This is a genomic window from Streptomyces sp. NPDC017246 (assembly GCF_044331325.1).
Taxonomy (GTDB): Bacteria; Actinomycetota; Actinomycetes; order Streptomycetales; family Streptomycetaceae; genus Streptomyces.
The window spans coordinates 112,544-224,563 of the sequence record NZ_JBIRMW010000009.1 but is presented as its reverse complement, the minus strand read 5'-3'; the positions used below and the strand labels follow the sequence as shown (position 1 = coordinate 224,563).

Sequence of the window (112,020 nt, the reverse complement as noted above, 5' to 3'; positions counted from 1 at the left end):
CCACGGCCTTGCGGGCGTTCTTGGAGACGGTGCTGTTCTCCTTGGGCGCCGCCGCCGCGACCTGTCCGAGGACGTCGATGACCTGCTTGCACCAGCGGACGAAGTCACCGGCGGGCATCTCGGCCTCGCGCAGCACCTCGTCGAGGCTCTTGTCGGAGGCCCACTGGTAGGCGGCCCAGGCGAAGCCGAGGTCGGGCTCGCGCTGGCCGACCCCCTCCGCCTGGTTGATCTTGAATTCCTCTTCGAGGGCGTCGAGCCGGCCCCAGATCCTGACCATCTCGCCGAGCGCCGCCTTGGCGTTGCCGGTGGGCAGCTTGGGCGCGACGGCGTCGTCGGACTGCCGGGCTTCGAACACCAACGCGGAGACGCAGGCGGCAAGTTCGGCCGGGGTGAGGCCCTCCCAGACGCGGTCGCGGAGGCATTCGCTGGCCAGCAGGTCGAGTTCGCCGTAGAGGCGGGCGAGCCGCTTGCCGTTCTCCGTGACCTCGTTGCCGCGGAGGTAGTCGAGCTCGGTGAGGAGCGCGACGATCCGGTCGAAGGTGCGGGCGATGGTGTTGGTGCGGCCTTCGATGCGCCGCTCCAGCTGCTGGGTGTCGCGCTGGAGCCGGTGGAAGCGCTCGGCCCAGCGGGCGTGGTCCTCGCGCTCGTCGCAGCCGTGGCAGGGATGGGCGCGGATCTCGGTGCGCAGCCGGGCGATCTCGCGGTCGTCGGCGGCGGCGGCGCGCTGCTTGTGGTGACGCTCGGGGTTGACGTGCCCGGCCTTGCTCCGCAGCGCGGAGGCGAGGTCGCGGCGGGACTGCGGGGAGCGCGGGTTGAAGGACTTGGGGATCCTCATGCGGTCCAGTGCCTCGACCGGGACGGGGAAGTCGATGGAGGCGAGCCTCTTGACCTGCCGCTCGGCGGTGAGGACGAGGGGGCGCGGCCCGTCGTGGTGTTCGAAGCCGCGGTGTCCGTTGGTGCGGCCGGCCGGGATGCCGGGGTCGAGGACGAGGGCGAGTCCGGCGAATTTCCCGGTGGGGACGTGGATGATGTCGCCGGGCTTGAGCTTCTCCAGCGAGCTCGCCGCCTGGGCGCGGCGCTGGGCGGCGCCCTGGCGGGCCAGTTCGGTCTCGCGGTCCTTGAGGTCGCGGCGGAGCCGCGCGTACTCCTCGAAGTCTCCGAGGTGGCAGGTCATGCCCTCGCGGTAGCCCTCGATTCCCTCTTCGTTCTTCTGGACCTGTCGGGAGATGCCGACGACGGAGCGGTCGGCCTGGAACTGGGCGAAGGAGGTTTCGAGGAGCTCGCGGGAGCGGTGCCGGCCGAACTGGTCGACGAGGTTGACCGCCATGTTGTACGAGGGCTTGAAGCTGGAGCGCAGGGGGTACGTGCGGGTGCCGGCGAGTCCTGCGAGGTGCTCCGGGTCGAGGCCTCGCTGCCAGAGGACGACGGCGTGGCCCTCGACGTCGATGCCGCGGCGTCCGGCGCGGCCGGTGAGCTGGGTGTACTCGCCGGGGGTGATGTCGGCGTGCTGTTCGCCGTTCCACTTGACGAGCTTTTCGAGGATGACGGTGCGCGCGGGCATGTTGATGCCGAGGGCGAGCGTCTCGGTGGCGAAGACGGCCTTGACGAGGCCGCGGACGAAGAGGTCCTCGACGACTTCTTTGAAGGTCGGGAGCATGCCGGCGTGGTGGGCGGCGATGCCCCGCTCCAGGGCTTCGAGCCATTCGTAGTAGCCGAGGACGTGGAGGTCTTCGGTGGGGATGGCCGCGGTGCGCTCCTCGACGATCTCGCGGACGCGCTGGCGTCCGTCGTCGTCGTTGAGGCGGAGCCCGGCGTAGAGGCACTGCTGTACGGCGGCTTCGCAGCCGGCGCGGCTGAAGATGAAGGTGATGGCGGGCAGGAGTCCTTCGGCGTCGAGGCGCTCGATGACCTCGGGGCGGCCGGGGGTCCAGATGCGGGAGCGCTGGCGGCGCTCGCGCTCGCGGTCGGCCTCGCGGACCATCTTGCCGCGCCGCCGGTCGCGCGGGTTGTACGTGCGCGTGTTCTCGGTGCGGGCGAGGCGGAGGAGGTCGGGGTTGACCTCGCGGCGGGAGGCGCCGCGGCCGCCGTGGTCGGTCTCTTCCTCGAAGAGGTCGTACATCCGGCGTCCGGCGAGGACGTGCTGCCAGAGGGGGACGGGGCGGCTCTCGGAGACGATGACCTCGGTGTCGCCGCGGACGGTGTCGAGCCAGTCGCCGAACTCCTCGGCGTTGGACACGGTCGCGGAGAGTGAGACGAGGGTGACCGACTCGGGGAGGTGGATGATCACTTCCTCCCAGACGGCGCCGCGGAAGCGGTCGGAGAGGTAGTGGACCTCGTCCATGACGACGTAGCCGAGACCGGAGAGGGTCTGGGACCCCGCGTACAGCATGTTCCGGAGGACTTCGGTGGTCATGACCACGATCGGCGCATCGCCGTTGACGCTGTTGTCACCGGTGAGCAGGCCGACCTTGTCGGCGCCGTACCGCTTGGCGAGGTCGGCGTACTTCTGGTTCGACAGTGCCTTGATCGGCGTCGTGTAGAAGCACTTGCGGCCCTGGGTGAGGGCGAGGTGGACGGCGAACTCGCCGACGATGGTCTTGCCGGAGCCCGTGGGTGCGGCGACGAGCACGCCCTTGCCCGCCTCGAGGGCCTGGCAGGCCTCGATCTGGAAGGGGTCCAGGCCGAACTCGTACATCTCGCGGAAGGGGGCCAGCGCGGTGGCCTGATAGGCGTTGCGGGCCATGGCGGCCGCGTACGCCTCGGCTGGAGTGAGGTCCTCTGTCATCTTGTTCTCGAGCCTACCCGCCACCTGTGACAGTGACGCGATCTTTATCGAGGGGATGTGGAGGGCCCGACTCCGGGCCTCTGGCCGGGCCTCTGGCCGGGCCCCGAACCGGGCCTCGGGCCGGGGCGCGGACCAGGCTGGGGGCCGGACCTCGGGCCGGGCTGCGGGCCGAGGCGCGGGCCAGGCCGCGGGGCAAGCCTCGGGCCGGGGCGCGAACCGGGCGCGCCGGGCGCGCGCGTCACGTCGGCGGGGGTCACGAAGACGCTGGGGCCGACAGCCGTCGAGGTCCCCCGGACCGTGTCCGGGGGACCTCGCAGGATCGGCATCAGATTCAGGATCAGGTGATGTCGTCGTACCCGTTGACCCGGTGCGCGGTGGTCCCGCCGTGCTCTCCGGTGGCCTGCTCCGGCAGCTTGCGGGAGGCGCCGACCGGTTCGACGGCGCCGACGGTCTCGGGGGTGAGGTCGAGCGCGGAGGCCTCGTCGTCGTCGAGCGCGGCGTCGGGGTTGTTGCGCTTGCGTCGCCGGTCGTTGAGGAGGGAGAAGCCGACGGCCCCGAAGTACAGGACGGTGATGGGTCCGGCGAGGGCGATCATGCCGACGGGGTCGGTGGTCGGGGTGATGACGGCGCCGAAGATGAACACGCCCATGATCACGCCGCGCCACCAGCCGGCCATCCGGCGGCCGGTGAGGACACCGGTGAGGTTGAGCATCACCAGGACCAGCGGCAGCTCGAAGGCGAGGCCGAAGACGAGCACCATGCGCAGGGTGAAGTCGAGGACGTCACCGAGCGAGAGGATGTTCGCGGAGCCCTCCGGCGTGAGGCTGATGAGAACCTTGACGCTGATCGGGAGGATCAGGTACGCGAGGTAGGCGCCGGCGGAGAAGAGCGGCACGGCGGCGCCGACGAAGGCGTACGTGTACTTCTTCTCGCTCTTGTGGAGTCCGGGCGCGACGAAGGCCCACAGCTGGTAGAGCCAGACGGGACTCGCGACGACGAGGCCGGCGGTCAGCGACAGCTGGATGGTCGTGCTGAACGGGGCCATCAGCGTGTTGAAGGAGACGATCGCGCAGTTTCCGCCGTCGCTGGTGACACCCTCTGGGCAGGTGGGCACCGACTTCGTCAGGAACTGCATCAGCTCCTCGCTGTACACGAGGGCCACGATCGTCACCGCGGCGACGGCGAGGAGACCTTTCGCCAGTCGGTTGCGGAGTTCACGCAGGTGTTCCACGAGGGGCATCCGGCCCTCGGGATCCTTCTCCTGCTTGCGGGCAGACTTGGGCAACCCACGTCCTCATCTCGTGCGGCAGGCCGCCGCACGGTGCGGCGGCCGCGGCGGACCGGGTCAGCGCTTGGTGGTGTCCGAGGGCTCGGTCACGGGACGCGAGCTGGTCACGTCGCCGGGAGCGGCCTGGATGGTGCGCGGGGCGGGCTGGTCCTGGGCGGTGGTTCCCGTGCCGGTTCCGGCGTGCGGCGGGTCGGCGGGGGCACTCTGCTGGTCGTCGGACTTCATGGCCTTGGCCTCGCTCTTGAGGATGCGGGCCGACTTGCCGAGCGAGCGAGCCATGTCCGGGAGCTTCTTGGCGCCGAACAGCAGGATGATGACGACGAGGATGAGAATGATCTCGGTGGGGCCGAGCCTACCCATAGCTGTTTACCTTCTTCACCGAGGCGACATGGAGTGCGGTGCCCGGCGGGTCGGACAAGCGTCCGGCCACCGCGCTGTCTGCGATCGTAACCCGCAGGAGTAAACGCAGGGCAATGCCCTTGCATACTCCCGATTGCGTCCGGCGAGGCCGGTTCGGGGCCCCTTCGTGCAGCGTACGGCACGGACTCAGCGCAGGGACTCGCCGGTTCGGGCCAGTCCGACGGCCGCTGTCTCGAGGTCTTCGGCGGCCTGGTTGATGCGCTGTGTGGTGCGGGCCACTTGACGGCCGAGGCGCTGGACCTCGAGGAAGACCTTGACGGCGAGCACGCCGAGGACGGCGATGCCGAGGAAGCCGAGGGCGATGGCGAGCATGGGCCAGAACATGCCCCGAGCCTAGACGTTGGGCGGGAGGGCCGAGCGCTCAGACGGTGGTGTGGAGGCGCAGGGTGCGGACTCCGCCGCCGGTGAGGAGCTCGACGATGCGTTCGCCGGCGGGCTTGCGGACGGAGCTGCCGCACTCGGGGCAGGTGAAGGAGTAGAAGGTGGTGCGGCGGCTCGCCCCGATGGCGAGCCGCAGGGCGCTCGCGGAGAGTTCGAAGCGGGAGCGGCAGTCGGGGCAGGCGGCCTTGAAGAGGACCGGGGCCACCGTCGCCGTCAAACCGTGCATCACGGACATTTCCCTCATCTCTCGGCTCCCGCGCCACCTACGCCCGCTCCCCCGCTCGTCCACCGTGCGGGGTCCGCGAGCCCGTCCTGCGTCACGTCACTAACAGCGTCCCCCGGCCGGGGAACGTCACCCGCCGTCGTACGCGGCCAGCGCGGCGGTGGCCGCCGTCCTGGCGTTGTCGGCGAGCTCCTGCGGCGCGACGATCCGCCCGTCGCTGCCCAGCCGCAGCGCCAGCCGGCGCAGCGAGGCGGGGTCCGGTGTGCGCAGGGTGATCCGCAGTCCGCCGTCCGCCAGCTCGTCGGCCCGGTCGTGCGGGTAGTACTCGGCGACCCAGCGCCCGCCGGGGCCGACCTCGATCACCACCTCGGGATCGTCGGCGGAAGGCTGGACCAGGCCCGCGGAGAGATCGCGCAGCTCCAGCTCCGGCGGCGCCGCGTGCTCGTCGAGGATGCGGATCTCGGCCACGCGGTCGAGCCGGAAGGTGCGGCGCGCCTCGGAGAGCCGGCACCACGCCTCCATGTAGGTGTGGCCGACGGCGAAGAGCCGGATCGGGTCGACCTCGCGCTCGGTGAGCTCGTCGCGCGCGGGCGAGTAGTAGCGCACCCACAGGCGCCGGCGCTCGGAGATCGCCCGGTCGACCTCGGCGAAGACCCCGCCCTCGGACTCGAAGGTCACCGAGAGCCGGGAGCTGGCGCCGGCGGCCTCGCCGGCGGCGGCCTCCAGCTTGGCGGTGGCGCGCAGGAGCGCCTCGCGGTCGCTCTCGCGGAGCCCCGGGAGGGTGGCGACGGCGCGGGCGGCGACCAGGAGGGCGGTCGCCTCGTCGGCGGCGAGCCGCAGCGGCGCGGCGACGTCGTCGGGGTTGTGCCACCAGATCCGGTCGCCGTCGGTGTCGATGTCGAGGAGATCGCCGCCGCGGAAGCTGGTGCCGCACATGGGCAGCACGTCCAGGTCGGAGATCAGCTCGTCCTCGGTGATCCCGAAGGCGCGCGCGACGTCGGCGACGTGGGCGCCGGGGCGCTCACGGAGATAGGTGACGAGCGAGAGCATCCGCCTCGTCTGGTCGATCGCGTTGGCAGCCATGCGGTACGTCTTCCCCTCAGCCCTTGGCCACGGCGCGCAGCCGGTCCACCACGTCGGCCCGAAGATCGGCCGGTTCCAGTACGACGACATCGGGGCCGAACTCGACGAGCCAGGCGTCGAGGCCGTGCCCGTACGGGATCTCCAGCTCGTCCCAGCCGTCGGCGCCCTCGTTCACGGACTGGGCGCGGGCCCGCAGCGGGTAGCCGCAGCCGGTGCGCAGTCTGATCCGGGCCGAGCGGGTGGCGGTCTCGCCCGCCCAGCTCTCCACGGTCTCCCGGACGGTGACGACGTCGGGCACGGGCGCGGTGAAGGCGCCGGCGCGGGAGCGGACCTTGCCGGTGATACGGGAGAGGCGGAAGACGCGCTCGGCGCCGCGGTCGCGGTCCCAGCCGGCCAGGTACCAGTGGCCGCGCCAGCATTCGAGGGTCCAGGGTTCGACCTGGCGGGTCTCGGGGCGGGCGGCGTTGGCCTTGCGGTAGTCGAAGACGACGGGCCGGCGGTCGCGGCAGGCCAGCATCAGCGGTTCGAAGGCGGCCTCGTGGACGGGGATCCGCGGTTCGAGGGCGCTGGGCTGGGTGTCGTACGAGTCCTCCGCCTCCGGCATGCCGGCGGCGCGGAGCTTCTGCAGGGCGCCGCTGGCGGCCCCGGCGAGGCGGGCCTGCTGCCAGACCTTGGCGGCGAGGCCGAGCGCGGCGGCCTCCTCGGCGTCCAGGGTGATGGGCGGCAGCCGGTTGGAGTCGCGGCGGGCGAGGTAGCCGGTCTCGCCCTCCAGGTTCTCGACGGTCTCGATGACCAGGCCGAGCTCGCGCAGATCGTCCTTGTCGCGCTCGAACATGCGGTTGAAGGCGTCGTCACCGCTGGCTTCGAGGTAGGCCTCGATGGAGCCGCGGAGTTCACGCTTGCTCAGGGGACGGCGTGTCCCGAGCAGGCACAGCGCGAGATTCATCAGCCGCTCGGACTTGGCAATCGCCATCGACGCCCTGCACCCTTCCGCCGGATCCACTTCTCGGACGTCCGACCGTACCGCCCCGGGGTGTCGCGGCCAAAGCCGAGGGCCCCCGCCGGTGATGGCGGGGGCCCTCGGAGGACCGTCACCGGCCGGGACGGTGCCCGGCCGGGTACAGGGTCAGCGCTTGGCGACGCCCACGAGGTCGCAGACGAAGATCAGCGTCTCGCCCGGGGCGATCTTGCCGCCGGCGCCGCGGTCGCCGTAGGCGAGGTGCGCGGGGATGACCAGCTGGCGGCGGCCGCCGACCTTCATGCCCTGGACGCCCTTGTCCCAGCCCTGGATGACCTGGCCGGCGCCGAGGTGGAAGTCGAGCGGGGCGCCGCGGTTCCAGGAGGCGTCGAACTCCTCGCCGGAGTCGAAGGACACACCTACGTAGTGGACCTTCACGAAGTCACCGGCTTCGGCGAGCTCGCCGTCGCCCTCCCAGATGTCCTTGATCTCCAGGTCCTTCGGCGGCTCGCCACCCGGGAAGTCGATCTCGGGCTTCTCGATGCTCACTGAACTGCTCCTCATACTGATGAACTACGTGATCGGGACAGTCTTACACCTTGGTGAGGATGTCCACGGCGAACACCAGCGTGGAGTTCTTCGGAATCCCCTGCTGCTCCTTGTCGCCGAACGCCTCGGACGGCGGGGCGACGATGAGGACGCGGCTGCCGACCTTCTTGCCGACGAGACCGTCCTTGAGGCCCTTCAGCGTGAGCTGGGCGAGCGGGAAGTTCGCGGGCTTGCCGGTGGTGTACGTCGAGTCGAAGACCTTGCCGTCCTTCCAGACGGCGGCGACGTAGTTCACGACGATCGTGTCGGTGCCCTTGACGACCTCGCCCTTGGACTCGAGCACGTAGTTCGAGACCAGCTTGGTCGGCGGGTCGGTCTTGGGGACGGTGAGCGTGGGCGCCTTGCCGTCGGTGTTCGTCCCGACCTTCGGCAGGTCCTTGTTGTCCTGGGCGACCGGGGTGCCGGTGGCGGACTTCGGGATCGTGACGGACTTCAGGATGTCCACGACGAAGACGAGGGTGGCGTTGGGCTTGATGTCGCCCTGGCCCGCCGCGCCGTAGCCGAGCTCCGGCGGGATGCCGACCTCGATGCGGCTGCCGACCTTCTGTCCTTCGAGGGCCTGCTCCCAGCCCTTGATGACCTGGCCCTCGCCGAGGGTGAGGCTGAACGGCTGACCGCGGTCGAAGCTGTTGTCGAAGGGGGTGGTGGAGTCCCAGGCCTGACCCAGGTAGTTCACCGAGAGCGCGTCACCCTTCTTGGTCACCGCGCCCTTGCCCTCGCTGATCACATTGACCTTGAGTTCCTTGGGCGGGTCGCCCACGCCCTTGGCGAGGGTCGGCTTCTCCCCGAACTTCTCTCCCGCGGTGATGGCGGGCAGTCCGTTCTTCATCGAGGCGGAATCGGAGCCCTTGTCGTCGCTGCCGCACGCCGCTGTCGAGAGCAGCAGCAGCGGGACGACGAGAAGGCCGGCAAGTCGGCGCACGTGTTCCTCAGATCTCAGACGGCACAGTAGTTGTCCCGACACTCTAGGGGGTGCTCCTGTCACGCCGAAGGGCTCCGCACGTGTGACGTGCGGAGCCCTATGACCGGTATGACCTGCTTACATTCCGGCGATCAGCTTTTCGACCCGATCGTCGACGGAGCGGAACGGGTCCTTGCACAACACCGTCCGCTGCGCCTGGTCGTTCAGCTTGAGGTGGACCCAGTCGACGGTGAAGTCCCGCCGCTGCTCCTGGGCGCGGCGGATGAAGTCGCCGCGGAGCCGGGCCCGAGTGGTCTGCGGGGGCACCGACTTGCCCTCGAAGATCTTCATGTCGTTGCAGATCCGGGCCGCCTGGCCGTTCTTCTGCAGGAGGTAATAGAGCCCACGACGGCGGTGGATGTCGTGGTAGGCGAGGTCTATCTGCGCGACCCTCGGGTTCGACATGGTCATGTTGTGCTTGGCCCGGTAGCGCTCGATGAGCCGGTGCTTCATGACCCAGTCGATCTCGGTCTCGATCCGGTCGAGCCGCTCGCTCTCGATCGCGTCGAGCGTACGGCCCCAGAGCTCCAGGACCTGGGCGACGGTGCCGGACCTGATCCCGCGCCGGTCGACGAAGTCGACCGCCTTCTCGTAGTACTCGCGCTGCACTTCCAGGGCCGAGGCCTCGCGGCCGCTGGCCAGCCGGACCTTGCGCTGGCCGGTGATGTCGTGACTGACCTCACGGATGGCCCGGATGGGGTTCTCCAGGGTCAGGTCGCGCATCACCGTGCCCGCCTCGATCATGCGGAGCACGAGGTCGGTGGCGCCGACCTTGAGCAGCATGGTCGTCTCGGACATGTTCGAGTCGCCGACGATGACGTGCAGCCGGCGGTAGCGCTCGGCGTCGGCGTGCGGCTCGTCCCGGGTGTTGATGATGGGACGCGAGCGGGTGGTCGCGGAGCTGACGCCCTCCCAGATGTGCTCGGCGCGCTGGGAGACGCAGAACACGGCACCCCGCGGGGTCTGGAGGACCTTTCCCGCTCCGCAGATGAGCTGCCGGGTGACGAGGAACGGAATGAGGATGTCCGCGAGCCGGGAGAACTCTCCGTGGCGGGCGACGAGATAGTTCTCGTGGCAGCCGTAGGAGTTTCCGGCCGAGTCGGTGTTGTTCTTGAAGAGGTAGACGTCGCCCGCGATTCCCTCCTCGTGCAGGCGGCGTTCGGCGTCGACGAGCAGGCCCTCGAGAATGCGCTCGCCGGCCTTGTCGTGAGTGACCAGTTCGGTCAGGTCGTCGCATTCCGGTGTGGCGTATTCCGGATGCGATCCCACGTCCAGGTACAGGCGGGCGCCGTTCCGCAGGAAGACATTGCTGCTGCGGCCCCATGACACGACACGGCGGAAGAGGTAGCGCGCCACTTCGTCAGGAGACAGTCGGCGCTGTCCCCTGAACGTGCACGTGACGCCGTACTCGTTCTCCAGCCCGAAAATGCGGCGGTCCATGTCTGAACATTACGCCTGACGGCCTGTGCTGAAACCGGGTTGGCCGTTCCCGTTTCGATCATTTTCCGATCAGTGCGTGTTCTTTTCGCTGTGTACGGAGCCGAGGGCGCCCGCGTCCACGGCGTGTCGCGCCTCGGTCACGGGGGTGCCGGGGGTGCTCGGCGCGCCGAGGACACGCCCGGTGGCCAGCAGGACGAGGAGGGCGACCACGCCGCCCGCCCCGGCCACGGCGAATGCGGCGGCCGTCCCGGCGAGTTCGACGGCGGGTCCTGCGGCGGCGGAGCCGAGGGCCGAGCCGACACCGAAGGTGGTGACGAGCCAGGAGAAGGCCTCGGTCACGGTGCCGCGCGGCGCGTGCCGGTCCACGACGATGAAGGCGCAGGCGAGGACGGGCGCCAGGAAGACGCCGGCGAGGGCCGCGAGGGCGGCCATGGCGACGGGGCCGGGGGTGAGCACGAGCGGCAGGTAGCAGACCGCGAGGAGCAGGACGAGGACCCGCAGCCGCCGCTCGGGGGCTCCGGACCACTGGCGGGCGCCGTAGGTGACGCCGCCGATGAGCGCGCCGAGTCCGAGCGCGGCCATCAGCCAGCCGTAGACGGACGGGTCGCCGCGGTCGTCGGCGTAGGCGACGGCGGCGACGGTGATGGAGCCGAGCGCGAGGCCGACGAAGAAGAACGAGCCGAGGAGGGCGAGGAGCCCCGGGGAGCGCAGGGCGCCCAGCCAGTGGGCCTCCCGGGGCGCGGAGCGCCAGGTGCGGGACGGCTCGGAGAGGACGACGGCGAGGGCGCCGAGGACGCCGAGGAGGTTGATGACGAGGAGTGCGGCGGCGGGCGACCACAGGGAGACGAGGAGGGTCAGCAGCAGTGGTCCGACGGTGAACATGACCTCCTGCGCGACCGCGTCCATGGCGTACGCCCGGTGGACCCGGTCCTCGCGGCCGAGGACGCTCGGCCACAGGGCCCGCAGCCCGCCCTCCAGGGGCGGCGTGAAGAGGCCGGCGGCGACGACGGCCGCGTAGGCGAGGGCGAGGTGGCCGATGCCGCTCAGGGCGAGCACGGCCATGCCCAGGGCGGAGAGGACCGCGGCGGGCAGCTGGACCCGGGGCTGGCCCTTGAGGTCGACGGCGCGGCCGAGGAGGGGCTGGCCGACGGCGGTGGCGACGCCGTAGGCGGCGATGAGGCCGCCGGCCAGGGTGTAGCTGCCGCCCTGGTCGCGGACGAAGAGGGTGAGGGCGATGGGCCCGACGCCGTTGGGCAGGCGCCCCACGAGGGTCCCGGCGAGCAGCCGGGCCGCGTGCGGCGCCCGGAGTATGTCGAGATAGCCGCCGTGTGCCGGGGCCTCGGTGGCCATGTGGTCTCCCCTCGCCTCGGATCGGGCCGAGGTTTTACGTATAACTTCCGTGGTCATACGTACCATGTCGCCGGGACGCGGGTCCACCCCGCGACCGGAGACCGGCTTGTGAACCGCCCGACACGGAGGCTTGTGTGCAGACCCCGGAGCCGCTCGGCGGCACCCGCCCCACCAGCCGGGACGTCGCCCGGACCGCGGGCGTCTCCCAGGCCACCGTCTCCCTCGTCCTCGGCGACAAGTGGCGCGGGCGGGTGTCGGAACGCACCGCCGAGACCGTGCGGGAGGCCGCCCGGAGCCTCGGCTACCGGCTCAACCTCGCCGCCCGCAACCTGCGGCTCGGCCGCACCCGGACCGCCCTCCTGGTCGTCCCGGCCCTCACCAACGAGTTCTTCGCCCACGTCTACACGGGCGCGGCCGCCGCGGCGGCACGGCACGGCTTCGGGGTCGTCCTCTACCCCTCCCCCGACGGCCTGGGCCCGGCCCGGGACCCCTTCGCCTCGGCGCAGGCCGCCCTCGACGGCGTGCTCGCCTCCTCGATGGCGACCGACGCCCTGGAGGCCTTCCGGGGCACCGACCTGCCGCTCGTCATGCTCGACAGCGACCCGGCCGCCCCCGGCGCCGCGGCCCATGTGAACCTCGACGTCGCCGACGGCATGCGCCGGGTGACCGACCATCTGCTGGGTCTCGGCCACCGTCGCTTCCTGCATCTGGCGTCCGCGGCCCCGTCCTGGACCTTCGACGTGCGCGCCGCCACGCTCGCCCACGCCCTGAGCGGGACGGACGTGCGCACCGTACGGTCGCCGCTGAACGTCGCGGACGCGTGGGAGGCGGCGAGCCGCGCCCTCGCCGACCCCGGGCCCCGGCCCACGGCGGTGATCTGCGACGACGACATCCTCGCGGTGGGCGTCTGCAAGGCGGCGCGTCGGCTCGGGCTGCGGATCCCCGAGGACCTGTCGGTCACCGGCTTCGACGACATGGCCCTGGCGACGGTGGTCGAGCCGGAGCTCACCACGGTGCGGCTGCCCGCCGAGGAGTTCGGCCGGCGGGGCATGGAGGCGCTCCTCGCCGTTCTGGCGGGCGAACCGCCCCGGCCGGTCTCCCTGCCCGTCGACCTGGTCGCCCGGGGCTCCTCGGGGCCCGCACCGGCCTCCTGAGGGCGGACACGCCGAAGGGGCTCCGGTGCACGCGTGCGCACCGGAGCCCCTTCGGCGTAAGACTCCTCGGTCGGGGCGCCTCGGGAGGAGCGTCTACTCCTCGGGGGCCTCGTCCGAGGGCTCGTCCGTCTTCGTCACCGCCGCGTTGTCCGCCTCCAGGAGACGGGACAGCTGACGGCCGACGATCCGCTTGAACTTGCGCTGCTGCGGACGCGTACGGTCCAGGACCGCCACCTCCAGCCGCTCCGCGGGGATCTCCCGCTCACTGCCGTTGGTGTCCCGCGACAGGGCCTGCACGGCCAGCTTCAGGGCCTCGGCGAGGGACATGCCGTCCCGGTGCCGCTGGTCCAGGTAGGTGCTGATCTGCTCGGCGTTGCCGCCGACCGCGACCGAGCCGTGCTCGTCGACGATCGAGCCGTCGTGCGGCAGCCGGTAGATCTGGTCGCCGGACGAATCCGTGCCGACCTCGGCGACGACCAGCTCCACCTCGTACGGCTTCTCCCCCGCGCTGGAGAAGATCGTGCCCAGGGTCTGGGCGTAGACGTTGGCCAGGCCGCGCGCGGTGACGTCGTCCCGGTCGTAGGTGTAGCCGCGCAGGTCGGCGTAGCGCACGCCGCCGATGCGGAGGTTCTCGTACTCGTTGTACTTGCCGGCGGCCGCGAAGCCGATCCGGTCGTAGATCTCGCTGAACTTGTGCAGAGCGCGTGACGGGTTCTCGCCGACGAAGACGATTCCGTCGGTGTACTGGAGGACGACGAGGCTTCGGCCTCGGGCGATGCCCTTGCGGGCGTACTCCGCCCGGTCGGCCATGGCCTGCTGGGGTGAGACGTAGAACGGAGTGGACACCGGCGGTCCGTCCCTTTCTTCTGGGCTTCAGTCGGGCGACGAGTGGTCAGAGCAGCGCGGCGCGCGGCCCGTCGGGCTCCTCGAGGCGCCGCTCGGTGACCGCTCGGGCCAGCGCGGAGGACTCGGCCTCGGTGAGCCTGCGGTATCCCTCGTCCGTGATGACCGTGACGATCGGGAAGATCCGGCGCGCCATGTCCGGACCGCCGGTCGCCGAGTCGTCGTCCGCCGCGTCGTAGAGCGCCTGCACGACCAGCGTGGTGGCCTGCTCCTCGGTCAGGTCGGCGCGGTAGAGCTTCTTCATCGACCCGCGCGCGAAGATCGAGCCGGACCCTGTGGCGGCGTACCCGTGCTCCTCGGAGCGGCCGCCGGTCACGTCGTAGGAGAAGATCCGGCCCTTCTCCTTGCCCTCGTCCCAGCCCGCGAAGAGCGGCACGACGGCGAGCCCCTGCATGGCCATGCCGAGGTTGCCGCGGATCATGGTGGAGAGACGGTTCGCCTTGCCCTCCAGGGAGAGCGTGACGCCCTCCACCTTCTCGAAGTGCTCCAGCTCCAGCTGGAACAGCTTCACCATCTCCACGGCGAGACCGGCGGTGCCGGCGATGCCCACGGCGGAGTACTCGTCGGCAGGGAAGACCTTCTCGATGTCCCGCTGCGCGATCATGTTGCCCATGGTGGCCCGCCGGTCACCGGCGAGCACGACCCCGCCGGGGAACGTGGCCGCCACGATGGTCGTCCCGTGCGGGGCCTCGACGATCCCCTCCGGGAGCTTCCGGCCGCCCGGCAGCAGGTCCGGCGAGTGGTCCGCCAGAAAGTCGATGAACGAGGACGAGCCCGGCGTCAGGAAGGCCGCCGGCAGACGCCCGGTGCTACGAGGGTTGGCTTCCACGCGATTCCTTCCGGGTGGGAGATTCGGCCCGCCGTGGGAAGCGCCGGCCGATCTTGACTTGCTGTGCACGGACCTTACCCGTGCCACCGCTTGTCATCCGTCCCCGGACCCACGGCTTTCGCCGGGGCTCCGGGGACGGAGGACGACAGGTGCGTGGAGCGGCTACTCGCCGCCCTTCTGGACGAACGACCGCACGAAGTCCTCGGCGTTCTCCTCGAGGACGTCGTCGATCTCGTCCAGTACCGAGTCCACGTCCTCGCTCAGCTTCTCCTGGCGCTCCTGGAGGTCGGAGTTCGCCTCCGTGGTGGTCTCCTCGACCTCCTCCGTGGAACGCGTCGCCTTCTGCTGTCCGCCGCCGGTGTCCTTGGTCGCCATATCCCTCACCCCGCTCGAATCGGCCCGCTCGGTTGAGTCCGTACAAGATCAGACCCTATAGGGCGGGTCCGAGATCGGCCCCGCGATTTCCACAACGCCCCGAGCACTGTTTCCATGATTCCCAGCGCCGGGGTATTTCAGGCCCGTGCCGGGCCCCCGATCAGCTGCCGGACAGCACGCGCACCAGTTCCTCCGCCGTCCGGCAGCGGTCCAGGAGCGACTTGACGTGGGCCTTGGTGCCGCGCAGCGGCTCCATGGTCGGGACGCGCTGGAGCGAGTCCCGGCCGGGCAGGTCGAAGATCACCGAGTCCCAGGAGGCCGCGGCGACGTCGTCCGCGTACTGCTCCAGGCACCGGCCCCGGAAGTAGGCCCTGGTGTCCTCCGGGGGCTTCGTCTCGGCCCTCTCGACCGTGGGCTCGTCCAGGAGCCGCTTCATGCGCCCGCGGGCCACCAGACGGTTGTAGAGGCCCTTGTCGGGGCGTACGTCCGCGTACTGGAGGTCCACCAGGTGCAGCCGTGCGGCGTCCCAGTCGAGGTTGTCGCGCCGCCGGTAGCCCTCCATGAGCTCCCGCTTGGCGATCCAGTCGAGCTCGCCGGAGAGGCTCATGGGGTCGTTCTCCAGCCGGTTGAGCGTGTCCTCCCAGCGGATCAGGACGTCCTTGGTCTGCTCGTCCGCGTCCGCCCCGTACCGCTCCTCCACGTACTTCCTGGCCAGCTCGAAGTACTCCATCTGGAGCTGCACCGCGGTGAGTGTCCGGCCGCTGCGGAGCGTGACCAGGTACTGGAGGGTCGGGTCGTGCGAGACCTGGTGGAGGGTGCGCACCGGCTGGTCGACGGCGAGGTCGACGGTGATGAACCCGTCCTCGATCATCGACAGGACCAGTGCGGTGGTGCCCAGCTTGAGGTAGGTGGAGATCTCCGAGAGGTTCGCGTCGCCGATGATCACGTGCAGACGGCGGTACCTCTCGGCGTCGGCGTGCGGCTCGTCCCGGGTGTTGATGATGGGCCGCTTGAGGGTGGTCTCCAGGCCCACCTCGACCTCGAAGTAGTCGGCGCGCTGGCTGATCTGGAAGCCGTTCTCGCGGCCGTCCTGGCCGATGCCGACCCGTCCCGCGCCGGTCACGACCTGGCGGGAGACGAAGAAGGGAGTGAGGTGGCGCACGATGTCCGAGAAGGGGGTCTCCCGCTTCATCAGGTAGTTCTCGTGCGTGCCGTAGGAGGCGCCCTTGTTGTCGGTGTTGTTCTTGTAGAGGTGGATGGGCTGGGCCCCGGGGAGATGGGCGGCGCGCTCGGCGGCCTCCGCCATGATCCGCTCGCCGGCCTTGTCCCAGAGGACGGCGTCGAGGGGGTTGGTGACCTCGGGCGAGCTGTACTCGGGGTGGGCGTGGTCCACGTAGAGGCGTGCGCCGTTGGTGAGGATCACGTTGGCCAGACCGATGTCCTCGTCGGTGAGCTGGCTGGAGTCGGCCACCTCGCGGGCGAGGTCGAAGCCGCGGGCGTCCCGCAGCGGGTTCTCCTCCTCGAAGTCCCAGCGGGCGCGGCGCGCCCGGTGCATCGCCGCCGCGTAGGCGTTGACGATCTGGGACGAGGTGAGCATGGCATTGGCGTTCGGGTGTCCCGGGACGGAGATCCCGTACTCCGTCTCGATGCCCATTACTCGCCGTACGGTCATGCGGCCCTCCTTGCCCGGCGGCGCTCACTGTGCGCGACTCGGCGGGTACCGATGAGCCTAGAGCGGCTCCGCGCTGGTGGGGAGATGAGTTGCATATTTCCCTGTGATGCCGGGGGAAATGCTGGATGGAATGCGTCGGCTGCGGATGCCCGGTTTCCGGACATCCGCAGCCGGTGGGCGTTTTACAGGTACTGACCGGTATTGGCCACCGTGTCGATGGAGCGCCCGGTGTCCGCGCCCTGCTTTCCGGTGACGAGCGTGCGGATGAACACGATCCGCTCGCCCTTCTTTCCGGAGATTCGGGCCCAGTCGTCGGGGTTGGTGGTGTTGGGCAGGTCCTCGTTCTCCTTGAACTCGTCCACGCAGGCCTGGAGGAGGTGGGAGACGCGAATGCCCTTCTGGTTGTGGTCGAGGAAGGCCTTGATGGCCATCTTCTTGGCCCGGTCGACGATGTTCTGGATCATCGCGCCGGAGTTGAAGTCCTTGAAGTAGAGGACTTCCTTGTCGCCGTTGGCGTACGTCACTTCGAGGAAGCGGTTCTCCTCGGATTCGGCGTACATCTGCTCGACGACGGACTGGATCATTCCGTGGGCGGCGGCGGCCTTGGAGCCGCTGTGCTCGGAGATGTCGTCGGAGTGCAGGGGCAGGGTGGCGGTGAGGTACTTCGCGAAGATGTCCTTCGCGGCCTCCGCGTCCGGACGCTCGATCTTGATCTTGACGTCGAGCCGGCCGGGTCGCAGGATCGCGGGGTCGATCATGTCCTCGCGGTTGGAGGCGCCGATGACGATGACGTTCTCCAGGCCCTCCACACCGTCGATCTCGGCGAGCAGCTGCGGGACGATGGTGTTCTCCACGTCCGAGCTGACACCCGAGCCGCGGGTGCGGAAGAGGGATTCCATCTCGTCGAAGAAGACGATGACGGGGGTGCCCTCGCTCGCCTTCTCCCGGGCACGCTGGAAGACGAGGCGGATGTGCCGCTCGGTCTCACCGACGTACTTGTTGAGGAGCTCGGGGCCCTTGATGTTGAGGAAGTAGGACTTCCCCGCGGGCTGGCCGGTCACCTCGGCGACCTTCTTGGCCAGGGAGTTGGCCACGGCCTTCGCGATCAGCGTCTTGCCGCAGCCGGGCGGGCCGTAGAGCAGGATGCCCTTGGGCGGCCGCAGTTCGTGCTCCTTGAAGAGGTCCGGGTAGAGGTAGGGGAGCTCGACCGCGTCGCGGATCAGCTCGATCTGGTTGCCCAGACCGCCGATCTTGTTGTAGTCGACGTCCGGGACCTCTTCCAGAACGAGCTCTTCGACCTCGCTCTTGGGGACCACTTCGTAGACGTAGCCGGACCTGGAGTCGAGCAGCAGGGCGTCGCCGGGGCGGATGGTGACGTCCAGCAGAGGCTCGGCGAGCCTCACCACCCGCTCCTCGTCGGTGTGCCCGACCACCAGGGCGCGCTCGCCGTCCTCGAGGATCTCCTTGAGGGTGACGATGTCCCCGGCGCGCTCGTACTCCATGGCCTCGACCACGTTGAGCGCCTCGTTGAGCATGACTTCCTGGCCGCGCTTGAGCTCTTCGAGCTCGATGCTCGGGCTGACGTTCACCCGGAGCTTGCGGCCCCCGGTGAAGATGTCGCAGGTGCCGTCCTCGTTGGCCTGAAGGAAGACACCGAAGCCGGCCGGCGGCTGCGCGAGCCGGTCGACCTCCTCCTTGAGAGCCACGATCTGGTCGCGGGCCTCACGGAGCGTGTTCGCCAGTCGTTCGTTCTGGGTGGACACGCCGGCCAGGTTGGTCTGCAGCTCGACGATCCGCTCTTCGAGAATCCTCGTGTGTCGCGGAGAGTCGGCGAGCTTGCGGCGCAGGACGGCGATTTCCTGCTCGAGATAGGCAACCTGACCGGCGGGGTCTTCAGACCCTCGCCCCGGCCGGATGCCGCGGTTGATGTCGTCGTCGTGGGCTGCCACGGTCCTCACCTCCTCCAAGGGGAGCTGGACGCTTCCTGACCCTACCTGCGTGGGTGGTGATTGAAACCCCTAGATCAAAAAGACTCCGAGGTGTGTCCGATCTTCACCCTTGCGCTTCCCCTCTCGCCAGGGGAATACCCACCCTTCACGAGTTGAATGCGGGCGGTTGTATCGTCGTCTTGGGTCAACACCCGTCAGAGGTGGCCCGACTTACCCGCGAGAAGTGACACGAGAAGCAGGAACGGCAGGAGATATGACCGTGCAGCACGAGGCCCCTTCCACGGGCGCCGCAGAGGCGCTGGAGGTCTGGATCGACCAGGACCTGTGCACCGGGGACGGGATCTGCGCGCAGTACGCTCCCGAGGTCTTCGAACTGGACATCGACGGGCTCGCTTATGTGAAGAGCGTCGACGACGAGCTCCTTCAGGACGCGGGTGCCACGACGCCGGTCCCGCTGACACTGCTCCAGGACGTGGTGGACTCCGCGAAGGAGTGCCCGGGCGACTGCATCCATGTGCGCCGGGTCGCGGACAAGGTCGAGGTGTACGGCCCCGACGCGGAGTGACGCGTCAGACGCTCCGCGCGTCGGCCCCTTCGGCCCGTACGAAGGCGCCGCTCTCCCAGTACCAGCTGACCTGCTCCTTCTCGTCGGGGCAGCAGCGGGGGACGTCGAGGGACGAGTAGCCGAGCAGGGTGGCGCGGACGGCTCCGTCGCGTATGGCGAGCTCGGTCACGTTCTTGTGCTGCCCGGGTGCGACGAGCGTGGCCACCACGCGCGCGGGGGCGCCGGCCTCCTTGCCGCGGGTGAGGACGTAGATGCCGCTCGGCGGGGTGCCGGAGCCGGCTTCGCAGTGCACGACCGCAACGGTCTCGGGATTTCCGTCCCCGTCGAGGTCGCCCGTGACCCGCTTGGCGACCTTGTGGGGGCCTCCCGCGCAGTCCAGCGGATAGTCGGCTCCGGCGGCCTCGGGGGCGGGTGCGGGGCGCGGGGTCGCGGCCGGGGATGCGGTGGCTCCGGCGGGGCCGGGCTGGAGCAGGCCCGCGAGCGCGACGACCGCGGCGGTCGCGGTGGCGGTGGCGAGCCAGTGGGCCGGCCGGGCGTGGGTGTGTGCGAGGTCCGCGAGGTCCGGGGCGGCGGAGGGCTGCACGCGAGACGTCTCCTGTGGGGTGGTGCGGCGGGTTTCGGGCATCGTGCCACACGTCACAGGGGGACGGAACAGCTGGGGTCGGCCTCGTCGGCGCGGCGGCGGTTCCGCGGCACGGATGTGGGTGCGAGGCGGGTGCGGGTCGAGCGCGGGGCGAGTGCCGAGGCGGGCGTGCGGGGCGCGTGTCGAACATGAGGACGCCGCCGCCGAGTTCCCTCCCGTGGGCGGGGAACTCGGCGGCGGCGTGCCGTGGATGTCGGGACGTCAGCCCTTGTTGGGGCCTTCGTAGTCCTCGCCGTAGGCGCCCTTGGCGGGGCGGCGGCGGCGCATCGGGGGCTCGACCCCGTCCGCGAGGCGACGGGCGGTGACGAGGAAGCCGGTGTGGCCGATCATGCGGTGATCGGGGCGGACGGCGAGGCCCTCGACGTGCCAGTTGCGGATCATGGATTCCCAGGGCTGCGGCTCGGCGTAGCAGCCGAACTCGCGGATGGACTCCACGGTGCGGGCCAGCTGGGTGGTGGTCGCCACGTAGCAGCAGAGGATGCCGCCGGGGACGAGCGCCTTGGAGACGGCCTCCAGGCACTCCCAGGGGGCGAGCATGTCCAGGATGACGCGGTCGACGTCGGTGTCGGACAGGTTGTCCTGGAGGTCGCCGACGGTGAGCTGCCACGCGGGGTGGGGGCCGCCGAAGTAGCGTTCGACGTTGCCCTTCGCGATCTCGGCGAAGTCCTCGCGGCGCTCGTAGGAGTGCAGCATGCCGCTGTCTCCGATGGCGCGCAGGAGGAAGCTGCTCAGCGATCCCGAGCCCACTCCGGCTTCCACGACGCGGGCGCCGGGGAAGATGTCGGCGAAGGCCAGGATCTGCCCCGCGTCCTTGGGGTAGACCACGGCGGCGCCGCGGGGCATGGACAGGACGTAATCGGGGAGCAGGGGGCGCAGCGCGAGGTAGGCGACGTTTCCGGTGGTGCGGACAACGCTGCCCTCGGGGGCGCCGATCAGTTCGTCGTGCGGGAAAGAACCCTTGTGGGTGTGGAAGTTCTTTCCCTCTTCGAGCGTGAACGTGTAGTGACGGCCCTTGGGGTCGGTCAGCTGAACCTGGTCCCCGACCTTGAAGGGCCCGCGTCGGCGGGCGGCACCGGTCGGTTCGGACATGTGACCAGAGTACCGGGGTTACGCGGAGGGTCGTGCCATGGCCTTGACGAAGGCGCGCTCGACATCGGTGGTGGCGAGGACGCCGTAGATCTCGCCGGTGTCCTCGACGACCAGGTACTCGGTGGCCGGGCTGGCGCGGAGGTGGTCGAGGAGGGGCTGGCCGGTGAGTTCGGCGGGGACGCGCATGCCCTCGGCGAGGTCCTGGGCGAGGGTGCTGACGGCGACCCAGGGCCGGCGGTGCTGGGGGACGGCGGCGATGGCGGTCTCGCGGACGATGCCGGTGGGCTCGCCGGTGGCGTCGACGACGACGAGGGCGCGGGCTCCGGCCTCGTTGGCGCGGCGGAGGGCCTCGGAGAGCGGGGTGGCGGGTTCGACGGGGATGGCGCGGCGGGTGAGGCTGCGGGCGCGGAGCTCGGGGAGGTGTTCGCGGAGCCGGGCCATGCGGAGGCTGTTGCCGGCGCCGGTCCAGATGATGGCGGCGAGGATCGCGGCGAGCAGGGCGTCGGTGACGGTGTTGAGGCCGCTGATGTCGTCGGTGGAGTTGCCGAGGAGGCCGGTGCGGGTGAGCAGGGGCAGTCCGACGAGGACGAGTACGGCGAGGGCGCGGCCGGCCCAGGCGGCGGCGATGGTGCCGCTCATGGGCTTGCCGGTGATCTTCCAGACGACGGCGCGGAGCATGCGGCCGCCGTCGAGCGGGAGCCCGGGCAGCAGGTTGAAGATCGCGACGATGAGGTTGGAGATCATCAGGCCGGCGAGGAGGACGCCGGGGACGGTGCCGGGTTCGACGGCGTACATCGAGAGATAGAACACGCCGGCGAGGACGAGGGAGAGGAGGGGGCCGACGAAGGCGAGGACGAATTCCCGGCCGGGGGTCTCGGTCTCCTTCTCGATCTCGGAGACGCCGCCGAAGAACTGGAGCTGGATGCGGCGCACCGGGAGTTTGAAGCGGAGCGCGGCGATGGTGTGGGCCAGTTCGTGGACGAGTACGGAGGCGTAGAAGGCGACGGCGAAGAAGAGGGAGACGAGGTAGCGGGCGGCGCCGAGTTCGGGCAGGACGCGATCGATCTGGTCGCCGAAGACCCAGGTGATGAGGGCGGCGACGAGGAACCAGCTGGGGGCGACGTAGACGGGCACGCCGAAGGGCCGGCCCATGAGGATCCCGCCGCCGGGCTCCTCGGTCCGCTGCGGCTTGGGCTCGTCCTGGTTCACGGGTTCCTTTCGTCGCGAGGTGTGACCCACGTCGGTGTGTCACGGTTCGATCATGCAGTGCGACGGGGTCCCAGGTCGATGGTATTCCGCTCGCTGTCGGTGGCGGGTCGTAGGGTCTTCGTCATGAGTACGAGCGAGCAGGTGCCGGCGGAGCCCCGGGCGCCCATGTCGTTGTCGCCGTCGCGGGCGAGCGATTTCATGCAGTGTCCGCTGCTGTACCGGTTCCGGGTGATCGACCGGCTGCCGGAGAAGCCGAGCGCGGCGGCGACGCGGGGCACGCTGGTGCACGCGGTGCTCGAGCGGCTCTTCGACGATCCGGCGGTGGATCGGACGGCGCCGCGGGCGCGGGCGATGGTTCCGGGGCAGTGGGACCGGCTCCTGGAGTCGAAGCCGGAGCTGGGCGAGCTGTTCGCGGAGGACCCGGACGGGGAGCGGCTGGCGGGCTGGCTGGGTGAGGCGGAGCGGCTGGTCGAGCGGTGGTTCACGCTGGAGGATCCGACGCGTCTGGAGCCGGCCGAGCGTGAGCTGTTCGTGGAGACGGAGCTGGATTCGGGGTTGCGGCTGCGCGGGGTGATCGACCGGATCGATGTGGCGCCGTCGGGTGAGGTGCGGATCGTCGACTACAAGACGGGCAAGGCGCCGCGGCCCGAGTACCGGGACGGTGCGCTGTTCCAGATGACGTTCTACGCGCTGGTGGTGTGGCGGCTGAAGCGGGTGATTCCCCGGCGGCTGCAGCTGGTGTATCTGGGCAGTGGTGAGGTGCTGACGTACGACCCGGTGGAGGCGGATCTGCTGCGGGTGGAGCGGAAGCTGCTGGCGCTGTGGGAGGCGATCCGGCTGGCGACGGAGTCGGGTGACTGGCGGCCGCGTCCGACGAAGCTGTGCGGCTGGTGTGATCACCAGTCGGTGTGTCCGGAGTTCGGGGGGACTCCCCCGGTCTACCCGCTGAAGATCGTTCCCGCGCGCCCGCCGGAGTCGGGCGAATCGGGTCAGGGCAGAATGGACCTGGCCCCGCCGGCGCCGTAGCGCCGGCGTACCTCGTGAGTTCAGGTCCCCTGAAGGAGCCCTTGTGACGATCCGCGTCCTCTTGGTCGACGATCAGCCGCTGCTGCGCACCGGCTTCCGGATGATTCTGGAGGCGGAGCAGGACATCGCGGTGGTGGGTGAGGCCGGGGACGGTCTCCAGGCGCAGGACCAGGTGCGGGCGTTGCAGCCGGACGTGGTGCTGATGGACATCCGTATGCCGCGGATGGACGGGGTGGAGGCGACGCGGCAGATCACGGGTCCGGGTCGGGACGGTCCGGCGAAGGTGCTGGTGCTGACGACCTTCGATCTGGACGAGTACGTGGTGGAGGCGCTGCGGGCGGGGGCGAGCGGCTTCCTCCTGAAGGACGCCCCGGCGACGGAGCTGGTGCAGGCGATCCGGGTGGTGGCGGCGGGTGAGGCGATGCTGGCGCCGTCGATCACGCGTCGGCTGCTCGACAAGTACTCGGCGCATCTGCCGACGGGCGAGGAGCAGGTTCCGGACACGCTGAACACCTTGACGGACCGCGAGGTCGAGGTGCTGAAGCTGGTGGCGCGGGGTCTGTCGAACGCGGAGATCGCGGCGGATCTGTTCGTCAGCGAGACGACGGTCAAGACGCATGTGGGTCATGTGCTGACGAAGCTGGGGCTGCGGGACCGGGTGCAGGCCGCGGTGTACGCGTACGAGAGCGGTCTGGTGCGGCCCGGCGCCAACGGACAGTAGCCGGTGGACGACGGCGAGGGGCCCGGTGCGCGTGTCGCGCGCCGGGCCCCTCGCCGTCGTGTCGGGCGGGTCAGCCCTTGCGGAGCTCCCAGAAGCGGAAGACCGTCGAGGCGTCGAGGGTCCATTCCAGGCCGGTGACGTCGTCGCGCGCGACGGCGTACTGCTTGCCCTGCCAGAGCGGCAGGAGGGGCAGCTCCTCGGCGACGAGGTCCTGGAGCCTGCCGTACTCGTCGGCGGTGGCGGCGCGGTCGGGGGCGGCGGCGGTCTTGGGGAGGAGGCTGCCGGTGATGGTGGCGTTCTCGTAGTGGTTGCCGAGGACGTTGCCCTCGCCGAAGAAGGGGGCGGTGAAGTTGTCGGCGTCGGGGTAGTCGGGGACCCAGCCCTTGACGTAGACGCCGTACTTGCCGGCGGCGATGTCCTTCTCGTACTGATCGTAGGCGACGGACTTGACGTCGGCGTCGAAGAGGCCGCTCTCGTTGAGCTGCTCGGCGATGGCCTTGAGCTCCTGGTCGGTGGACGGGCCGTAGCGGCTCGGCGTGGACCAGAGGGTGAGCTTGAGCTTGTCGGTGACGCCGGCCGCGCGCAGGGCCTTCTTCGCCTTCGCCTTGTCGGGGGTGCCGTAGGTGTCGTAGAAGGCGGTGTTGTGTCCGGCGATGCCGGCCGGGACGATCGAGTAGAGCGGCGTGGCCGTCGACTTGTAGACGCCTTCGACGAGGGCGTCGCGGTCGACGAGGTGGGCGATGGCGCGGCGGACGCCGAGCTTGCCGACGACCGGGTCCTTCATGTTGAAGACGAGGTGCTGGACCTCGGCGCTGCTGCCCTGGATGACCTCCATGCCCTTGTCGTCCGTGGTGTCGGACGTTTCCAGGGTGGCGATGTCCTCGGCGGCGAGGCCTCGGTAGGCGACGTCGACGTCGCCGTCGGTGAGGGCCTTGGAGAGGGCGGCGCGGTCGCCGCGGTAGAGCTTGAGGGTGACCGCGTCGTTCTTGGGCCGTGCGGTGCCCCGGTAGCCGCTGTTGGCGGAGAAGCCGGCCTCGGTGTCGCTGAGGGAGTCCAGCTTGTACGGGCCGGAGCCGGTGGCCTTGCCGTCGGTGCGCAGGGCGTCGGCGGGGTACTCGCGGTGGTCGACGATGGAGCCGGCGCCGGAGGCGATCTTGCTGGGGAAGGTGGCGTCGGGGACCTTGAGGCGGAAGACGACGGTCCGCTCGTCGGGGGTCTCGATGCTCTTGATGGTGGAGAGCAGCGGTGCCGGGCCGGAGGGGTCGGCGATCTTGAGGGCCCGCTCGAAGGAGAACTTGACGTCCTCCGAGGTGAGCTTGTTGCCGTTGGAGAAGGTGAGGCCGTCGCGCAGGGTGCAGCTGTAGACGGTGCTGCCGGCGGAGAAGCCGCACTTGTCGGCGGCCTCGGGCTCGGGTTCGGAGCCGCCCTTGGGGAAGGCGAGGAGGGACTGGAAGACGTTGTTGAACAGCAGCCAGGAGCCGGGGTCGTAGCCGGCCGCCGGGTCGGTGGCGAGGATCTCGTCGGACATGCCGACGCGTATGCCGTTGCCCGATCCGCCCGATCCGCCCTGTTCGGTGCCGCAGCCGCTGAGGAGGGCGGCGGCCAGGCCGGCGGCGAGCGGGGCCGTCAGCCACTTGTTGTGCGTCTTCACAGAACGTGCCTCGTGATCTCTTGTCAGGCCGGCCGCGCGCGGGTGCGCGGCCGGTGTAACCGATCCAGTCGACGGGTTATGCGGTACCGCGGCCCAGTTCCCAGAGCAGGAGGTCGGAGGACGTGTTGAGGGCGTACTCGACTCCGTTGAGGTCGTCGCGGGCGGCGACGTACTGCTTGCCCTGCCACAGGGGCAGGACGGGTACGTCCCGGGCGACGATCTTCTGGATCTGGTTGAAGACGGGGCCTGCGGCGGTGCGGTCGGCCTGGCGGCGCGAGCGCGGGATGAGCTGGTCGCGGACGACCTTGTTCACGTACGGGGTGTTGAGGAAGTTGTCGCTGTCGAGGAACGGCGCGATGTAGTTGTCCGGGTCCGGGTAGTCCGGGAACCAGCCGAGGCCGTAGACGGCGTAGTCGCCGCGCTTCTGGGCGGTGCGGAACTTCGACCACTCGGCGCCCTGGACGGTGACGTCGAAGAGTTCGGTGGCGACGAGCTGCTTCTTGAGCGCCTCGAACTCCTGGGCGGTCTCGGCGCCGTAGTGGTCGGTGGTGTAGTTCAGGGTCACCTTGACCGGGGTCTGGACGCCGGCGTCCTTGAGGAGCTTGGCGGCACGGGCGCGGTCGGGCTCGCCGTACTCGTCGAAGAAGGGGGTGGCGTGGCCGGTGATGCTGGAGGGGATCAGCGAGTACAGGGGCTCGGCGGTGGGGCCGTAGACCATGTTCACGAGGGCGCCGCGGTCGACGACGGCGGCCATGGCCTGGCGTACGGCCTTCTCCTGGACGGCGGGGGCCTTGGTGTTGAAGCCGAGGTAGCGGATCTCGAGGCCGGGGACCTCGACGACCTCGATGCCGTCCTTGGGCGTCTCGGTGAGGTTCTTGATCTGCTGGCGCGAGAGGGAGCGGGCCATCATGTCGATGTCGTCGCTCTCCAGGGCCCGGCCCATGGTGTCCGCGTCACTGTAGGGACGCAGTTCGACCTGCTCGTTGCGCAGGGTGATGTCGCCCTTGTAGGCGGGGTTCTTGGTGAAGACGAAGCGGGTGGCCTTCTCGCCCTCGCGCTCGACCTTCATGGTGTACGGGCCCGAGCCGTCGACGTCGAAGCCGTCGCGGAGCTCGCCGGCGGAGTACTTGTCCTTGCTGAGGATGCCGGCGACGGGGGTGGAGAGCTTGAACGGGAACGTGGCGTCGGGGGTCTTCAGGTGGAAGACGACCTCGTCGGTGCCCTTGGTCTCGATGGTGTCGATGTTCGAGAGGAGGGCGGCCGTGCCGTTGTCCGACTTGATCTTCAGGACGCGCTCGATGGAGTACTTGACGTCCTCGGCGGTGATCGCGGTGCCGTCGGCGAAGGTGAGGCCGGGGCGGAGCTTGCAGCGGTAGCTCTCGCTGGCCTTGTCGGAGAATCCGCAGCTCTGGGCGGCCTCGGGGACGGGCTCGCCGCCGTCGCGGGGCACGTGCATCAGGGTCTGGACGGTCTGCCGGAGGATGTTCCAGGCGCCGGTGTCGTAGGCGAAGGCCGGGTCGAGCGGGGCGGGGGCGTCCGCGGTGGCGATGAACTGGTCCGTGGTGCCGACGACGATCGCTCCGGCGTCCTCCGTGCTCCCGCAGGCGGCGAGCAGAGGGGCGAGCAGTCCGGCCACGGCCGGGAGCACCAGGGTCTTGCGGTTCATCAGGGACGATCTCCTCATCCGGCACTGGGATACAGCGGTCAGTGGAACTCCGCCGCCGGCCGCCCGGTCGGGGCGGGAGCGATCGGGCCGGGTGTTGCGATCGGTCCTGTGTTCACGGCGACTTGGGTGTGCGCCGGTCCACGCGGTTATACGGCGAAGTACTCGCGAAAGATTAGTGGGCGGCGCCGCTATTGCCGGACCACGGGCGGCCGTGGGGGTAATCGCACAGTGATCATGAATACGGGCGCTTCGATAGTCATGCGCCGGATGATGCGGACGGCGGCGAGCGAATCAGGACACATGGGGGCGCCGAAACCTGTCCTTTTCGGGCAGGGAACGCAGGAAGGCCACCCCCCGTCAGGCACTCTGCGTGACCAAGGTCACGCGGAGGCCTTTTCGGCGAATGGCCTGATCATTTTCCCCGGACCCCTGCGCATTCAGGGCCGGGGAAGCTCAGATAAACCTCAGATGCCGGTGATCAACGTACGCAGGAAGGGCACGTCGACCTCTTCCAGGGAACGCACGACGACCCGGCCCGGAGAAGGCGCGATCGGCGCGACGGAGGGCACCGCGACGACGCGGCAGCCCGCCGCCTCCGCGGCCGCCACACCGGTCGCGGTGTCCTCGATGACGGCACAGAGCACGGGGTCGGCGCCGACCCCCTGGGCGGCCGTCAGGTACGGCTCCGGGTGCGGCTTGGTCCGTACGACCTCGTCCCCCGCGACGGTGAGGGTGAAGCGGTCACGGCCGAGCGAGTGGAGGACCTTGTCGATGATCCGCCGGTGCGAGGCGGAGACCAGGGCGGTCGGGATGGAGTGCCGGGCCAGCTCGGCGAGCAGCCGCTCGGCACCCGGCATCAGCGGCACGCCGCGCGCGATGCGCTGCTCGAACTTCTCGTTGAGCAGGACGGTCAGCTCGGCGACGGTGATGTCGGCGCCGGTGGAGTCGATGAGGTAGCCCGCGCTGCGCGTCATCGGGCCGCCGACGACGATGTCCCGCCAGGCCTCGTCCAGCCGGTGCCCGAGGTCGGCGAAGACCTCGACCTCCGCGTCCCACCAGAAGCCCTCCGTGTCGACGAGGGTCCCGTCCATGTCGAGGAAGACCGCCTGCAGGGCGGAGCTTCCGTTCGTGCGGAACAGGGACGCGGGGACCGTACTGGTCATCCGGCACACCTCCATGGAGGGACGAGAAGGCCGGCCTCCCTCCCCGGTACGGGGAGGAGGACCGGCCTGCACTGGACCGATAAGTGTACGTCCGGATCACCGAAAGAGCGCGGATTTGGCGCCCGGGCCGCCCGCCCCGGTCACGGGGCGTCGCATCCGGTCACCTGGCGTTGAAGTACTTCGCCTCGGGGTGATGGATCACGATGGCGTCGGTGGACTGCTCGGGGTGGAGCTGGAACTCCTCCGAGAGGTGCACACCGATCCGCTCCGGCCGCAGCAGCTCCGCGATCTTCGCGCGGTCCTCCAGGTCGGGGCAGGCGCCGTAGCCGAGGGAGAAGCGCGCGCCGCGGTACTTGAGGTCGAACATGTCCTCCACCTTCGCCGGGTCCTCGCCGGCGAAGCCCAGCTCGGCGCGGACGCGGGCGTGCCAGTACTCGGCCATGGCCTCGGCGAGCTGGACGGAGAGACCGTGCAGCTCCAGGTACTCACGGTAGGAGTCGGACTCGAAGAGCTTGGCGGTGGCCTCGCCGATCTTCGAGCCGACGGTGACGACCTGGAGGCCGACCACATCGGTCTCGCCGGACTCCTCCGGGCGGAAGAAGTCCGCGAGGCAGAGGCGGCGGCCGCGGCGCTGGCGCGGGAAGCTGAAGCGGGTGCGCTCGTTGCCGGCGTCGTCGAGGATGATCAGGTCGTCGCCCTTGGAGACACAGGGGAAGTAGCCGTAGACGACGGCCGCCTCGAGGAGGTTCTCGGTGTGCAGCTTGTCGAGCAGGCCGCGCAGCCGCGGCCGGCCCTCGCTCTCGACGAGCTCCTCGTACGTGGCGCCGCCGACACGGGCCTGCTTGAGGCCCCACTGGCCCTTGAAGAGGGCGCCCTCGTCGAGCCAGGACGCGTAGTCCTTGAGCGGGATGCCCTTGACCACGCGGGTGCCCCAGAACGGCGGGGTGGGGACGGGGTTGTCGACGGCGACGTCGGAACGGCCGCCCGGCTCGTCCGCCTCCTCCACCTGGAGGACCGGGGTGTCCCGCTTGGCGACGCGGCGCTGCTTGAGCGGCGGGAGCGTGGCCCCGGGGACGCCGCGCTTGACGGCGACGAGGGCGTCCATGAGGCGCAGGCCCTCGAAGGCGTCGCGGGCGTAGCGCACCTCGCCCTGGTAGATCTCGTGCAGGTCCTGTTCGACGTAGGCCCTGGTGAGGGCGGCGCCGCCGAGGATCACGGGGTACTTGGCGGCCAGCTCGCGCTGGTTCAGCTCCTCCAGGTTCTCCTTCATGATCACGGTGGACTTCACCAGGAGACCGGACATGCCGATGACGTCGGCGCGGTGCTCCTCGGCGGCTTCGAGGATCGCGGAGACCGGCTGCTTGATGCCGATGTTGACGACGTTGTAGCCGTTGTTGGAGAGGATGATGTCGACGAGGTTCTTGCCGATGTCGTGGACGTCGCCGCGGACGGTGGCGAGGACGATCGTGCCCTTGCCGTCGGCGTCCGTCTTCTCCATGTGCGGTTCGAGGTGGGCCACGGCGGTCTTCATGACCTCGGCGGACTGGAGCACGAACGGAAGCTGCATCTGGCCCGAGCCGAAGAGCTCACCGACCGTCTTCATGCCGTCGAGCAGGATCTCGTTGACGATCTCCAGGGCGGGGCGGACCGTCAGCGCCTCGTCGAGGTCCGCCTCCAGACCGTTCTTCTCACCGTCGACGATCCGGCGCTTGAGCCGCTCGTCCAACGGAAGCGCGAGGAGCTCCTCGGTCTTCCCGGCCTTCATCGACTTGGTGTTGACGCCCTCGAAGAGGGCCATCAGCTTCTGCAGCGGGTCGTATCCCTCGGCGCGCCGGTCGTAGATCAGGTCGAGGGCGGTGGTGACCTGCTCGTCGTCGAAGCGGGCGATCGGCAGGATCTTCGAGGCGTGGACGATCGCCGAGTCCAGGCCCGCCTTCACGCACTCGTCGAGGAAGACCGAGTTGAGCAGGATGCGCGCGGCCGGGTTCAGACCGAAGGAGATGTTGGACAGGCCCAGCGTGGTCTGGACGTCCGGCCGGCGGCGCTTCAGCTCGCGGATCGCCTCGATCGTGGCGATGCCGTCCTTCCGGGACTCCTCCTGGCCGGTGCAGATGGTGAAGGTCAGGGTGTCGATGAGGATGTCCGACTCGTGGATGCCCCAGTTGCCGGTGAGGTCCTCGATGAGGCGCTCGGCGATGGCCACCTTGTGCTCGGCGGTGCGCGCCTGGCCCTCCTCGTCGATGGTGAGGGCGATGAGAGCGGCGCCGTGCTCCTGGGCCAGCCGGGTGACCTTGGCGAAGCGGGACTCGGGTCCGTCGCCGTCCTCGTAGTTGACCGAGTTGATGACGGCCCGGCCGCCGAGCTTCTCCAGACCGGCCCGCAGGACCTCCACCTCGGTGGAGTCGAGGACGATCGGCAGGGTGGAGGCGGTGGCGAAGCGGCCCGCGAGCTCCTCCATGTCGGCGACGCCGTCGCGGCCGACGTAGTCCACGCAGAGGTCGAGCATGTGCGCGCCCTCGCGGATCTGGTCGCGGGCCATCTCGACGCAGTCGTCCCAGCGCGCCTCCAGCATCGCCTCGCGGAACTTCTTGGAGCCGTTGGCGTTGGTGCGCTCGCCGATCGCCATGTACGCGGTGTCCTGGCGGAACGGCACGGTCTGGTAGAGCGAGGCGGCGCCGGGCTCGGGGCGCGGGTCGCGGACGCCGGGGGTGAGGTTTTGGACGCGCTCGACGACCTGGCGCAGGTGCTCCGGGGTAGTACCGCAACAGCCGCCGATGAGGGAGAGGCCGTACTCGCGGACGAAGGTCTCCTGGGCGTCGGCGAGCTCGGCGGGGCTGAGCGGGTAGTGGGCGCCGTCGGAGGTGAGGACGGGCAGGCCGGCGTTGGGCATGCAGGAGAGCGGGATGCGCGAGTGGCGGGCGAGGTAGCGGAGGTGCTCGCTCATCTCGGCGGGGCCGGTGGCGCAGTTCAGGCCGATCATGTCGATGCCGAGCGGCTCCAGGGCGGTCAGCGCCGCACCGATCTCGGAGCCGAGGAGCATGGTGCCGGTGGTCTCGACGGTGACGGAGACGATGAGCGGCACGTCGGCGCCGAGGGCGTCGAGGGCGCGGCGGGCGCCGATGACGGAGGACTTGGTCTGGAGCAGGTCCTGGGTGGTCTCGACGAGCAGGGCGTCGGCGCCGCCGGCGAGGAGGCCCTCGGCGTTCTGCTGGTAGGCGTCGCGCAGCAGGGGGTACGGGGCGTGGCCGAGGGTCGGCAGCTTGGTGCCGGGGCCGATGGAGCCGAGGACCCAGCGCTGGCGGCCGGTGGAGGCGGTGAACTCGTCGGCGACCTCGCGGGCGATGCGGGCTCCGGCCTCGGAGAGTTCGTGGACGCGCTCGGGGATGTCGTACTCGCCCAGGGCGGCGTGGTTCGCGCCGAAGGTGTTGGTCTCGACGCAGTCGACGCCGGCGGCGAAGTACTCCTGGTGGACCGAGCGGACGATGTCGGGCCGCGTGATGTTCAGGATCTCGTTGCAGCCTTCGAGGTTCTCGAAGTCCTCGAGGGTGGGGTCCTGCGCCTGGAGCATGGTGCCCATGGCGCCGTCGGCGACGACGACTCGGCTGGCGAGCGCCTCGCGGAGGGCTGCGGCACGGTTCCGGCTGTCAGCGGAAGGGGTCGGCGACGAGGCCATGGATGAGCTCCCTGGGATGCGACGGCTGTCGGCTTTGCACCTTCGGGGGAGGGTGCACGGGCTCAGCGTAACCGCGCTCCGGCCGGGGTGGACACGGCGTCCCACGGGCCGGACGGCATCCTGTGTGCGGGGACTCCCGGTACGGACCGCTCTTGACTGACACTGTCATGTGTAACGCAAGGTCGGCATCGACCGATAGTGTTCAGCATTGTCGAACAGCGTGAGAGGGAAAAGGGGCCGGGCGATGGCGAAGAACATCCAGTCGCTTGAACGGGCGGCGGCCATGCTGCGGCTGCTCGCGGGTGGCGAGCGCCGGCTCGGTCTGTCCGACATCGCGTCCTCGCTCGGGCTCGCCAAGGGCACCGCCCACGGCATCCTGCGCACCCTCCAGGCGGAGGGCTTCGTGGAGCAGGAGGCGGCCTCGGGCCGCTATCAGCTCGGCGCGGAGCTGCTGCGGCTCGGCAACAGCTATCTGGACGTGCACGAGCTGCGGGCGCGCGCGCTGGTCTGGACGGACGACCTGGCGCGGTCCAGCGGCGAGAGCGTGCACCTGGGGGTGTTGCACCAGCGGGGCGTGCTGATCGTGCACCACGTCTTCCGGCCGGACGACAGCCGTCAGGTCCTGGAGGTGGGGGCCATGCAGCCGCTGCACTCCACGGCCCTGGGCAAGGTCCTCTCGGCGTACGACCCGGTGGCGCACAGCGAGGTCCTGGAGGTCGAGCGGGAGGCGTTCACGCCCCGGACGACCACGGTGCTGACGGACTTCGAGTCGCTGCTCGACATGACGCGGGCCAAGGGCTGGGCGGCGGACCTGGAGGAGACCTGGGAGGGCGTGGCCTCGGTGGCGGCGCCGATCCACGACCGGCGGCGGATGCCGGTGGGCGCGGTGGCGGTCACGGGGGCCGTGGAGCGGCTGTGCCCGGCCGGGGAACTGCGTCCGGAGCTGGTGGCGGCGGTACGCGACTGCGCCCGCGCGGTGTCCCGGGATCTGGGGGCCGGGCGCTTCTGACGCTCCCCCGACACGACTGAACCCGCCGGTAACGATCGCGTTATCGGCGGGTTTTTCGCTTCCCGAACCCTTGACGTGCTGTTAACCCGGGGGCAAAACTTCCGTTCACCGGTCGGCATTGCCGAACACTTAACGGCAATACACGCTAAGGTGTGGCAGTGCCAAGGGCCGGTAACGCCCTCACACGAGGGCGCGGACCACCGGAGGGACCCGGGGTTCGCCTTCCCCTGGACGAAGGACAAAGGAGTCGCGGGTGTCCAGCTCCGACATCTTCCTCGGCGAGACCATCGGTACCGCCGTTCTCATTCTGCTCGGCGGCGGTGTGTGCGCCGCCGTCACGCTCAAGGGCTCCAAGGCCCGCAACGCGGGCTGGCTCGCGATCACCTTCGGGTGGGGATTCGCCGTCATGACGGCCGTCTACATGACGGCTTCCCTCTCGGGCGCCCATCTGAACCCCGCCGTCACGGTCGGAATCGCGATCAAGGACGGGGACTGGAGCAACGTCCCCGTCTACATCGCGGGCCAGCTGCTCGGCGCAATGATCGGTGCGGCACTGGTCTGGGTGGCCTACTACGGCCAGTTCCAGGCCCACCTCACCGACGCGGAGGCCGCCTCCAAGACGCCGATCGAGGGACCCGGCCCGGTGCTCGGCGTCTTCTCCACCGGCCCCGAGATCCGGAACACCTGGCAGAACCTGGCCACCGAGATCATCGGCACCGTCGTGCTCGTCCTGGCCGTGCTCACCCAGGGCCTCAACGACAGCGGCAAGGGACTCGGCGTCATCGGCGCCCTGATCACCGCGTTCGTCGTGGTCTCCATCGGCCTCTCGCTCGGTGGGCCGACCGGCTACGCGATCAACCCCGCCCGCGACCTCGGTCCGCGCATCGTGCACGCTCTGCTCCCGCTGCCGAACAAGGGCGGCTCCGACTGGAGCTACGCCTGGATCCCGGTCGCCGGTCCGCTGATCGGTGGCGCCATCGCCGCGGGTATCTACAACATCGCGTTCGCCTGAGACGTCCTTCTCCCAGACTTCCCTTGGAGCACACCGTGACCGACGCACACACCTCCGGCCCCTTCATCGCGGCCATCGACCAGGGCACCACCTCCTCGCGCTGCATCGTCTTCGACAAGGACGGCCGGATCGTCTCGGTCGACCAGAAGGAGCACGAGCAGATCTTCCCGAAGCCGGGCTGGGTCGAGCACGACGCCGCCGAGATCTGGACCAACGTCCAGGAGGTCGTCGCCGGCGCCCTGACGAAGGGCGGCATCGCCGCCTCCGACGTCAAGGCCATCGGCATCACCAACCAGCGCGAGACGACGCTGCTCTGGGACAAGAACACCGGCGAGCCCGTCCACAACGCCCTCGTCTGGCAGGACACCCGCACCGACGCCCTCTGCAAGGAGCTCGGCCGCAACGTCGGCCAGGACCGCTTCCGCCGCGAGACCGGCCTGCCCCTGGCGAGCTACTTCGCCGGCCCGAAGATCCGCTGGATGCTCGACAACGTCGAGGGCCTGCGCGAGCGCGCCGAGGCCGGAGACATCCTCTTCGGCACCATGGACTCCTGGGTCATCTGGAACCTCACCGGTGGCACCGACGGCGGCGTGCACGTCACCGACGTCACCAACGCCTCGCGCACCATGCTGATGAACCTGCACACGCTGGCCTGGGACGAGAAGATCGCGGAGTCGATGGGGGTCCCCCTCAACGTCCTCCCCGAGATCCGGTCCTCCGCCGAGGTCTACGGCCACGTCAAGGACGGCGCCCTCGCCGGTGTCCCGGTCGCCTCGGCGCTCGGCGACCAGCAGGCCGCCCTGTTCGGCCAGACGTGTTTCGCCGAGGGCGAGGCCAAGTCCACGTACGGCACCGGCACCTTCATGCTGATGAACACCGGTGACAAGATCATCAACTCCTACAGCGGCCTGCTGACCACGGTCGGCTACCAGATCGGCGACCAGAAGCCGGTCTACGCCCTGGAGGGCTCGATCGCCGTCACCGGTTCGCTGGTGCAGTGGATGCGCGACCAGATGGGCCTGATCAAGTCCGCCGCCGAGATCGAGACCCTCGCGTCCTCGGTCGAGGACAACGGCGGCGCCTACTTCGTGCCGGCCTTCTCCGGCCTGTTCGCCCCGTACTGGCGCTCCGACGCGCGCGGTGTCATCGCCGGCCTCACCCGGTACGTCACCAAGGCGCACATCGCCCGCGCCGTCCTGGAGGCCACCGCCTGGCAGACCCGCGAGATCACCGACGCCATGACCAAGGACTCCGGCGTCGAGCTGACCGCGCTCAAGGTCGACGGCGGCATGACCTCCAACAACCTCCTGATGCAGACCCTCTCGGACTTCCTGGACGCGCCCGTCGTGCGTCCGATGGTCGCCGAGACCACCTGCCTCGGTGCCGCCTACGCCGCCGGCCTGGCCGTCGGCTTCTGGCCGGACACCGACGCCCTGCGCGCCAACTGGCGACGCGCGGCGGAATGGACCCCCCGCATGGACGCCGACAGGCGTGACAGCGAGTACAAGAGCTGGCTCAAGGCCGTGGAACGCTCCATGGGCTGGCTCGACGACGCCACCGAGGAGTAGATCGAGATGACCACCCTGCAGAGCGTCCCTGCCCTTGGGACGCGACCGGCTGCCGGTTCCCTGCCGAGCCGCGCCGAGACCCGGGAGCAGCTTTCCAAGGCGACGTACGACCTCCTGGTCATCGGCGGCGGCATCCTGGGCATCTCCACCGCCTGGCACGCCGCGCAGTCGGGCCTGCGGGTGGCCCTGGTGGACGCCGGCGACTTCGCCGGCGCCACCTCCTCCGCCTCCTCGAAGCTGCTCCACGGCGGACTGCGCTACCTGCAGACCGGCGCGGTGAAGCTGGTGGCGGAGAACCACTTCGAGCGGCGTGCGGTCTCCCGTCAGGTGGCACCGCACCTCGCCAACCCCCTCACCTTCTACCTGCCCGTCTACAAGGGCGGACCGCACGGCGCGGCCAAGCTCGGTGCCGGTGTCTTCGCCTACAGCGCCCTCTCGGCCTTCGGTGACGGCGTCGGGCACCTGCTCTCCCCCGCCAAGGCCGCGCAGGACGTGCCGGAGCTGCGCACCGACAACCTCAAGGCCGTGGCCGTCTACGGCGACGACCAGATGAACGACGCCCGCATGGCCCTGATGACGGTCCGCGCGGCGGTCGAGGCCGGCGCCACCGTCCTCAACCACGCCGAGGTGACCGGGCTGCGCTTCACCCGGGGCCGGGTCACGGGCGCCGAGCTGAAGGACCGTACGAGCGGGGACGAGTTCGGCGTCACCGCCCGTCTGGTGCTGAACGCGACCGGCCCGTGGGTCGACCACCTGCGCAGGATGGAGGACCCGAACGCGGCCCCCTCCATCCGCCTCTCCAAGGGCGCGCACCTGGTCCTGAAGCGGACCTCGCCGTGGAAGGCCGCGCTGGCCACCCCGATCGACAAGTACCGCATCACCTTCGCCCTCCCCTGGGAGGACATGCTGCTGCTCGGCACCACCGACGAGGAGTACGAGGGCGACCCCGGCCAGGTCGAGGTCACCGAGAAGGACACCGCCCAGATCCTGGACGAGGCCGCCTTCTCCATCCGCGACCAGCAGCTGTCGCGCGATCTCATCACCTACTCCTTCGCCGGTCTGCGGGTGCTCCCGGGCGGTCCCGGCGACACCTCCAAGGCCAAGCGCGAGACGGTCGTCACCGAGGGCCGCGGCGGCATGCTGTCGGTGGCCGGCGGCAAGTGGACGACCTTCCGCCACATCGGCCGTACGGTGATGAAGAAGCTGGAGCAGCTCCCCGGCCACCCGCTGGGCGAGGACTACGAGTCGGTGTCGACCCTGCCGAAGCGGCTCCCGCTGCCCGGCATAGCCAACCCGAACGCGGTCGCGCACCGGCTGCTCGTCGACGGTCCGGCGCCCGGCCCGCGGATGGCCGCCGACACCGCCAAGCACCTGGCGACCCACTACGGCTCGCTCTCCTTCGACATCGCCCGCATGGCGAACGAGAACCCGGACCTGGCCCGCCGCATCCACCCGGACGCGCCGGAGATCTGGGCGCAGGTCGCCTACGCCCGTGACCACGAGTGGGCCGAGACGGCGGACGACGTGCTGCGCCGCCGGACGACGCTGACCATCCGCGGTCTCGCGACGGACGAGGTCCGCGCCGGCGTCGAGAAGATGCTGGACAAGTAGGCCGGACACGCACGGAGGGGGAGGCGACTCCCCCGCGGTCGGGGGCGGTTCTCTGCGGAGGGCCGCCCCCGAGGCGTACCCCCGGGCGTGCCACACGACGTCCACAATGCCGCAACACTCGACGCGCAGAGTGGAACGCATGAAGTTTCAGGTGCTCTCGATCGTCCACCACTCCCCGCACCCGCTGACCGGTGAACTCCTCTCCGCCGCCGACCGGTTGGAGCAGGTCGTCACGCTCGGCGAGACCGCCGAACGGCTCGGCTTCGACGCGTACGCGGTCGGCGAGCGGCACGCGGGCGCGTTCCTCTCCTCCGCCCCGACCGTGCTGCTCGCCGCGCTCGCCGCCCGCACCACCCGGATCAGGCTGCTGACCGGGGTCACCGTGGTCGCCATCCTCGATCCGGTCCGGGTCGCCGAGGACTACGCCACCCTCGACCAGCTCTCCCGCGGACGGCTCGAACTCGTCGTCGGCAAGGGTGCCGAGGCCGGTCACTTCGACCTCTTCGGGCTGGACGAGGAGCGGCAGTGGGACCTCCAGAAGGAGAAGTACGAGCTGCTCCGCCGTCTCTGGACGGAGGAGGGTGTCGACTGGGAGGGCGAGTTCCGGCCCTCGCTGAAGAACGTCACCACGGTGCCGCGCCCCTACGCGGGTCCGCCCCGGATCTGGCACGGCTCGGCCACCAGCCTCAACTCCCCCGAGCTCGCCGCGAAGCACGGTGATCCCCTGTTCACGGCCAACGCCATCCAGCCCCGCGCGGCGTACGCGAAGCTCATCGCCCACTACCGGGAGAAGTTCGAGGAGTACGGGCACGACCCGGCCCACGCGCGCGTGGCGGCCGGTTCCGGCGGTCTGCTCATCGCCGACACGGCGGAGGAGGCCGTCGCCCGCTACAAGGACCTGTACGAGGCGAAGGTGCGGCAGAGCTTCAAGCCGCATCTGGAGGGAAAGGCCGGATACAACACCCCGTTCCGCACGATCGAGGACGCGATCGCGGACGGTCCCCAGCTGATCGGCTCGCCGCAGCAGATCATCGACAAGCTGCTCGGCTACCACGCCCACTACGGGCACGACCTGCAGTCCGTCACCGTCGACACCTTCGGGCAGTCGACGGCGGAACAGACCGAGACGCTCCAGCGCTTCGCCGAGGAGATCGCGCCAGTGGTCCGGAGGGAGGCGCCCAGCACGCTCTGGGAGGAGTGACACCGCCGTGTGCGGAGGCGAGTTCCTGGGTAGTCGATCAAGGCCGCACGGGTTTTCGGGGATGTCCGGGGGCTGCGGACGGACCTGAGGAAAGCCGTAAGGTTGGTCCGTACGACAGGAACTTCGAAAAGGAGGCGCTGGGTGATCGAGCTCGAGGGGGTACCCGAGCTGATCGACCCGGTCATGGTGGCCGCGTTCGAAGGCTGGAACGACGCCGGCGACGCCGCCTCCACCGCGGTCGCCCATCTGGACCGGGAATGGAAGGGAGAGGTGTTCGCGGCGCTCGACGCCGAGGACTACTACGACTTCCAGGTCAACCGGCCCACGGTCTTCCTGGACAACGGAGTCCGGAAGATCACCTGGCCGACGACCCGGCTCTCCGTGGTCCGGGTCGGCGGCGACAAGCCCCGTGACCTGGTGCTCGTGCGCGGGATCGAGCCCTCGATGCGCTGGCGCTCCTTCTGCAACGAGATCCTCGCCTTCGCCCACGAGCTGGGCGTGGAGATGGTCGTGATCCTGGGCGCCCTGCTCGGGGACACCCCGCACACCCGGCCGGTCCCGGTGAGCGGAGTGACCTCCGATCCGGACCTGGCGCGCACGATGGACCTGGAGGAGACCCGGTACGAGGGCCCGACGGGCATCGTGGGCATCCTCCAGGAGGCGTGCACCCACGCGGGCGTGCCCGCGGTGAGCCTGTGGGCGGCGGTGCCGCACTATGTGTCGCAGCCGCCGAACCCGAAGGCGACCCTGGCGCTCCTCAACCGTCTCGAGGACCTGATCGGTCTGCGCATCCCGCTGGGCGAGCTGCCCGAGGACGCGCGGGCCTGGCAGGTGGGTGTGGACCAGCTGGCCGCCGAGGACAGCGAGGTCGCCGAGTACGTGCAGACGCTCGAGGAGGCCCGCGACACGGCGGAGCTGCCGGAGGCGTCCGGCGAGGCGATCGCCCGTGAGTTCGAGCGGTATCTGCGGCGGCGCGAACCGGGCACGGGTCCGGGCAGCGGCCCAGGGCTTGCGACGGACGGCAGCGACACGGCGTTCCTCAGGGAGAGCGGGAGCGGGCGTACGCGCCCGCCGAAGCCGGAGCAGCCGGGGCCGGAGTCGGTCCCGGGGGCGGAGGCCGTCGAGGGTCCCGAGGAGATCGCGGGGGCGGAGGAGTCCACCGAGGGAACGACCGGATCCGCCGAGGGACCCGCCGACGGGCCCGAGGGCTCGTCCGAAGGGACCGGGACGTCCGCCGACGGTCCGGAGGAGCCCGCCGACGGGTCGCCGGACGCGGAGGGAACGCAGGACGCGGGCGGTTCGCCCGACACGGACGGTGCGCAGGACACGGCCGGTTCGCCCGACACGGACGGTTCGCCGGACGCCGAGGGCGAGGCCGGGAAGTAGCGGTTCCACGGAGCCGACGGAACGGGAGGGGTGCCCGAGGGCGCCCCTCCCGTTCGTGCGTCAGGCGCAGCCGAACCGGGCCGCCGCCCAGTCCCCGTGGTCGCCGCTCTTCGACCCGTTGGTGTCCGTGATCCGCAGCCGGACATGGCGCGCGCCGGTCACGTCGACGTTCACGGGCAGGGTCTCGGAGGCGCCGGTGAGCCGGGGCGAGGTCCACAGGACCTTGCCGTCGGCCTCGACGGAGAAGGCCACGTCCCCGTAGCCGTTGATCTCGTCGTCGATGCCGACGTCGGCGGTGAAGGTGGCGCAGCGGCCGCCGAGGTAGACCTCGATGTCGGAGTCGGCGTGGCCGCCGATGCCCTTCTCGTAGGTCTTGCCCGCCAGGGTGAGGGTGCGGCCGTCGGCGGCGCCGGACTCGCCGTTGGAGCGGTCGCGTTCGGGCGGGCCCCAGCCGTTGGTGGAGCGCAGCCAGACGAGGTCGCTCGCCCAGGCGTCGCCGGTCGGCGGCGGGGGCATCACGCCGACCGCGAACCGCTGGGTGGCGGTGCGGTCGGTGCCCGCGGCGCGGTGCCGGGCGGTCGCGGTGAGGGTGGCCTCGCCGGGCTTCGCGTCCGCGGCGGGGGTGACGGCGACCTCGACGCGGCGGGTGGTGCCGGCCGGGACACGGCCGACCGGTGCGGCCGGGGTGACCTGCCAGCCGGCCGGGGCGTCCAGGGAGACCCGTACGTCGGTGGCGTCCCGGGTGCCCGCGGTGACGTCCACGGCGACGGTGCCGGGGGTACCGGCTCCGAGCTCCTGCGCCGCGGGGACGGCGAGGGCGGCGGAGGCGCCGGGTACGGCGCCGCCGACCGCGCTGGTGTCGCTCAGCCGCAGTTCGAAGTCGCGGCCGGTGGAGAGGGCGGCGGTCTTGACCCGGACCACTCCCCCGCGCTCGTCGCGGTCGTACCACCAGCCCTGGGCGGCGGCGTCGAAGGCGGCCCGGGAGGTGAGGGCGGGCAGCTTGCGCCCGTCGAGCTTGACCGTGCCGGGGGCGTCGCCGGTGTGGACGGTGAAGGCGTACGGCCGGGCGGTCGGCTTGCCGGTGTACGTGCCCCTGCTCGCGCCGATGCGGACGGTCACGTCACCGGGGCCGCCGTTCGGGGCGCGGACCTCGGCACGCTGGGTGGCGTACCGGCCGGTGCGGTGTTCGCGGGTGACGCCGTCGTCCTCGTACAGCTCGAAGGAGGAGTCGCCCTTCGGGTAGACGTCCCAGGCGATGGGGTCGCCGGGGGCGCGGTCGGTGTACGAGCGGATGCCGCCGGGCCACATCGGGACGGTCGCCCCGGCCCGTACGAAGAGGGGCAGGGTGTCGAGCGGGGCGCTGTAGTCGTCGACGGTGACGGGGCCTTCGTAGGTGCGCCCGCTCCAGTAGTCGATCCAGGTGCCCTTGGGGAGGTAGATGCCGTCGCGTTCGACGGCGTCCTGGTAGACGGGGGCGACGAGGAAGTCCTCGCCGCTGAGGAACTCGTACTTGGCGGCGTCGGTGGAGGCCTTCGGGTCGTCCGGGTACTCCAGGGCCAGCGGCCGGGCGAGGCCGACGCCGGTCTTCGTGGCCTGGTGGGCGTGGCTGTAGATGTACGGGAGCAGGGCCTCGTGGAGCTTGAGGGAGGCGCGGTTGATGCCGGTGTAGGGCTCGCCGTACCGGAAGGGCTGCTTGTCGTTGGCGGCCCAGCCGTCCATGGTCATCGTGACCGGCAGGAAGGTCTTCCACTGGAGGTCGCGGGTGTACGTCTTGGCGCTGCCGCCGAAGATGCCGTCGACGTCGCCGGTGGTGTAGGCGAGCCCGGACATGGACGCGCCGGCGTAGGTCGGGATCTGCCAGCGGATGTACTCCCAGGTGCCGGACTGGTCGCCGGACCACTGGACGCCGCAGCGCTGGGCGCCGGACCAGCTCTCGGGGGCCCAGGTGAAGCCGCGGGCGTCGCTGTGGGCCTCGATGCCGGCGTGGGCGTCCTTGCAGCCGTCGAGGGCGAACTTGTAGCCCTCGCCGACCCAGGCGACGTCGAGCTTGGCGACCCGCTGGCCGGCCTTGACCTGCTCTTCGAGCTTGTCGATGCCGTCCTCGGTCCACAGGCCGAGCTTCATGCCGCGCTCGCCGAGTCCGGCGGAGGCCTCGGCGAGGTTCTCGTAGCCGCAGCCGTAGCCGTCGTTGACGAGCATCCAGCCGTTGGGCATGTCGTGGGCGACGTAGCCGTCGGCGACCTTCAGGGCGTCGAGGGTGCGGCGCTCGCCCCGGTTGGCGTTGTGGAGGTAGCAGTCGGCGTCGCCTATCTCCAGGCCGTACACGGGCGGCAGGAAGGGCTTGCCGGTGAGCCGGGTGTACTGGCCGATGACGTCCTTGGCGGCGTCGCCGCCCGTTCCGGCGAAGTAGTAGGCGTCGAAGCGCCGTTCCTTCGCGCTGGTCGTGACGGGCTCGGTGAAGGCGTAGGTGTTGGGGGCGTAGGTGTTGCGGTAGACGCCGTATCCGGCGGAGGAGAGGTAGAAGGGGACGGAGTTGGGGTGGCCGCCGTCGTTCCAGTTGTAGTCGACGCCGACTTCGACGGTCTTGTCGCGGTGGGAGGTGTTGCCGCGCCCGTTCTGCATGCCGGCGCCGTAGAACTGCTCGTCCGCGCCGCGGGCGAGGGTCTGGACGGTGCGGTCGGCGGTCCAGCTGAGGCCGCGGGTCTCGCTCCAGAGCGGGGTGCCGTCGGCGCGTACCGCGGCGAAGCGGAGCGGTGACTTGTAGGCGCGCAGGGTCACCTGGGCGCTGCTCAGTTCGTAGCGGTCGCCCAGGTCGCGCCAGCGGGTGGCCGGGGGCGGGCCCTGGGGCAGGGTGATGTCGCTGCCGGTGGGGTCGGTGAACGTGCCGTCGGGGGCCAGTTCGATGCGGAAGGTGTCGGCGGTGACGAAGCTGACCCGGGCCTGGGACCGGCCGGCGGTCAGCCGGTAGACGGGGCCGTCCGCGGCGAACCCGGTGAGGTCGCCGACGGTGGTGTCGGCGGGGGCGGTGTCGGTGGGGGTGGCCGACGCGGCGGAGCCGGGTCCCGCGAAGGCCGCGAGGAGTCCGAGGACGGCTCCGGCGAGTGCAACTTTCATGCGTGATGATGATTGCATGGAGCTTATTTAGCGCAGGAACGAGCATCCCCGCCAGGACAAAACGGAACCGCCCTCGGACTTCGGCGAGAAGTCCAAGGGCGGCTGCCTGAAAGGTGGTTGTGCGGTCCTGCTCGTTACAGGGCCACACCGAGCAGTGCGTCGACAGCGCGGGAGACCAGGCCGGGGGCGGAGTCGTCGGTGCCGCCCCCGGCCGCCTGGAGGGCGGCCCAGCGGTCGACCGCGGCGAGCGCGGCCGGGGTGTCGAGATCGTCGGAGAGGGCCTCGCGGAGCTCCTCGACGAGCGCGTCGGCGGGCGGGCCGTCGGGGCGGGACACGGCCGCACGCCAGCGGCCCAGGCGCTCCACGGCGTCCTGGAGGACCCGGTCGGTCCATTCCCAGTCGTCGCGGTAGCGGTGGGAGAGCAGCGCGAGCCGGATGGCGGCCGGGTCGACACCGTCACGGCGGAGCCGCGAGACGAAGACCAGGTTGCCGCGGGACTTGGACATCTTCTCGCCGTCGAGGGCGACCATGCCGGCGTGGACGTACGCCTTGGCCATGGGGAACTCGCCGGTGAGGGCCTGGGCGTGGGAGGCGCCCATCTCGTGGTGCGGGAAGATCAGGTCGGATCCGCCGCCCTGCACGTCGAAGCCCATGCCGAGGTGGTCAAGGGCGATGGCGACGCACTCGATGTGCCAGCCGGGGCGACCCGCGCCGAGGCTCGCGCCGTCCCAGCTCGGCTCGCCCTCGCGGGCGGCCATCCAGAGCATCGGGTCGAGCGGGTTCTTCTTGCCGGGGCGCTCCGGGTCGCCTCCGCGCTCGGCGGAGAGGTGGCGCATCAGCTCGGTGTCGTAGTTCGACACCTGCCCGAAGTGCGGGTCGGCGTCGACGGAGAAGTAGATGTCGCCTTCGAGCTCGTAGGCGGCGCCGGAGTCCCGGAGACGCTCGACGAGCGGGACGATCCCGGGTATGGCTTCGACGGCGCCGATGTAGTGCTGCGGGGGCAGCATCCGCAGGGCGGTCATGTCCTCGCGGAACAGTGCGGTCTCGCGCTCCGCGAGACCGACCCAGTCGATGCCGTCGCGGATCGCGCGCTCCAGGAGCGGGTCGTCCACGTCCGTGACGTTCTGGACGTAGTGCACCTGCCGCTTGGTGTCGAGCCACACGCGCTGAACGAGGTCGAACGCGTTGTAGGTCGCCGCGTGACCCATGTGGGTCGCGTCGTACGGCGTGATGCCGCAGACATAGATACGGGCGACGGGGCCGGGGGCGAGGGTGACTCGTCCGCCGGTCGCGGTGTCGTGGATCCGGAGGTCGCGGCCCTTGCCGGGAAGGGCGGGGACCTCAGAAGCGGGCCAGGCATGCATGACCCGAGCGTAACCGGACAGGTGTTCCGGATACGAACCGGATCCGGGATCTTGACCGATTACGCGGTCTTGCGGGTCGGAGGCCTGCGTGCATACCCCCCAGGGGTGCAGGCCCGTGCGCACCCCCTGGCCGAAACTTTTCGGTCCGCCGGAAGGGCGGGGCCGTGACCAGGGCCGGGCCCGAAACCTCAGACCGGCGGCCAGGGGATCGCCGGCCACTGCCCCGAGGGCTCCGGGTGCCGTCCGGTGGCCCGCAGCGCCTTCACGCGGGCGCGTACCGCCGCCACCTCGGCGCCGGTGAGCAGTTCCGCCAGACGGGCGGCGAGGGGCGCTCCCGGGGCCAGGGCGCGGTCCAGCGCGTCGAGCACGCCGGCCGCCTCGGCGGGCAGCTCCTCGCCCGCCCAGCCCCACAGCAGCGTGCGCAGCTTGTCGTCGACGTGGAAGGCGACCCCGTGGTCGATGCCGTAGAGACGCCCGTCGGGAGCCGGCAGCAGGTGCCCGCCCTTGCGGTCGCCGTTGTTGATGACGGCGTCCAGGACGGCCAGCCGCCGCAGCTCGGGGGTGTCCGCGTGGACGAGGAGCGCGGTGCGGTCCTCGGCGACCTGGGCGGGCCCGACGGCCTTCCAGCCCTCGCCCGCCTCGTCGTCCTCGGTCAGGGCGAGCAGCCGGGCCCCGGGGTCGGCCTCGATCCACAGCTGGACCATGCCCTCCCCGTACGGCCCGTCACGGAGCACCGTCGGCGGGACCAGGCCCCAGCCGGTGGCCTCGGAGATCTCGTACGCGGCGACCTCGCGCTGCGCGAGCGTGCCGTCGGGGAAGTCCCACAGCGGCTGCTCCCCCGCGACCGGCTTGTAGACACAGGCCGCCTCGCGTCCCTCGTAGGCGACGGAGCAGTAGAGCACGGCGTTGGAGGCCTCACGGACCTGGCCGCGCACGGTCAGCTCACCACGGGCCAGCAGCTCGGCGTCGGGCGGCGTCGGAGGGCTGCTGCTCATGCTCCGCGGCGGTATCCGTTCTGGCGGGGGCAGACGTGGCCCTCGGGGTCGAGCGGCAGGCTGCACAGCGGGCAGGGCGGCCGGCCTGCGTTGACGACGTCCAGGGCCCGCTTGGCGAAGGCACGGGCCTGGGCTCCGCTGAGCCGGACCCGGAGCATCGGCGGCCCGTTCTCCTCGTCCTGGAGCAGCCGCTCCTCGGCCTCGGCGAGGTCCTCCTCGGACTCCACGTCGAGCTCGACGAGCGCCTGCGCCTCGACGATCATGCGCTGCTCCTCGCCGTCCCAGGCGAGTGCCATGGTGCCGACCCGGAACTCCTCCTCGACGGGTACGTCGAGGGGGGCTGAGTCGGCGACCTCGGCGGGGGCGACGGCGGGCACGGGCGCGTTGCCCCCGGTGCGGCGCACGACCTCGTCGAGGAGTTCGTCCATGCGCTCGGCGAGGGCGGCGACCTGTGTCTTCTCCAGGGCGACGCTGGTGACCCGGCCGGCGGCGGACGCCTGGAGGAAGAACGTACGGCGGCCAGGCAGCCCGACCGTACCGGCCACAAAACGCTCCGGTGGGTCGTAGAGGAACACCTGACGGGACACGTTTCCCGGCTCCCTTGCGTCTCGACAGTCGTACTACGGCGGCGCGTCCACCCTACTGCGCGAGAGGATCACGGTGCGCCCGCACCACCGCCGACCTCGGCCGTCCCACTGCTGTCGGGGTGCTCGCGTGGCGCGAATCCGGCGAAGTCCCCGGTGTCGCCGAGGCGGACGAGGAAGGGCCGCAGTCGCGTGTAGCGGATGACGGTGACCGAGCAGGGGTCGACGTGGACGCGCTGGAAGAGGTCGAGGTGGAGGCCGAGGGCGTCCGCCACGACCGACTTGACGATGTCCCCGTGCGAGCACATCAGGTAGCAGGCGTCCTCGCCGTGCTCGGCGTCGATCCGCGCGTTCCAGTCGTGCACGGCGTCGACCGCGCGGGCCTGCATCGCGCGCATGGACTCGCCGCCGGGGAAGGCGGCGGCGGAGGCGTGTGCCTGGACGATCTCCATCAGGGGTTCGTCGTTGAGCTCGGCCAGTTTGCGACCCGACCAGTCGCCGTAGTCGCACTCGTTGATGCGGTCCTCGACGTGCAGCGGAAGGTCCGGGCGGGCGTCGAGGAGCGGCCGTACGGTCTCCCGGCAGCGCTGGAGGGGGCTGGAGACGACCGCGGCGAGCGGGACGTCCGCGAGGCGCCCCGGGAGCGCGGCGGCCTGCGCGGCGCCCCGCTCGTCGAGGGAGATCCCGGGCGTGCGCCCGGCGAGGACCCCGGAGGTGTTGGCGGTGGAGCGTCCGTGCCGGACGAGGATCAACGTGGCCATGCCGGCCAGCCTAGGCGGTGCCCCGCCGTGCCCCGTCGCGCACTGTCGCGCCCGGTCCGATCGGGGTGTGCGACCGAATTTCGACCGGGGTCCGTTCGGGGTCCGCCCGGATGTGGGCGACTCCACGCGTGCGTGACTGGGCCGTTCGATGGAGAATACGGCGCGTGATCGTGGACTCTGCCATCTACAGGGACGGGCGCCGTACCGACGGACCCGCCGACCTCTCGGACGCGCTCGACGAGGCGCGGGCCGCCGGGGACGCGTTCCTCTGGGTGGGGCTGCACGAGCCCTCGGAGGCGGAGTTCGACCATGTCGCCTCGGAGTTCGCGCTGCACCCGCTGGCCGTCGAGGACGCCCTCAAGGCCCACCAGCGGCCGAAGCTGGAGGTCTACGACGACTCCCTGTTCGCGGTGCTCAAGCCGGTCGTCTACGAACCGGAGAGCGACCGGGTCTCCTCGGGCGAGCTGATGCTGTTCATCGGCGACTCCTTCGTGGTGACGGTCCGGCACGGCGAGGGCGCACCGCTCGCGGAGGTCCGCCGGCGTCTCGAAGCGGACCGGGAGGTGCTCAAGCACGGGCCGACGGCGGTGCTGTACGCGGTGAGCGACGCGATCGTGGACCACTACCTCGATGTGGCGGGCGAGCTCCAGGTGGACCTGGAGGAGCTGGAGGCGGACGTCTTCGCGCCCACCGGGGGCAATCCGGCGAACACCGCGGAGCGGATCTACACGGCGAAGCGGCAGGTCCTGGAGTTCCGGCGGGCCAGCGGTCCGCTCGCCGGGCCGCTGGCCCGGCTCACGACCGGTTCGGTGCCGTTCGTGAACGAGGAGGCGCATCCCTTCTTCCGGGACGTCAACGACCATCTGCTGCGTGCCAACGAGCAGGTGGAGGGGCTCGACCGGCTCCTGTCCGACGTGCTGTCGGCCCATCTCGCGCAGATGGGGGTGCGGCAGAACGACGACATGCGGAAGATCTCGGCGTGGGCGGCCATGGCAGCGGTCCCCACGATGGTCGCGGGGATCTACGGCATGAACTTCGACCACATGCCGGAGCTGCACTGGGTGGCCTCGTACCCGGTGGTGATCGTCGTGATGGCGGGCATCGTCGCGGCGCTGTACCGGCTGTTCAAGCGGCGCGGCTGGATGTGAGACGGGTGCCCCGCCCCCGCGACGGCGGGGGCGGGGCACCCGGGGACGGGGACGGGGCGGGGTGACCTGCGGCGGGGGTGTTCAGAAGGCGGGGGCGGGGGTCACGGGCCCGCCGAGGGCGTCGAGCCGCTCGGGCATCTTCAGACCGACCATCCGGTGCCAGCCGGCGGCGCGCTCGTACGCGTACATCACGTGGATGCCGGCGGCGAGGACGGCCGCCTTGGGCCGGGACCAGCCCAGGATCCTTCCCATGTGCCCCATCACGGCCAGGCTGACGTCGCGGTAGACCTGGATCTCGACGAGGGCGGATGCGCGCAGGGTCCGCTGGATGAGCCGGCCGTGTCCCTCGCGCGCGAGGCGGAGCAGTTCCTCGTGGCAGTAGGCGAGGTGGTTCGCCTCGTCGTTGTCGATCATGTGGATGGCCTTGCCGAGCTCGGGGTGGTCCCCGAAATACGTGACCAGCATGTCCATCTGGTCGGCGGCCCGCTGTTCGGTGACCCGGCTGTGGGCGAGGTAGACGATGATGTCCTGCTCGCTCAGCGGCTCCTCCCGGCGCAGCTTGTCGTGCGCGAGGCCGATGCCGCGCTGTTCCAGCAGCATCGTGTAGTCCGTGTCGGGCGGTACGGGGACGGGTTCGAGACCGCGTTTCCTCATCAGCGCGTTGAAGATCCGGCCGTGCTTGTCCTCGTCGGCGCCGTGCCGGGTGATCTTCGGCGTGAGGTCCCGCATGCCGGGCGCGACGAGGGCCGCGATCCGGGCGTTCTCCCAGCCGCCCTGGGACTCGCCGCTCGCCGCGATCGAGCAGAAGAGCCGGAAGGACTCGTCGTCGTCGATGATTTCCTGGAACAGACCCTTGGCCGTGAGCATTCGCCGCCACCTCCGTGCGCGTGTCCGCACTCCGTCCGCCCCCGGGACACCGAGTCAAATGCGGTCCGGGGCGGGGGGCAACAGGAGGGCCGGGCGACTCGGCCGAAAGAGTGAGTCCCCGAGGCCGTAACCGGGGACCCCGTGGAGCCGTTGTGCTGCGTGACGGCCGTGGCGGGGAAGACCCCCGAGCCCCCACCACGGCCGCGGAACCTCTCGGTCCCGTCGACGGCGGAACCGCTACGCCAGACCCGCCCGCTCCGCCGCCTCCACGCCCGCCCGCAGCGCCGCCAGGCGCTCGTCCAGGGTGAAGCCGGCCGGGGCGAGGGTGAGGGTGGTGACCCCGGCCTCGGCATAGGCCGTCATCCGCTCGGCGATCCGCTCCACGGGGCCGAGCAGCGAGGTCTGGTCGATCAGGCTCTGGGGCACGGCGGCCGCCGCACCCGCCTTGTCGCCGGCCAGGTACTTGTCCTGGATCTCGGCGGCCTCCTTCTCGTAGCCCATGCGCTGCGCGAGCTGGTTGTAGAAGTTCTGCTTACGGCTGCCCATGCCGCCGACGTACAGCGCGGTGTACGGGCGGAAGACGTCGGCGAGGGCGTCGACGTCCTCGCCGAGGGCGAGCGGCACGGTGGGACAGACGTCGAAGCCGTCCATCGTCAGTCCGGCCTTCTCGCGGCCCGCGCGAATGTGGCGGAGCGCGGTCTCCTCCAGGTGGGCGGCGGAGGGGAAGATCAGCAGGGCACCGTCGGCGATCTCGCCGGTCTGCTCCAGGTTCTTGGGGCCGATGGCCGCGATGTAGAGCGGGATGTGCTCGCGCTCCGGGTGGACGGTGAGCTTGATCGGCTTGCCCGGGCCGCCGGGAAGCGGCAGGGTCCAGTGCTCGCCGTCGTAGCTGAGCCGCTCCCTGGTCATCGCCCTGCGGACGATCTCGACGTACTCGCGGGTCCGGGCGAGCGGCTTGTCGAACTTCACGCCGTACCAGCCCTCGGAGACCTGCGGTCCGGAGACGCCGAGGCCGAGGCGGAAGCGGCCGCCGGTGAGCGAGTCGAGGGTGGCCGCGGTCATCGCCGTCATCGCGGGCTGCCGGGCCGGGATCTGCATGATCGCGGAGCCGACGTCGATCCGCTCCGTCTTCGCCGCGACCCAGGCGAGGACGGTGGGGGCGTCGGAGCCGTAGGCCTCGGCGGCCCAGCAGACGTCGTAGCCGAGGCGGTCCGCCTCCTGGGCGACGGCGAGGTTGTCGCCGTCCATGCCCGCACCCCAGTAGCCGAGGTTGATGCCGAGCCGCATGTCCACGCACCCCTTACTCATCGGTAACGTCCCTGTGGGCGGGACTCTAGCGCGCGGTCGGGCCATCCGTCAGGACGCGGTTGTCCACAGGCTCTCTCCGCGTGGTGCCCTGGCCAGTAATCTCGCGCCCATGGAGCAGAGGCATCTCGGACGTACCGGCCTGCGTGTGTCGCGCATCGGACTCGGCACCCTCACCTGGGGCCGGGGCACCGACGAGCACGACGCCGCCGAGCAGTTGAAGTCGTTCTGGGACGCGGGCGGGACGCTCGTGGACACCGCCGACGTGTACGGCGGGGGCGAGGCGGAGTATCTGCTCGGGCGCCTCATGGAGCGGCTCGTGCCCCGGCAGGACCTCGTCCTGTCGACCAAGGCCGGCAGCGTGCCGGATCCCGACCGGCGTACGGACGGCTCGCGCGGACATCTGCTCGCCGCGCTCGACGCCTCCCTCGCCCGGCTCGGCACGGACCACGTGGATCTGTGGCAGCTGCACGCCTTCGACCCCCACACACCCCTGGAGGAGTCCCTCCAGGCACTCGACATCGCCGTACGCAGCGGGCGGGCACGGTACGCGGGCGTGGCGAACTTCTGCGGCTGGCAGCTCGCGAAGGCGGGGACCTGGCAGCTCGGCGGGGACCGCACCCGGCTGGCCGGGGCGCAGCTGGAGTACTCGCTGCTCCAGCGGGGTGTGGAGCGCGAGGTACTGCCGGCCGCGCAGGACCTCGGGATAGGTCTGCTGCCCTCCTCGCCACTGGGGCGCGGGGTCCTCACCGGCAAGTACCGCACCGGGACCCCGTCGGACTCGCGGGGTGCCTCGGAGACCATGGCGCCGTTCGTGGAGCCGTACCTGGACGAGCCGGCGAGCCGGATCGTGGACGCGGTCGCGACGGCCGCCGACGGGCTCGCGACGACCCCGCTCCATGTGGCGCTCGCCTGGGTCCGCGACCGGCCCGGGGTGACCGCCCCGATCGTCGGCGCGCGCACGGCACGGCAGCTCACGGCCGCGTTGTCGGTGGAGACCCTTAGTCTTCCTGACGAGATCTGTCGGGCGCTGGACGATGTGTCGGCGCCCGTGCACCGCTATCCGGATCACGACTGGAGCACCTTGTGACCGAGCCTTCCGGGGAGACCGCGCCCGAGGCACCCGAGGACGTGGAGCCCACCGAGGACGTACGGGAGGGAGCCGCCGAGGCGGAGGAGCCGGGGACGGCTCAGGAGCCCACCGAGACGGAAGAGGCCGGGGCGGCCGAGGAGCCACAGGCGCCCGCAGAGGTCGACGCGGACGAGGAGGCCGCAGAGTCCGAGGAGGCTCAGGAGGCCGAGGAGGCTCACGAGCCCGTGGCGCCCGACGCGGCCGAATCCGCTGAGACGGCCGAGGGAGCCGAGGCCGGTGACGAAGCCGAGGCCTCTCAGGACGCCGCCGCGACGACCGCCGAGGCTTCCGACACGCCCGAGTTGAGCGACGCTCAGGCCGAGCTTGCCGCGCAGCGGGAGCTGCGGGCCAGGATCGAGGCGCGGAAGGCCGAGAAGGAGGGGCCCCTGGCGAGCGGCGCCAAGCTGAGCGGCACGGCGGCCGACCTGCTCGCGGCCGTCCGGGCCGTCGAGGGCGGGGCGGCCTCGGGCAGCACGTTCTACGAGGCACCCGAGCCCGCACCCCGGCGCCCCGCCCCCGACGCGGCCCCGGCCGTGACCGTCCGGCCCCCCGTGCCGGCACAGGCCCCGGCCCCAGAGCCCGGCACCACCGCAGCCGTTCGGGAGGTCCTGGCCAAGGGCGGTGCCCCCGAGGCGCTGGCCGGGCAGGTCGCCGCCGCGCTCGGCGGGGCCGCGGCCCAGACCCTGCTCGACGACCCGTGGCAGCTGCTCGCGGTGTCCGGGGTCCGCCCGGAGCAGGCCGACGGCTTCGCGCGGGCCCTGCTCGGCGCCGCGTGCGGCCCCGACGACCCGCGCCGCACGGTCGCCCTGACCGTGTGGCTCCTGGAGCGGGCCGCGCTCCAGGGACACACGGTGCTGGAGATCCAGGCCGTGCGCGCCGGACTCGCCGGGCACTCGGTGCCCGATCCGGAGTCGGCCGTCGAGGAGGCGGTGTCCGCGGCCGCGGTCCTCGTCTTCCAGGAGGAGGAGACGCCGGAGGAGGAGCCCGAGGGGGACGAGGAGCCCGCGGAGGCCGTCGCCGAGGAGCCGGCCTCGCCCGTGCTGCTCGGCCTCGACCGGTACGCGATGGCGGAGGAGAGCCTCGCGGACGGACTCGCCCGGCTGGTCAGGACGGCGACGGCCGACACCTGGGAGGGCTCCGAGCTGGAGCGCGCCGCCGGGACGCACGGCCTCGTCCTGCACACGGGCGGGGAGGCCTCCCGCGTCGAGCCGGTGGCGCTCGTCGCGGCCGCCCGCGAGCGTGGGCTGCGCGCCCTGGTCGCCGTCCACGCCGACGGCGGACGACGCGCGCTCGGCGCCGCCGGGGCGGACGCGGTGACGGTCGCCACGCTGCTCTCCGGAGCGGCCGGTCCCGGCCGTGACGAGGAGGGCGTGCTCGCCCTGGACCTCCTGGCGGTCCTCGACGCGCCGCAGTTGGACGTGGAGACGGCCGCGATGCTCGTGGAGTCGCTTCCCGACGGCTGCCGTCTGGTGCTGAGCGGCGACCCGGAGGTGCTGGGCGCGCCGGGCGCGGGCCGGGTGTTCGCCGATGTCCTCGCGGCCCGGGTGTGCCCGCGGATCGCCTCGCGGCTTCCCGACCCGGGACCGCTCGGCGAGCTGGTCTCGGGTATCGGCGCCGGGGAGCTGAACCAGGTCGAGGCGCCGGGCAAGGAGATCGTGATCGTGCCGGTGCGGGACGCCGGCGAGGCCGTGCACCGCACCGTCCAGCTGGTCGCCGACTCGGTGCCGCGGGCGATCGGAGTGCCGCCCGAGCAGACGCAGGTCGTCACGGTCGGCCACGGCGGCTCGGCCGGTACGCGCGCGCTGAACGCGGCCCTCAAGCAGCGGCTCAACCCGGGGCCCGGCCGGTTCGGGGGCTACGACCCCGGCGACCGGGTGGCGTACGCGCCGGCGCCGGGGCGGACGGTGACCGGCACGGTGCTCTCGGCCGACGCCGAGGGGCTGCGGCTGCGGTGCGGGGACGAGGAACTCCTCGTCCCCAAGGAGCGGGTGGAGCCGGCTCTGCGGCACGGCTGGGCGCTCACCGCGCACCAGGCGGCCGGCGTCCGCTGGCCCGCGGTCGTCGTGGTGCTGCCCGGGGACGCCGCCGGGGGCCTGAGCAGGCCGTGGGTGTACACGGCGTTCGGCCGGGCCGAGCGGCATCTGTCGGTCGTGCACGGCGTGGACCAGGCACTGGCCCGCGCGGTGGCCGAGGGGGTGGCCCCGGAGCGTACGACGCGGCTGCGGCCGCTTCTGGAGGCGCTGCTCGCCACGCCCGAGGAGTAACAGGCCCGCCCCGGGCGCAGGCGGTCGGGCCGTGGGAACGGCGGAGGGCCGGGACATCGTTCGTGGTGTCCCGGCCCTCCGCCGTCTCCCCCTCAGGAGTCGGAGCCGCCGGCCCCTTCCCCCTCGGGTGCGTCGTCGTGGTCGTCCTCGTCGAAGACGGCGCTGACGTCGAAGCGGCAGACGATCCGCTCCGGATCGGCGTGCTCGAAGGGGGCGTTGAGCCACTCCCCCGGATCCGGGAGTTCCTCGGCGGCGGTGACCCAGAGCGTGGAGTCCCCCTCCTCCAGACCGAACTCCTTGTGCCGGGAGGCGATCTCGTCCGGTTCGTACTCGCCGAAGAGCACCCCGAGGGCGGCGAGCGGCGAGACTCCGGCTCTGGCGGCCGGTCCTGTGGTGTCCGGCCCGCCGTCGATCTCGGCGACGCGGCGGGCCTGGGCGAGCAGTCGTTGCGGTTCGGCCACGGCGTAGTCGCGACGGATCAGCAGGCTGAGGGCGTGAGGTTCGTCAGGTCCGGCGTACGGCGGCAGCGCGCCGTCCGCTCCGGGGATCTCGAAGGGAGTGACCTCGTCGTAGCGGTCGTAGAGGAGTTCGTCGTACACCTCGGCCGCCGCGGCGAGGGAGTTGAACGCCTCGTAGACGGCCGTGTCGTCGTCCCCCGTGCGGCGTTCGACCGCCGCGAGGTGACGGTCCAGTGCGGCTTTGACCGCCTCGGCGGCGGCGCGTACCTCGGCAGCGGTGGGCTGCGCAGCATCAGACATGGGACGCACGCTATCCGTAGCGGGCCGGTGCCCGCACAATAGATGCGATGCCGGAATACGAATTTGTCGACGTGTACGTGCCGCGCGGTGTCTCCCGCAAGGAGGCGACGCGGCTGCTGACCGACCATGCCGAGTACGGACACTGGGAGTTGGACCGCCTGAGCCTGCACCGGGACGGGAGTCGCCGAGTGCGGTTGAAGCGGCGGATCATCCGCCAGGTCCGGGCGACCTGGTAGAGCGACGAGAAGGGGCCCCGCGGACTGCGGGGCCCCTTGTGTGTGGTGCGGCGGGCGTGATGCGTGGTGCGCCTCGGACGGCGCGACGGATCAGGCGGCGCTGCGGGTACGGCGGTAGATCAGCGAGCCGGCGAGCAGCAGACCGGCACCGGCGGGGACGATCACACCGAGGGGACCGGCGCCGGTCTCGGCGAGCTCCTCGACGGCCCGGGGCGGAGTGAGGCCGTGCTCACCGGGGGTGTTCGGCCCGATCTCGCCACCGGGGGTACCCGGGTTACCGGGAGTGCCGGGGTTGCCGGGGTTGCCGGGGTTGCCGGGAGTACCCGGGTTCCCAGGAGTACCGGGGTTTCCGGGGTTACCCGGGTTTCCGGGGTTACCCGGGTTGCCAGGATTACCCGGGTTGCCAGGATTACCCGGGTTGCCAGGATTACCCGGGTTACCAGGATTACCCGGGTTACCAGGATTACCCGGGTTACCAGGATTACCCGGGTTTCCGGGGTTTCCGGGGTTACCCGGGTTTCCGGGGTTACCCGGATGCGTCGGCTCGATGCCGTTGGCGCAGTTGTTGCCCGCGGCGGCGTTGCCCAGGCCGATGCCCGTGACGCTGTTGCCGCACACGTTCACGGGGACGTCGACCGGCACCTGGACGGTGTTGCCGGAGCCGACCCCGGGAGAGTTGCCGGTGTGCCCGTCGGCGGAGGAGCCGCCGCCGGGCTTGCCCGGCTTTCCGGGCCTGGAGGTGTTGGCACACTTGTTGCCCATCGCCGGATTCAGCAGTCCGACGACGTTGACGGTGTTTCCGCAGGCGTTCACCGGTACGTGCACCGGGACCTGGACGGAATTTCCGGACGCGACGCCCGGGGAATTCATGGCCGCACCGTTCGCACCGGAATCGGCGTGCGCATAACCGCCGCCGACAGCGGCGAAAACGCCTCCGGCTGCCGCAACGATGACAAGACCCTTGCGCGTGACCTGTCGCATAGCTTTTCCTGCCTGCTCAGCTTCGAAAGAGTGCCACCGGGCACAACACCCGGGGCGGAAATGGCCACCGGCCCCGGAGTGCATGGCACGCACTCCGGGGCCGGACCGGCTCACACCCTCACGGGGCGAGGCACAACGTCAGGCGTTGACGCAGGTGTTGCCGAAGGCGGGGTTCAGCAGGCCGATCACGGAGACCGTGTTGCCGCACAGGTTCACGGGAACGTGAACCGGCACCTGGACGACGTTGCCCGAGAGGACACCGGGGGAACCGATGGCCGCACCCTGGGCACCCGCGTCGGCAACGGCCATGCCCGCACCCGCGAGAACGAGACCGCCAGTGGCAGCCGCAGCAGCGACGACCTTCTTGATCATTATTCCTCCTAGTTGGCAATGCGGCCCCAGCCGCGGACCGCATCACCTGTAACGAGGGGGAATGGTGGGAGCTACGGCCCCCGAGTGCATTCACTCTTTTCGGTCACGGGCAAACGCACGGACGAATTCAGCAGGCGTCGATGAACCGGTCCAGGACGCGGGCGCCGAACTTCAGGCCCTCCACCGGCACCCGCTCGTCCACGCCGTGGAACATGCCGGCGAAGTCGAGCTCCGGCGGCAGCTGGAGCGGGGCGAAGCCGAAGCAGCGGATGCCGAGGTCGTCGAAGGACTTCGCGTCGGTGCCGCCGGAGAGCATGTACGGCACGGCGCGGGCGATCGGGTCCTCGGCGCGCAGCGCCAGCTGCATGGCGTCCACGAGGGCGCCGTCGAAGCTGGTCTCCAGGGCCTTGTCGCCGTGCACGTCCTCGCGCTTCACGTTCGGCCCGAGGATCCGGTCCAGGTCGGCGAGGAACTCCTGCTCGTATCCGGGCAGGAAGCGGCCGTCGACGTGCGCGGTGGCCTGGCCGGGGATCACGTTCACCTTGTAGCCGGCGCCGAGCATGGTGGGGGCGGCCGAGTTCCGCAGGGTGGCGCCGACCATCTTGGCGATGCCGCCGAGCTTGGCGAGGGTGCCGTCCATGTCCTCGGGATCGAGGGGGGTGCCCAGGGCGTCCGACAGCTCGTCCAGGAAGGAGCGCACCGTCTTGGTGACCCGCACCGGCCACTGGTGGCGGCCGAGACGGCCGACGGCCTCGCACAGCTCGGTGATGGCGTTGTCGTTGTTGGTCATCGAGCCGTGACCGGCGGTGCCCTCGACGGTCAGCCGCATCCAGTGCATGCCCTTCTGGGCCGTCTCGACCAGGTAGAGCCGCAGGTTCTCGTTGACGGTGAAGGAGAAGCCGCCGACCTCGCCGATGGCCTCGTCGACCCCGTCGAAGAGGTCCCGGTGCTTGTCGACGAGGTGCCGGGCGCCGTAGGTGCCGCCGGCCTCCTCGTCGGCGAGGAAGGCGAGGACGATGTCGCGCGGGGGCTTGCGGCCGCTGCGCAGCCGGTCCCGTACGACCGCGAGGGTCATCGCGTCCATGTCCTTCATGTCGACGGCCCCGCGGCCCCAGACGCAGCCGTCGGCGATCTCGCCGGAGAAGGGGTGGTGGGTCCAGTCCTCGGCGTTGGCCGGGACGACGTCGGTGTGGCCGTGGATGAGCAGGGCCGGCCGCGACGGGTCCTCGCCCTCGATACGGGCGACGGTGGAGGCCCGCCCCTGGTGCGACTCGATGATCTTCGGCTCGAGTCCGACCTCCGCGAGCTTTTCGGCGATGTACTCCGCCGCCGCCCGCTCGCCCGGGCCGGAGTGGTCGCCGTAGTTGCTGGTGTCGATGCGGATGAGGTCGCGACAGAGGTCCACGACCTCGTTCTCGGCTGTGACGCTTCGGCCCGTGTTCGACTCGCTCACGCTGCTTCCTCCCACTACGTGCCCCACGTGATTGCTTCGGTGCTCGTCCCATCCTCCCGCGTGCCCCCCTCCCCGCCCAAGGGCGGCCCTCGGCCGACATGCGGCTGTCACATGACGGGGGCGCCCGGGGGTGGTGATCGGCCACCCCGAATGTTTGCTATGGTTTTCCTCGTCGGAAGGGCCCAGCGGCACGGAAGACAGACACCTTGTCCGGGTGGCGGAATGGCAGACGCGCTAGCTTGAGGTGCTAGTGCCCTTTATCGGGCGTGGGGGTTCAAGTCCCCCCTCGGACACCACACGGAGTCCCGGTCGATCTCATCGACCGGGACTTTCCGCATGAGTACGCGCTATCACGAGGCGGAGCGGTGAGACGCAGAGCGAAGGCGCCGGCCGCGCCGCTGCCCCAGCGGGACGGGATCGATCCCGTGCGGGTGCGGCTTCCGGAGGATCCGGAGGGTGGCTGGGCGACCGTACGGGAGCATCTGCTCGACCGGTACGCGACGGCCGTCGGGGCCGGGCGGGTCGAGGAGATGCTGCGCGAGGGCCGGTTCGTCGGGGTCGACGGGCCGGTGGCCGGGGACGATCCGTACACCGTGGGCCGGTATCTCTGGTTCCACCGGGACTTTCCCGTGGAGGAGCCGGTGCCGTTCCCGATCGGGGTGGTGTACCGGGACGAGCGGATCGTGGTCGCCGACAAGCCGCACTTCCTCGCCACCATGCCCCGGGGACGCCATGTCACGGAGACCGCGCTCGCGCGGCTGCGGCGGGAGCTGGGGCTGCCGCGGCTCCAGCCCGCGCACCGGCTCGACCGGCTGACGGCGGGGCTGGTGCTCTGTGTCGTGCGGCCCGAGGACCGGGGGGCGTACCAGACGCTGTTCCGGGACCGGCTGGTGCGCAAGGAGTACGAGGCGGTGGCGCCGTACGACCCCGCGGTGGAGCTGCCGGTGACGGTGCGGAGCCGGATCGAGAAGGAGCGCGGGGTGATGGCCGCCCGGGAGGTGCCGGGCGAGCCGAACAGCGAGAGCCGGATCGCGCTGGTGGAGCACCGGGGCGGGCTCGGGCGGTACCGGCTGGTGCCGGAGACCGGGCGGACGCATCAGCTGCGGGTGCACATGAACGCGCTGGGGCTGCCGATCCTGCACGATCCGATCTATCCGCTGGTCCGTGAGGACGGGTCGGAGGACTTCGGGAGGCCGCTGCAACTGCTGGCGCGGACGCTGGAGTTCACCGACCCGTTCACGGGCGTGGCGAGGTCGTTCGAGAGCCGGCTGGCTCTCAGTGGCCTCGGTTGATCCATTCCTGGAGGTGCGGGGCCTCGGCTCCGATCGTGGTGGTGTCGCCGTGGCCGGTGCGTACCACCGTCTCGGGCGGCAGGGTGAGGAGCTTCTCGCGGATCGAGTCGACGATCGTCGGGAAGTCCGAGAAGGACCGGCCGGTGGCGCCGGGGCCGCCCTGGAAGAGGGTGTCGCCGGTGAAGACCGTGCCCAGGTCGGGGGCGTACAGGCAGATGCCGCCGGGGGCGTGGCCCGGGGTGTGCAGGACCGTGAGGTCGGTGCCGGCGATGGTGAGGACCTGACCGTCGGCGAGTTCTCCGTCGGGGCTGTGGTCGGGGTGGGTCTGCTTCCACAGCGGCTGGTCGGCGGGGTGGAGCAGGATGCGGGCGCCGGTGGCGGCCGCGAGCGCCGGGGCCGCGTCGATGTGGTCGTTGTGGGCGTGGGTGCAGACGATGGCGCGCAGGGCGCGGCCGTCCAGGGCGGCGAGGATGGCCTCCGCGTCGTGGGCGGCGTCGATGACGATCGCCTCGGCGTCGTCGCCGACGATCCAGACGTTGTTGTCGACGTCCCAGGTGCCGCCGTCGAGGCTGAAGGTGCCGGAGGTGACGAGGTGGTCGATGCGGGCGCTCATCACAGCACCACCACCGAGCGCAGGACGTCGCCCTCGTGCATGCGGGCGAACGCCTTCTCGATCTCGCCGAGGCCGATGGTCTCGGTGACGAAGGCGGCGAGGTCGATACGGCCCTGCTGGTGCAGGTCGACGAGCATCGGGAAGTCGCGGGAGGGCAGGCAGTCTCCGTACCAGGAGGACTTGAGCGCGCCGCCGCGGCCGAAGACGTCGAGGAGCGGGAGTTCGAGCGTCATCTCGGGGGTGGGGACGCCGACGAGGACGACGGTTCCGGCGAGGTCGCGGGCGTAGAAGGCCTGCTTGTACGTCTCGGGGCGGCCGACGGCCTCGATGACGACGTCGGCGCCGAAGCCGCCGGTGAGCTCGCGGATCGCCTCGACGGGGTCGGTGGAGCGGGAGTTGACGGTGTGGGTGGCGCCCATCGTCTTCGCCGTCTCCAGTTTGCGGTCGTCGATGTCGACGGCGATGATCCTCGCCGCTCCGGCGAGGCGGGAGCCGACGATCGCCGCGTCGCCGACGCCGCCGCAGCCGATGACGGCGACGGTGTCGCCGCGGCCGACGTTCCCGGTGTTGATGGCGGCGCCGATGCCCGCCATCACGCCGCAGCCGAGGAGGCCCGCGATCTCGGGGGCGACGGCGGGGTCGACCTTGGTGCACTGGCCCGCGGCGACCAGGGTCTTCTCGGCGAAGGCGCCGATGCCGAGGGCCGGGGAGAGCTCCGTGCCGTCGAGCAGGGTCATCTTCTGCTTGGCGTTGTGGGTGTCGAAGCAGTACCAGGGGCGGCCCCGCCGGCAGGCGCGACACTGGCCGCACACCGCGCGCCAGTTGAGGATCACGTAGTCGCCGGGCTCGACGTCGGTGACGCCCTCGCCGACCGACTCGACGATTCCGGCGGCCTCGTGGCCGAGGAGGAAGGGGAACTCGTCGTTGATCGCGCCCTGCTTGTAGTGGAGATCGGTGTGGCAGACACCGCAGGCCTGGATCTTCACGACGGCCTCGCCGGGGCCGGGGTCGGGGATGACGATGGTCTCGACCCGTACGGGTTCGTTCCTGCCGGGGGCGATGACCCCCTGGACGTGCTGCGGCATCGCGAACTTCCCTTCCTCCGACCGGATCTTGTAAGGCTCTTGCGTACCACTATCTCCTGACAAAAGGCGAGTCCCCCGCAGGCCGTGCCTGCGGGGGACTCGCCGATCGCGTGGGGGAGGTCAGTCCCGGGCCGTGGCCGGGCTCGTCGCGGCGGTCGCCGCGACGGTCGTCCGGACCCGCTTGCGGACCAGGAACCAGCCGCCGACGAGGGCCGCGGCGATGAGCGGCAGACAGGCGACGGTGGTGCGGCCGACGCCGCCGTCCATCCACATCAGGACGAGGACGGAGGCGAGGAAGACCAGGGTCACGATCTGGGTGTAGGGGGCCCAGGGCAGGTTGTAGCCGGGGCGGGTGAGCTTGCCCTGCTGCGCGTTGCGCCAGAACAGCAGGGAGCAGACCATGATCATGGCCCAGGTGCCGATGATGCCGATCGAGGCGAAGTTGAGGACCAGTTCGAAGGCCTCGCCGGGCATCACGTAGTTGAGGGCGACGCCGAGGACGCCGAAGCCCGCGGTGAGCAGGATGCCGCCGTAGGGGACGCCGCCCCTGTTCATGACGCCGGTGAACTTGGGCGCGGAGCCGGAGAGCGACATGGAGCGCAGGATGCGGCCGGTGGAGTAGAGGCCCGAGTTGAGGCTGGAGAGCGCGGCCGTGAGGACGACGAGGTTCATGACGCCCGCGGCGCCGGGGATGCCCAGCTTGTCGAAGACGGTGACGAAGGGGCTCTGGTCGCCGGAGTACGCGGTGTACGGGAGGATCAGCGCCAGCAGGACGACGGAGCCGACGTAGAAGAGGCCCACGCGCCACATGATCGAGTTGATCGCCTTCGGCATGATCTTCTCGGGGTTCTCGGTCTCGCCGGCGGCGACGCCGCACAGCTCGACGGAGGCGTAGGCGAAGACGACGCCCTGGATGAGCAGCAGCATCGGCATCATGCCGTTGGGGAAGATGCCGCCGTTGTCGGTGATGTTGCCGAGGCCCGGGGTGTGCCCGCCGACGTCGTGCGAGGTGACGATGAGGAAGATGCCGATCAGCATGAAGGCGACCAGGGCGCCGACCTTGATGATCGCGAACCAGAACTCCATCTCGCCGAAGTACTTCACGGAGATGAGGTTGGCGGCGAGGACGACCGCGAGGGCGATCAGGGCGAGGACCCACTGCGGGACGTCGCTGAACATCGACCAGAAGTGGGCGTAGGTGGCGGCCGCGGTGATGTCGGCGACGGCGGTGGTCGACCAGTTGAGGAAGTACAGCCAGCCGGCCGTGTAGGCGCCCTTCTCGCCCATGAACTCACGGGCGTAGGAGACGAAGGCGCCGGACGAGGGGCGGTAGAGCACCAGCTCGCCGAGGGCCCGCACCACGAAGAAGGCGAAGACGCCGCAGACGGCGTAGGCGATGAAGAGGGAGGGGCCCGCCTGGGACATCCGGCCACCGGCGCCCAGGAAGAGGCCGGTGCCGATGGCGCCGCCGATGGCGATCATGTTGATGTGCCGGGACTTGAGGTCCTTGCGGTATCCGGCGTCGCCGGCGTCGACGTGGGGGGCGGCCGGGTTCGCCGGTGCGGCGGACAGCGGGTCGGCCGCGATGACGCGGTCACTCATGGAGTTGTTCGCCTTCGTGAGGGGGCAGTGCGGTACCCGGCCGTGCGTGAAGGGGGGTCTCCCCGGCACGGCCAGCGCACATCCTCACGGCAACCGGCGGTCACTGACTGTGGCGCATGTCACTGAACGCCCATATTTGAGCTAGTTCAGAGCTTGACGGCGCCTTCGCGCGGCCTTCTACGGAGCGAGGACGTCCAGTTCCTGGAGGGCGCCGACCGCGATCTGCCGGGTGAGCTCCTCGGCGCGGGCCGCGTCCCGCTCCCGTACGGCCTGGGCGACCTGGACGTGGAGGGTGACGGCGGCCGGGTCGGGGTCCTCGAACATCACGTGGTGGTGGGTGCGGCCGGTGAGGACCTCGGCGACGACGTCACCGAGGCGGGCGAACATCTCGTTCCCCGAGGCGTCGAGCACGACGCGGTGGAAGGCGATGTCGTGGACGAGGTACTCCTCCAGGCGCCGGCCGCGCGAGGTGGCGACCATGCCGAGGGCCTGTTCGGTGAGTTCGCGGCACTGCTCGGGGGTGGCGTTCACGGCGGCCAGGCCGGCGGCGACGGGCTCGACGGCCGAGCGGAGCACGGTCAGCGAGCGGAGCTGGCGGGGCCGGTCGGCGCCGGCCAGGCGCCAGCGGATGACCTGGGGGTCGTACACGTTCCAGCTCGGGGTGGGGAGCACGGTGACGCCGACGCGCCGGCGGGACTCGACGAGGTGCATGGACTCCAGGACGCGGACTACCTCGCGGACCACGGTCCGGGAGACGTCGAAGCGCTGGGCGAGCTCGTCGGTGCGCAGCACGGTGCCCGGCGGGTACTCCCCCGCGGTGATCGCGAGACCCAGGGTGGCGAGGACCTGCGAGTGAAGCCCCTGGGCCGGTGTCGTCATGGTGGCAAGCCTATGCGCGCTCGCCGGGATGATCGCATCGGGAATTAAAAGTACTACTTTTATGTCCCACAGCCTCTTGAATACGTCGTACCCAATGGGTTTCATGGGCGCGACACATCGATGTCGAAGAAGACAGCGAGGCACCACCCATGAGCACCGCCCCCCAGCCCAGGACGACGGCAGTCGTCGTCGTCATGGGCGTCGCCGGGACCGGCAAGACCACGATCGGCCCCCTGGTCGCCCAGGCCCTGGGCCTCCCCTACGCGGAGGGCGACGACTTCCACCCCGCCGCGAACGTGGCCAAGATGTCGGCCGGCACCCCCCTCGACGACACCGACAGGGAGCCCTGGCTCGACGCCATCGGACGGTGGGCGCACGAGCGGGCCGGGCTCGGAGGCGTGGTGAGCAGCTCCGCGCTCAAGCGGAACTACCGGGACCGGCTGCGCGCCGCGGCCCCCGGTGTGGTCTTCCTCCATCTGACCGGCGACCGGGAGCTCATCGAGCAGCGCATGGGGGCCCGCCGGGGCCACTTCATGCCGACGGCGCTCCTCGACTCCCAGTTCGCCACCCTGCAGCCGCTGCAGGACGACGAGGCCGGCGTCGCCGTCGACGTGTCCGGCACCCCCGAGGACATCTCCGCCCGGGCCGTCGCCGCACTGCGCGGCCTCGCCACCCGCTGACCCTCGTCCCCTCCCCTTCCCCGCCCGTACGAAGGACACCACCGTGACCAGTCTCAGCGTCGAGATCCTGGCAGCGGACGCCGCCGAACCCATCACTTCGGCAGGCAACGCCCAGCTCGGCATCGCCGTACTCGCCGGCATCGCCGTCATCGTCGTGCTCATCACCAAGTTCAAGCTGCATGCGTTCCTGGCGCTGACCATCGGGTCGCTCGCGCTCGGCGCCTTCGCCGGAGCGCCCCTCGCGGACGCCATCAAGTCCTTCACCACCGGCCTCGGCGCGACCGTCGCCGGCGTGGGTGTGCTGATCGCCCTCGGCGCGATCCTCGGCAAGCTCCTCGCCGACTCGGGCGGCGCCGACCAGATCGTCGACACGATCCTGGCCAGGGCGAGCGGCCGGGCGATGCCCTGGGCCATGGTCCTCATCGCCTCGGTGATCGGCCTGCCGCTCTTCTTCGAGGTCGGCATCGTCCTGCTGATCCCGGTCGTCCTCATGGTCGCCAAGCGCGGCAACTACTCCCTGATGCGGATCGGCATCCCGGCCCTCGCCGGACTGTCCGTGATGCACGGACTCATCCCGCCGCACCCCGGCCCGCTCGTCGCCATCGACGCGGTCGGCGCCAACCTGGGCGTCACCCTCGCCCTCGGTCTCGTCGTCGCCGTCCCGACCGTGATCATCGCCGGCCCGGTCTTCTCCCGGTACGCCGCCCGCTGGGTGGACATCCAGGCCCCCGACAACATGATCCCGGCCCGGCCCTCCGAGGACCTGGAGAAGCGTCCCGGCTTCGGCGTCACCGTCGCGACCGTGCTGCTTCCCGTCGTCCTGATGCTGGTCAAGGCGCTCGTGGACATCGTCGTCGACGACCCCGAGAACGGCGTCCAGAAGGTCACCGACGTCATCGGCTCCCCGTTGATCGCCCTGCTCGCCGCCGTCATAGTCGCCCTCTTCACCCTGGGCCGCGCGGCCGGCTTCACCAAGGAGCGGCTCTCCTCCACCGTCGAGAAGTCCCTCGCCCCGATCGCGGGCGTGCTGCTGATCGTCGGCGCGGGCGGCGGCTTCAAGCAGACGCTGATCGACATCGGCGTCGGCCAGATGATCCTGGACTTCTCCGAGAACTGGTCCATCCCGGCCCTGCTGCTCGCCTGGCTGATCGCGGTGGCGATCCGGCTGGCGACGGGCTCCGCGACGGTGGCGACGATCTCGGCCGCCGGGCTGGTCGCCCCGCTGGCGGAGGGCATGTCGACCGGGGAGACCTCGCTGCTCGTCCTGGCGATCGGTGCGGGTTCGCTCTTCTTCAGCCACGTCAACGACGCTGGGTTCTGGCTGGTGAAGGAGTACTTCGGCATGAGCGTCGGCCAGACGATCAAGACCTGGTCGGTGATGGAGACGATCATCTCGGTCGTGGGCATCGTGTTCGTGCTGCTGCTGTCGCTGGTGTTGTAGCCGCGGCTCCTCGCGTACGGCTCCGAGGGCCGGTCGTGGCTGACACACTGTCGGCCATGACCGGCCCTCACGCGCTCAAGCCCTTCCTCCTCGCCTTTCCCGGTCCCCTGCGGGACCGGCTGGTGGCGGCGGTCCTCTCCGGCGAGAAGGTCGCCACGACGGGGCTCCTCGTGGAGTACGAGGTCGAGAACGAGGAGCTGCCGGAGGCCGGCGAACGCTCGGCGCTCATCGACTCGGACGGGCGCGAGGTGGCGGTCGTCGAGCTGACGGAGGTCCAGGTCCTGCCCCTGGGCGAGGCGGACCTCCGGCTCGCGCTCGACGAGGGCGAGGGGTTCCTTTCGGTGCCGCAGTGGCGGGAGGCGCACGAGCGCTTCTGGCACAGCGAGGAGATGCGGGAGGGGCTGGGCGACCCCGGGTTCGTGGTGGACGACTCGACGATGGTGGTGGTGGAGCGGTTCAGGGTGGTCGAGTCTCCGGAGGCGGCTCAGGGGGACTGAGGGGGGCCGGGGGCGGCCGGTGAGGAGCCCCTTACCGCCGCCACCGGCCCTGATCGCCATGTCCTGCCCCTGCGGGGAGCCCTACGTCAGCTCACCGCCTTGGCCGCCGCCCGGCCCGCCGCCCTTCCCGAGAAGATGCAGCCGCCGAGGAAGGTGCCTTCGAGGGAGCGGTAGCCGTGGACTCCGCCGCCGCCGAAGCCGGCCGCCTCGCCCGCCGCGTACAGGCCCTCCAGCGGCTCGCCGCCTTCCGTCAGGACGCGGGAGTCGAGATCGGTCTCCAGGCCGCCGAGGGACTTGCGGGTGAGGATGTTGAGGCGGACGGCGATCAGCGGGCCGGCCTTGGGGTCGAGGATGCGGTGCGGGGTCGCGGTGCGGATGAGTTTGTCGCCCAGGTAGCGGCGGGCGCCGTGGATCGCCGTGACCTGGAGGTCCTTGGTGAAGGGGTTGGCGATCTCGCGGTCGCGCGCGGTGATCTCGTGGCGCAGCGCCGTCTCGTCGATCAGGTCCTCGCCGGTGATCCGGTTCATGCCCCGGACGAGGGCGGAGAGGTCGTTCTCGACGACGAAGTCGACGCCCTTGTCCATGAACGCCCGGACCGGGCCCGGCACGTCGGCGCGGGCGCGGCCGATCACGTCGCGGATCGACTTGCCGGTGAGGTCGGGGTTCTGCTCGGAGCCGGAGAGGGCGAACTCCTTGCCGATGATCTTCTTGTCGAGGACGAACCAGGTGTGGTCGTGGCCGGTCCGCATGATGTGTTCGAGCGTGCCGAGGGTGTCGAAGCCGGGGAACAGCGGGACGGGCAGCCGCTTGCCGGTCGCGTCCAGCCAGAGGGAGGACGGTCCGGGCAGGATGCGGATGCCGTGCCGGGCCCAGATCGGATTCCAGTTCTCGATGCCCTCGGTGTAGTGCCACATCCGGTCGCGGTTGATGTGGTGGGCGCCGGCCTTCTCGGCGATGCCGAGCATCAGGCCGTCGACATGGGCGGGGACGCCGGAGAGCATCCGGGCGGGCGGGGTGCCGAGGCGTTCGGGCCACTGGGCGCGGACGAGCTCGTGGTTGCCGCCGATGCCGCCCGAGGTGACGATCACGGCCTGGGCGCGCAGTTCGAAGGTGCCGGTGGACGTGCGGGTGCTCGCGGCGCCGCGCTCCGCGGTGGAGGGTTCCAGGATCTCGCCGGTGACGGTGTCGACGGCTCCGGCGGTGCGGCCGAGGCCGGTGACCCGGTGGCGGAAGCGGAGCTGGACGAGGCCGCGGGCGACGCCCTCGCGGACGCGCTGCTCGAAGGGGGCGACGAGGCCGGGGCCCGTACCCCAGGTGATGTGGAAGCGGGGTACGGAGTTGCCGTGGCCGTTGGCGTCGTAGCCGCCGCGCTCGGCCCAGCCGACGACGGGGAAGAAGCGCACCCCGCGCGCGTGGAGCCAGGAGCGCTTCTCGCCGGCGGCGAAGTCGACGTACGCCTCGGCCCACTTCTTCGGCCAGTCGTCCTCGGTCCGGTCGAAGCCGGCGGTGCCGTACCAGTCCTGGAGGGCGAGGGCGTGGCTGTCCTTGACGCGCATCCTGCGCTGCTCGGGCGAGTCGACGAGGAAGAGCCCTCCGAAGGACCAGTGGGCCTGGCCGCCGAGGGACTGCTCGGGTTCCTGGTCGAGGAGGATCACGGTGCGGCCGGCTTCGACCAGCTCGGCGGTGGCGACGAGCCCGGCGAGGCCGGCCCCGATCACGATGACATCGGCGTCGTAGGACATGGACCGCATCTTGGATACACGGATGTATCGAGTCAACCTTTTCGCCTGTCACCGGCCCTCCCGTTTTCTAATGTCGAGCATTAATATGAATGCATGGCAAGGACATCGGGGCCCGAGACCCGGGACAGACTGATCCGTGCGGCGGAGGAGCTCTTCGCCGCCCAGGGCGTTCACGGCGCACAGCTGCGGGACGTCGTGGCCCGCGCCGGGCAGGCCAATCCCTCCGCCGTGCAGTACCACTTCGGCTCGCGCGCCGGGCTGCTCGACGCGGTGATGGCGGGCCGCCAGGTCCGTACGGAGGGCGTGCTCGCCCCGCTGCTCGCGGCGGCCCCCGACGAGCTCCGCCCCCTGGTCGCGGCCCTCGTCACCGCCGAGGCGAGCGAGCTGGGCACCGACCGGGGCCGCCGCTGCCTGCGGATCTCCGCACAGCTCAGCCATGAGAGCGGGGTACGCACCCGCACCCCCCATCCGACGCTCGCCGGCACCGGCTACTGGCGGCTGATCGAGCGGATCGCGGACCGGCTGGCCGCCGGCGGACTGCCCGAGCCCCTGCTCCTGGAGCGCCTCGACCTGGCGCTGACCGTGGTGGGCGCGGCGATGGCGGACCGGGCCCGGCAGTACCTCGACGGCTCCGAACCCCTCACCGGCGAGGTGCTCTTCCTCGCCGACCTGGTCGAGACCACGACCGCCCTGCTGCGTGCCGCACAGCCGGAGCAGGAGCACCTCCCCCGAAAGGATCTTTCATGAACGACCTCACCGGCAGGACCGTCCTCGTCACCGGCGGCGCCCGCGGGCTGGGCGCGGAGGCCGCCCGGCGGGCGGTCGCGGCCGGCGCGAACGTCGTCGTCACCGACGTGCTCGACGAGGAGGGCAGGGCGACCGCCGAGGCACTCGGCGAGCGGGCCCGGTACCTCCACCACGACGTGACCTCCGAGGAGGAGTGGGCGGCGGCCGTCGCGTTCGCGGTGGCGGAGTTCGGCGGGCTGCACGGCCTGGTGAACAACGCGGGCATCTCCACCGGCGCGTTCCTGGAGACCGAGTCCGTCGAGCACTTCCGCAAGGTCCTCGACATCAACCTGACCGGTGTCTTCATCGGCATGAAGGCCGCGATACCGGCGATGAAGGAGGCCGGCGGCGGCTCGATCGTCAACATCTCCTCGGCCGCGGGCCTGATGGGCCTGGCGCTGACCGCCGGGTACGGCGCCTCCAAGTGGGGCGTGCGCGGTCTGACCAAGATCGGCGCGGTGGAGCTCGGCACGGCGCGGATCCGCGTCAACTCCGTCCACCCGGGCATGACGTACACCCCGATGACGGCCTCCGTCGGCATCGAGCGGGGCGAGGGCAAGTACCCGAACACACCGATGGGCCGGGTCGGCGAGCCCGACGAGATCGCGGGCGCGGTCGTCTTCCTGCTGTCGGACGCCGCGTCGTACGTGACGGGCGCGGAGCTGGCGGTGGACGGCGGCTGGACCACCGGGCCGACGGTCGAGTACGTCATGGGGCAGTGACACCGCTCGCCGCCCGGCCGCTCCTGCTTGGATGGCGCGATGAGCGCCGCTGAAGAGATTCTCGATGTCGTCGACGAGCACGACCGGGTGATCGGGCAGGCCCCGCGCGGTGAGGTGTACGCGCGGGGCCTGATCCATCGCTGCGTCTTCGTCCGGGTCCGGGACGCCGAGGGCCGGATCTTCGTGCACCGCAGGACGCCGGCCAAGCTGGTCTTCCCCTCGATGTACGACATGTTCGTCGGCGGGGTCGTCGGCGCGGGCGAGTCCTACGACGAGGCCGCGCTGCGCGAGGCGGAGGAGGAACTCGGGGTGCGGGGCCTGCCCCGGCCCGAGCCCGTCCTGACCTTCCTGTACGACTCCGCGGGCGTGGCCGGCAAGTGGTGGTCGGCGGTCTACGAGGTGCGGTGCGACCTGCCGGTGAACCCGCAGGTGGAGGAGGTCGCCTGGCACGCCTTCCTGACGGAGGAGGAGCTCGGCGCGCGGCTCGGGGAATGGGCGTGGGTGCCGGACGGGCTCGCCGCGTACGAGCGGCTGCGGGAACCCGGGGCCGGTGAGGTGCGACCGGCGGGGTGATCACCCGAACGTTAGGGTGCACGTGTGAGCGATTTCGTACAGGGCCTGCGGCTGTGGTTCGCACCGCAGCGGATCCGGGACGAGGGAGAGACCCCCGACTACCGGTTCTCCCTCGCCAACGAGCGGACCTTCCTGGCCTGGATCCGGACCGCGCTCGCCCTGGTCGGCGGCGGTTTCGCCGTCGACCAGTTCCTGCCGGACCTGCGCTGGGGCGTCCGCGTCGGGCTCGCGCTCGCGCTGCTCGCGGCCGGGGTGCTCTGTGCGCTGCGGGCGGTCAACCACTGGGTGCGCTGCGAGCGGGCCATGCGGCGCGGCGAGGATCTGCCGGGGTCCCGGTTCCCGGCGGTACTGAGTCTGGTCGTGGCGGTGGTCGCCGTCGCGATGGTCGTGGTCGTGCTCTTCGGCTGGGCGGGGCGGTGACCGGGGCCGCCGCCGGCACGGACACGCGTGATCCCGGGCTCCAGCCGGAGCGGACCCGGCTCGCGTGGCGGCGTACGACCCTGTCGTGCACGGTGGTGGCGGTGCTCGCCGTCAAGCTGGCCGTGAGCGACGACTTCACCGCCGTGGGGGTCACCGGGCTCGCGCTGTCGGCGCTCGTGTGGATCGGTTTCCTGGCCGTCGCCCACCGCCGGATCCGCTCCCTGAGCACGGCCAGGCCGGGGCCCCTCTCCCACCGGGGCGCGCTGCTCGCGGCCCTCTGCACGATCGCGCTCGCCGTGTTCGGGGCGGCGCTGATCTGGTGAGACGCCGCCCCGGGGGTTCCGGGGCGGGCTTCGGGTGTGCCGGGGGCGTGCTCCTGAGGGCGGGATTCAGGGGACGGGATTCAGGGGACGGTGACGACGACCTTGCCGTTCAGGCCGCCCGCGGCGTTCGCGCGCTGCGCGTCCGCCGCCTGTTCCAGCGGGAACGTCCGGGCCACCCGTACGGACAGAACGCCCTCGTCGACCAGGTCGGCGAGGGCCGCGAGGTCCACGGGGTCGGGGCGCACCCAGAAGTAGCGGCCGCCGAGGGCCAGGACCTCGCCGTCGGCGATCGAGGCGAGCCGGCCGCCGGGGGCCATGAGGCCGGCGGAGATCGGCAGGAACGGTCCCCCGACGGTGTCGAGGACGGCGTCCACGCCCAGCGGGGCGAGGGCCCGGACCTGGTCGGCGAAGGTCTCCTCGTCGTAGCGGACCGGTTCGGCGCCGAGCTCCGCGACCCGGTCGAGGCCCGCCTCCCGGGCCGCGCCGATGACCCGGCAGCCGAGGTGGCGGGCGATCTGCACGGCCATGGAGCCGACCCCGCCGGCCGCCGCGTGGACGAGGACGGTGTCGCCGGGGCGGACGGTGAGGGCCCGGTGGAGCGCCTGGTACGCGGTGAGGCCGACCAGCGGCAGCGCCGCGGACTCCTCGAAGCCGAGGGTGCGCGGCTTGCGGGCGAGGGTGCGGACGGGGGCGGCGACGTACTCGGCGAAGGTGCCCCGGGAGAGGAAGTCCTCGCGGACGTATCCCATGACCTCGTCGCCCTCGGCGAACTCGGTGACGGAGACCCCGGGCCGGACGACGACACCGGAGACGTCCCAGCCGGGGATGACGGGGAAGACCGCGTCCATCATGCCGTCGAGGTACCCGGCCTGGCACTTCCAGTCGACCGGGTTGACCGAGGCGGCCCGCACCTCGACCAGGACCGCGTCGGGTCCGATCTTGGGGTCGGGGTGCTCGCCGTACTCCAGGACCTCGGGACCGCCGTACCGGCTGTAGCTGATCGCCTTCATACCCCCGACCCTCGGTGCAGGCGTGTCCGCCCGCAAGCCGGGGAGGTACGGGCGGGGCAGCCGCCCGGCCCGCGCCCTCCCGGTCACGGCCGGGCGGGCGCGGCCCCGGCCCGCGCCCGTACCGCCGGTTTCCCCCGGCCTCGGGCAACTGGCACTCTTCCTCTGTCCAGTTGGGCTCACACCCGGGGGAATCCCTTTGTCTGCCACCGATCCCTATGTGGTCGCGCTCGCGCCGAACGTCCACGCCTTCGTCCAGCCCGACGGCGGCTGGTGCCTGAACAACGCCGGCTTCCTCGGCGACGCGCGCGAGTCGCTGCTCGTCGACACGGCCGCCACCGAGCGCCGGGCCCGGCTGCTGCGGGAGGCGGTCCTCGCGGAGGGCCTGCCGCTGCCGGGGACGATCGTCTCCACCCACCACCACGGCGACCACACCTACGGCAACGGGGTGTTCCTGCCGGAGGCCCGGATCGTCGGGCACGAGAACTGCCGGAGCGAACAGCTGGAGGCCGGTCACCAGCTCCATCTGCTCTGGCCGCAGACCGACTTCGGCAAGGTCGACATCCTGCCGCCGTCCGTCACCTACCGGGACCGGCTGACGCTGTACGTCGGCGCGATCGAGGTGCGGGTCCTCCACCCGGGGCCCGCGCACACCACCGGGGACTCGATCGTGCACCTTCCCGAGCAGGGCGTGGTCTTCACCGGTGACCTGGTCTTCCACGGCGGGACGCCGTTCCTGCCGATGGGTTCGCTCGCCGGGTCGCTGCGGGCGCTCGACCTGCTGCGCTCCCTCGACGCGCCGACGGTGGTGCCGGGGCACGGGCGGGTGACCGACCCCTCGGCGTACGACGCCACGGAGCGGTATCTGCTGTGGGTGCGGGAGCTGGCCGCGGAGGGGTACGCCGAGGGGGCGACGCCGCTGGAGACGGCGCGGCGGGCGGAGCTCGGCGAGTTCGCGGCGTGGCGGGAGAGCGAGCGTCTGGTGGCGAACCTGCACCGGGCGTACGCGGAGCTCGCGGGGCTTCCGGAGGGCTCGCCGCTCGACCCCGTCGAGGTCTTCGGCGACATGGCCGCGATGAACGGCGGGGTGCCGGTGGCCTGCCACGCGTGACGGTGGAGTGCCGGTGGCCACCCACGCGTGGCCGCGTGGGTGGCCGCGAAGGTCACCAGCGGGGGATCTTCGGGGTGTGCCACTCCGGGTCCGCGACGCGCATCGCCGCCGCGTCGTCGCGGTCCCGGTGGGTCCCGTCGTCGTCGAGCCAGCGGCGGTGCAGGGCGGCGAGCGCGGCCCGGTCGAGGTCGACGCCGAGACCGGGCGCGTCGGAGACGGCGAGCCGCCCGTCCCGGAAGACGGGGCGGGTGGTGACGACGTCCTCCGTCTGCCACGGATAGTGGGTGTCGCAGGCATGGTGGAGCTCGGGCAGGGTGGCGGCGACCTGGGTCATCGCGGCGAGGCTGATGCCCAGGTGGGTGTTGGAGTGCATGGAGAGCCCGACGCCGTACGTCCGGCAGAGCGCGGCCAGTTCGCGGGTGCGCCCGAGGCCGCCCCAGTAGTGGTGGTCGCAGAGGACGATCCGTACCGCCCCCTTCGCGAAGGCCTCCGGGACCTCCTCGAAGGTGGTCACGCACATGTTGGTGGCGAGCGGCACGTCCGTGCGGGCGGCGATCTCGGCCATCGCGTCGGTGCCGCTCGCCGGGTCCTCCAAGTACTCCAGGACGTCGCTCAGTTCGTGCGCGACGGCGAGCGAGGTCTCCACGGACCAGGCGCCGTTGGGGTCGAGCCGGAGCGGGCGGCCGGGGAACGCCTCGGCGAGCGCGCGGATCGCGGCGATCTCCCGCTCGGGTTCGAAGACCCCGCCCTTGAGCTTGAAGGAGCGGAAGCCGTACGCACGGTCGAAGCGGCGGGCCTGGGCGACGATGCCGGCGGGGTCGAGGGCCGGTCCCCAGTCGTCGGCCGGCTCCGGGGTGTCCGCGCCGGGGTGGGCGGCCCAGCGGTAGAAGAGGTAGGCGCTGTATTCGACCGTGTCGCGGACCTTGCCGCCGAGCAGGGCGTGGACGGGCAGGCCGAGGGTCTTGCCGAGGGCGTCGAGGCAGGCGGTCTCGAAGGCGGAGACGACGGAGAGGCGGAGCTTGTCGGCGGTGCGGACTCCGCGCAGGCCGCCGGCGTCGACCCCCTCCTCGCCAGCCGCGGGGGCCGAGCGGTGGGGATCCGTCTCTTCGGCGAGCGCGAAAAGACCGTTCATGTCCGTGACCGGCCGCCCCGGGAGCGCTTCGGCCAGCGGCCGGGCGAGGTCCAGGTACACGCCGTCGCCGTAGGTCTCCCCCAGGCCGCTCACTCCTCCCCTCGTGATCACTTCGACCACGAGCCGGGGCGTCAGGGGCTGGTGCACCCCCTGGACGTTGAGGAGAGGCGGGTCGGAGATGAGGATCGGGGTCAGCCGGACTTCGTCGACGATCAGCTTCGCATCCATATGTGAACTCTATTCAGAGACACGATCGGCGACCAGAGGGCGGGGCCCGCTTTCCCGGCACGCCTCTGGACGACATACCGACTGGTCGGTCATCATGAACGCCGACCGAAGCCGATCCGGAGGTACGCACGTATGAGTTCCGCCCCGCCGCCAGGCCTCGACCCCGAGCAGCTGCGCCGCCACCTCGACCGCGAGCGCCCCGGCCTGGTGTCCGGCCCCCTCGAAGCCCGGCTGATCGAAGGCGGCCGCTCGAACCTGACGTACGTCGTGACCGACGGCACCGGCCGCTGGGTCGTCCGCCGGCCCCCGCTCGGCCACGTCCTCGCCACCGCCCACGACATGCGGCGCGAGCACCGGGTCATCAGCGCCCTCCACACCACCGGCGTCCCCGTCCCGGAGACACTGCTGCTCTGCGAGGACGACTCCGTGCTCGGAGCGCCCTTCTACGTCATGGAGTTCGTCGAGGGCACGCCCTACCGCTCCGCCCGGGAACTCGCCCCGCTCGGCCCCGAGCGCACCCGCGCCGCCGTCCTCGGGCTCGTCGACACCCTCGTCGACCTGCACGCCGTGGACCCGGAAGCCGTCGGACTCGGCGACTTCGGGCGCCCCGACGGCTTCCTCGACCGGCAGCTGCGCCGCTGGGGCAAGCAGCTCGACGCCTCCCGCGGCCGCGAACTGGCCGGAATCGACGAGCTGCACGCCGCCCTCGGCCGCGCGCTGCCCGTCTCCCCGCCGCCCACCGTGATCCACGGCGACTACCGGCTCGACAACGTCCTCATCGACGGGGACGACCGCATCCGGGCCGTCCTCGACTGGGAGATGTCCACCCTCGGCGACCCGCTCACCGACCTCGGCCTGCTCGTCATGTACAGCACGCCACTCGGCCTGCCGGACTCCCCCGTCTCCACCACCGCCACCGCCCCCGGGCACCCGAGCGCCGCCGAACTGGTCGAGCGCTACGCGGCCCGCTCGGGCCGGGACACCTCCGGGCTCGCCTGGTACACCGCCTTCGCCTGGTTCAAGCTCGCCGTGATCCTGGAGGGCATCCACTACCGCTGGACCCTCGGGCAGACGGTCGGCGCGGGCTTCGACCGCATCGGCGAACTCGTCCCCGTCTTCATCGAGCACGGCCTCACCACCCTTCAGGAGGGCTGAACCACCATGGACTTCGCCTACGACGCCCGAACCGAGGACCTGCGGTCGAAACTCCTCGCCTTCATGGACGAGCACGTCCACCCGGCCGAGGCCACCGCCGAGGAGCAGCGCGCCCTGCTCACCTCCCCGTGGGACACCCCGGCGGTCGTCGAGGAGCTCAAGGCCGAGGCCAAGCGGCAGGGCCTCTGGAACCTCTTCCTCCCGGACGCGGAGTACGGGGCCGGGCTCACCAACCTCCAGTACGCGCCGCTCGCCGAGATCACCGGACGCAGCCCCCACCTGGCCCCGACCGCCCTCAACTGCGCCGCCCCGGACACCGGGAACATGGAGCTGCTCGCCCAGTTCGGCGACGAGGCGCAGAAGAAGCAGTGGCTGGAGCCGCTTCTCACGGGCGAGATCCGCTCCGCCTTCGCGATGACCGAGCCCGAGGTCGCCTCCTCCGACGCGACCAACATCGAGACCCGGATCCGGCGGGACGGCGACTCCTACGTCGTCGACGGCCGCAAGTGGTACATCTCCGGGGCGATGAACCCCGACTGCAAGATCTTCATCGTCATGGGCAAGACCGACCCCGACGGGGCCGACCCCCGCCGCCAGCAGTCGATGATCCTCGTGCCCCGCGACACCCCCGGCGTCGAGGTGCGGCGCGCGATGCGGGTCTACGGGTACGAGGACCACTCCCACGGCGGCCACGCCGAGGTGCTCTTCGACGACGTCCGCGTCCCCGCCTCACACCTCATCGGCGAGGAGGGCGGCGGCTTCGCCATCGCCCAGGCCCGGCTCGGCCCCGGCCGCATCCACCACTGCATGCGGCTCATCGGCATGGCCGAGCGGGCCGTCGAGCTGATGTGCCGGCGCGCCGTCTCCCGTACCGCCTTCGGGAAGACCATCGCCCAGCAGGGCGTCGTGCAGAACTGGATCGCCGACGCGCGGGTGACGATCGAGCAGCTGCGGCTCCTCGTCCTCAAGACGGCGTGGCTCATGGACACCGTCGGCAACCGGGGCGCGCACACCGAGATCCAGGCCATCAAGATCGCGACCCCGCGCGCGGTCGTCGACATCATCGACAAGGCCGTGCAGGCGCACGGGGCGGGCGGGGTCTCGCAGGACTTCCCGCTGGCCGAACTGTGGGCGGCGGCGCGGACGCTGAAGCTCGCGGACGGGCCGGACGAGGTGCACCAGAGGTCCCTGGCGCGCCGGGAGCTGAAGAAGTACCTGTAGGGGCCCCGGCGGCCCGCTCACCCCCGGGGAAGCCCGCGCGGCCTCAGGGGCGCAGGGCCCGGAGCAGGAGATCGGCGAGGTGGCCCGCGACCTGCTCAGGGGTGAGCGGGCCGTCCGGGCGGTACCAGGTGGAGAGGTGGTGCACCGAGCCGAAGTGGTAGTCGACGACCAGGTCGGCGGGGGTCGCCGAGGAGAACACCCCGGCCCGCTGCCCCTCCTCGACCAGGGCGCGGAACCGCTCGTGGTAGCGGCGCCGCTCGGACCTGACCTGCTTGTTCTTCTCCGGGCTGAGGTGGTGCATGGAGCGGAAGAAGATGGCGGCGTCGTCGAGGTTCTCGATGGTGGTGACGACCACGTCGGCGGCGGCGTCGCGCAGCCGGTCCTCGATGGGCGCGTCGGCGTCGGCGTAGGCGTCGAGGCGCTCCTGCTGGAGGCGCAGGACGCGGGAGTAGACCTCCTGCAGGAGGTCCTCCTTGGAGCCGAAGTAGTGGTAGAGCGCACCCTTGGTGACCCCGGCGGCCTCGACGATCTCCTGGACGGAGGTGCGGTCGTATCCCCGCTCGGCGAAGAGCCGGGTGGCGGCGGCGAGGAGCCTCTGGGGGACGGGTGTGCCGCTCCCTTCCGTCGTCCTGGCCATGCCCCGCCGCCTTCCTTGGTGATCGTTTTCGGTCAGCGGAACGTGTTCCCGCCGCTAGATCTTCCCATCCGTGGGGGTACGGCTAACGGGCGCCCGTCTCCCAGGCCCGCTGCACGTGGTTCATGGTGCCGAGCCAGCGCTCGGGGTCGGTCGCCCGGTTGCGGTAGTAGCCGGCCACCTCGGGGTGCGGCAGGACCAGGAAGCGGTCGGCGGCGATGGCGTCGAGGAGGGCGTCGGCGACGTCCTCGGGCTCGATGGCGGTGGGGGCGAGGACGAGCTCGCCGGCCGTTCCCGCGGCCGTGAGCATGTCCGTACGGACGCCCTGCGGGCAGATGGCGTGGACGGCGAGACCGCGGTGCCGGTAGGTGAGGGAGAGCCATTCGGCGAAGGCGTACGCGCCGTGCTTGGAGACGCTGTACGGCGCCGCGCCGATCATGGTGAGCAGTCCGGCGGCGGAGACGGTGGAGACGAAGCGGCCGCTGCCGCGCTCCAGCCAGTCGGGGAGCAGGGCGCGGGCCGCGCGGACGTGGGCCATGACGTTGACGTCCCAGGCGGCCGCCCAGACGTCCTCGTCGGCGAAGGCGTCGCCGGGCGAGGAGAGTCCCGCGTTGGCGCACCAGATGTCGACGGTGCCGCCGAGGGCCTCGCGGGCCTCGGCGACGACGGCGGAGGCGTCCCCGGGGACGGCGAAGGCGCCGATCTCCTCGGCGACGGCCTTGGTGCGGACGGGGTCGAGGTCGTTGACGACGACCCGGGCCCCCTCGGCGGCGAACCGGCGCGCGAGGGCGGCACCGATGCCGCCGCCGGCTCCCGTGACGACGACTCCGGCGCCCTGGACCTGGTTCGTGCCCTCGCTCATGGACCCACCTCTCCGCTGTGACGACGCCGACAGACTAACCAGTCGGTATGGAAGGACGGAAGAGCGCCGCCCGCACGCCTCGTTCCCCGGGGGCGGCGGGAGCGCTAGCGTGCGTGCCCATGTCACGCCCCGGCCGGGGCCGGCGATCGAGGAGGTTTCCGCATGAGCCTGTCCCGACGGAGTCTGCTGGCCGCCGGAGGCGCCCTCGGGGCGGTCGCGGCCACCGCGCCCGGCGCCTCGGCGGCGGGAGAGCAGCAGGGGCACGGGCGGGTACGGACCGGCTTCGACCGTCTCGCCGACGACGGCTACGCCCCGCTGGCCGGCGAGCGGGTCGGCGTCGTCACCAATCCGACCGGGATCACCCGGGACGCCCGGCACATCGTGGACGTGATGCACGCCGACGAGCGGGTGGACCTGGTCGCCGTCTTCGGCCCCGAGCACGGCTTCCGCGGCACCGCGCAGGCGGGCGGCTCCGAGGGACGGTACGACGACCCGGCGACCGGACTGCCCGTCTACGACACGTACCTGAAGAGCGGGCAGCCGCTCGCCGACGTCTTCACCGCCTCCGGGGTGGACACGGTCGTCTTCGACATCCAGGACGTCGGCGCGCGCTTCTACACGTACATCTGGACCCTGTACGACTGCATGGTGGCCGCCTCCCTCGCCGGGAAGCGGTTCGTGGTCCTGGACCGGCCGAACCCGGTGACCGGGCGGACGGCCCTCGGCCCGGTCCTGGACCGGGCGTTCGCCACCTTCGTCGGGCGCGAGCCGATCGCACAGGCGCACGGCATGACGGTGGCCGAGCTGGCACGCCTCTTCAACGGCGAGTTCCTGGCGACGCCGGTCGCCCTGGAGACCGTGCGGACGACGGGCTGGCGCCGCACCGACTTCTTCGACACGACCGGGCTGCCCTGGGTGCCGCCCAGCCCGAACATGCCGACGCCCGAGACCGCCCTCGTCTACTCCGGCACCTGTCTCTTCGAGGGGACGAACCTGTCCGAGGGCCGGGGCACCACCCGCCCCTTCGAACTCCTCGGCGCCGAGGGGGTCGACCGGCGGTGGGCGGAGGCGGCGAACGCGCTCGGCCTGCCCGGGGTCCGGTTCCGCGAGGCGTACTTCGCGCCGACCTTCTCCAAGTTCCAGGGGAAGACCGTGGGCGGGGTGCAGCTGCACGTCCACGACCGGGAGACCTTCGACCCGGTACGGACCGGGATCGGGCTCCTGGTCACGGCCCGGAGCTCGTGGTCCGGCTTCGCCTGGCGCCCGGACAACTGGATCGACAAGCTGACCGGTTCGACCCGGGTGCGGACGCTGATCGACGCGGGCGCGGGCGTGGACGAGACGGTCGGGGCGTGGCAGGAGGACCTGGCGGCCTTCCGTGCGGTGCGGAAGGAGTACCTGCTCTACCGCTAGGGAGCCGGTCGGCCGGCGGGGCCGGCGGCCGGGGTGCCGACGGCCGACGGGAGTTGACGGGCGACGGGAGTTGACGGGCGACGGGAGTCGACGGCCGGTGAGCGTTGCCGGCCGGCGGTCCGTGAGGCCGGCGGTCCGCGGAGCCCGGTGGGGCTGTCCCCCGGTGCACAGGGGTGGGGGCCGGATGTCCCCGGCGGGTCCCGCCGACCACGCTTGTCCCATGAACCTCTCCACCATCTCCTTACGACGTCGGCTGCCCCTTGTCGGACTTCTTGTCGCCGCCTGCCTCGGCACCCTCGCGCCCGCCGCGGGAGCGGCAGGAAATCCGGCCGCCCCCGATCCCGCGCGCGAACTCGCCCGTACCGCAGAGCCGTTGACCGACCTGCGTCCGCTCGACCGGATGATCGGCCCGGCCAAGGTCGTCGGCATCGGCGAGGCCACCCACAGCTCGGCCGAGTTCTTCACCGCCAAGCACCGGATCTTCGAACACCTCGTGGAGCGGAAGGGCTTCACCACCTTCGCCCTGGAGGCCAACTGGTCCACCGGGCTGCTCGTCGACGACTGGGTGCGCACCGGCCGCGGCGACATCCGGGCGATCATGCGGGACGAGTTCCAGGAGTCGTACCGCCTCTGGAACACGGAGGAGTACCTCGACCTGTTCCGGTGGATGCGACGGCACAACCAGCTCCACCCCGGCCACCAGGTCCGCTTCATGGGCAACGACCTCGGCTACGCGGGCGCGAACCTCTTCGACGAGGTGACCTCGTACGTGGCGCGCACCCACCCCGCGCTCCTCCCCCGCTTCCAGGAGCTGTACCGGGCCTCGCGTCCGACGGGCGAGGTGGAGGCCTGGATGAAGGGGTACATGACCAGGCCCCGCCCCGAACGGCAGCGGATGGCCACCGAGGTGAACACGGCCCTCGCCCTCCTGGAGCGGCAGCGGCCGGGGAAGGACCCCCGCGCGCGTGCCGCGGCGGCATGGGCCGTCCAGCACGCGCGGGCCATCGCCCAGGTCGGCACCGAGTACGCCCACGACATGCTGACGGACGAGGGGATCGCCGCGGCGATGCTCTACCGCGACCGGATCATGGCCGAGAACACCGTGTGGTGGCAGCGGCAGACCGGCGGCCGGATCCTGCTCTCCGCGCACAACGGGCACGTGGGCTACGAGACCACGGATCCGGACCAGTACCCGCGCCTCCAGGGCGCCTTCCTGCGGGACGCTCTCGGCCGGGACTACGTGAGCGTCGGCGCCTCCTTCGGCCGGGGCTCCTTCAACGCGCACGACACCGAGGCCCCCGGCGAGCCGCTCCGGCGCTTCACCGTCGGCACGCTCGGCCCCGACAGCAACGCCCGCACCCTGGACCGGGTGTCGCCCGGCGCCTTCTACCTGGACCTGCGGCGCACGACACCGGCGGCGCGCGACTGGCTCGGCACGCACCGGCCGAGCCGGGTCATCGGGACCGTCTACCCCTGGCCGGGCACCGAGGCTCCGGTCCGGCTGTCCACCGCGTTCGATCTGCTCGTCCACTTCCCCCGGATCACGGCGGCGCGGCTGCGCTGAACGGGCCTCCCGGCGAGACGGCGGGCGGGTGCGCCGAGCGAGGGTACGCGCGCGTGGACCGGCCTTCGGGGCCGGAACAGTACGGGTCCCGGCCGAGGTCTGGCCGGGGCCCCGCGCGGGCATCCTTGCCATGGAGCCGCCGCCCGCGCAGTACGCGCCCGGGGCGCGGCGGCCACCTCGACGTGGAGGGACGGTCGGGCCGTGACCGGGATGAGTGTGGAGCCGTACCGGGAGATCACCTTCGACAAGGAGGGCGACGGACCCGCGGGGCAGTCCGCGGCCCTCGCCGCACTGGCCCGCCAGGGCGTCACCGATCTGGTGATGCTCGCGCACGGGTGGAACAGCTCCCCGTCCGGCGCCACCCGCCTCTGCTCCGACTTCTTCGAGCCCTTCCCGGGGCTGCTCGCTCCGGGGGTCGAGGCCGGGTACGCGGGGGTGATCTGGCCGTCGATGATGTTCACCGGCGAACCGGTCCCCGACTACCGGGCCCTCGTGACGGTCCTCCCGGAGAAGGAACCGGTCCTCGACCGGCTCACCGAACTGCTCGTGACGGCACCGCCCGAGGAGAGCGCGTTCGCCGAGTTCGGTTCGCTGCTGCGGGAGTTGACGGACGTGTCCACCGCAGCGGACAGGGAGGGGGCCGCCGGGCCCCGGGAGCCGGTGCCGGCGTTCCTGGTCGCCGACCCGGTCGAGGTGTGCGCCCTGTTCACCGAGGCGCTGGCGGCGGACGGAGACACGGAGGCCGTACCGGTCGAAGGCTTCGGGGCGGGCCTCAAGCGGTACTGGAAGGGCGCCCGGGAGGTGCTGCGGCAGGCCACGTACTACGTGATGAAGAAGCGGGCGGGGCAGGTCGGCGCATCGGGTCTGGGGCCGCTGCTCGGCGAGGTCGCCCGGGCCGCGCCCGGCCTCCGCGTGCACCTCGTGGGCCACAGCATGGGCGCCCGGCTCGTCGCGTACGCGCTCAAGGGACTGCCGTCGGGGGCCCGTCCGGTCGCCTCCGTGACCCTCCTCCAGGGCGCCTTCTCGCACTACGCGTTCGCGGCGAGGCTGCCGCACGACGCCGGGCGCTCCGGCTCCCTGCGGGACGTGCAGCTCCGGGTCAGGGGGCCCGTGGTGGCCTGCTACTCGCGGCACGACTCGGCGCTCGGGGTGATGTACCCGCTGGCGTCCCGCCTCGCGGGCGACTCCGAGTCGTTCGGCCCCGCGGCCGGAGTGCTCGGCTCCGACGATCCGCGCTGGGGAGCGATCGGGCACGACGGGGTCCGGGCGGTGCCCGGGACGCCGGTACGGAGCCTGGCGACGGCCCTGCGCGAGGGGGTGCCGGCCCTGGGGTGCGTGAGCGTGGACACGGCGGAGGTGGTCCGCTCGCACAGCGACATCTGCCGTCCCGAGCTGGCCCGGGTGGTGGTGTCGGCGGCCGGGGTCGGCCGCTAGAGCGAGTCCGGGCGGCCGGTCGACGGGTCCGGGTCCGGGTCCGTCGGCGGACAGAGCCCAGACAGGCCGGTGGACGGGTCCGGACCGGCCGGTGGACCGGGCCGGGGTCACACCGGACTCCGCGGTTCCGCCCTCTCTCGGGAGCACCTCGCGCACCACTGATGGCTGCCATCGGAATTTCGATGGAACACGGCGGGGCGCTCGTTCGTCCCTCTGATACCGCGGAAGGACAAGCGACGGAGGTGGCGAGAGATGGCCGGTTTCCGGAGTCTCGCGAGACAGGTGCGCGATCCGGGGTGCGACACGGCCCTGCGCAGGTACTCCCTGCGCAAGTGTCTGGAGCGGTTCGCGCCGTACGGGCACCGGGCCACGTGGGACCACTTGTGCCGCAGGCACAGGTTCGGACCCGAGGACCGGGAGCTCGATCCCGGGCGGCTGATCGCCGCGCTCGACGAGCTGGAGGAGGCGCGGGCCGTGTGGCTCGCGTACGAGGAGGAGTTCGCCGCCCGGCGGCGGCGGGAGAAACACGAGGGCCTGCGCGGGCTCGGTTCCCTCGACGACTGGCACCGGCGCGTCTGGGGCGGCAACGGCGTGGTGCGGTGCGGCGATCCGGCCGTGCATCCGTCGGACCCGCTGCCGGAGGTGCTGCGGCGGCTGATCACGGCCCTGGAGCGCGGACCGGGCGAGCGGTGCCCGGTGTGCGCCGGGCCGCGGATCGCGTGGACCGGACCCGGTGACGCGTACGAGCCCTGGCTCGGGCCGGTCTGCGGGGACTGCGGGGTGGGCGTGCCGCGTGCGGTGCTCACCTCGGGGGCACTGGCCCGCGCCCGCGAGGAGTGGAACCGCTCGCTGGCTTCGGCGGCGTGAGCGCCCCGGGGTCCGATGTGCCTCCGGTGCTCCAGGTCTGCCTCAACGGGACACGGGGGCCCGGGGATTCGGCCGCGGTGCCGATGTCGCCGGAGGCGCTCGCGGAGTCCGCGGCGCGGGCGGTGGCGGCGGGTGCGCGCGAGGTGCGGGTGCATCCCCGTACGCCGTGCGGGGGTACGTCGCTCTCGCCCCGGGTGCTGACACCGGTGCTGGCGTCGGTACGGGCGGCGGTCGGCGCCCCGGTGCGGGTCGCCACCACCGCGTCCGCCGAGCCCGATCCGGGGCGCCGGCCGGAGCGGATCCGCTCCTGGGACGTGCTGCCCGACCTGGTGTCGGTGGACTGGCACGAGCCGGGCGCCGAGGAGGTGGCGGCGGCCCTCCTGGAGCGCGGAATCGGGGTCGAGGCCGCGCTGTGGTCCCGTACGGACGGCCCGGCCCGCTTCGCACTCTCCCCGCTCGGGCCCCGGGTCCGGCGGGTCGTCGCCGGGATTCCGGCCCCGGAGCCCGGACCGCAGGGCGAGGCGGCCGCGCGTGACCTGCTCGCCGGGCTCGCACTCCCGCCGGGGGTACCGGTACTGCTCCACGGGACGGACGGCGGGGCGTGGCCGGGGCTGCGGCTCGCCCGCCGCCTGGGCCTGGCCGCCCGGATCGGCCTGGAGGACACCCTGCTGCTGCCGGACGGCACACCGGCACGCTCCAACGCCGAGCTGGTGACCGCCGCCCTCGCGGACACCCGCTAGGGGGTGTCTTCCAGGGCCTGGTTGCGTACCGGGAGCAGGCGGGAGCCCGCCATCCGCTCGCCGAAGACATCGTCGGGGTTGGACAGGACGCAGGTCTCCAGGGACAGGCAGCCGCAGCCGATGCAGTCCGTCAGGTGGTCGCGGAGCCGGCCGAGCTGCTTGATGCGCTCGTCGAGCTCGGCACGCCAGGCGCCCGACAGCCGGGCCCAGTCCTCGTTCGTGGGTGTGCGCTCCTCGGGGAGCTGGGCGAGCGCCTCGCGGATCGTGGCCAGCGGGATCCCCACGCGCTGCGCGGCGCGGACGAAGGCGACCCGGCGCAGGGTGTCGCGGCCGTAGCGGCGCTGGTTGCCGGTGGTGCGGCGGCTGTTGATGAGCCCCTTCGCCTCGTAGAAGTGGAGGGCGGAGACGGCGGCCCCGCTTCGGGCGGAGAGCTGGCCGACGGTGAGTTCGTGGATCTTCTCTGGAATCTGCGGCACCCCGCGACCCTACTGGTCCGTCCGTTGACAGCGGCCCGCTCACCCATGATGCTGAGCAAGCGCTTAGATACCGACCGTTGGGTATGCCGTACCAGAGAGGAACAGGAACATGGCCGAGCCGAGGATCTTCACCTCCGCCGAGGAGCTGCGCGCGGGGGTCGGCGAGCAGCTGGGGCACAGCGACTGGGTGGAGATCGACCAGAAGCGGATCGACCTCTTCGCTGACGCGACCGGGGACCACCAGTGGATTCACGTGGACCCCGAGCGCGCCGCCGACGGGCCGTTCGGCACCACCATCGCGCACGGCTATCTGACCCTGTCGCTGCTGCCGCTGTTCGTCCCGCAGGTGCTGCGGGTCGAGGGCATGAAGATGGGCCTCAACTACGGCACCGAGAAGGTCCGCTTCCCGGCCCCGGTCCCGGTCGGCTCGCGGCTGCGCGCCACGGCCGTCCTGACCAAGGTCGAGGAGGCGGGCGGCGGTGTGCAGGTGACGGCGGCCGTGACGGTCGAGCGCGAGGGCTCCGAGAAGCCGGTCTGCTTCGCCGAGTCGGTCTCCCGCTACTTCTTCTGAGCGCCGACCATCCGGAGGACGAGGTCGGCGTAGAGCGCGCCGACCTCGTCGGGCGTCCGCCGGCCCTGGGTGTTGAACCAGCGCGAGACGTCGATGCAGAGCGAGAGCACGGCGACCGTGGTGCCGGGCGCGTCCGGTACGTCGAACTCGCCCGCCGCCACGCCCTCGTCGATGATGCCGCGCACCGCCGCGTCGGACTCGCGGCGCAGTTCCACGATCTCGGCGCGGTGCTCGGGGCCGAGGGCGTCGAGCTCGTACTGGACGACCCGCGCGGTCGTGTGGCGCTCGGCGTGCCAGCGGACGAAGGAGCGGACGGCGTCGGCCAGGCGCTCGGCGGCCGTGCCGTCGCCGGCGGCCGCGGCGCGGAGGATCTCCAGCGCCTTGTCGTGACCGATCCGGCTGATCCGGTGGAGCAGCTCTTCCTTGGTCTTGTAGTGGATGTAGAGCGCGGCCGGGCTCATGCCCGCGCGGCCGGCGATGTCCCGGGTGGTGGTGGCGTGGTAGCCGCGCTCGGCGAACGCCTCGACGGCGGCCACCAGCAGCCGCCTGGCCGCCTCGGGCGTGACCTCGCCCCAGGGCATGTCCTCGCCCCCGGGCGTCTCCTCCGCCACGCTCATCCCACACTCCTTCTCGGACCCCGTCAGGACCAACACCATACAACGAGGGTGAGCAAGCGCTTAGAGATCGGTGATCTTCACGGAGAGCGGTGATCTCGACAGATAGGTGCCCCTGACGGAGATCGGCGGCTCAGAGCTTCTGGAAGGGGTCGTGCTCGGCGAGGAGCTTCTCCAGACGGGCCTGGTCGACCCGGCTGACGATCTGCCCGGCCTCCTGGCGGTCGCGGACGACCTTGGCGAGGGTGAAGGCCGAGGTCGTGAGGTAGAGCACCGAGACGGCGAGGAAGGCGCGGACCCAGGCACTGGCCTCCAGCTGGAAGACCCCGACGGCCACGGCCGCGAGGGCGATCCCGAAGGAGAGGACGGCCTGCATGTAGTAGGCGGCGGTGTTCTGCTGCTTGACCGGTGTGTCGCTCATGAGCACAGCATCGGACGGATGTGGCGGGCGCCACATCCGTCCGCGTACTCAGCCTCGTACTCAGGAGGGGTCCCGGCGGGTACGAGGCTCAGAAGGCCGAGACCCCCGTCAGCGCCCGGCCGATGATGAGCTTCTGGATCTGGCTGGTGCCCTCGTACAGGGTCATCACCCGCGCGTCCCTGACCAGCTTGCCGACGGGATACTCGTCGATGTAGCCGTAGCCGCCGAAGACCTGGAGGGCGTTGTTCGCGGCACGGACGGCGGCCTCGGAGGCGTACAGCTTCGCCTTGGAGGCGGCGGTGGCGAACTCCTGGCCCCGGTCGATCAGATCGGCGACCCGCCAGGTGAGCAGCCGGGCGGCGTCCACGTCGACGGCGATGTCGCTGATCAGCTCCTGCACGAGCTGGTACGAGGCGATGGGCTTTCCGAACTGCTCGCGCTCCCCCGCGTACCGCACGGCCGCGTCGAGGGCGGCCTGGGCGATGCCGACACAGCCCGCGGCGACCGACATCCGGCCCTTGGCGAGGGCGGACATGGCGACGGTGAAGCCCTTGCCCTCGGGGCCGAGCATCGCGTCGGCCGGGACGCGGACGTCCTCCAGGACCAGTTCCGCGGTCGCCTGTCCGCGCAGGCCGAGCTTGCCGCGGACGGGGCGTCGGGTGAGGCCGGGGGTGTCGGCGGGGACGAGGAAGGCGGAGACGCCCCTGTGGCCGGGGGTGTCGTTGGTGCGGGCGAAGAGCAGGACGACATCGGCCCAGGTGCCGTTGGTGATGAACATCTTGGCGCCGTTGATCACGTAGTCGCCGGCGTCGCCGTCCCGCACGGCGCGGGTGGCGAGGTTCCCGGCGTCGGAGCCGGTGCCGGGCTCGGTGAGGCCGAAGCAGCCGAGCGCCTCGCCGGAGGCGAGCCGGGGCAGCCACGCCGACTTCTGCTCCTCGCTGCCCCAGGCGGCGACGGTCTTGGCGACCAGGCCGAGGGAGACGGAGACGATGCCGCGGACGGAGGAGTCGCCGCGGCCGAGCTCCTCGGTCACCAGGCAGTACGCGAGGTGGTCGCCGCCGGAGCCGCCGTACTCCTCCGGGATGGTGAGCCCGAGGAAGCCGACGGCGCCGAGCTTCTTCACGATCGCCCGGTCCACCTCCTCGGCGCGGTCCCACGCGACGGCGTGCGGGGTGACCTCGCGTGCGACGAAGTCCTCGGCGAGCCGCCGTACGGCTTCCTGCTCCTCGCTCAGCGCCAGATCCACGGTGCCACCCCTTACCCGGGCGCCGCCCGGCCGGTCATTAATTACCACTGCTAGTTTTTTCTGTGCGGGCCTACTATGTGCGCCATGGCCCGACCGCGCAAGCCCCTGCTCAGCCGAGACCGCATCGTCGAGACGGCGGGCGCGCTCGTGGACGCCGAGGGTCTCGACGCGCTCTCGACCCGGCGGCTCGCCGCCGAACTCGGGGTGAGCGGGCCCTCGCTCTACAACCACTTCCGTACGAAGGACGAGATCCTCGACGCCGTCGCCGACGCGGTGAGCGCCAAGATCGACCTGTCGATGTTCGCGGAGTCCGACGGCCGCGACTGGCTGACCGCGCTGCGCGACTGGGCCGTCTCCTACCGCGCCGCCCTCGCCGACCACCCCCACATCGTCCCGGTGCTCGCCCAGGGACCCGGCCGCCGCCCCGCGGGCCTGCGCGTCGCGGACGCCGTCTTCGGCGCGATGGTCCGGGCCGGCTGGCCGCCCGCCCAGGCCACCTCCATCGGCGCCCTGATGCGGTACTTCGTCACCGGCTCCGCCCTGGGCTCCTTCGCCCGTGGTTTCGTCGACGACGAGACGGCCTACGACCCTGCCGACTACCCCCACCTCGGGCAGGCGCACCGGCTGGCCGAACACCGCCAGAAAGTCGACGAGGGCGCCTTCGACACGGGCCTGCGGGCCCTGCTCGACGGGCTGCGCCTGCAGTACGAGGCCCGGAACGGGGCTCCGCACGACACTTCGGCCGCCACCGAAGCGTGAGTGCGGGACGCTGGACGCATGGCAGCCAGTGACCTCGCCGCGCTCGCGGCGCTCTTCGCGGACGAGACCCGCGCCGCGTTCCTGCTCGCCCTGCTCGACGGGCGTGCCTGGACCGCCGGAGAACTCGCCCGGCACGCGGGCGTGGCACCCTCCACGGCCAGCGAGCACCTCGGAAAGCTGGTCACCGGCGGGGTGCTCGCCGAGGAGCGGCAGGGGCGCCACCGGTACGTGCGCCTCGCCGACGCCGGGATCGCGCATCTCGTCGAGGACCTGACCGCGCGCTCCGAGCCGCCGGTGGCCGCCCCGCACCGCTCCCTGGGCGCCGCGAACGCCGGGCGGGCGATGGCCCGGGGACGGACCTGCTACGACCATCTCGCGGGGCGGCTCGGCATCGCGATCACCGAGGCGATGACCGTGCGCGGACTGCTGCGCCAGGACACCGGGTTCGCGCTGACCGACCCGGGTCTCGCCTGGTTCGGCGAGCTGGGCATCCCCCTCGAACGGCGGGGGCGACGGCCCGTCGCGCGCGGCTGTCTCGACTGGACCGAGCGGCGCCCGCACCTCGCCGGGCTCGCGGGCGCCGCACTGTGCCGGCACGCGCTGGACGCCGGCTGGTGCGTGCGGATCGGGTCCGAGCGGGCCGTGAAGGTGACCGGGGCGGGCGAGAGCGCGCTGTACGCGTCCCTGGGCATCGCCCCGGAGACGCTGCGGTGACCCTCCGCACCGCCCGGACCGCCGCCCGCACGGTCCGCACCGCCGCGCGCACGCCCCGCCCTCGCGCTCCGGGAATATTGCGGTGAACGCCGAAGCGTCCTCGCCCTACGGTCTAGCCATGCAGAAGCAATCCTCGCGGCTCGCCCTCGCCGCCGCCGGAGTCACGGTCGTCCTGTGGGCCTCCGCCTTCGTCTCCATCCGCAGCGCCGGAGAGGCCTACTCCCCCGGCGCGCTCGCACTCGGACGCCTGCTCGCCGGGGTCCTGGTCCTCGGGACCGTGCTCCTGATCCGACGGGAGGGGCTGCCGCACCGGGCCGCCTGGCCGGGGATCGCGGTCTCGGGCCTGCTCTGGTTCGGGGTCTACATGGTGGTGCTCAACTGGGGTGAGCAGGAGGTCGACGCGGGTACGGCGGCGATGGTGGTGAACATCGGGCCGATCCTCATCGCGCTGCTCGGCGCCCGGTTCCTGAAGGAGTCGCTGCCGCCCCGGCTGCTCGCGGGCATGGCGGTGTCCTTCGCGGGCGCGGTGGCCGTGGGCCTGTCGATGTCCCGCGGCTCCTCCGGCGGGCACGCCTCGGTGCTCGGGGTGCTGCTCTGCCTCCTCGCGGCGGTGGCGTACGCGGGCGGGGTCGTGGCGCAGAAGCCGGCGCTCGCCCACGGCAGCGCGCTCCAGGTGACGACCTTCGGCTGCCTGGTGGGAGCGGTGGCCTGTCTGCCGTTCGCCGGGCAGCTGATCGACGAGGCGGGCCGGGCGCCGCTTTCGGCGACCCTGAACATGATCTATCTCGGGGTCTTCCCGACCGCGCTCGCCTTCACGACCTGGGCCTACGCCCTGGCCCGTACGACCGCGGGGCGGATGGGCGCGACGACGTACGCCGTGCCCGCTCTCGTCGTGCTGATGGCATGGCTGGTCCTCGGCGAGCTGCCGGGGCCGCTCACTCTGGGCGGGGGCGCGCTGTGCCTGGCCGGAGTGGCCGTATCGCGCTCCCGTTCACGGACGCCCGCCACCTCCGGAACGGCTGAATCCACCTGACAGGTCATACCCCCGGTTCCGGTCACTTCCAGGGCCCTCGGCGCGGGGTGGGCGCCCGCGACCTGGAACGGTGATGCGCGTCAAGCCCCAGTTCCGGCCGGTCGGGCGAGAGGGCACGTTTCATGGCCTCTCGGCCGGATAGTTTCGAGTCGGTCACAGGCGCGGGCCGGAACATAACGCTCCGGCACCTTCTCGCAAGCCGACGGGGGAGCTCATGGCGATACAGCAGCGGGCGGAACGTACGAGACAGGAAATCCTGTCGGCGGCCGCTAGGGTGTTCGACGGGCACGGGTACGAACGGGCCTCGCTGGCCAGGATCGCCGGCGAGGCCCGGGTCACCACCGGGGCGCTGGTCTTCCACTTCGCGACGAAGGCCGATCTGGCGACGGCGGTACGCGGGCGGGCCTGCGCGGTCACCCGGATCACGGTCGAGTCGGCCTGCCTGTCCGCGGAGGGCGTGGGAGGCACCGCGATCGACAAGCTGGTGATCACCACGCACGCCTTGATCCGGCTCTTCGAGACCGACCCGGTCGCGCGGGCCGGTGAACGTCTTGCGCGCGAACTGCAGTTAACCGACCCCGGGATGTCCGGGGACTGCCCCTGGCGGCGCGAGGTCTCCCGCCTCGCCCGGTACGCGGCGGCGGAGAAGGCCCTGCGCCCCGGTGTGGACGCGACGGCGGTCGCCGCGCTGATCGGCTATGTGATCACCGGGGTCGAGCTGGAGATGCGCCGCCCGGGAGCGCCGCTCGACGAGGCCTGGTCCACGGACGAGCCCAGGACCGCCGAGAACGGCGCGCTGCACGGCCCCGCCGAGCAACGGCTCGGCCGCATCTGGGAGTTGATCCTCCCGGGCCTGGTGCACCCGACCGGGCGATCGCGCGGCGCCTAGGGCACCGGCACCGAGCGGACCGGTCCGGCCCCGGCCTCGGCCCTGGAACGTCAGGTCCCGAACAGGCCCGTCCGGTCCCCTCCTTCGCTCCTTCGACCGGCCCCCCTCACTCCCCCGACCGCAGCAGCTGGCGGGCGAAGTCCGCCAGGGAGCTGCCGATGCGCTCGGTCGACAGACCGAGTTCGTGCCGCTGGAACTGGAAGAGCTCGGGTGACAGCGGGCTGAGCGCGATGTCGATCAGCGGGTCCGGGTCCCGGATCCCGTGGTCGACGAGCAGCGTGCGGACGTGCACGCGCCAGAAGCCGTACGCACCCGTCCGGAAGCGCGCGGAACCGGTCTCCGCGCCGAGGGCCAGCGGCAGATGCCGTTCGAGCAGGTCGAGCATCGCCAGGTAGAACGCAGCGAGCCGCTCCCCGGCGGGCGCGCCGGGTCCGAGCGGCGGCGGGCCGTAGATGAGCTGCCCCTGGAGCCGGCGCTCGTGCTCGTCGAGCAGCGCGACGGCGACCGAGGACGGGTCGGGGAAGCTCCGGTACAGCGTGGCGCGGCCCACCCCGGCGGCCTTGGCGATCCGGTCCATGGTGACGGACCGCGGATCCTGCTGGGCGAAGAGCTGCTCGGCCGCGGCCAGGATCTGGGCCCGGTTGCGTTCCGCGTCCGCGCGTCTGCGCGGGGCGACCGGCTGGTCGTCCGCGGCCTGAAGGTCGCCGAGGAGCCCGCCGACCCGGTGTACGGAGGCGGCTCCACGTCCCCGCTGCTCGTCGTCGCTCATGCACCAGACCCTACTTCCCCTGGAGCTAAGTGGACACCTTGTCCGTTTGCCATGTCCCGTGGCATGCTAAACGGACTCAGTGTCCACTTACCCGCTCGCCATCCCCGCCCCAGGGAGATCAAGATGCACACCGCGCTACTCGCCGCGGCCCTGCTGGTCGGCTGCCTCCTGGCCGTCCAGGCCTCGGTGAACCTCCAGCTCAACTCGGCCGTCGGCACCCCGTACGGCGCCTCGACCATCCAGCTCGGCGTCGCGACCGGTCTGCTGACCGTGCTCGCGGTGGTGGCCGGAGCACTCGGCGCGCTCGGCAAACTGCCGGACGTCGAGCCCTGGCAGCTGCTGGGCGGACTGGCCAGTCCGCTCTACATCACCAGCGGCATCCTGCTCTTCCCACGGCTCGGCGCCCTCGCCGCCGTCGGACTCTTCGTCACCGGCCAGATGTTCGCCTCGCTCGCGCTCGACCTCTTCGGACTCCTCGGTCTCGAGCAGAAGGACCTGAGTGCCGGCATCGTCATCGGCGCCCTGGCCGTGCTCGCCGGCATCGTCGTGATCATCCGGGGCATGAAGGCCGCCGCCCCTCCCGGCGCCCCCAAGATGTCGAGCGCCGGCCGCGCCGGCTGGCTCGCCCTCGGTGTCGTCGCCGGCGCCGTGCTGCCGGTGCAGGGTGCGGTCAACGCCCAGCTGCGCGCCCAGCTCAAGGAGCCGATCACCGTCGCCGTGATCAGCTTCGCCGTGGCGACCTTCACCATCGCCGTCGTCCTGCTCGTGCTCTACGCGACCCGGAAGACCCCGAAGCCCAAGATCGCCCCGCTGAAGAAGATGCCCTGGTGGGGCTGGCTCGGTGGCGCCTGCGCCGCCGCCTACGTCACCGGCACCTTCCTGCTCATCCCCTCCATCGGCGCGGCGGTGACCATCGCGCTCACCGTGACGGGCCAGCAGCTCACCTCGGCCCTGATCGACCACAAGGGCCTGTTCAAGCTCCCCCAGCGCTCCCTCACCAAGCCGCGCGCCCTGGGCCTCGCCCTGCTGATCGCCGGCTCCCTGACCATCCAGCTCGTCTGACCGCCGGCTGCCGCCGACCGAAAGGTGTGCCATGAAAGCGCCCTACACCGCCGGGCCGGACATCCACGTCCTTCCCTCGGCGCTGCCCATCCCGGGTCTCGGCGACCAGCCGGTGAACGCCTTCCTGCTCCGGTCCGGCGAGCCGCTCCTCGTGGACACCGGCATGCCCGTGGACCGGGAGGGCTTCCTGGACTCCCTCTGGTCGCTGATCGAGCCGGCCGATCTGCGCTGGGTGGTCGTCACCCACGACGACCGGGACCACACCGGCGCCCTGGCCCGGATCCTGGAGGCCGCGCCGCACGCGAAGGTGCTCACCAACGCCATATCACTGACGCGAATATCGGAAGAGTTCGCTATTCCGCAGGACCGTGCGGTCACCGCGAACCCGGGAAGTCGCGTGAAAGTCGGCGACCGTGAGCTGAGTTTTCACCGGCCGCCCACTTTCGATTCACCTGGCACCCTCGCCGTGTTCGACCATTCCGATGGAACGCTCTACAGCTCCGACAGTTTCGGGACCGTCACAGAGGAAATCAGCCAGGAGTTCGCCGATCTCTCCGAGGAGGAATTCTTCCACGGCTTCGAGGTCCTGAACCGGGCGATAGCCCCGTGGACCGCGCTGGTCGACGAGGCGAAGTTCCTCCGGCCGGTCCACGAGCTGGCAGCCCTGCGCCCCGCGAAGCTGCTGAGCGCCCACGGGCCGACCGTCCGCGAGAGCGCCGTGCCCCGGCTCTTCGACGCGATGGCCCGTATCCCCTCCCTGCCCGCCTGGCTGCCCGGCGCCGACCTCGACCTCGAGGCGGCACTCGACGCCGTCGAGTCCCCCACCGGCCGAGCCGTCGCTCCGCCCGCGTAAGAACCGAGGAGAACCATGTCCGACCCGACCACCGCCGATCTGACCCCGCCGCGCGGAGTCGTCACCGTCTTCTCCGACATCTGGTGTTCCTTCGCGCACATCGCCATCCACCGGCTGCACGAGACCCGGGCCCGGCTGGGCCTGGAGGAGCAGGTCTCCTTCGACCTGCGCGCGTTCCCCCTCGAACTGCTCAACGACGCCCCGAGCCCGCGCCCGGGCACGGACAGCGAGGTCGCCCGGATGGCCAGCCTCGAACCGACCGCCGGCTGGCAGCTGTGGCAGGCCAAGGACTGGCTCTACCCCTCGACGACCCTGCCCGCCCTGGAGGCGGTGCTCGCCGCCAAGGCGCAGAGCCTGAACGCCTCGGAGCAGCTCGACCTCGGGCTGCGCCGCGCCTTCTGGGCGGAGTCCCGCTGCATCAGCCACCGCAAGGTGATCCTGGACGTGGCCGCGGACACCGGGGTCGTCGACGTCGACGCCCTCACCGAGGCGCTGGACGACGGGCGGGCGCGCCGGGCGCTCGCCGACCAGGCCGCGCTGGCCAAGAGCGACCGGGTCGACTGCAGCCCCCATCTGTTCCTGCCCGACGGCTCCGACCACCCCAACCCCGGTATCGACGTGGACTGGGAGGGCGCGTACGGCATCGGCTGGCCGGTGATCGCGTCGGACGACCCGAAGGTATACGAGGACATCCTCCTGAGGGCCGCCACTGAGTAGTCGAACACGCCGCGAAAAGCGGCCGCACCACCGAACGACGGCCAGGCATTCCTTTTCGAGGAATGCCTGGCCGTCGTTCCTTTTTTTTGCCGGGAGAACATCGCGGTGATTATTAATTGCGTGACCCGGCCGTTATTCGCAAGGCCGCTCGAAGCTCCTACAGTCATTCACGCCGCCGGAATTCCGGACGGAGATTCGTATCGACAGCGGGAGTTCTTCATGTCGTTGACCGACAAGGCAGACGTCAGCACGTTCGTCGACCTCACCCAGCACGAGATCGAAGCCCTGAAGACCCGGTTCAACCTGGCCGACGCGCACACCCACCAGCGGCAGTCCGCCTCCCAGGAGCGGATCGTCTCGCGCCTCCCCGAGCTCTGGCACGAGTCCGAGTCGAAGCAGCAGGCGCACTTCGAGCGCCAGTTCATCGACGCCTTCTTCCGTCTGCACCAGCAGCCCACCGCCCGTGCGATGGACCGCACGCTCCTTTCCTACTCCGCCAGCGTGTCGACCATGGTCGCCGGCATGTTCCTCAAGCAGCGCGGCAAGTCGGTGCAGTTGGTCGAGCCCTGCTTCGACAACCTGGTCGACCTGCTGCGCAACATGCAGGTGCCGATCTCCCCGCTCGCCGAGTCGGCGCTGCACGAGAAGGACGCCATCTACGAGCGTCTCGTCGAGCAGGTCGACGCGGACGCGATCTACCTTGTCGACCCGAACAACCCCACCGGGTTCACCCTGCTCGCCGAGAAGCTGGAGGGCTTCCGCGAGGTGGTCCGCTACTGCGTGGACCACGACAAGGTCCTGGTGATGGACTTCTGCTTCGCGTCCTTCGCGCTCTGCGACGAGGGCATCGGCCGGGTGGACATCTACCGGCTCCTCGAGGAGTCCGGCGTCACGTACATGGTCATGGAGGACACCGGCAAGACCTGGCCGATCCAGGACGCCAAGTGCGCCATGATCACGGCCAGCCGGGACATCCAGGAGGAGGTCTACAACCTCCACACCAGCGTCCTGCTGAACGTCTCGCCGTTCGTCCTCAACATGGTCACGCAGTACGTCGAGGACTCCATCACCGACGGTTTCGCCTCCGTGCGCGACATCATCAGCACCAACGGCGAGGCCGCGCGCAACGCCCTCAGCGGCACCATCCTGGAGTTCCAGGAGCCGGTCGTCGGCACCAGCGTCGCCTGGTTCCGCATCAAGCCGGAGCACCTGAAGGCCACCCAGCTCCAGGCGGAACTCTTCGACGAGGAGGTGTACGTCCTGCCGGGCACCTTCTTCTACTGGAACACCAAGGAGAAGGGCGAGCGCTTCCTGCGCCTGGCCCTGGCCCGTGAGCCGGAGGTCTTCGCCGGCGCGATGGAGCGGATGCGGAAGGTGCTCGAGCGCTATGCCGGCTGACCCGAACCCGGTGGCGTTCATCGACGCCACGACCTTCATGGGCATGCACAGCAAGGACGAGACCGTCCGGGTGGCCGCCAAGGCCTTCTTCGCCGGCCGGCTGGCCGCCGGGGACGCGGGCGGGGTGGTCATGAGCTGGGAGCAGGTCGGCCGCTGCGACGACCTCGTGTGGGGCTACGAGCGAGGGGTTCAGGACGAGTACTACCCCTTCATGGACGTGCTCCACACCGATCTCGCCATCGACCGGATCGGCTACACGGAGGACGACGTCCGACGGGCCTTCGCGACCCCGGGACTCGACGGCCTGCCGGCGCACGAACGCCTGCTGATCGCCCAGGTCGTCGGCCGCGGCGGCACGCTCTACACGGCCAGCCCCCGGCTGACCGCCACGGCCGGCCTGCCGGTCGTACCGATCGCCCCGCTCGCGTCGCTCGCGTCGGCCGACGCTCCCGCCCTCGGCGAGGAGCCCTCGTTCCCCGCGTACCTGGAGGACCTCTACCAGCGGTCGCTGGTGCTGACGGTCGTCCCCGAAAACCTCTGAAGACATCCCGAAGGGCACCCCACTCATGCCTGGCACCTACTCCGGGACCGTCGTCCCGCTGATCACTCCCCTCGACGAGCACGGCGTCGTCGACGAGCAGAGCGTCGTCCGTCTCCTGGACCACATCCGCGCCGAGGTCACCGGTTTCATGCCGGCCCTGACCTCCGGCGAGGGCTGGAAGCTCGACGCCCGGCAGTGGCAGGACGTCGTCACGTACACCGTCCGGCACGCGGGTGGCCTGCCCGTCCTCGCCGGCATCCAGCTCCCCGACACCGACGCGGTGATCGACCGGGCCCGTACGGCGGCCGCGATCGGCGCGGACGCCGTCGTCGTCACCACACCGTTCGGCGCGGACGTGACGCAGGACCGGATCGTCGAGCACTACCGGGCCATCCGGGCGGCACTGGACATCCCGATCTTCCTCTACAACGAGGAGGCGCTCTCGGGCAATCGGATCGAGTTCGAGACCCTGATCCGGATCTGCAAGGAGATACCCGGGATCGTCGGCATCAAGGAGTCCAGCGGCGACGCCTCCTTCACGCGGATGATGGCCGAGGCCGGCACCGGCATCCCGGTCTTCGAGGGCTGGGAGAACCTCCTCGTCGACGCCCGCGGCATCGACGGCTTCATCGGCCCGCTGGCCAACCTCGAACCCTCCCTGTGCAACGCGATGCTGGTCGACCCGACCCCGGACCGGCAGACGGAGATCAACGCCGTCTGCGAGCGGTACGGCGTCTTCAAGGACGACTGGTACCGCTGGGTCAAGAAGGAGCTGCACCGGCGCGGCGTGATCAGCTCCCCCACCGTGCACGAGGAGGCGAAGGCGGCATGAGCACCATCCCCGCCTCCCACTCGATCACGGCCCCGGCCGCGACCGCGCAGCGGGAACTGCACAGCCTCTACCGGCGGGTCCCCAACCTCGGCGACTACGGGTCGATGACCGCGATCGAGGAGCGGTGGATCCTGCCCAAGGCGAAGGCGTACGAGTCGTCCGCTCCCCGGTTCGGCTCGGCCGGCGAGCTGCTCCAGGCGCTCAAGGAGTTCCTCGCCGAGGAGGAGGCCTCGCTGCCGGAGAGCGCGACCTTCCTGGCCGAGCACGCGACGCGCGAACAGTTCGAGGTCGTGGTCCGGCAGTTCGCCCTCGACGGTCTCACCGAGTCCGAGTCGCTGCTCCCGGTGGTGCCGCGGCTGCCGTACCGCTCGGCGATGGCGGTCTTCCGCGTCCTCATCGACGAACTCGGCTGCGGCAACGAGGAGCAGGCGCACTCCCAGCTCTACCGCGACCTGCTCACCGAACTCGGGATGAGCCTCCGGCTCGACGACTACCTCGACGAGACGACCCCGGAGTGCTTCGCCTACGTCAACATGTTCCACTGGCTGGCGAGCCGGGCGCCCTCGCCCCAGTACTTCCTGGGCGCGTACGCCTACTTCGAGACCAGTGTGCTCTACGCCTTCCAGAGCTTCGCGCGGGCGGCACGGCGGCTCGGGATCGTCCATGACGCCTACTACACCGAGCACCTCTACATCGACTCGTACCACAGCAGTCATATGCGTACGGCGATCCGCGCGCTGGAGGAGCCGGACCTGGCGAAGATCTGGGCGGGTGTGCGGCTGGCCTCCGACATCGTCGGCACGGCCACGGAGTCGGCCGTCGCCCGGGCGCGGGAGACCGTCGCGTGACGGCCGTGCCGGCGGGGCGACGGGCCTCCGGCGAGCCCTCCGTCCGCCAGGTGACCGAGGACCTGGTCCTGGTCGAGGTCGGCGGCCGCAAGGTCCTCGCGGCCGCCGTCTGCCCCCACCGCGGGGGCAGGCTCAAGTACGGCCGGGTCGACGGGGACAGGCTGCGGATCACCTGCCCCCTGCACCACACGACCTTCGACCTGACGAGCGGGGAGCGCCTGTCGGGAGCCGCGTGCGCGGACATCCGGGTGGTCGACGTGCTGCCGGGGGCGCTCTCGGTCCCCGAGCAGCGCGATCCCGCGCACGACGCGGAGGTCTCGTCCTCCGGGGCTACCGCGTCCACGACGGCGCCGTCCGGGGCGGCACCGTCCGCAGTGGCATCGTCCGCGGCGAGTTCGTCCGTGGCGACGCCGTCCGGGGGCGCCTCATGACCACCACACCGACCGGGGCGGCGTCCATCGCGGCGCCGCCCCGCGCGGCGGCCGACCACGACGGCATCGCGCCGGTTCCCGAGGCCGAACGCACTTCGAAACCGGGGGACTTCGGCTGGATCTGGCCCTCCGCGCAGTTCTCCTTCGGCACGGTCGTCCTCGGCGCGCTGCCCGTCGTCTTCGGCCTCGGCTGGTGGGCCTCGGCGAGCGCCGTCGCCGTGGGCGTCGCCGTCGGCACGGCGCTGCTCGCGCCGCTCGCCCGCTTCGGCATCCGGACCGGCACCAATGATCCCGTGGCGAGCGGGGCGCACTTCGGCGTGCGGGGCAGGGTCGTCGGCAACACCATCACGGTGGTGACCGCGCTGGGCTTCTTCGCCATCGCCGTGTGGACGGGCGGCACCGCCGTCATGGTCGCCGGGCACCGGCTGTTCTCCACCCCCACGGGCCCCGGCGCGCTGACCGCCGCGATGTTCGTGACGGCGGCGGCGGTCGCGCTGGTCGCCGTACGCGGCCACGAGACCCTGGTCCGTACGTACAGGATCACCGCGGTCACCGGCGGGGCGGTCCTGCTCGGCACCGTGCTCGTCCTGGCACCGGACTTCGACGCGGGATACGCCGGCGGGACGCTCGCGCTCGACAGCCACCTGCACACCTGGCTGCTCGCGGCGACGGCCTCCGCCACCGTGCCCCTGTCGTACGCCACCTTCCAGGGCGACTACACCCGCTTCATGCCCTCCTCCACCCCCACCGGCCGGGTCGTACGGGCCAGCGGGATCTCCATGTTCCTCAGCAGTCTCGCCGCGCTGCTCACCGGCGCGTACGTGACGACCCTCTTCCCCGTCCCCGACGAGCCGTGGCTCCAGGGCCTGACGGACGCGGTCCCCGGCTGGTTCGCGGTGGCGGTCGTGGTCTTCGGCTTCGCGGGCACCCTGCCGCAGGCCGGACTCTGTCTGTACGCGGCCGGGCTCTCCGCCAACTCGGTGTTCTGGCGCTCCTCGCGGGCCGCCGTGACCACGGTGGTCGCGCTGCTCGCGGCGGCCGTGCTGTACCTCGGAGCGGTGGTGTACGACGCCATGGACGCGATGTCGGCGTTCGTGACGCTGCTCCTCACGGTCGTCGCGCCGTGGGCGGCCGTGCTCTTCGTCGGGTACGTCCTCCACCGGGGCCGGTACGACGCGGAGGCGCTGCGCACCTTCACCACGGGCGGCGGCGGACGGTACTGGTACGCGGGCGGCATCAACCCGCGGGCCGTCACGGCCTTCGCGGCCGGCTCGGCCGTCGGGGTGCTCTGGGTCAACAACCCGCTGTACACGGGCCCGTTGACCGGCCTCACGGGCGGCGTCGACCTGAGCCTGCCGGCCTCCTTCGTAGTCGCCGCCGCGCTGTACGGGGCGCTGTGCCGCGTATGGCCGGAGCCGCTGCTGCCCCCGACCCACGGTACGAGGTGACGATGTCCATGTCCCGACTCATGGTCCGGTCGGCCGTCCGGGAGGCCGAGGGCGTCCTGGGGCTCGTGCTCGTCGATCCCACCGGCGCCGAGCTGGCCCCGTGGGAGCCCGGCGCCCATCTGGAGGTGACGCTGCCGTCCGGCGCGGTGCGGCACTACTCGCTCTGCGGCGACCCGGCGGACCGGAGCACGTACCGGCTCGGGGTGCTGCGGGAGCCCGCCGGGCGGGGCGGCTCGGAGGAGATCCACACCTCCGTCGGGGAGGGCACGGTCCTCGGGGTGCGGGGCCCGTTCAACCGCTTCCCGCTCGTGCCCGCCGAGCGGTATCTGTTCCTCGCGGGGGGCATCGGCATCACCCCGCTGCTGCCGATGGTCCGCTCGCTGCCGCCGGGGTCGTGGTCGCTGCTCTACGGCGGCCGGAGCCTCGCGGCCATGGCGTACCGCGAGGAGCTCGCCGCTCTCCCCGGGGTCACTCTCGTGCCGCGGGACACGGCGGGACTGCCCGACCTGGACGCCGTCCTCTCCGGGCTGCCGGCGCGGACGGCCGTGTACTGCTGCGGCCCGGAGGGGCTGCTGCGGGCCGTGGAGGAACGGTGGCCGGGTCCGCTGCACACGGAGCGGTTCGGCGCGGCGCCGGCGCCGGCGGCCGGGGACGCGCCGTCGGAGGGCTTCGAGGTCGAGCTGCGGCGCAGTGGCCGGACCCTGCGCGTGGAGCCCGGCCGGACCCTGCTCGACGCCGTGCGCGAGGTGGTGCCGGGGGTCCCGTACTCCTGCGAGGAGGGGTACTGCGGCACCTGTGAGACGAAGGTGATCGCCGGTACTCCCGAGCACCACGACTCCGTCCTCGGCGAGGACGAGAAGGCCGCGGGGGCGACGATGATGATCTGCGTGGGGCGCTCGCGCGGCGCCCGTCTCGTCCTGGATCTGTGAGGCCCGGACCGCGGGAACGCGGAAGCCCGTACCGGTGGGCCGGTACGGGCTTCCGCGAGGGCGCGCGCTGTCAGGGGAAGATCACCAGGGCCCGGCCGCCCTTGCCCGCCAGCATGTTCTCGAAGGCGCCCGGGATGCCGTCCAGGGTGATCCGCTCGGTGACGAGCGCCCCGAGGTCGAGCCGGCCGGCCCGGATGTGCTCGGCGAGCACCGGCAGGTCCACGGCCGGGTTCGAGTTGCCGTAGACGCAGCCCGCGAGGGTGCGGCCCCAGTGGAAGATCTCCAGGGCGTTGAAGGTGACCTGCTGGTCCTTGCCGCCGATGCCGACGACCGTGGTCCGGCCGCCGCGCCGGGTGGAGTCCCAGGCGGTACGGATGGTGACGGCGCGGCCGACGCACTCGACGGCCACGTCGACGCCCTGGCCCCCCGTGAGCTTACGGATCTCCTTCGCCGTGGTCGCCGAGGCGACGACGTACTCGGTCGCCCCGGCCGCCCGTGCGAGCGCCTCCTTCTCCGGGGAGACGTCGACGGCGACGATCGTGGACGCGCCCGCGATCCGGGCGGCCTGGAGGGTGGCGAGGCCCACGCCGCCGACGCCGAACACCGCGACGGTCTCGCCCTCGCGGACCCGGGCGGAGTGGTGGACCGCGCCCCAGCCGGTGAGAACGGCGCAGCCGAGCAGGGCGGCGTCGGCGAGGGGCACGCCGTCGGGCACCGGGAGGACGCAGTTCGCGGCGACGACCGTCTCCTCGGCGAAGGCGGCGACGTTGAGCCCGGGGTGGAGCTCCGTGCCGTCCTCGGTGCGGGCGTGGATGTTCGCGGCGCCGGCCAGGGCGTTGGCGCAGAGCCAGACCTCGCCGAGCGAACAGGGGTGGCAGTCGCCGCAGGACGGCGCCCAGTTGAGAACGACTCCGTCGCCGGGGGCGACATGGGTGACGCCCTCGCCGACGGAGACGACGGTGCCGGCGCCCTCGTGGCCGAGGACGGCGGGGACCGGGACGCGCATGGTGCCGTTGGACAGGGACAGGTCGGAGTGGCAGACCCCGGCGGCGGCGAGCCGGACCCGGACCTGGCCGGGGCCGGGCTCGGGGAGTTCGATGCCGGTGATCTCCAGCGGAGACCCGACGGCGGGCAGGACGGCGGCGCGGATCACGCTCGTTGCTCCTTCTGCGCTCGGGACGCTCGGGACGTGAGGACTCAGAACTGGAGGGACTTGGTCTGGAGGTACTCGGAGAGACCGTGCGCGCCGAGTTCCCGGCCGACGCCGGACTGCTTGTACCCGCCGAAGGGCGCCAGCGGGTTGAACCGGCCGCCGTTGATGTCGACCTGGCCGGCCTCCATGCGGCGGGCGAAGGCGACGGCCTCCTCGGGGTCGCCCCAGACCGCTCCGGCGAGGCCGTACACGGTGCCGTTGGCGATGGCGAGGGCGTCGGCCTCGTCCTCGTACCGGAGGAGCGCGACGACGGGCCCGAAGATCTCCTCCTGGGCGATGGTCATCTCCGGGGTGACGTCGGCGAAGACGGTCGGGGAGACGTAGTAGCCGGTCTCGAGCGGGGCCTCGGGGCCGCCGGTGGCGAGCCGGGCGCCCTCCTCGACGCCCTTCTCGATGTAGCCGCGCACGCGCTGCTGCTGCTTGGCGTTGACCAGCGGGCCGAGGCGCTCACCGGGGACGTACTTGGCGGCGGCCTCGACGGCGAGCTCCACCGCCTCCTCGTACCGGTCCGCGGGGATCAGCATCCGCGTCCAGGCGCTGCACTTCTGACCGGAGTTGGACATGACGTTGGCGACGCCGACGGAGACGGCCCGGGCCAGGTCGGCGCTCGGCAGGATCACGTTGGCGGACTTGCCGCCGAGTTCGAGGGCGACGCGCTTGACGGCGCCGCCCGCGAGCGCGCCGATGCGGCGGCCGACGGCGGTGGAGCCGGTGAACGAGACGAGGTCCACGTCCGGGTGCTCGGCGAGCGCCTGCCCCGCGACCGGGCCGAGCCCGGTGACCAGGTTGAAGACACCGGCGGGCAGGCCCGCCTCGTGCACGGCCTCGGCGAAGAGCTGGGCGGTGAGCGGGGTGTCCTCGGCGGGCTTGAGGACGGTGGTGCAGCCGGCGGCCAGGGCCGGGGCGATCTTGGCGACGACCTGGTGGAGCGGGAAGTTCCAGGGGGTGATCGCGGCGACGACACCGACCGGCTCGGCGTAGACGGTCGAGTTGCCGACCTTCTCCTCGAAGGGGTGGGTCGCGGCGAGTTCCGCGTACGTCCCCGCCACGACGATCGGCAGTCCGGCGTGCACGGCGGCGGCGAGCTGCGGCGGGGCGCCCAGTTCGGCGGTCACCGTGGCGGCGATCTCGTCCGCGCGGGCCGCGAGCGCGTCGCGCAGGGCGGCGATCCGGGCCCCGCGCTCGGCGGGCGGGGTCGCGGCCCAGCCGGGCAGCGCGGCACGGGCGGCCCGTACGGCGGCGTCGACGTCCTCGGCGGTGCCCGCCGGGACGTGCCCGATGACCTGCTCGTCCGCCGGGTTGATGACGGCGATCGTGTCGGGGCCGGCGGCGGGACGCCACTCCCCGCCGATGTACATCGCGTCGTGCGCCTTCATCCGCTGTCTCCTCACGCTGCCGACCGGTTCGCCACCGGCCGGTCCGTCACCGAACGGTTCGCCACCGGCCGGTTCGTCGTCCACCCCAAACTAGCGCTGTTAGTTTTTGGGCGCCAGGGCCCCAGGACGTGCCCCCCGTCTCAGTCGGGACCGCCCCGGTCTCCGTACGGGCGCCGCACGGCGGTCCCACGTGACCCCGGACCGAACCGATCGTGCCGCGCCCGCCCCGGCACTGTCCACGGACACCCCGCACAGCCCTGCGCCCCCCGAACTGACAGAAGCCTCCTAGCCGTCCGGGAATTACCCGGCAACGGCCCGGCCCCGCGACCGGCGGGCCGCCGCGTCGAGGCGACGGTGCGGCGATGCGGGAGGACGGGACGAAGGGGGCGCTGCATCTTCCGGCCGGGGCCGCGGGAGGCGGACAGCGCGCGTCCGGCGGGCACACACCGGGTGGAGTGGGCCCGCCGGAGCGGTGGGAACGGCGGACGCGGCTGGGGTCCGCCGTTCAGATCGTGCGGGCGACGTCGGTGAGATGGGCGAAGACGACGATGTTCGCCTCGTAACCCGTACTGCGGTCGAAGGCTCCGCCGCAGGTGAGCAGCCGCAGTTCGGGCCGCCCGGTGGAGCCGTACACCTCCTTGTCGGGGAACTCGGCCTTGGTGTAGGTACGGACGCGGTCGACCGTGAAGACGGCGACCCTGCCGTCGGCGCGGGCGACCCGGACGGTGTTGCCGGGGCTGAGCGAGTTCAGGTCGAGGAAGACGGCGGGCCCGGTGCGGGTGTCGCGGTGACCGACGACGACGGCGGTCCCGCGTTCACCGGGCGTGACTCCCTTCGCGTACCAGCCGACGACCCGGGGGTTGTCGACGGGCGGCGCGGCGAGCCGCCCCGTGCCGTCGAGACCGAGTTCGACCACCGGTGCCTCGATGGTGATCGCCGGTACGGCGACGGTGGTGGGGTGCGAACGGGCCAGCGGGGCGGGCGGGGGCGACGGCCTGGGCGCGGGTACGGCCTTCGGCCGGGCCCGGGGCTTCGCCTTGTGGTCGAGGGTGGGCGGAGCCCCGGCCGCCCCGGTCCGGCCCGAGGCGGCCGGACCGGCGGCGGGCGGGGGGCCGGCGACGGGCGGGGGGCCGGTCGGCTCCTCGTCACCGGCCCACCAGACACCGCCGGTCACCAGGACCACGGTGACCGTCACGGTCCTGGCGAGCCGGAACAGGCGCCGCCGTCGGCGCGTGAGGCGGGAGGACCTACGCGGCGCCATTGCCGCGGCGGCGCGAGCGGCGGATCAGGACCAGTCCGGCCGTACCGGCGAGGCCGGCCGCGACGGCCGCCCCGACGCCGAAGACGGAGGAGTCCTCGGCGGCGATCTCCGCGCTGCCACCGCCGCCGGCACCGACCGGGCCGTGCGGGGGCCTGCCGGGACCGTGACCGCCGGAACCGTACCCGCCCGGACCGTTCCCGCCGGGGCCGTTCCCGCCCGGACCGTTTCCGCCGGGGCCGTTTCCACCGGTGGTCGGTGGGCTGGTCGGGTTGGTGATGACATCACCGGGACACTCGACCTGGAAGACCTTCTGCTTCCCGGCCCCCGTCTCGCCCACGAAGGTCCAGACGAGCTTGTACTGACCGCTGGGCAGCGACAGATTGCCGGTGTGCCCCGTACCCGTGCCGCCCAGCGTGATGGCGCCGCTGAGTTCCGGGTCGTCCGCCTTGGGTGGCTGGGGGCTGATCGTCCAGTCGACCTTCTCGAGGGTGTCGAAGTTGAAGGCCGCCAGGTAGAACCTGCAGACCTTCGGTTCGTTGCTCTGGTCGTTGAAGGGCGTGCCGACCCTGTGGATCTTGATGTCGCCGTTGTCGCCGGGGGCGGCGAAGGCCGACGGCGCGCCCGCGAGGGCGAGGCTGCCGAGGGCGAGGGTGGCTGCTGCGGCGGCGAGGGGTCGGGCGGTACGAGCGGTCATGCGGGTTCCTCCGGAAGGAGTGTCGTCGGACAGTTAACCGATAATCGGACTATCCGTCACCACATGACTACCGAGGGTGGCGACATGCGCACGCCAGCCTCGAAGTCGCCCGTCCGGCTCAGACCCGAACCGGGACCGGTCCCGGGACCGGCCCGGGCCCGGGACCGGCCCGGGCCCGGGACCGGCTCAGATGATTCCGAAGAGAATCCCCGAGGCGAGAACGACCAGCGAGGTCAGCGCCGCCCACTTCACGGTGAACTTGGTGTGGTCGCCGAACTCCACCTTCGCCATACCGACGAGGACGTACACCGCCGGCACCAGCGGGCTCGACATGTGCAGGGCCTGGCCGACCAGTGAGGCCCGCGCGATCTCCAGGGGCGAGACACCGTGCGCGGCGCCCGCCTCCGCGAGGACCGGCACCACGCCGAAGTAGAAGCCGTCGTTCGACATGAAGTAGGTGAGCGGGATGCTGAGGATGCCCGTGACCAGGCCCATGTGCGGGCCCATGCCCTCGGGGATGGCGCCGACCAGCCAGTCGGCCATGTGCTCGACCATGCCCGTGCCGGTGAGCACACCGGTGAAGACGGCGGCGGCGAAGACCATGCCGGAGACATTGAGGACGTTGTCGGCGTGGGCGGCGATACGCGCCTTCTGCTCGGCCATGTTCGGGTAGTTGACGGTGAGCGCGAGCGCGGCGCCGAGGAGGAACAGCACCGGGATCGGCATCAGTTCGAGGATCATCGCGGCGAGCAGCGCGACCGTCAGCCCGGCGTTGAACCAGTACAGCCGGGGACGGAGGGTCGCGCGGTGCGGGTCGAGCCCCTGGAAGCCCTCGTCCGTGTCCTCGTCCGGATCCACGGCCTCGCCGGAACCGCCGGTCGCCTTCCTGGCCGGGTCCGGGCCCGTGCCACCGGCACCGGCACCGGCACCGCCGGCGGCACCGTCATCGGAACCACCACCGGTCGCGACCAGCACCGCGTCGGCCTCGGGCACCAGGGCCTCGTCGAGGGTGAGGTAACCGATGCGCTTGCGCTCACGACGCCCGAGGACGTACGCGAGGACGAAGACGAAGAGCAGTCCCATGCCGAGCGCGGGGATCATCGGCACGAAGATGTCGCCGGCGTCCAGCTTCAGCGCGGTCGCGGCGCGGGCCGTGGGGCCGCCCCAGGGCAGGGTGTTCATGACGCCGTTCGCGGTGGCGGCGACACCCGTCATGACCACCAGGCTCATGCCGAGCCGCTTGTAGAGCGGATACATCGCCGAGACGGTGATCATGAAGGTGGTGGAACCGTCGCCGTCCAGCGAGACGATCGCGGCGAGCACCGCCGTACCCACGACGATCCGCACGGGGTCGGCCTTGCAGAAGCGCAGGATGCCCCGGACGATCGGATCGAAGAGGCCGACGTCGATCATGACGCCGAAGTAGACGATCGCGAACATCAGCATCGCGGCCGTCGGCGCCAGCTTGCCGACGCCTTCGATGACGTAGTCGCCGAGCTGGGCCCCCTGCCCGACCGCGACACAGAAGAGCGCGGGGATCAGCACGAGCGCCGCGATCGGCGACATCTTTTTCATCATGATCAGGACCAGGAAGGTCGCGATCATGGCGAAGCCGAGGACGGTCAGCATGGAGGGCACCTCACGTTCACCGTTGAACTCCGCCGAGCGGCGGTCCGGATGACGGTAGGTGCCCTCTTCTGCCGTTAACAAGACGTTGACGCGTGAGCAATACGAGCAAAACCCCAGGTCAAGGCAGGGGTCGAGGCCGGGTCACGGCAGGGGGACGACCGGGGTCACGGCAGTGGCGCCACCGTGACGGGGAAGCCGTTGAGGACGGCGGTGCCGGAGAGCGGGTCGATCCGGGAGCCGTCGAGCAGCTGGTTGACGTTGACTCCGGGGCGTGCGGAGGCCACGGTCAGCCGGGTGCCGGGACGGTCGTGACCCCAGCCGTGCGGAAGGCTCACCACCCCGTTCCGTACGGTGTCGGTGATCTCCACCTCGACCGCCAGCTCGCCGCCCTCGGCCGTGACACGGGCGAGCCCGCCCTCGGTCAGGCGCAGTCGTGCCGCGTCCTCCGGATGGACCTGGAGGGTGCAGCGGTTCGATCCTCCGCCGAGCGCCGGGATGTTGTGCAGCCAGCTGTTGTTGGAGCGCAGATGCCGCCGCCCGACGAGGACGAGCCCGTCGGGGACCGCAGCCTCCAGGGCGGCACGCAGCCGGGGCAGATCGGCGGCGACGGGGGCGGGGAAGAGCTCGATCCGTCCGCTGCGGGTCTTGAGCAGGCCGGGGACGCGGGACTTCAGCGGACCGAGGTCGATGCCGTGGGGCGCCTGGCGGAGGTCTTCGAGGACCAGGTCGTACGGGCCGAGGCGCAGCATCAGGTCGAGCCGGCGCTCCGGTCCGCTCGTCCCGGTGAGCAGGGCGGCGTACTCCTTGGGGTCGGCGCCGTACACGGGCGAGTGCCGCTGGGTCACCGCCTTGGCGAGGGCGGTGTCGACGGCGAGGTCGTCGACGGCGGACGGCGCCGCTCCGTGCATTCCGGAGACCGCCAGGATCAGCCGGGCGTGGATCTCGCACTCGTCCATGAGGCCTTCGCCGAGGGGGACGACGGCCGGGGTGAAACGGGCCTGATTGCGGACGGCGAAGCCGTTGAAGGCGAAGTCGAAGTGGGCACTCTGTGACGGCGGCGGCGGGGGCAGGACGACATCGGCGTGGCGGGTGGTCTCGTTGAGGTACGGGTCGACGGCGACCATCAGGTCGAGCGTGCCGAGGGCGGCGTCGAGCCGGTGTCCGTCGGGGGCGGAGAGGACGGGGTTGGCGGCGACGGTGATCACGGCCCGGATCCGGCCCTCCCCCGGGGTCTCGATCTCCTCGGCGAGCGCGACCATCGGCAGCTCCCCCTTGACCTCCGGGTGGTGCGAGACCCGGCTGTGCCGGCGGCCGAGGGCGAAGCCCCTGCCCGGTCCGGCGGGGCGCGGGGCGGGCACGGTGGCGGCGAGCGGGAAGAGGGCGCCGCCGGGCCGGTCGAGGTTGCCGGTGAGGATGTTGAGGACGTCGACGAGCCAGTTGGCGAGGGTGCCGTACTCCACGGTGGAGCTGCCCATCCGCCCGTAGACGGCGGCGGTGGGCGCGGCGGCGAGTTCCCGGGCGAGGGCGCGGAGGGTGCCCGCGTCCACGTCGCAGGCGTCGGCGACCGCCTCGGGGCTGAACTCCCGTACCGCCGCCCGTACCTCCTCGACCCCCTCCACATGGGCGGCGAGCGGGCCGAGGTCGGTGAGCCCCTCCTCGAAGAGGGTGTGGACGAGTGCGGCGAGGAGCAGGGCGTCGGCGCCGGGGCGGATGGCGACGTGCCGGTCGGCGAGGCGAGCGGTGCGGGTGCGCCGGGGGTCGACGACGGTGAGGGTGCCGCCGCGTCGGCGCAGTGCCTTGAGCCTGCCGGGGAAGTCGGGGGCGGTGCACAGGCTTCCGTTGGAGTCCAGGGGGTTGGCTCCGAGGATCAGCAGGTGATCGGTGCGGTCCAGGTCCGGTACGGGGACGGCGAAGGGGTCTCCGAACAGCAGGCCGCTGGAGACGTGCTTGGGCATCTGGTCGAGCGTGGACGCCGTGAAGAGGTTCCGTGTGCCCAGCGCGCCGATGAGGAGGGGCGGGTAGAGGGCGCCCGCCATGGTGTGCACATTGGGGTTGCCCAGGACGATACCCACCGCGTCCGGGCCGTACTCCTCGATCAGGGGTCGGATCCGGGCTGCGATCGTGTCGAAGGCCTCCTCCCAGCTCGCCTCCCGGAGCGTCCCGTCCTTCCGGACGAGGGGCCCGCGCAGCCGGTCCGGGTCGGCGTCGACCTCGGGGAAGGCGGCGCCCTTGGGGCAGATGAACCCCTGGCTGAAGACGTCCTCCCGGTCGCCGCGGGCCCCGGTGACCCGGGTCCCGTCGAGCGTGAGGGTGAGTCCGCAGGTCGCTTCGCAGAGGGGGCAGATGCGCAGGGCGGTGGACATGACGTCTCCCGGAGGGCGGCGGGTCGGGGCCGGGGCATCGGCCCGCCGCGAGCATACCGACCGGTAGGCACGTTAGGGAGGGGTGGGAAGTGCCTTGTCGATCGGGCCGGATCAGCGAGCGGCGGGCCCGGCCCGATCGACAGGGCACCCGCCAGGACCCCCCGGGACCCTCTGGAACCCCTCGGACGCTCTAGGACAGGGAGGGTGCGAGATAGGCGTGGAGAAGTTGCCGGGTCTCGTCGATGACGGCGGGGTCGCCCCCGGCCTCCGTGCGGAAGGCGAGCCGGACGAGGGTGTCGGCGGTCTCGACGCCGACCCGGACCTTGCGGCGCAGCGTCTCGTCGGCGGGGCGGCCGAGGTGCGCGGCGAGCAGATCGCAGATCCGCTCGGCGACCAGGGCGTTGGGATCCTCGGCGGCCCCTTCGCCGGTCTCCTCGGCGGCGGGCACGCCGAAGTCGACGAGGGCGAAGCCGGGAACGGTCCTCTTCATGGCGATGAACTCGTCCAGGACACCGTCGATGGCGGCATGGGGGTCGGGGTCGGCGGTGGTGTCCAGATGGGCGGCGATCCGCTCGGCGTACCGGTCGAGGTTGCGGTGGGCGAGCGCGGCGACCATCGCCCGCTTGTTGTCGAAGAAGCGGTAGACCGAGCCGATGGGGACGCCGGCACGGGCGGCGACGGCCCGGGTGCTCAGCTGCTCGTAGCCGGTCTCGTCGAGGAGTTCGGCGCAGGTGTCGAGGATCCGGGCGAGCCGCTCGGCGCTCCGCTGCTGCACGGGGGCACGGCGGAGAGCGGACGGGGGCTGGGCGTGGGACTGGGGCACGGGGTCCATGATGCCGTTCCGGCCGTCCGGCCGGGCCCGGCCGGACGCCGAACCGGCCGGGACGACGGCGTTCAGTCGTTCCGGACCAGCAGTTCCAGGGCCTCGGACACGTGCCACGCACCGAGGCCGAAGCGCTCGCCGAGCGTGCGGCAGCGGGCGTACTGCGCCTCGGTGAGAGGGACGGTGAGGACGGCGAGGAGGCGGACGAGCAGCCGGAAGCCGAGGTCCGGGTCGGCCTCGGCGGCGACGCGCGCCACGGCCTCGGCCACGTCGGCGCCCGGGAGGGGGTCCGCGTGCGGACTCGCCGTGCGGCGCGCGAGCTCCGGTGTCAGGTCCCGCAGCACGTCCCGGACGGGATCGGCGAGTTCGGTCCGGACCGGGAGGGTGCCGGGCCGGTAGCCGGGGGCGACCTCGGCGAGGCGCTCGCGGCAGGCCGCGGCGACCGTCCGGAGCCACTCCCTGCCGTCCGCGCCCGCCCTCTCGATGTCGTAGCCCCGCTCCGATGCGGCGCCCCACACCGTGGTGATCGTGGCGGTGGGCAGCGGGGACTCCAGGAGCCGGAGAGCGTCCTGGAGCAGCACGGCCGCGGCGGAGCCGGGGGTCTGTCCGGCCTCGTCGTCGGCCACGGCCCGCTCCAGGACCTCGCGGGGCGTGTGCGCGTGCCAGGGTCCGGCGAACCGGGACGCGAGCGCGGTGAGGCCGAAGTCCCCCTCCGCGTCACGGCGGGCGGGATCGAGGGGCGGCCACCGCACGGCGAGGCCGTCGTAGACGAGCGGACCCGGATACGCGAGGCGCTCGTCGAGCACCATCAGCCGGTCGTACTGCGCCTTTCCGACGGCGATGTGCCGGGCCTTGAGGGCCTGGAGGAGAAGGCGCAGGGCCAGGTCCGCGTCGGCCTCCGTCGCGATCGACTCCAACTCCGCCGCGGGAAACGCGGTCTGCGAAGGCCCGCCGTGAGCGGCGGAGGGCCGGGGGGCGGCCGGCACCGGGTCGTCGGGCGTCCGGGGGCCGGCCGCCTCCCCGGCAGACACCGGAGCTTGGGGCGCCCCAGGGCCGTACGCCTCCGCGGCGGACACCGGGACTCCGGGCACCCCAGGGCCGGTCGCCTCGGCGGCCGACGCCCGGATCTCCGCGACGACCTCCTCCCGCAGCAGCGCCTCGTCGATCTCGGGCCGTACGGGCCCGAACCCGTTCCTGCGGGTGGCCGCGCGGACGCGGGCCGGATACAGCTCCGCGAGCCTCGCCAGCCAGCCGCCCATGTCCAGACCGTGGTCGGCCGGATCGAAGCGCCCGCCCACCGCCGCCAGCCACACCGCGCGCGAGGAGGCGTCGGGGACCCCGGAGTCCAGCAGGAGACGGACGTCGTTCCCGAGCTCGACGGCCCCCTCCCCCTCGCACAGGCCCGCCACGTCCGCGGCGAGCCGGAGCACCGCCGGGACGTCCGGGGGCGGCCCCGCGGAGGCGCGTACCCGCGCGGTGAGCTCGCTGAGACCGAAGTCCCCCTCGTAGAACTCCCCGTACCTCTCGCGCTGCCGCGCCATGTCCACTTCCTCGTCGTCGGGCCCGGCGGGATCCGCCGGACCATGGAGCGGGCCCGCCCCGGAACCGGGGCGGGCCCTTCGTCGTGCGTCGGCGGGCGGTCGGGTCACGGACCCGGCCACCCGGGGCCGACGGACCTTTCGACCGATCAGACCGGATACGCCGTGTAGATGATGTATCCCATGTGACCGCTCTTCTTCATCCGCTTGAGCACGACCTTGACCTCGTTGCCGGCGGCCGTCCACGACCCGTCGGGCTTGTACACCTTGCCGAGGGACGTGTGTGCGCCCCATGACCCGGAGATCGGGAACTCCTCCTTGTTCGCCCACTGGCCCCGCTTGTTGAGCCAGTTGTCCAGGGCGTCGAAGCTGGCCTGGCGCCGCTTGCCACCCGGGAAGAAGTAGTCCGAGACGACACGGTCGATCGCCTGCTGGGCGATGTCCTGGTCCGTCCAGACACTGCTGATCCCGGGCCTCTCCCTGCGCAGGTTCTCCGCCGCGAACTCGGCGGCCTGCTCGGGCGTGACGTTGACGTGCCGGCTCAGCGTGTGCGCCCCGGTGCTCGGGAAGGCCAGCTCGTCCGTGAGGTTCATGCAGTTGTGGACGAGGAGGTCCCGCGACCGCTGACCCTCGGGACGCACGTAGAACGTGTGCAGGCCGTCGACGGTCACGTCGTACACCTTGCTCGGGGCGAGCCCCGAACGGTCCCTGAGCCCGCCGACGGCGACCGGCGTGCCCTCGGGGGTGAGCAGGGCGTCGCCCGTGCGCAGTTCGGAGACGACGATCCAGCCCCGCCCGTCGACGTACACCCGGTGTCCGGCGGTGCTCGTCAGGACGGAACCGTCGACGAAGGTGATGTCGACGAGCCGCTCGGTGTCGTGCGCGTACGTCGCGGAGACCACCTGGGAGCGACGCTCCCCGGTCTCTGGGTCGGCGGCGAGGACACGGTCCCCGCGGCGGACGTCGCCGATCGCCTTGTGGCTGCCGTCCGCCATCAGCACCCGGGTGGTGCCCGGGAAGCTGTTGATCTTGCAGGACGTCAGCAGGTCCTCGTACAGGTTGACCGTGTTCTCGAGCCGCACGAGGGTCGCCGGGTCCAGCCCGTCCAGCGCCTTGAGCGTGTTGAACGCGTCACGGACGCCGATCCCGGTGTTCAGCGCGGCGTGGAGGGCGGTGATCGCCTCGCCGACCTTGGTGAACGCCTTGCCCGGGATGAAGTTGCTCGCGGCCCAGGCGCAGCCGCCGGCGCTGCCGTTCCAGCAGTCGATGAAGTCCTGGAGCAGGACGGCCTTGAGGATCTTGTAGGCGATGGTCTCCTCGATGAGGTCCCACTTGCTGAAGTACCGGGTGACCTCCTTCTTCAGACCCTTGAACGGCTGCCGCTCCAGCAGCAGGGTGGCCTCGGACGGGCAGCCGGTCTCCGTCGCCGGCACGTCGCGCCTGGTGCACATGAAGAACTCGACCTCGACGTCGAACGTCAGGTCGAACGTGACGGTGCACCCCGTCCAGCCCGGTTCGAGCACGCACGGGTTCTTCTGCTTGGAGTCGGTGATCTTGAGGGTGTCCTCGTCGACGACGAAGAACGTGCCCCCCGTCCCGCCCGTGCCCGCGCCGTTCTCGATCTGCTGGTTGGCCTGCTTCC

At 71.6% G+C, this 112,020-nt stretch carries 103 protein-coding genes and 1 tRNA gene (2 of these 104 only partly in view); 47 read left to right on the top strand and 57 right to left on the bottom strand.

Annotated features, from left to right (window positions below; all coding sequences use genetic code 11):
* The 11 genes from ACH4MY_RS22475 to ACH4MY_RS22425 form a co-directional block, all read right to left on the bottom strand.
* Positions 1-2,785, bottom strand: partial view of a DEAD/DEAH box helicase gene (locus tag ACH4MY_RS22475; protein ID WP_398005496.1) — the 5' portion only. 44 nt of this gene lie to the left of the window's left edge; only the first 2,785 of its 2,829 coding nucleotides appear in the window; the start codon lies at positions 2,783-2,785; the stop codon falls past the left edge of the window.
* 337 nt (positions 2,786-3,122) lie between these two features.
* On the bottom strand, positions 3,123-4,025 hold the full coding sequence (tatC, locus tag ACH4MY_RS22470; RefSeq protein ID WP_398005597.1) for a twin-arginine translocase subunit TatC: 903 nt from the start codon (positions 4,023-4,025) through the stop codon (positions 3,123-3,125).
* A 105-nt stretch (positions 4,026-4,130) separates the two neighbouring features.
* On the bottom strand, positions 4,131-4,433 hold the full coding sequence (tatA, locus tag ACH4MY_RS22465; protein WP_398005495.1) for a Sec-independent protein translocase subunit TatA: 303 nt from the start codon (positions 4,431-4,433) through the stop codon (positions 4,131-4,133).
* A gap of 186 nt (positions 4,434-4,619) precedes the next feature.
* Entirely contained in the window at positions 4,620-4,817 is a 198-nt protein-coding gene (locus tag ACH4MY_RS22460) for a hypothetical protein (RefSeq protein WP_398005494.1), read from the bottom strand.
* A 37-nt stretch (positions 4,818-4,854) separates the two neighbouring features.
* On the bottom strand, positions 4,855-5,118 hold the full coding sequence (locus ACH4MY_RS22455) for a hypothetical protein (protein WP_398005493.1): 264 nt from the start codon (positions 5,116-5,118) through the stop codon (positions 4,855-4,857).
* Between the two features lie 108 nt (positions 5,119-5,226).
* Positions 5,227-6,180 (bottom strand): helix-turn-helix transcriptional regulator, encoded by a 954-nt coding sequence (locus tag ACH4MY_RS22450; protein ID WP_398005492.1) that lies wholly within the window; start codon positions 6,178-6,180, stop codon positions 5,227-5,229.
* A 16-nt stretch (positions 6,181-6,196) separates the two neighbouring features.
* Positions 6,197-7,153 carry a helix-turn-helix transcriptional regulator gene (locus tag ACH4MY_RS22445; protein WP_398005491.1) on the bottom strand — a complete coding sequence of 319 codons (957 nt, stop codon included), beginning with the start codon at positions 7,151-7,153 and terminating at the stop codon, positions 6,197-6,199.
* A 153-nt stretch (positions 7,154-7,306) separates the two neighbouring features.
* Positions 7,307-7,687 (bottom strand): FKBP-type peptidyl-prolyl cis-trans isomerase, encoded by a 381-nt coding sequence (locus ACH4MY_RS22440; RefSeq protein WP_398005490.1) that lies wholly within the window; start codon positions 7,685-7,687, stop codon positions 7,307-7,309.
* 43 nt (positions 7,688-7,730) lie between these two features.
* Complete coding sequence (locus ACH4MY_RS22435; protein ID WP_398005489.1) at positions 7,731-8,669, bottom strand: FKBP-type peptidyl-prolyl cis-trans isomerase; 939 nt, start codon at positions 8,667-8,669, stop codon at positions 7,731-7,733.
* A gap of 117 nt (positions 8,670-8,786) precedes the next feature.
* Positions 8,787-10,148, bottom strand: coding sequence for a Pup--protein ligase (gene pafA / locus ACH4MY_RS22430; RefSeq protein WP_398005488.1), 1,362 nt, complete (start codon positions 10,146-10,148; stop codon positions 8,787-8,789).
* Between the two features lie 69 nt (positions 10,149-10,217).
* On the bottom strand, positions 10,218-11,498 hold the full coding sequence (locus ACH4MY_RS22425; RefSeq protein WP_398005487.1) for an MFS transporter: 1,281 nt from the start codon (positions 11,496-11,498) through the stop codon (positions 10,218-10,220).
* Between the two features lie 134 nt (positions 11,499-11,632).
* On the opposite strand from ACH4MY_RS22425, the gene ACH4MY_RS22420 reads away from it, so the two are divergent.
* On the top strand, positions 11,633-12,652 hold the full coding sequence (locus tag ACH4MY_RS22420; protein ID WP_398005486.1) for a LacI family DNA-binding transcriptional regulator: 1,020 nt from the start codon (positions 11,633-11,635) through the stop codon (positions 12,650-12,652).
* 93 nt (positions 12,653-12,745) lie between these two features.
* Here ACH4MY_RS22420 and prcA read toward each other — a convergent pair whose 3' ends face one another.
* From prcA to arc, 5 genes are all read right to left on the bottom strand, one after another.
* Positions 12,746-13,498, bottom strand: a complete 753-nt coding sequence (prcA, locus tag ACH4MY_RS22415) for a proteasome subunit alpha (protein WP_398005485.1) — start codon at positions 13,496-13,498, stop codon at positions 12,746-12,748.
* Between the two features lie 46 nt (positions 13,499-13,544).
* Positions 13,545-14,384 carry a proteasome subunit beta gene (prcB, locus tag ACH4MY_RS22410; protein ID WP_398005484.1) on the bottom strand — a complete coding sequence of 280 codons (840 nt, stop codon included), beginning with the start codon at positions 14,382-14,384 and terminating at the stop codon, positions 13,545-13,547.
* A gap of 162 nt (positions 14,385-14,546) precedes the next feature.
* Positions 14,547-14,759, bottom strand: coding sequence for a ubiquitin-like protein Pup (locus ACH4MY_RS22405; protein WP_073818441.1), 213 nt, complete (start codon positions 14,757-14,759; stop codon positions 14,547-14,549).
* A gap of 160 nt (positions 14,760-14,919) precedes the next feature.
* Positions 14,920-16,431, bottom strand: coding sequence for a depupylase/deamidase Dop (gene dop, locus ACH4MY_RS22400; RefSeq protein ID WP_398005483.1), 1,512 nt, complete (start codon positions 16,429-16,431; stop codon positions 14,920-14,922).
* A 182-nt stretch (positions 16,432-16,613) separates the two neighbouring features.
* Positions 16,614-18,380 (bottom strand): proteasome ATPase, encoded by a 1,767-nt coding sequence (gene arc / locus ACH4MY_RS22395; protein WP_398005482.1) that lies wholly within the window; start codon positions 18,378-18,380, stop codon positions 16,614-16,616.
* 253 nt (positions 18,381-18,633) lie between these two features.
* Between arc and ACH4MY_RS22390 the strand changes: the two genes are divergently transcribed.
* A complete protein-coding gene (locus tag ACH4MY_RS22390; RefSeq protein ID WP_398005481.1) occupies positions 18,634-18,945 on the top strand; it encodes a ferredoxin in 312 nt (103 codons plus the stop codon).
* Between the two features lie 4 nt (positions 18,946-18,949).
* Here ACH4MY_RS22390 and ACH4MY_RS22385 read toward each other — a convergent pair whose 3' ends face one another.
* The 3 genes from ACH4MY_RS22385 to ACH4MY_RS22375 all read right to left on the bottom strand — a co-directional run bounded on the left by ACH4MY_RS22385 (position 18,950) and on the right by ACH4MY_RS22375 (position 21,829).
* Positions 18,950-19,528 carry a hypothetical protein gene (locus ACH4MY_RS22385; protein ID WP_398005480.1) on the bottom strand — a complete coding sequence of 193 codons (579 nt, stop codon included), beginning with the start codon at positions 19,526-19,528 and terminating at the stop codon, positions 18,950-18,952.
* Between the two features lie 261 nt (positions 19,529-19,789).
* Entirely contained in the window at positions 19,790-20,677 is an 888-nt protein-coding gene (locus ACH4MY_RS22380; protein WP_015032448.1) for a tRNA (adenine-N1)-methyltransferase, read from the bottom strand.
* 18 nt (positions 20,678-20,695) lie between these two features.
* Positions 20,696-21,829 carry a site-2 protease family protein gene (locus ACH4MY_RS22375; protein ID WP_398005596.1) on the bottom strand — a complete coding sequence of 378 codons (1,134 nt, stop codon included), beginning with the start codon at positions 21,827-21,829 and terminating at the stop codon, positions 20,696-20,698.
* Positions 21,830-22,009: 180 nt separating this feature from the next.
* Between ACH4MY_RS22375 and ACH4MY_RS22370 the strand changes: the two genes are divergently transcribed.
* Positions 22,010-22,912 (top strand): RecB family exonuclease, encoded by a 903-nt coding sequence (locus ACH4MY_RS22370; protein WP_398005479.1) that lies wholly within the window; start codon positions 22,010-22,012, stop codon positions 22,910-22,912.
* A gap of 43 nt (positions 22,913-22,955) precedes the next feature.
* Positions 22,956-23,633 (top strand): response regulator transcription factor, encoded by a 678-nt coding sequence (locus ACH4MY_RS22365; RefSeq protein WP_187622755.1) that lies wholly within the window; start codon positions 22,956-22,958, stop codon positions 23,631-23,633.
* A 70-nt stretch (positions 23,634-23,703) separates the two neighbouring features.
* Here ACH4MY_RS22365 and ACH4MY_RS22360 read toward each other — a convergent pair whose 3' ends face one another.
* The 4 genes from ACH4MY_RS22360 to metH form a co-directional block, all read right to left on the bottom strand.
* Positions 23,704-25,284, bottom strand: coding sequence for an ABC transporter substrate-binding protein (locus ACH4MY_RS22360; protein WP_398005478.1), 1,581 nt, complete (start codon positions 25,282-25,284; stop codon positions 23,704-23,706).
* 76 nt (positions 25,285-25,360) lie between these two features.
* Complete coding sequence (locus tag ACH4MY_RS22355; RefSeq protein WP_398005477.1) at positions 25,361-26,950, bottom strand: ABC transporter substrate-binding protein; 1,590 nt, start codon at positions 26,948-26,950, stop codon at positions 25,361-25,363.
* Positions 26,951-27,414: 464 nt separating this feature from the next.
* Positions 27,415-28,113 (bottom strand): HAD family hydrolase, encoded by a 699-nt coding sequence (locus tag ACH4MY_RS22350; RefSeq protein WP_398005476.1) that lies wholly within the window; start codon positions 28,111-28,113, stop codon positions 27,415-27,417.
* A 160-nt stretch (positions 28,114-28,273) separates the two neighbouring features.
* Positions 28,274-31,786: a methionine synthase gene (metH, locus tag ACH4MY_RS22345; RefSeq protein WP_398005475.1), complete on the bottom strand. Its 3,513-nt coding sequence runs from the start codon at positions 31,784-31,786 to the stop codon at positions 28,274-28,276.
* 244 nt (positions 31,787-32,030) lie between these two features.
* On the opposite strand from metH, the gene ACH4MY_RS22340 reads away from it, so the two are divergent.
* From ACH4MY_RS22340 to ACH4MY_RS22315, 6 genes are all read left to right on the top strand, one after another.
* Complete coding sequence (locus ACH4MY_RS22340; protein ID WP_398005474.1) at positions 32,031-32,795, top strand: IclR family transcriptional regulator; 765 nt, start codon at positions 32,031-32,033, stop codon at positions 32,793-32,795.
* 253 nt (positions 32,796-33,048) lie between these two features.
* The gene (locus tag ACH4MY_RS22335; protein WP_398005473.1) at positions 33,049-33,807 is read left to right on the top strand and encodes an MIP/aquaporin family protein; all 759 of its coding nucleotides are present in this window, start codon (positions 33,049-33,051) and stop codon (positions 33,805-33,807) included.
* A gap of 35 nt (positions 33,808-33,842) precedes the next feature.
* Positions 33,843-35,375 carry a glycerol kinase GlpK gene (gene glpK, locus ACH4MY_RS22330; protein WP_398005472.1) on the top strand — a complete coding sequence of 511 codons (1,533 nt, stop codon included), beginning with the start codon at positions 33,843-33,845 and terminating at the stop codon, positions 35,373-35,375.
* 6 nt (positions 35,376-35,381) lie between these two features.
* Positions 35,382-36,986 carry an FAD-dependent oxidoreductase gene (locus tag ACH4MY_RS22325; protein ID WP_398005471.1) on the top strand — a complete coding sequence of 535 codons (1,605 nt, stop codon included), beginning with the start codon at positions 35,382-35,384 and terminating at the stop codon, positions 36,984-36,986.
* Between the two features lie 139 nt (positions 36,987-37,125).
* Complete coding sequence (locus tag ACH4MY_RS22320) at positions 37,126-38,187, top strand: LLM class flavin-dependent oxidoreductase (RefSeq protein WP_398005470.1); 1,062 nt, start codon at positions 37,126-37,128, stop codon at positions 38,185-38,187.
* 141 nt (positions 38,188-38,328) lie between these two features.
* Complete coding sequence (locus tag ACH4MY_RS22315) at positions 38,329-39,573, top strand: PAC2 family protein (RefSeq protein ID WP_398005469.1); 1,245 nt, start codon at positions 38,329-38,331, stop codon at positions 39,571-39,573.
* A 60-nt stretch (positions 39,574-39,633) separates the two neighbouring features.
* On the opposite strand, the gene ACH4MY_RS22310 is transcribed toward ACH4MY_RS22315, so the two are convergent.
* The 5 genes from ACH4MY_RS22310 to ACH4MY_RS22290 form a co-directional block, all read right to left on the bottom strand.
* The gene (locus ACH4MY_RS22310; RefSeq protein ID WP_398005468.1) at positions 39,634-42,705 is read right to left on the bottom strand and encodes an NPCBM/NEW2 domain-containing protein; all 3,072 of its coding nucleotides are present in this window, start codon (positions 42,703-42,705) and stop codon (positions 39,634-39,636) included.
* A 116-nt stretch (positions 42,706-42,821) separates the two neighbouring features.
* Positions 42,822-44,051, bottom strand: coding sequence for a cysteine--1-D-myo-inosityl 2-amino-2-deoxy-alpha-D-glucopyranoside ligase (mshC, locus tag ACH4MY_RS22305; protein WP_398005467.1), 1,230 nt, complete (start codon positions 44,049-44,051; stop codon positions 42,822-42,824).
* A 188-nt stretch (positions 44,052-44,239) separates the two neighbouring features.
* Positions 44,240-45,046, bottom strand: a complete 807-nt coding sequence (locus ACH4MY_RS22300) for an SCO1664 family protein (protein ID WP_398005466.1) — start codon at positions 45,044-45,046, stop codon at positions 44,240-44,242.
* A complete protein-coding gene (locus ACH4MY_RS22295) occupies positions 45,043-45,633 on the bottom strand; it encodes a DUF3090 domain-containing protein (protein ID WP_398005465.1) in 591 nt (196 codons plus the stop codon). Before ACH4MY_RS22295 ends, ACH4MY_RS22300 begins: the two co-directional genes overlap by 4 nt.
* A 68-nt stretch (positions 45,634-45,701) precedes the next feature.
* Positions 45,702-46,391, bottom strand: a complete 690-nt coding sequence (locus ACH4MY_RS22290; RefSeq protein ID WP_398005464.1) for a histidine phosphatase family protein — start codon at positions 46,389-46,391, stop codon at positions 45,702-45,704.
* A 155-nt stretch (positions 46,392-46,546) separates the two neighbouring features.
* Between ACH4MY_RS22290 and ACH4MY_RS22285 the strand changes: the two genes are divergently transcribed.
* On the top strand, positions 46,547-47,539 hold the full coding sequence (locus ACH4MY_RS22285) for a magnesium and cobalt transport protein CorA (protein ID WP_398005595.1): 993 nt from the start codon (positions 46,547-46,549) through the stop codon (positions 47,537-47,539).
* Positions 47,540-47,620: 81 nt separating this feature from the next.
* On the opposite strand, the gene ACH4MY_RS22280 is transcribed toward ACH4MY_RS22285, so the two are convergent.
* Together ACH4MY_RS22280 and ACH4MY_RS22275 are read right to left on the bottom strand one after the other, a co-directional pair.
* Positions 47,621-48,406 (bottom strand): ferritin-like domain-containing protein, encoded by a 786-nt coding sequence (locus ACH4MY_RS22280; protein ID WP_398005463.1) that lies wholly within the window; start codon positions 48,404-48,406, stop codon positions 47,621-47,623.
* Between the two features lie 237 nt (positions 48,407-48,643).
* Positions 48,644-49,693: an LLM class F420-dependent oxidoreductase gene (locus ACH4MY_RS22275; protein WP_398005594.1), complete on the bottom strand. Its 1,050-nt coding sequence runs from the start codon at positions 49,691-49,693 to the stop codon at positions 48,644-48,646.
* Positions 49,694-49,823: 130 nt separating this feature from the next.
* Between ACH4MY_RS22275 and ACH4MY_RS22270 the strand changes: the two genes are divergently transcribed.
* Together ACH4MY_RS22270 and ACH4MY_RS22265 are read left to right on the top strand one after the other, a co-directional pair.
* Entirely contained in the window at positions 49,824-50,801 is a 978-nt protein-coding gene (locus ACH4MY_RS22270) for an aldo/keto reductase (RefSeq protein ID WP_398005462.1), read from the top strand.
* On the top strand, positions 50,798-53,107 hold the full coding sequence (locus ACH4MY_RS22265; protein WP_398005461.1) for a helix-hairpin-helix domain-containing protein: 2,310 nt from the start codon (positions 50,798-50,800) through the stop codon (positions 53,105-53,107). The genes ACH4MY_RS22270 and ACH4MY_RS22265 overlap by 4 nt, the downstream gene beginning before the upstream one ends.
* A gap of 92 nt (positions 53,108-53,199) precedes the next feature.
* Here the strand turns inward: ACH4MY_RS22265 and ACH4MY_RS22260 are convergent, their stop codons facing one another.
* Positions 53,200-53,865: a hypothetical protein gene (locus ACH4MY_RS22260; protein ID WP_398005460.1), complete on the bottom strand. Its 666-nt coding sequence runs from the start codon at positions 53,863-53,865 to the stop codon at positions 53,200-53,202.
* 47 nt (positions 53,866-53,912) lie between these two features.
* Here ACH4MY_RS22260 and ACH4MY_RS22255 point away from each other — a divergent pair, with 47 nt between their 5' ends.
* Positions 53,913-54,101: a DUF5703 family protein gene (locus tag ACH4MY_RS22255; protein ID WP_015032473.1), complete on the top strand. Its 189-nt coding sequence runs from the start codon at positions 53,913-53,915 to the stop codon at positions 54,099-54,101.
* A gap of 90 nt (positions 54,102-54,191) precedes the next feature.
* Here ACH4MY_RS22255 and ACH4MY_RS22250 read toward each other — a convergent pair whose 3' ends face one another.
* The 3 genes from ACH4MY_RS22250 to ACH4MY_RS22240 form a co-directional block, all read right to left on the bottom strand.
* Positions 54,192-55,082, bottom strand: a complete 891-nt coding sequence (locus tag ACH4MY_RS22250) for a chaplin (RefSeq protein WP_398005459.1) — start codon at positions 55,080-55,082, stop codon at positions 54,192-54,194.
* Between the two features lie 138 nt (positions 55,083-55,220).
* Positions 55,221-55,454, bottom strand: coding sequence for a chaplin ChpH (gene chpH, locus ACH4MY_RS22245; RefSeq protein ID WP_030218232.1), 234 nt, complete (start codon positions 55,452-55,454; stop codon positions 55,221-55,223).
* A 127-nt stretch (positions 55,455-55,581) separates the two neighbouring features.
* Complete coding sequence (locus tag ACH4MY_RS22240; protein WP_398005458.1) at positions 55,582-56,907, bottom strand: M20/M25/M40 family metallo-hydrolase; 1,326 nt, start codon at positions 56,905-56,907, stop codon at positions 55,582-55,584.
* Positions 56,908-57,115: 208 nt separating this feature from the next.
* Here ACH4MY_RS22240 and ACH4MY_RS22235 point away from each other — a divergent pair.
* Positions 57,116-57,203 (top strand) — tRNA-Leu (locus ACH4MY_RS22235).
* A gap of 69 nt (positions 57,204-57,272) precedes the next feature.
* Positions 57,273-58,199 carry a pseudouridine synthase gene (locus tag ACH4MY_RS22230; RefSeq protein WP_398005457.1) on the top strand — a complete coding sequence of 309 codons (927 nt, stop codon included), beginning with the start codon at positions 57,273-57,275 and terminating at the stop codon, positions 58,197-58,199.
* On the opposite strand, the gene ACH4MY_RS22225 is transcribed toward ACH4MY_RS22230, so the two are convergent.
* The 4 genes from ACH4MY_RS22225 to ACH4MY_RS22210 all read right to left on the bottom strand — a co-directional run bounded on the left by ACH4MY_RS22225 (position 58,183) and on the right by ACH4MY_RS22210 (position 62,378).
* Positions 58,183-58,812, bottom strand: coding sequence for an MBL fold metallo-hydrolase (locus ACH4MY_RS22225; protein ID WP_398005456.1), 630 nt, complete (start codon positions 58,810-58,812; stop codon positions 58,183-58,185). The two genes, ACH4MY_RS22230 and ACH4MY_RS22225, sit on opposite strands and share 17 nt — an antisense overlap.
* Positions 58,812-59,897 carry an S-(hydroxymethyl)mycothiol dehydrogenase gene (locus ACH4MY_RS22220; protein WP_398005455.1) on the bottom strand — a complete coding sequence of 362 codons (1,086 nt, stop codon included), beginning with the start codon at positions 59,895-59,897 and terminating at the stop codon, positions 58,812-58,814. Before ACH4MY_RS22220 ends, ACH4MY_RS22225 begins: the two co-directional genes overlap by 1 nt.
* A 120-nt stretch (positions 59,898-60,017) precedes the next feature.
* Positions 60,018-61,499, bottom strand: coding sequence for an amino acid permease (locus tag ACH4MY_RS22215; RefSeq protein WP_398005454.1), 1,482 nt, complete (start codon positions 61,497-61,499; stop codon positions 60,018-60,020).
* Between the two features lie 177 nt (positions 61,500-61,676).
* Entirely contained in the window at positions 61,677-62,378 is a 702-nt protein-coding gene (locus ACH4MY_RS22210; protein ID WP_398005453.1) for a FadR/GntR family transcriptional regulator, read from the bottom strand.
* Between the two features lie 149 nt (positions 62,379-62,527).
* Here ACH4MY_RS22210 and ACH4MY_RS22205 point away from each other — a divergent pair, with 149 nt between their 5' ends.
* Genes ACH4MY_RS22205 through ACH4MY_RS22195 form a run of 3 tightly spaced genes read left to right on the top strand, consistent with a single transcriptional unit; the run spans position 62,528 to position 64,996 of the window.
* Positions 62,528-63,058 (top strand): gluconokinase, encoded by a 531-nt coding sequence (locus ACH4MY_RS22205; RefSeq protein WP_398005452.1) that lies wholly within the window; start codon positions 62,528-62,530, stop codon positions 63,056-63,058.
* Between the two features lie 43 nt (positions 63,059-63,101).
* Entirely contained in the window at positions 63,102-64,499 is a 1,398-nt protein-coding gene (locus ACH4MY_RS22200; protein ID WP_398005451.1) for a gluconate:H+ symporter, read from the top strand.
* Between the two features lie 56 nt (positions 64,500-64,555).
* Positions 64,556-64,996 carry an ASCH domain-containing protein gene (locus ACH4MY_RS22195; RefSeq protein WP_398005450.1) on the top strand — a complete coding sequence of 147 codons (441 nt, stop codon included), beginning with the start codon at positions 64,556-64,558 and terminating at the stop codon, positions 64,994-64,996.
* An 86-nt stretch (positions 64,997-65,082) separates the two neighbouring features.
* Here ACH4MY_RS22195 and ACH4MY_RS22190 read toward each other — a convergent pair whose 3' ends face one another.
* Positions 65,083-66,738, bottom strand: a complete 1,656-nt coding sequence (locus ACH4MY_RS22190) for an FAD-binding dehydrogenase (protein ID WP_398005449.1) — start codon at positions 66,736-66,738, stop codon at positions 65,083-65,085.
* Positions 66,739-66,831: 93 nt separating this feature from the next.
* On the opposite strand from ACH4MY_RS22190, the gene ACH4MY_RS22185 reads away from it, so the two are divergent.
* From ACH4MY_RS22185 to ACH4MY_RS22165, 5 genes are read left to right on the top strand one after another with little or no spacing between them, the layout of a single operon-like run.
* A complete protein-coding gene (locus ACH4MY_RS22185) occupies positions 66,832-67,485 on the top strand; it encodes a TetR/AcrR family transcriptional regulator (protein WP_398005448.1) in 654 nt (217 codons plus the stop codon).
* Positions 67,482-68,246, top strand: coding sequence for a glucose 1-dehydrogenase (locus tag ACH4MY_RS22180; RefSeq protein ID WP_398005447.1), 765 nt, complete (start codon positions 67,482-67,484; stop codon positions 68,244-68,246). Before ACH4MY_RS22185 ends, ACH4MY_RS22180 begins: the two co-directional genes overlap by 4 nt.
* 39 nt (positions 68,247-68,285) lie before the next feature.
* Positions 68,286-68,819 carry an NUDIX domain-containing protein gene (locus tag ACH4MY_RS22175; RefSeq protein ID WP_398005446.1) on the top strand — a complete coding sequence of 178 codons (534 nt, stop codon included), beginning with the start codon at positions 68,286-68,288 and terminating at the stop codon, positions 68,817-68,819.
* 24 nt (positions 68,820-68,843) lie between these two features.
* A complete protein-coding gene (locus ACH4MY_RS22170; protein WP_398005445.1) occupies positions 68,844-69,239 on the top strand; it encodes a YidH family protein in 396 nt (131 codons plus the stop codon).
* Complete coding sequence (locus ACH4MY_RS22165) at positions 69,236-69,562, top strand: DUF202 domain-containing protein (protein WP_398005444.1); 327 nt, start codon at positions 69,236-69,238, stop codon at positions 69,560-69,562. The genes ACH4MY_RS22170 and ACH4MY_RS22165 overlap by 4 nt, the downstream gene beginning before the upstream one ends.
* An 80-nt stretch (positions 69,563-69,642) precedes the next feature.
* On the opposite strand, the gene ACH4MY_RS22160 is transcribed toward ACH4MY_RS22165, so the two are convergent.
* On the bottom strand, positions 69,643-70,572 hold the full coding sequence (locus ACH4MY_RS22160) for an NADP-dependent oxidoreductase (protein ID WP_398005443.1): 930 nt from the start codon (positions 70,570-70,572) through the stop codon (positions 69,643-69,645).
* Positions 70,573-70,768: 196 nt separating this feature from the next.
* On the opposite strand from ACH4MY_RS22160, the gene ACH4MY_RS22155 reads away from it, so the two are divergent.
* Positions 70,769-71,680, top strand: a complete 912-nt coding sequence (locus ACH4MY_RS22155) for an MBL fold metallo-hydrolase (RefSeq protein WP_398005442.1) — start codon at positions 70,769-70,771, stop codon at positions 71,678-71,680.
* Positions 71,681-71,732: 52 nt separating this feature from the next.
* Here the strand turns inward: ACH4MY_RS22155 and ACH4MY_RS22150 are convergent, their stop codons facing one another.
* Positions 71,733-73,040, bottom strand: coding sequence for an enolase C-terminal domain-like protein (locus ACH4MY_RS22150; protein ID WP_398005441.1), 1,308 nt, complete (start codon positions 73,038-73,040; stop codon positions 71,733-71,735).
* A 132-nt stretch (positions 73,041-73,172) separates the two neighbouring features.
* Here ACH4MY_RS22150 and ACH4MY_RS22145 point away from each other — a divergent pair, with 132 nt between their 5' ends.
* Positions 73,173-74,195, top strand: a complete 1,023-nt coding sequence (locus ACH4MY_RS22145; RefSeq protein WP_398005440.1) for a phosphotransferase family protein — start codon at positions 73,173-73,175, stop codon at positions 74,193-74,195.
* Between the two features lie 6 nt (positions 74,196-74,201).
* Positions 74,202-75,416 carry an acyl-CoA dehydrogenase family protein gene (locus ACH4MY_RS22140; protein ID WP_398005439.1) on the top strand — a complete coding sequence of 405 codons (1,215 nt, stop codon included), beginning with the start codon at positions 74,202-74,204 and terminating at the stop codon, positions 75,414-75,416.
* Between the two features lie 43 nt (positions 75,417-75,459).
* On the opposite strand, the gene ACH4MY_RS22135 is transcribed toward ACH4MY_RS22140, so the two are convergent.
* Complete coding sequence (locus ACH4MY_RS22135) at positions 75,460-76,053, bottom strand: TetR/AcrR family transcriptional regulator (RefSeq protein WP_398005438.1); 594 nt, start codon at positions 76,051-76,053, stop codon at positions 75,460-75,462.
* A gap of 82 nt (positions 76,054-76,135) precedes the next feature.
* Positions 76,136-76,912: an SDR family oxidoreductase gene (locus tag ACH4MY_RS22130; RefSeq protein ID WP_398005437.1), complete on the bottom strand. Its 777-nt coding sequence runs from the start codon at positions 76,910-76,912 to the stop codon at positions 76,136-76,138.
* A 162-nt stretch (positions 76,913-77,074) separates the two neighbouring features.
* On the opposite strand from ACH4MY_RS22130, the gene ACH4MY_RS22125 reads away from it, so the two are divergent.
* From ACH4MY_RS22125 to ACH4MY_RS22105, 5 genes are all read left to right on the top strand, one after another.
* Positions 77,075-78,325, top strand: coding sequence for an exo-beta-N-acetylmuramidase NamZ domain-containing protein (locus tag ACH4MY_RS22125; RefSeq protein WP_398005436.1), 1,251 nt, complete (start codon positions 77,075-77,077; stop codon positions 78,323-78,325).
* Positions 78,326-78,545: 220 nt separating this feature from the next.
* Positions 78,546-79,889: an erythromycin esterase family protein gene (locus ACH4MY_RS22120; protein WP_398005435.1), complete on the top strand. Its 1,344-nt coding sequence runs from the start codon at positions 78,546-78,548 to the stop codon at positions 79,887-79,889.
* 210 nt (positions 79,890-80,099) lie between these two features.
* Positions 80,100-81,323 (top strand): serine-threonine protein kinase, encoded by a 1,224-nt coding sequence (locus tag ACH4MY_RS22115; RefSeq protein ID WP_398005593.1) that lies wholly within the window; start codon positions 80,100-80,102, stop codon positions 81,321-81,323.
* A gap of 252 nt (positions 81,324-81,575) precedes the next feature.
* On the top strand, positions 81,576-82,190 hold the full coding sequence (locus ACH4MY_RS22110; RefSeq protein ID WP_398005434.1) for a hypothetical protein: 615 nt from the start codon (positions 81,576-81,578) through the stop codon (positions 82,188-82,190).
* A 26-nt stretch (positions 82,191-82,216) separates the two neighbouring features.
* Positions 82,217-82,930 (top strand): 3-keto-5-aminohexanoate cleavage protein, encoded by a 714-nt coding sequence (locus tag ACH4MY_RS22105; RefSeq protein ID WP_398005592.1) that lies wholly within the window; start codon positions 82,217-82,219, stop codon positions 82,928-82,930.
* On the opposite strand, the gene soxR is transcribed toward ACH4MY_RS22105, so the two are convergent.
* Positions 82,927-83,406, bottom strand: a complete 480-nt coding sequence (soxR, locus tag ACH4MY_RS22100; protein WP_398005433.1) for a redox-sensitive transcriptional activator SoxR — start codon at positions 83,404-83,406, stop codon at positions 82,927-82,929. The genes ACH4MY_RS22105 and soxR overlap by 4 nt on opposite strands.
* A gap of 109 nt (positions 83,407-83,515) precedes the next feature.
* Here soxR and ACH4MY_RS22095 point away from each other — a divergent pair, with 109 nt between their 5' ends.
* Positions 83,516-83,977, top strand: a complete 462-nt coding sequence (locus tag ACH4MY_RS22095) for a MaoC family dehydratase (RefSeq protein WP_398005432.1) — start codon at positions 83,516-83,518, stop codon at positions 83,975-83,977.
* Here the strand turns inward: ACH4MY_RS22095 and ACH4MY_RS22090 are convergent.
* The 3 genes from ACH4MY_RS22090 to ACH4MY_RS22080 form a co-directional block, all read right to left on the bottom strand.
* Positions 83,965-84,594, bottom strand: a complete 630-nt coding sequence (locus ACH4MY_RS22090; protein WP_398005431.1) for a TetR/AcrR family transcriptional regulator — start codon at positions 84,592-84,594, stop codon at positions 83,965-83,967. The two genes, ACH4MY_RS22095 and ACH4MY_RS22090, sit on opposite strands and share 13 nt — an antisense overlap.
* A 130-nt stretch (positions 84,595-84,724) precedes the next feature.
* Entirely contained in the window at positions 84,725-85,012 is a 288-nt protein-coding gene (locus ACH4MY_RS22085) for a YiaA/YiaB family inner membrane protein (protein WP_398005430.1), read from the bottom strand.
* Between the two features lie 88 nt (positions 85,013-85,100).
* A complete protein-coding gene (locus ACH4MY_RS22080; RefSeq protein ID WP_398005429.1) occupies positions 85,101-86,258 on the bottom strand; it encodes an acyl-CoA dehydrogenase family protein in 1,158 nt (385 codons plus the stop codon).
* An 84-nt stretch (positions 86,259-86,342) separates the two neighbouring features.
* Here ACH4MY_RS22080 and ACH4MY_RS22075 point away from each other — a divergent pair, with 84 nt between their 5' ends.
* From ACH4MY_RS22075 to ACH4MY_RS22060, 4 genes are all read left to right on the top strand, one after another.
* Positions 86,343-87,017 (top strand): TetR/AcrR family transcriptional regulator, encoded by a 675-nt coding sequence (locus tag ACH4MY_RS22075; RefSeq protein WP_398005428.1) that lies wholly within the window; start codon positions 86,343-86,345, stop codon positions 87,015-87,017.
* Positions 87,018-87,035: 18 nt separating this feature from the next.
* A complete protein-coding gene (locus ACH4MY_RS22070) occupies positions 87,036-87,731 on the top strand; it encodes an ArsR/SmtB family transcription factor (RefSeq protein ID WP_398005427.1) in 696 nt (231 codons plus the stop codon).
* Positions 87,732-87,849: 118 nt separating this feature from the next.
* On the top strand, positions 87,850-88,764 hold the full coding sequence (locus tag ACH4MY_RS22065) for a DMT family transporter (protein ID WP_398005426.1): 915 nt from the start codon (positions 87,850-87,852) through the stop codon (positions 88,762-88,764).
* Between the two features lie 214 nt (positions 88,765-88,978).
* A complete protein-coding gene (locus ACH4MY_RS22060) occupies positions 88,979-89,653 on the top strand; it encodes a TetR family transcriptional regulator (protein ID WP_398005425.1) in 675 nt (224 codons plus the stop codon).
* 106 nt (positions 89,654-89,759) lie between these two features.
* Here the strand turns inward: ACH4MY_RS22060 and ACH4MY_RS22055 are convergent, their stop codons facing one another.
* Complete coding sequence (locus ACH4MY_RS22055; RefSeq protein ID WP_398005424.1) at positions 89,760-90,422, bottom strand: TetR/AcrR family transcriptional regulator; 663 nt, start codon at positions 90,420-90,422, stop codon at positions 89,760-89,762.
* Between the two features lie 123 nt (positions 90,423-90,545).
* On the opposite strand from ACH4MY_RS22055, the gene ACH4MY_RS22050 reads away from it, so the two are divergent.
* The 10 genes from ACH4MY_RS22050 to ACH4MY_RS22005 all read left to right on the top strand — a co-directional run bounded on the left by ACH4MY_RS22050 (position 90,546) and on the right by ACH4MY_RS22005 (position 99,481).
* Positions 90,546-91,484: a DMT family transporter gene (locus ACH4MY_RS22050; protein WP_398005423.1), complete on the top strand. Its 939-nt coding sequence runs from the start codon at positions 90,546-90,548 to the stop codon at positions 91,482-91,484.
* A 31-nt stretch (positions 91,485-91,515) separates the two neighbouring features.
* A complete protein-coding gene (locus ACH4MY_RS22045; RefSeq protein WP_398005422.1) occupies positions 91,516-92,337 on the top strand; it encodes an MBL fold metallo-hydrolase in 822 nt (273 codons plus the stop codon).
* Positions 92,338-92,352: 15 nt separating this feature from the next.
* On the top strand, positions 92,353-93,054 hold the full coding sequence (locus ACH4MY_RS22040; protein ID WP_398005421.1) for a DsbA family protein: 702 nt from the start codon (positions 92,353-92,355) through the stop codon (positions 93,052-93,054).
* Between the two features lie 219 nt (positions 93,055-93,273).
* A complete protein-coding gene (locus ACH4MY_RS22035; RefSeq protein ID WP_398005420.1) occupies positions 93,274-94,452 on the top strand; it encodes a pyridoxal phosphate-dependent aminotransferase in 1,179 nt (392 codons plus the stop codon).
* Entirely contained in the window at positions 94,442-94,993 is a 552-nt protein-coding gene (locus ACH4MY_RS22030) for a DUF6190 family protein (RefSeq protein ID WP_398005419.1), read from the top strand. Before ACH4MY_RS22035 ends, ACH4MY_RS22030 begins: the two co-directional genes overlap by 11 nt.
* A 25-nt stretch (positions 94,994-95,018) precedes the next feature.
* Complete coding sequence (locus tag ACH4MY_RS22025) at positions 95,019-95,825, top strand: dihydrodipicolinate synthase family protein (protein ID WP_398005418.1); 807 nt, start codon at positions 95,019-95,021, stop codon at positions 95,823-95,825.
* Positions 95,822-96,673 (top strand): iron-containing redox enzyme family protein, encoded by an 852-nt coding sequence (locus ACH4MY_RS22020; protein ID WP_398005417.1) that lies wholly within the window; start codon positions 95,822-95,824, stop codon positions 96,671-96,673. The genes ACH4MY_RS22025 and ACH4MY_RS22020 overlap by 4 nt, the downstream gene beginning before the upstream one ends.
* Positions 96,670-97,104 carry a Rieske (2Fe-2S) protein gene (locus ACH4MY_RS22015; RefSeq protein WP_398005416.1) on the top strand — a complete coding sequence of 145 codons (435 nt, stop codon included), beginning with the start codon at positions 96,670-96,672 and terminating at the stop codon, positions 97,102-97,104. The genes ACH4MY_RS22020 and ACH4MY_RS22015 overlap by 4 nt, the downstream gene beginning before the upstream one ends.
* Positions 97,101-98,552, top strand: coding sequence for a purine-cytosine permease family protein (locus ACH4MY_RS22010; protein ID WP_398005415.1), 1,452 nt, complete (start codon positions 97,101-97,103; stop codon positions 98,550-98,552). Before ACH4MY_RS22015 ends, ACH4MY_RS22010 begins: the two co-directional genes overlap by 4 nt.
* Before the next feature lie 8 nt (positions 98,553-98,560).
* On the top strand, positions 98,561-99,481 hold the full coding sequence (locus ACH4MY_RS22005; RefSeq protein WP_398005414.1) for a PDR/VanB family oxidoreductase: 921 nt from the start codon (positions 98,561-98,563) through the stop codon (positions 99,479-99,481).
* A gap of 70 nt (positions 99,482-99,551) precedes the next feature.
* On the opposite strand, the gene ACH4MY_RS22000 is transcribed toward ACH4MY_RS22005, so the two are convergent.
* The 9 genes from ACH4MY_RS22000 to ACH4MY_RS21960 all read right to left on the bottom strand — a co-directional run.
* On the bottom strand, positions 99,552-100,634 hold the full coding sequence (locus tag ACH4MY_RS22000; protein ID WP_398005413.1) for a Zn-dependent alcohol dehydrogenase: 1,083 nt from the start codon (positions 100,632-100,634) through the stop codon (positions 99,552-99,554).
* Between the two features lie 44 nt (positions 100,635-100,678).
* Entirely contained in the window at positions 100,679-102,070 is a 1,392-nt protein-coding gene (locus tag ACH4MY_RS21995) for an aldehyde dehydrogenase family protein (protein WP_398005412.1), read from the bottom strand.
* A 505-nt stretch (positions 102,071-102,575) separates the two neighbouring features.
* Positions 102,576-103,331: a class F sortase gene (locus ACH4MY_RS21990; RefSeq protein ID WP_398005411.1), complete on the bottom strand. Its 756-nt coding sequence runs from the start codon at positions 103,329-103,331 to the stop codon at positions 102,576-102,578.
* Complete coding sequence (locus ACH4MY_RS21985; protein WP_398005410.1) at positions 103,318-104,025, bottom strand: hypothetical protein; 708 nt, start codon at positions 104,023-104,025, stop codon at positions 103,318-103,320. The genes ACH4MY_RS21990 and ACH4MY_RS21985 overlap by 14 nt, the downstream gene beginning before the upstream one ends.
* 186 nt (positions 104,026-104,211) lie before the next feature.
* The gene (locus tag ACH4MY_RS21980; protein WP_398005409.1) at positions 104,212-105,654 is read right to left on the bottom strand and encodes a CitMHS family transporter; all 1,443 of its coding nucleotides are present in this window, start codon (positions 105,652-105,654) and stop codon (positions 104,212-104,214) included.
* A 164-nt stretch (positions 105,655-105,818) separates the two neighbouring features.
* Positions 105,819-108,017 (bottom strand): molybdopterin-dependent oxidoreductase, encoded by a 2,199-nt coding sequence (locus ACH4MY_RS21975; protein WP_398005408.1) that lies wholly within the window; start codon positions 108,015-108,017, stop codon positions 105,819-105,821.
* A 190-nt stretch (positions 108,018-108,207) separates the two neighbouring features.
* Positions 108,208-108,849 (bottom strand): TetR family transcriptional regulator, encoded by a 642-nt coding sequence (locus tag ACH4MY_RS21970; protein WP_398005407.1) that lies wholly within the window; start codon positions 108,847-108,849, stop codon positions 108,208-108,210.
* Between the two features lie 62 nt (positions 108,850-108,911).
* Positions 108,912-110,381, bottom strand: a complete 1,470-nt coding sequence (locus ACH4MY_RS21965) for a hypothetical protein (RefSeq protein WP_398005406.1) — start codon at positions 110,379-110,381, stop codon at positions 108,912-108,914.
* Positions 110,382-110,527: 146 nt separating this feature from the next.
* Positions 110,528-112,020 carry the 3' end of a ricin-type beta-trefoil lectin domain protein gene (locus tag ACH4MY_RS21960; RefSeq protein ID WP_398005405.1) on the bottom strand. The gene runs 3,418 nt beyond the window's last position, so the window shows 1,493 of its 4,911 coding nt (coding positions 3,419-4,911); its start codon lies beyond the right edge, outside the window; its stop codon occupies positions 110,528-110,530.

What these genes read in the sequence shown, in the direction of transcription:
- ACH4MY_RS22205 (WP_398005452.1), top strand. Translation starts at nt 62,528, where the DNA reads ATGAGCACCGCCCCCCAGCCCAGGACGACGGCAGTCGTCGTCGTCATG.
- ACH4MY_RS22310 (WP_398005468.1), bottom strand. Translation starts at nt 42,705, where the DNA reads ATGCAATCATCATCACGCATGAAAGTTGCACTCGCCGGAGCCGTCCTC.
- ACH4MY_RS22340 (WP_398005474.1), top strand. Translation starts at nt 32,031, where the DNA reads ATGGCGAAGAACATCCAGTCGCTTGAACGGGCGGCGGCCATGCTGCGG.
- ACH4MY_RS22405 (WP_073818441.1), bottom strand. Translation starts at nt 14,759, where the DNA reads ATGGCGACCAAGGACACCGGCGGCGGACAGCAGAAGGCGACGCGTTCC.
- ACH4MY_RS22065 (WP_398005426.1), top strand. Translation starts at nt 87,850, where the DNA reads ATGCAGAAGCAATCCTCGCGGCTCGCCCTCGCCGCCGCCGGAGTCACG.
- ACH4MY_RS22380 (WP_015032448.1), bottom strand. Translation starts at nt 20,677, where the DNA reads ATGTCCGAACCGACCGGTGCCGCCCGCCGACGCGGGCCCTTCAAGGTC.
- ACH4MY_RS22375 (WP_398005596.1), bottom strand. Translation starts at nt 21,829, where the DNA reads ATGGGCCGGCCCTTCGGCGTGCCCGTCTACGTCGCCCCCAGCTGGTTC.
- ACH4MY_RS22090 (WP_398005431.1), bottom strand. Translation starts at nt 84,594, where the DNA reads ATGAGCGTGGCGGAGGAGACGCCCGGGGGCGAGGACATGCCCTGGGGC.
- ACH4MY_RS21995 (WP_398005412.1), bottom strand. Translation starts at nt 102,070, where the DNA reads ATGAAGGCGCACGACGCGATGTACATCGGCGGGGAGTGGCGTCCCGCC.
- ACH4MY_RS22355 (WP_398005477.1), bottom strand. Translation starts at nt 26,950, where the DNA reads ATGAACCGCAAGACCCTGGTGCTCCCGGCCGTGGCCGGACTGCTCGCC.
- ACH4MY_RS22210 (WP_398005453.1), bottom strand. Translation starts at nt 62,378, where the DNA reads ATGACGACACCGGCCCAGGGGCTTCACTCGCAGGTCCTCGCCACCCTG.
- ACH4MY_RS22320 (WP_398005470.1), top strand. Translation starts at nt 37,126, where the DNA reads ATGAAGTTTCAGGTGCTCTCGATCGTCCACCACTCCCCGCACCCGCTG.
- ACH4MY_RS22160 (WP_398005443.1), bottom strand. Translation starts at nt 70,572, where the DNA reads ATGAAGGCGATCAGCTACAGCCGGTACGGCGGTCCCGAGGTCCTGGAG.
- ACH4MY_RS22185 (WP_398005448.1), top strand. Translation starts at nt 66,832, where the DNA reads ATGGCAAGGACATCGGGGCCCGAGACCCGGGACAGACTGATCCGTGCG.
- ACH4MY_RS22030 (WP_398005419.1), top strand. Translation starts at nt 94,442, where the DNA reads ATGCCGGCTGACCCGAACCCGGTGGCGTTCATCGACGCCACGACCTTC.
- ACH4MY_RS22115 (WP_398005593.1), top strand. Translation starts at nt 80,100, where the DNA reads ATGAGTGTGGAGCCGTACCGGGAGATCACCTTCGACAAGGAGGGCGAC.
- ACH4MY_RS22175 (WP_398005446.1), top strand. Translation starts at nt 68,286, where the DNA reads ATGAGCGCCGCTGAAGAGATTCTCGATGTCGTCGACGAGCACGACCGG.
- ACH4MY_RS22120 (WP_398005435.1), top strand. Translation starts at nt 78,546, where the DNA reads ATGAACCTCTCCACCATCTCCTTACGACGTCGGCTGCCCCTTGTCGGA.
- ACH4MY_RS21965 (WP_398005406.1), bottom strand. Translation starts at nt 110,381, where the DNA reads ATGGCGCGGCAGCGCGAGAGGTACGGGGAGTTCTACGAGGGGGACTTC.
- ACH4MY_RS22215 (WP_398005454.1), bottom strand. Translation starts at nt 61,499, where the DNA reads ATGAGTGACCGCGTCATCGCGGCCGACCCGCTGTCCGCCGCACCGGCG.
- ACH4MY_RS22045 (WP_398005422.1), top strand. Translation starts at nt 91,516, where the DNA reads ATGAAAGCGCCCTACACCGCCGGGCCGGACATCCACGTCCTTCCCTCG.
- ACH4MY_RS22195 (WP_398005450.1), top strand. Translation starts at nt 64,556, where the DNA reads ATGACCGGCCCTCACGCGCTCAAGCCCTTCCTCCTCGCCTTTCCCGGT.
- ACH4MY_RS22370 (WP_398005479.1), top strand. Translation starts at nt 22,010, where the DNA reads ATGAGTACGAGCGAGCAGGTGCCGGCGGAGCCCCGGGCGCCCATGTCG.
- ACH4MY_RS22225 (WP_398005456.1), bottom strand. Translation starts at nt 58,812, where the DNA reads ATGAGCGCCCGCATCGACCACCTCGTCACCTCCGGCACCTTCAGCCTC.
- ACH4MY_RS21980 (WP_398005409.1), bottom strand. Translation starts at nt 105,654, where the DNA reads ATGCTGACCGTCCTCGGCTTCGCCATGATCGCGACCTTCCTGGTCCTG.
- ACH4MY_RS22075 (WP_398005428.1), top strand. Translation starts at nt 86,343, where the DNA reads ATGGCCCGACCGCGCAAGCCCCTGCTCAGCCGAGACCGCATCGTCGAG.
- ACH4MY_RS22140 (WP_398005439.1), top strand. Translation starts at nt 74,202, where the DNA reads ATGGACTTCGCCTACGACGCCCGAACCGAGGACCTGCGGTCGAAACTC.
- ACH4MY_RS22350 (WP_398005476.1), bottom strand. Translation starts at nt 28,113, where the DNA reads ATGACCAGTACGGTCCCCGCGTCCCTGTTCCGCACGAACGGAAGCTCC.
- ACH4MY_RS22275 (WP_398005594.1), bottom strand. Translation starts at nt 49,693, where the DNA reads ATGCGGCTCGGCATCAACCTCGGCTACTGGGGTGCGGGCATGGACGGC.
- ACH4MY_RS22300 (WP_398005466.1), bottom strand. Translation starts at nt 45,046, where the DNA reads ATGAGCAGCAGCCCTCCGACGCCGCCCGACGCCGAGCTGCTGGCCCGT.
- ACH4MY_RS22180 (WP_398005447.1), top strand. Translation starts at nt 67,482, where the DNA reads ATGAACGACCTCACCGGCAGGACCGTCCTCGTCACCGGCGGCGCCCGC.
- ACH4MY_RS22145 (WP_398005440.1), top strand. Translation starts at nt 73,173, where the DNA reads ATGAGTTCCGCCCCGCCGCCAGGCCTCGACCCCGAGCAGCTGCGCCGC.
- ACH4MY_RS22070 (WP_398005427.1), top strand. Translation starts at nt 87,036, where the DNA reads ATGGCAGCCAGTGACCTCGCCGCGCTCGCGGCGCTCTTCGCGGACGAG.
- mshC (WP_398005467.1), bottom strand. Translation starts at nt 44,051, where the DNA reads ATGCATGCCTGGCCCGCTTCTGAGGTCCCCGCCCTTCCCGGCAAGGGC.
- ACH4MY_RS22035 (WP_398005420.1), top strand. Translation starts at nt 93,274, where the DNA reads ATGTCGTTGACCGACAAGGCAGACGTCAGCACGTTCGTCGACCTCACC.
- ACH4MY_RS22270 (WP_398005462.1), top strand. Translation starts at nt 49,824, where the DNA reads ATGGAGCAGAGGCATCTCGGACGTACCGGCCTGCGTGTGTCGCGCATC.
- ACH4MY_RS22190 (WP_398005449.1), bottom strand. Translation starts at nt 66,738, where the DNA reads ATGTCCTACGACGCCGATGTCATCGTGATCGGGGCCGGCCTCGCCGGG.
- ACH4MY_RS22025 (WP_398005418.1), top strand. Translation starts at nt 95,019, where the DNA reads ATGCCTGGCACCTACTCCGGGACCGTCGTCCCGCTGATCACTCCCCTC.
- ACH4MY_RS22290 (WP_398005464.1), bottom strand. Translation starts at nt 46,391, where the DNA reads ATGGCCACGTTGATCCTCGTCCGGCACGGACGCTCCACCGCCAACACC.
- ACH4MY_RS22390 (WP_398005481.1), top strand. Translation starts at nt 18,634, where the DNA reads ATGACCGTGCAGCACGAGGCCCCTTCCACGGGCGCCGCAGAGGCGCTG.
- ACH4MY_RS22050 (WP_398005423.1), top strand. Translation starts at nt 90,546, where the DNA reads ATGCACACCGCGCTACTCGCCGCGGCCCTGCTGGTCGGCTGCCTCCTG.
- ACH4MY_RS22040 (WP_398005421.1), top strand. Translation starts at nt 92,353, where the DNA reads ATGTCCGACCCGACCACCGCCGATCTGACCCCGCCGCGCGGAGTCGTC.
- ACH4MY_RS22150 (WP_398005441.1), bottom strand. Translation starts at nt 73,040, where the DNA reads ATGGATGCGAAGCTGATCGTCGACGAAGTCCGGCTGACCCCGATCCTC.
- ACH4MY_RS22130 (WP_398005437.1), bottom strand. Translation starts at nt 76,912, where the DNA reads ATGAGCGAGGGCACGAACCAGGTCCAGGGCGCCGGAGTCGTCGTCACG.
- ACH4MY_RS22095 (WP_398005432.1), top strand. Translation starts at nt 83,516, where the DNA reads ATGGCCGAGCCGAGGATCTTCACCTCCGCCGAGGAGCTGCGCGCGGGG.
- ACH4MY_RS21990 (WP_398005411.1), bottom strand. Translation starts at nt 103,331, where the DNA reads ATGGCGCCGCGTAGGTCCTCCCGCCTCACGCGCCGACGGCGGCGCCTG.
- ACH4MY_RS22325 (WP_398005471.1), top strand. Translation starts at nt 35,382, where the DNA reads ATGACCACCCTGCAGAGCGTCCCTGCCCTTGGGACGCGACCGGCTGCC.
- ACH4MY_RS22110 (WP_398005434.1), top strand. Translation starts at nt 81,576, where the DNA reads ATGGCCGGTTTCCGGAGTCTCGCGAGACAGGTGCGCGATCCGGGGTGC.
- ACH4MY_RS22260 (WP_398005460.1), bottom strand. Translation starts at nt 53,865, where the DNA reads ATGTCTGATGCTGCGCAGCCCACCGCTGCCGAGGTACGCGCCGCCGCC.
- ACH4MY_RS22455 (WP_398005493.1), bottom strand. Translation starts at nt 5,118, where the DNA reads ATGAGGGAAATGTCCGTGATGCACGGTTTGACGGCGACGGTGGCCCCG.
- chpH (WP_030218232.1), bottom strand. Translation starts at nt 55,454, where the DNA reads ATGATCAAGAAGGTCGTCGCTGCTGCGGCTGCCACTGGCGGTCTCGTT.
- ACH4MY_RS22060 (WP_398005425.1), top strand. Translation starts at nt 88,979, where the DNA reads ATGGCGATACAGCAGCGGGCGGAACGTACGAGACAGGAAATCCTGTCG.
- ACH4MY_RS22220 (WP_398005455.1), bottom strand. Translation starts at nt 59,897, where the DNA reads ATGCCGCAGCACGTCCAGGGGGTCATCGCCCCCGGCAGGAACGAACCC.
- tatA (WP_398005495.1), bottom strand. Translation starts at nt 4,433, where the DNA reads ATGGGTAGGCTCGGCCCCACCGAGATCATTCTCATCCTCGTCGTCATC.
- ACH4MY_RS22010 (WP_398005415.1), top strand. Translation starts at nt 97,101, where the DNA reads ATGACCACCACACCGACCGGGGCGGCGTCCATCGCGGCGCCGCCCCGC.
- ACH4MY_RS22020 (WP_398005417.1), top strand. Translation starts at nt 95,822, where the DNA reads ATGAGCACCATCCCCGCCTCCCACTCGATCACGGCCCCGGCCGCGACC.
- tatC (WP_398005597.1), bottom strand. Translation starts at nt 4,025, where the DNA reads ATGCCCCTCGTGGAACACCTGCGTGAACTCCGCAACCGACTGGCGAAA.
- ACH4MY_RS21985 (WP_398005410.1), bottom strand. Translation starts at nt 104,025, where the DNA reads ATGACCGCTCGTACCGCCCGACCCCTCGCCGCCGCAGCAGCCACCCTC.
- ACH4MY_RS22250 (WP_398005459.1), bottom strand. Translation starts at nt 55,082, where the DNA reads ATGCGACAGGTCACGCGCAAGGGTCTTGTCATCGTTGCGGCAGCCGGA.
- pafA (WP_398005488.1), bottom strand. Translation starts at nt 10,148, where the DNA reads ATGGACCGCCGCATTTTCGGGCTGGAGAACGAGTACGGCGTCACGTGC.
- ACH4MY_RS22460 (WP_398005494.1), bottom strand. Translation starts at nt 4,817, where the DNA reads ATGTTCTGGCCCATGCTCGCCATCGCCCTCGGCTTCCTCGGCATCGCC.
- ACH4MY_RS22135 (WP_398005438.1), bottom strand. Translation starts at nt 76,053, where the DNA reads ATGGCCAGGACGACGGAAGGGAGCGGCACACCCGTCCCCCAGAGGCTC.
- ACH4MY_RS22005 (WP_398005414.1), top strand. Translation starts at nt 98,561, where the DNA reads ATGTCCCGACTCATGGTCCGGTCGGCCGTCCGGGAGGCCGAGGGCGTC.
- ACH4MY_RS22125 (WP_398005436.1), top strand. Translation starts at nt 77,075, where the DNA reads ATGAGCCTGTCCCGACGGAGTCTGCTGGCCGCCGGAGGCGCCCTCGGG.
- ACH4MY_RS22280 (WP_398005463.1), bottom strand. Translation starts at nt 48,406, where the DNA reads ATGCTCACGGCCAAGGGTCTGTTCCAGGAAATCATCGACGACGACGAG.
- ACH4MY_RS21970 (WP_398005407.1), bottom strand. Translation starts at nt 108,849, where the DNA reads ATGGACCCCGTGCCCCAGTCCCACGCCCAGCCCCCGTCCGCTCTCCGC.
- ACH4MY_RS21975 (WP_398005408.1), bottom strand. Translation starts at nt 108,017, where the DNA reads ATGTCCACCGCCCTGCGCATCTGCCCCCTCTGCGAAGCGACCTGCGGA.
- dop (WP_398005483.1), bottom strand. Translation starts at nt 16,431, where the DNA reads ATGACCGTACGGCGAGTAATGGGCATCGAGACGGAGTACGGGATCTCC.
- ACH4MY_RS22425 (WP_398005487.1), bottom strand. Translation starts at nt 11,498, where the DNA reads ATGGCCACCGAGGCCCCGGCACACGGCGGCTATCTCGACATACTCCGG.
- ACH4MY_RS22445 (WP_398005491.1), bottom strand. Translation starts at nt 7,153, where the DNA reads ATGGCGATTGCCAAGTCCGAGCGGCTGATGAATCTCGCGCTGTGCCTG.
- ACH4MY_RS22085 (WP_398005430.1), bottom strand. Translation starts at nt 85,012, where the DNA reads ATGAGCGACACACCGGTCAAGCAGCAGAACACCGCCGCCTACTACATG.
- ACH4MY_RS22450 (WP_398005492.1), bottom strand. Translation starts at nt 6,180, where the DNA reads ATGGCTGCCAACGCGATCGACCAGACGAGGCGGATGCTCTCGCTCGTC.
- metH (WP_398005475.1), bottom strand. Translation starts at nt 31,786, where the DNA reads ATGGCCTCGTCGCCGACCCCTTCCGCTGACAGCCGGAACCGTGCCGCA.
- ACH4MY_RS22055 (WP_398005424.1), bottom strand. Translation starts at nt 90,422, where the DNA reads ATGAGCGACGACGAGCAGCGGGGACGTGGAGCCGCCTCCGTACACCGG.
- ACH4MY_RS22255 (WP_015032473.1), top strand. Translation starts at nt 53,913, where the DNA reads ATGCCGGAATACGAATTTGTCGACGTGTACGTGCCGCGCGGTGTCTCC.